Source organism: Nostoc sp. FACHB-888, from assembly GCF_014696655.1.
GTDB lineage: Bacteria > Cyanobacteriota > Cyanobacteriia > Cyanobacteriales > Nostocaceae > Nostoc.
This window is the reverse complement of the sequence record NZ_JACJQM010000007.1, coordinates 1-115,343: the sequence shown is the minus strand read 5'-3', so window position 1 is coordinate 115,343 and position 115,343 is coordinate 1. Positions and strand designations below refer to the sequence as shown.

The window sequence follows — 115,343 nt, the reverse complement described above, 5'->3', positions numbered from 1 at the left end:
TTACTGCAACAATTTGGAGTCAAGTCCAATTTGGTCATACCCATTCTTGTCAAAGAAGAACTCTGCGGTTTACTAATTGTCCATCAATGCGGCAGTTCCCGCCAATGGTCTAGCTTTGAAACTCATCTTTTACGGCAAATAGCCGATCAAGTAGGTATTGCCTTAGCTCAAGCCCAAATGTTAAACGCAGAAACTCAACAGCGACGAGAACTCGAAGTTGCTCGTCAACAAGCTGAATTAGCTTCTAAAACCAAAAGTGCCTTTTTGGCGAATATGAGCCATGAAATCCGAACTCCGATGAATGCTGTATTGGGCATGACAGGCTTAATGTTAGAAACTCCCCTAAATTCAGAGCAACGAGATTTTATCGAAACAATTCGCATTAGTGGAGACGCTCTCTTAAGCCTAATCAACGAAATTTTGGATCTGTCCAAACTTGAGGCTGGGGAAATGGCACTAGAAACTCTAGATTTTGACTTATCTACCTGCGTGGAAGAGGTATTGGAATTATTGGCTCCTCCAGCCCATAATAAGGGATTAGAAATTGCCGCGTTAATCTATCCCAATGTCCCTACCTATTTGCAAGGTGATGCTGGCCGCCTGCGGCAAATTCTTATGAACCTGATCAGCAACGCGATCAAGTTCACCAGCAATGGAGAAGTAGTAGTACGAGCAGAATTGCGATCGGAAAATTCTACTACAGTCACCATCCATTTCACAATCACAGATACTGGTCTTGGCATTACCTCTGAAGACCAATGCAAACTCTTTACGCCATTTACTCAAGTAGATGCTTCCACCACCCGCAAATATGGCGGCACAGGTTTAGGATTAGCCATCTGTAAGCAACTAGTGAGCTTAATGGGAGGAGAAATTGGCGTAGAAAGTCAGTTGGGTAAAGGATCTAAGTTTTGGTTTGAAGTAACTCTCCCCAAGCAACTTCACTCTCTTTCCTCAGAAGGCGATGGCTTTGCCCATGCCAAGGGCGATCGCGGACTTCTGAATAATCGGCGCTTGTTAGTAGTGGATGATAATACCACTAATCGCAAAATCATCCACCATCAAGCTACTCGTTGGGGAATGCTGGTAGATCAGGCTGCTTCGGCTGCTACTGCTCTTAAAGCTATTCAAGAGGCTGCCAAGCAGAAAAACCTTTATGAAGTTGCTGTGATTGATATGCAGATGCCAGAAATGGATGGCATGACTTTGGGAGAACAAATTAAAGGTAACCCAGCGATCGCTGGGTTACCTTTGATTATGCTTACCTCTACTAATCAACGAGATGAAATCCAACGAGCGCTAAAAATAGGATTTGCGGCTTATTTGGTCAAACCTGTTAAACCGTCCCGACTCCTTGATACCATCATGACTATTTTAGGAACGCAGCCGGAACAAGAAAAGCCAGAATGGGCTACGCCCCGCTTCTCTACGAGACGCTGTGCGAATGCTAACGGTAGTCAGGAGTTAAAAGTGAAAAATTACGAAAATAACAGCAATTATCATTCTCCTGGCACTGACTCCCCCAAACTTAGAATTCTTTTAGCTGAAGATAATCTAGTGAATCAGAAAGTTGCCCTGAAGCAACTCCAAAGCTTGGGTTATAGCGCCGATGTCGCTGGTAATGGGAAAGAAGCCTTGCAGCTATTAGAAAAAATTCCCTACGATTTAATTCTGATGGATTGCCAAATGCCAGTTCTTGACGGTTTTGAAACTACAAAAGAAATTCATCGTTGGCAAGAAAGCAGCTTTGTAAGTGGTCGTTGTCCTGTAGTAATTGCGATGACAGCTAATGCCATGAAAGAAGATCAACAAATGTGTCTCGATGCAGGCATGGACGACTATCTGAGCAAGCCGGTGATCAAAGAAAAATTGGCTGCGGCGCTAGAGCGTTGGGGAAGTGTGATATTTAGGGAAAAAGAAATAGATGCTTTGGAGCAGACAGCTTCTATGACAGATGTAGATTCAGTTGACCTCCCAATTGATTGGGAACGCTTGCATCAACTCTCAGAAAACAACCCAGAATTTGAATTGGAACTACTGCAAATATTTGTTGAAGATATTCAACCTCGTCTAGAGGTAATTAAAATTGCGATCGCAGATAATGACTATGAGCAACTAGCGCTCCAAACCCATCAAATTAAAGGTGCTAGTGCCAATGTTGGAGCTATAACCATGCATCTAGCAGCAGAAAAACTAGAACAACTAGCTTACAATAAAGAACGTCGAGGCACTACTAACTTAATCTTAGAGTTAGAAGAGTTTCTTAAACGCATTCAAGAATTTCTAATCAGAACTCTTAATTCCTGACTCTTAATTACTGCTGTAAATTCAGTAATATTTACTAATAAATAAACAGTAACGATTATCTACTGTCGGCTCATAACTTAACTTATCGGCAATGGCAGACATGATTTTTAAACCTCGACCGCGCCCTTGATCATTCTCCTCAAATTCACATATTTGTTGCAATTTCTCCTCTAAGTCAAAGGGTTCACCTTGAGACCAAATCCGAATTTCTATGTATTTATCTAACCGCACAGCTTCTATCTCAATAGGAGTTTCAACAGGTAAGTTTTTGTGAGCATGTTCAACGATGTTAGTAAAGCCTTCCATCATCAGGGTTTGACATTGCCACCAAATTTTTTTATCGAGAATAGGTGGTTGATTCATCTGCTCGAACCAAGACAACACTTGAGGCGAGGCTGTAAGGTCTGTGTTAACTTTGAGATAAATTTTATTCACTTCTTAACCAATAAAATATTTTGAGATAATCATATTCGGTAATTTATTTAATTTGAGTATTTTCACTATACATTCTAAATTCAATTGCATATAAGTTTAATTAGAGCAATTACTTACTTTCCGTTTTACTTAGTAAATTTTAATTTATGTTTAAAATTTTGGTTATTGATGATGACCCTATAGTGCGAGCAGTACTGAAAAGAACACTGCAAAATCAAGGTTATGATACTAGTGTAGCTAGCAATGGCGAAGAAGGAATTACACAAGCACAATTACTACGCCCTGCTCTGATTATCTGTGACTGGATGATGTCCCAACTCGATGGGCTAGAAGTATGTCGTCGAATTAAGCTAGATCCAGAGTTGGCAACTACTTTTTTTATTCTATTGACTGCTAAGGGAGCAGCACGAGGAGAGGAGGGAGATAGAGTTAGAGGACTTGACGCTGGAGCAGATGAGTTTATCTCTAAACCAATAGAGATGAATGAATTGAAAGCAAGGGTAAGAGCAGGATTAAGATTACACCAGCTAAATCAAGATTTACAAAGTCAAAAAAAAGCCTTAGAGACACTAAATCAAGATTTACAAACTCAAAAGCAAATTTTGGAAGCAGAATTGGAACAGGCTGCTGGCTATGTGCGATCGCTTTTACCCTCACCACTTGTAGGAGCAGTAACTACAGAAAATCTGTTTATTCCCTCAGCACAGCTAGGAGGTGATTGCTTCGATCATCATTGGATCGACGAGGATAATTTAGCAATTTATTTGTTGGACGTATCAGGGCATGGGGTGGGTTCAGCCCTTTTATCTGTATCTGTGCTGAATGTTTTGCGATCGCAATCTCTACCGAATACTAACTTTTGTCAACCCAGTGAAGTCCTAAAAGCGCTTAATCAAGCCTTCCAAATGACGAAGCACGGTGATAAATACTTCACAATCTGGTATGGAGTTTATCACCGCCTTAAACGTCAACTTATTTATGCTAACGCCGGACATCCACCAGCTTTGTTGTTATCTAATACCTCTACAGCAAGTATCCAAGTTAAACAGCTAAGTTCTTTAGATTTACCAATTGGCTTCTTAAGTAATGTTCAATTTGAGGATGCTATTTCTGAGATTGAAGAAAACAGCACTTTATACATCTTTAGCGATGGTGCTTATGAAATTAATCAGTCAGATGGGAAAATTTGGGGTATTGATGCTTTCATTGACTTACTAACTAAACATAGCCTGAAAGATACGTGTCACCTAAAGCAACTATTAGCGGACATTCTCAAGTTAAATGCTCAAGATAATCTAGATGATGACTTATCTTTGGTAAAAGTTAACTTTAGTTAGTATAGTCAAAAATGCATTAAAAGTTTATATTGTCTACAGCTTATTGTGTTGCCAATACTTGGCGCTTGAATTCCTCTTGGTTAGCAAAGCTTTGAAAAATTCTATCCATTTTAGTCAGTTCAAACAACATCCTGACTTGATCGGTGATAGAACAGACAAAAAGTTTACCATTAGCATTCCGCACCATTTGCGCTGCTGATACTAAAGCGCCTAAACCAGAGCTATCGATAAAGTTTACTTCTTTCATGTCAAGCAACACAATATCAGAGCCGTTCGCCAGAACGCCGCTCATTTGACGACGTAGCTCATTACCTCTAATACCATCTAAAATTCCAGATAATTCTAGTACTGTTACACTCAGATTCATTGTTTTAGCCTATTATTTGATTTCAAAAAATGTATTTATATTTTGGCATTAACATCAGGAAAACTGCAATAGAGATAATATACTTTTATGTTTTATATTTAATCAAACATAGTTGATTGCTTAGTGACTATTAGCTATTGCAGTAAAAAAGCTAGCATCCACACATTGGCGGGAAATTTCAAAAGCTTCAAAATAACCATCTTTCTGACCTAACTCCCGCGCCCAAAAACGAGATAGAACCAGTATGGCATCAAGTTGCATGAATGCCTTGTTTGACTCTGACTCATAACAACCAATAGCTGCAACTTTTTCTTCAATTACAGAGGTAATATCTACAAAAAAATTTGGTTCAAAGCCACGTAAAAAAACAGGTGGTGCTGAATACCATAAACTTATATTTTTGCGGGTAGCAACATTAGAAACTGCGATCGCACACACTTCATGATCTCTATGTCCATATTTTTCAGGTTGTGGTGTGTGAGTAACAATCAAATTTGGTTGCCAACGCCCAATAGATTCTTCAGCAACTTTAATTACTGCTTGTGTAGAGAAATTGCACTCTTCAAGTGCATGAAACTCGTAAGTTGCACCGATAATTTTACCTGCTGCATCTGCTTCCTGATAACGTGTACCTTTAATAGTCGAACTAGAAAGGCTACCGTCAGTCAAAATTAAACAACGTACATTCCATCCTGCTTTAGACATCAAACTGAGAGTGCCAGCAGCAGGTAGAACTTCATCATCAGCATGAGCATAAATTGTTAAAACAGTTAGTTGACCAAAGTTTTTTGAATCTGAATCAGTGTTCATTGCTGTTTTTTTCTAGATTGGATAAAAGAGTTAGGAGTTAAAAGTTATTCTCATTGTCTCCGCGTTGCTCTTAAACCTCTTTCGGAGGTTGCCAAACAGCTGCGCGAATAATCCCCGACAAAAGTAATAAATTATAGATAGCCCATGCACAGTTAAGTAGGTGAACTTCAGGATAATTTAAATGACCAATGGCAAAACGGTAAAGGCTCCATAACATCCCCAAGATAGTAAGGATAAAGACAGCTAACTGTGGCCAAACTAGTCGAAGATAAATTCCAGATTGCCGTTGCTTAGGCGTTACTTGGAAATTAATTTTTTGTCCTGTGAATACACTCCATACAGCTTGGATTAATAAGGGAAATAAAGCGATCGCATATTGTTCAGAGCGCCAAACTTCGCTAGCTGGAATACCCCAGGTCGCTGCTAAAAAAGTGAGCCGGTTGATAATAAAAGCTGGAAAAAAGTGGATGGCAAAGTCAGGTCCGTAGCTTTTAACTGGAACAATGTCCGTAAAAAAATAGATAATTGGACAAGAGATAAAAACCAAAGTTGCAAAACCAGAGAAATAACTATACATCGTCTTAAAATATTGCAACCTTTGCCAAAAGGTTAGCCCTGATTTTGTCAGTGGATTTTCCCTTACTAACACTTGGATAGTTCCTTGTGCCCAGCGTAGCCGTTGTTTAAGAGTAGAACTCAAATCATCTGGCGCTAAACCTTCTGCCAAAAGTTCATTGTGATAAATAGATTTCCAGCCAGCACTATGCAGACGCATGGCTGTATTCATATCTTCGGTAATGCTATTACTCGATACCCCGCCAACTAAATTAAATTCATCTAAACGTTTTTCATCTTTGGCAAATTCATCAGCAAAATTTTGCAGTCCTACACTAACTAATGCCTCACGCCTTAGTATTGCATTTGTGCCCGTATAGAAGGCAGCATTCATGCCATCTTTACCTTGCTGAAGTGGCCCATAAAATAAATTTGCTCGATGTCCGAAAGGATCGCCTGGGGGAATATTGTAAAAATCCTGGCGAGTCTGTACAAAAGCAATTTGATTCTGGTCGTATTTTCCTGTTGAAAGATTATATGTGTAGAAGTAAGGTAGAACTCGCTTAATAAAATTTGGCTTGGGAATGTGATCAGCATCGAGAGTAACAATAAAATTTCCTGCCGTTTCTCCAGAAAAAATCGCGTAATTGATGTTGCCTGCTTTAGCATGATGCGCTACACCAGGCGTTTTGGGACGAGCAATATAGCGAAATCGGGAGAGTTCCAGCAGTTCTAGTTCTTTCTTGCGAATAGTTTTTTCTAAAGCTTTCTTTTCAGTAATTAGGCGTTCGCTAATACTTTGATGATTTGGAGGTAGCCAAAGAATAAACTGTCGCAGACTTTGCACAAATTCGGTAGCAATTTGGTTAACCACTGGTTCCGATGATGATTGCAACCATTGTTCAGCAGCTTGAGTATTAGGTGTTAAATTTTCCAGTTGCTTCAGGCGTTCCAGCAAACAAGAGTGTTCTGCATCAATCCGATTGGCTTCTTGTTGTAGTAGTGGTGACTGTAAATCCTCAATACACAATCTTTCTGTCATAGCCCGCATATCAGCCGAGTTGCCATCATCTAGGACATAAACGCATAACTTTGTTGGTGGGTAATCCATTGCTAGAGCCGCTTTGGCAGTTTCTTCTACAATTTCCGGCGGCTCGTTGTAACAGGTCACAAACACGTCTACTGTTGGCCATTCTGATCTGGGTAGAGGTGGGATCATCTGGTCAAAAGACTTAACTTGTCGCACTAAGGGACGCCATAACCCAATTACAAACATTACACCGCCGAAATAGCTATAAATTTCTGCTATCAGTAAAGGAATAGAGATCCATAGTGCATCAAAATTGACGGAATGGGTGATGCGCCATTGCAAATACCAGAACCCAAAAATTAAATTTATTTCTGCTAGGTAGCGAAATAACAGCGTTCTTTTTTTGAGCGATGAGCGAGTGTTGCCGGGAAATTTGGAGGAATTATCACTAATAGAAACTGAAGTCATGTTAGTACCAGTAATTAAAACAATTAAAAATTGAATTCGTTTAAGTCTTAATTTTTAATTTTTGAAAGGTCAAGTACTAGTGGATGTCTACCTCTAGCTTGGTAAAGCAAACTTTCTAAAACGATTGCATTCGTATTAATATCAACTGAAGCATTAACACCTAGTTTGGAATTTTCATATTTTCCTGAAAAATAGCCGCGATTTTTATCGGATAAATTTTGAGCGAAGTCTCGCAGCTTTTTCGTATAAGGCTCATCTGGCATGAGCGCAAACCAAGAAAATGCTGCTTTGGTACTGACAAACCGTAATTGGGGATAGGTTTTTCCACTGGTGTTCACAGCTTGCCAAGATTGGCCATTGGAGTAGACGCTGTAATACAGAAAGTAAGGAGGACGATCTAAAGAATCTTCATTTACAGCAGTTAAAATTCCAGTGCGTTTAAACCTTTGTTGTTGCACTTTTAAAAGGTTTTGCACTTGAGATTTAACAGCATCATTCCAACCTATTTCTAAACCCCAGAGTAAATAAGGATCATTTGTCAGGTAGTTAGTAGCTCCAGAATTTTTGAAATTACGCTCGTCAATTTGCAGCGTAACACCATCAACCTTAACCATCTTGGCTGGTGGATTAGAGAGAGCATTAGTGGCTGGAAGATTCCACAGCTTTAAACTTTGAGCAGCATATTGCTCGTAGCCTAATCGCCCTTCTTGCACTTGGAGAAGTTTACCTGCTCTAGGAATAGCACCGTTTAACCAACCATCTTTGACAAGTTTCGATGTATGCCAACGAGCGACGATACGATTAATATGATCGCTATATTCTGGATAATGCGATCGCATAATATGCAATCCTAATAAAAATCGCGCCATATCCAAAGCTGACCAACCACTTGTACCCTTGGGATCGGGTGTGTCATTGAGATGACGCATCTGGGTAGTATGGGTGCTATAAGCTTTGTTGGGCAAACCAGTTGCAGGTAGCGGCAGTTTTTCCAACGTCTGTAGCAATGTGTTCATTCGCTTTTGGAAAACATCTTTCGGCAATAACCCTAACTGGTAAGCCGCATGAATTCCTAATAAGGCGCTACCCTGATCCCACCAAGTTGTCCAAGGCAAGTTGTCTACCGAATTTACTAAACCTGTTTGGGGATTCCAGTTACGCTCAAAATATTTCCAAGCCCGCGCGGCAGCAATTTTATCCGCTTCTTGGGTTAACCGTGGGAAAGAAGTTGTGGGCGTTGGAGTAGCAGGTTTTTCTGGCGTAGCAGTTGGTTGTGGTGGTGTCGGTTTTGGTTTTGGCGGTAATGGCGTGATTATAGGAGCAGTAGGTTTTGGAACGGTTTGTGACGGTGGTGTTGGGATATCAGGGTTAAAGTTATCAGGGGCAGCAATGATTATAGATGGGGTAGCACATTGCCATGTCGCAGAACTTGGACAAAGCAGGGGTTGTTGAGTTGTTGCGTACAAAACTGATTGCAAAATCATGCTTTTGATGCCGCTTGTTGCCATTTATATTTTCTTTGCCAACTCAGCAGGAGATAAATAGCCGAAAGCCGGATTATTTACCGCATCTTTATAACCAGGAGATTTACCGCTATTACTGTTAATTGCCCAATCACATTCCTTATTAATATTGAAGTAAAGAATGCCTCGCACGCCCATCGCAGCTAGCTGAGTGTAAGAGTCTCGTAACCATTGGTCTTTGGCAGTCTTGGGCAAACCATATTGTGTATTACTCGTACTAGCTGTTTGAGCGATGAAAATCGGCTTACTGCCAGCCATAACCTTCATCCGCTTAATGTATGGTTCAAAAACTTCTTTTGGGCTACTCCAGTGTTTCCAAGAAGAATTACTACAATACCCCCAGTTGTAGGCGCTAAAGGCAACGACATCTACCGACTTGTCCCCAGGATAGTAGTTTTCAAAGCGATGTTCATTGTTTTCACTCCAACCATTAGGTGCAAATACCCAACGGATTGCTTGTGAAGATACGCCAGCTTCTTTAAATATCTTTTGGATACGTTGGTAAGCTAACTTGAAGTTCTGCGGGTCTTTGCTGTATGTTTCTCCAGGAATGTTCATCTCTTGCAACGGAGCAATAAACGCAATACGGTTATCGCCTTGTTTTGCCCAGTTAGAGTATGCTTTTGCCACTTTTTGCAGAGAACTATCTATGTCTCCCCTAGCAATCTGTGCTGCGGAACGAGTGGATTTGAGATTAATAAAGGCTGTGTATCCGTTGCGCTTCAGTTGTTCTAGAGAAACGGGGATGTTGTAGGCAGGATTTGAGTCTTCGATATCAAAGAAAAATCCAGCAATAGAATGGCGCTTACCAACCCATTGATCGACTTTACGCAATTGGTTGTCAATTGTACTTTGACTTCCTATGTAATCTGGGGTGTACAGTCCCAGTAGTACAGGAGTTTTGGAAGCTGTTTGGTTGCGAATTTGTTTTAATTGACGGTTCTCGAGTTGCTTAGAGGCATCAGCAACCGCCATGAGATTTTTACTCGCAAAGATGCTTCCTAGTAAAATCAGCATCGTCAGCGCCAGTCGTACCTTGTTCATAGATTTGAAGGAATAACTAGGGATTTTGAATCGAGATATCTGTTACTCGTGCAAGCTACTAACTGCATCATGTACAAGTATTCCCAAATACAACTGATTAATAACAACACATGGCTTTGTAATTACAGCGAGTTGCAAAGCTAGCGCAACAGGTGGGGTCAAATCCTCATTCTTTTCCATCCCCTCTGCTCCCTGCTCCCTGCTCCCTTGCCTCAACTTTTGTACCAGTTACTAGTGAAGTATTTTTGCTACCTGAAACCCAGTAACTTGCAGAATTATCAGAAATTAACTTGGTTTTTTGTATGGCACTACTAGGTAGACCTCGCCCAGAATCTCCTTTGGTAACAGCCTGCCACCAAGGAGATTTCATGTTGGTAGCCGGACGAATTAGGGGTTGTTGATTCATCACCTTGTACAGCAAAGATTGCAAAATCATACTGTTGGTGCTGCTGGTGAAACCAATTGCCGTTTTACCTGTGGCTTCATAGAAACCCTCATAAAACCCAGTTAATGGATTGTATAAGTCAGTCGTTCCTTGCAGTAACTGTTGACTATACTTGTTTTCTGGAAGCAAGGCATGATAGGCGAAAGCGACTGCTGTACTTACTAATCGCCCCTTTGGTACAGGTTGACCGTCATCTCCTAAAGCCACCCAAGGCTCACCTTTTCCAGTAATTGAACTGTGGACAGTGTAAGGTTTACGATCAATTAGGGTGGTGGCTGAGGCTGTGAGAGTGCCGGTGCGGTGGTAACGTTCAGCTTGCGCCTGGAAAATTGGCTCAAAGAGCGATCGCATTTTTGGATCTAGTCCAAACTCCAGTGCATAGAGTAAGAATGGATTGCTAACTGTGTATTGGTTAACTTTAGAGTTAGTATCCGTGCGACGGCGTTGGATTGGGACTTTCACCCCCTCCACTGAAGCTGTTTGATATTCACCGCCAACAGCAGAACGCTCAACATTAAATCCCCATAATTGAAAAGCACGAGCTGCATATTCCTCATAACCCAAACGGGTTTCGGGGTTGACGCGGGTAAGCGATCGCCCATCTTCCTCTTTGGTAACGGTAGCACTGGAAAGAATACCCTCGCGTACCACACGCAAGTATGACCAATCTAGGACAATTTTATCTACAGCAGCCGTGTATTCTGGATGACAAGTTTTTAAGTTGTAAAGCGCTGCCAGCATTCTACCTAAATCTAAAGCTGACCAGCCGTTTCCATCTGGAATCGGATTTCCACCGTAATCTACAGATTGTAGCGATCGCGTATCGTAACCCCGACTTGGTAACTCTCCTGCAAATAATGGTAATTTTGTCAATGCTGCTAAAAGATGTCGGGTGCGTTTGTCAAATTCTTTGGGGGTAATTATATCGAGCGATCGCGCTGCATGAAGTGCCGCCAGATAATCTCCCAATCCCCAAAAAGTTGCGCCTTTGAAATCACTGCGATCGTTTATCAGCCCACTTTTAGAGTGATAATTCGCTTGGAAGTATCGCCAAGCTGCCTCTGCATAGCGCCGTTCAATTACTGAGAGCGATCGATTTAGTTTGAGGTTAGATGATTTGGGACTATCCACTGGTGGAATAGGTGCAACGGCCACTTCTGTAGGTTTAGAACTATCCGCAGGGGTTGCGGTAGGAGTTGTAACAGTAGAATTTGGTTGAGCAGTCGGAGTCGTAACAGTAGAACTTGGTTGATTTGAGGGGGTTGCAGGAGAAGCTTCTTCACTGGGCTTGCCAGTAGACACACTCACAGAACCAGAAGTAATTAAAGGGCGATTTCCCTTAGCTTTGTAGTATAAAATCTCCAAAATCAGCCCATTAGTATTACCTGTCAAAGCCTTATTGGGTTGTTTTGATTCTTCATAAATACCAGCATAGTAACCACTGTCATCAGGACTGCGGAGATCCTTGACTGCATCAAAAAGTTTTTGGGCATAGGCATTCTCTGGAAAGAGATAGCGCCAACCAAAAGCAGCTTTGGTGCTAATGCTGCGAAACTGTGGATAAGGTTGATTGGTATCCGTGATTGTTGCCCAGTTTACACCGTTTGCATAAACGGTGTTGTAGAGAAAATAAGGTGCTTGGTCAATATTATCTTCTGTGACCGCAGTCAACTGACCGGTGGTATCATAGCGCCGTTTTTGCACCTCTAAAACTCTGGCAGCAAAATCAGCTAACTCACCTTGCAAACCAAATTCAATCCCATCAAGGATATAAGATTCACTAACAATGTAATTATTAGCGTTAGTGCTTTGAAAGTCACGCGTGTCAACGGGAATTTGCACGCCATTAATTTCGACTAACTTAAATGGCTCAAAAGCAATAGCTTTTGGTGCAGAAAAACCCCAAAGTTCATAGCCTCTAGCGCCATATTCTTCGTAGCCGAGTCGTCCTTCTTGCACCAGTAACGTTGTGTTGTCTGGGAGAACAGTAGCACCAAAAAGTTGTCCATCTTTGAGCGATCGCGCCACCTGCCACTTCGCTACAATTCCTTTGAGCCAATCATTATATTGCGGATGACAAGTACGGATGACATCAAACGCAGCCAGGATTCGCCCAACATCTAAAGCAGACCAACCAATACCCCGCTCCAGTGGATTATTACCATAATCAACCATCTGTCCAGTAGCGGCGTTATAAACTTTATTGGGCAAGGTATCTTCAAATAACTTCAAGCTGCTGAGAGTTGTCAAAAATTTGTTGAGACGAGCATCAAAGTCTGCTTGGTCAGTGAGATTCAACCAGCGTGCAGCATTCAACGCCATTAGGTAATTACCCATATCCCAGAGTGTACCAGAAGGATAACCCCCAGTAGAATTGGTAAATCCTGTTGCTGGCTGATAATTTTTGACAAAATACTGCCAAGCAGAACGAGCGTAAGTTTGTTCTTCAGGTGTGAGTGGGGCTGTTATATTGCTACAGCTATTAGAATTTTGGGATAAGACTGGTGTCGGGATGTAAAACAACAATTGCAGAAATGTCCCAACTAGGAACAATGCAATCCATCTCAACAGCTTTTGTTGACGGAGTTTGTATATCATAATGCAAAGAAGAAGTTAGCAGTTAACAGCGTCATAGCGCATCTTTACAGTTATATTCATAAATCGAGCTTTATCAATTCAGTGGAGTAGCATCATGTTATGCAGAAAATTTCTGGATATCAGCCAGGAATATACCGAAAAGACTATACTTACGTACAAAAATACGTAAGTATGCGGGTTAATTACGCGTATTTTTATAACCAATTTGGAGATTGCTCCCGCGATCGCTGATAATTTTTGAGATGGGGTGCGATCGCAAAATAAAGATAAGACCAACACTTGGGAACTGTAGCAGGGTCAAGAAATCTGGTCATAGAAGGCGCGATCGCCCATACTAGATAGTAGACACCTTCGACTATAGGAGCCGTCTATGTTGCTACAAGAATTGAAGGAGCAAGTCTTAAAGCTACCACCAAGCGATCGCCTTGCACTGGTGAGCGCCATCATTGAGTCCTTGCAAGACACGCCAATTTCTGAGCCTGAGCGCTCTAGCGCGATTAGACGGATGCGAGGCTTGCTAAAAACAGACCAGCCAGCACCGACTGATGAAGAAGTGGCTGCAATGTTAGAAGAGCGGCGAGTGAACAAGTATCTTTGATGAAAGTTTTAATTGATACCAATATTGTTTTAGATTTTCTGTTGCAGCGATTGCCATTTTTCCAAGACGCAGAACTGTTGCTTCAGGAGATTGATTCTGCTCGTGTCGTTGGATATGTCACAGCAACAACACTTACAGATATTTTTTATATTTCCCGAAAACACACGCGCAGCATTGAGCAAGCACGGCAAGCAGTTTCAGAAACGCTGACTGTTATGGAAATTTGTCCCGTTAATCGAGCCGTCTTAAAATCAGCGTTCGGATCTGGTTTGGCTGATTTTGAAGATGCTGTTCAAATCGCTTGTGCTATTGCTCAAGGTTTAGATGCTATTGTGACACGCGAAACGCAAGGTTTTTTGAGTTCAACCGTACCCGTTTTGTCAATTCATCAGTTATTACAGCAGTTAGGGGCATAAGATAGCGAGTAGTTGGTTGTCAGCCAAAGATGGCGATCGCATTTTCAGATTGTCACAAACGCAATTCAACAACTATAAAATTGAACTAGGTTTATCACAAGAATGTGAGCAGTTCTGCTATGAAGACGTTGCCTAAATGGTCTGTAGACGACTATCATCGCATGGTTGAGGCGGGCATTCTGCGTGGTCGTCATGTGGAATTGCTAGCAGGCGAAATTGTTGAGATGAGTCCAGAAACCCCAATTGACTACACCACAACAAAACGAGGTGCAAAATATTTAGAAGAATTGCTCTCAGGTAAAGCTGATGTTCGTTTCAATGGGCCCATTACATTATCCAACTCGGAACCCGAACCTGATATTGCACTTGTTCGACTTCCAGAATCATCCTACAGCGATCGCCATCCTGTTCCTAAAGATATTTTCTGGATTGTAGAAGTTGCCAACACAAGCTTAAACAAGGACTTGGAGATTAAGGCTGCGATTTATGCGACGGCTGAGATTCAAGAATATTGGGTTTTAAGTTTATCTGCTAAACAGATGATTGTGTTCAGAAACCCTCAAAATGGTAAGTATGTTGAAGAATATACTATTAAGCAAGGAACGGTTACACCGTTAGCATTTGCAGATGTTTCAGTATCCGTTCAAAGACTTTTGCCCTAGGGTGGCGTTGCTGAATCGAGTGATGAATAGATTTATATAAGTACATTTCTTCCGATATGCAACGCCAGTTTTGTACTACCTGAGAATCTTAGCTGCAACTTACGGTGTTTTAATAGCCCTCTGGGTTAACTTCTGACTTTTAACTCCTGCCCAAACGATAAGTGGTTGTCCAACCTTTTTATACAGCAAGCTTTCTAAAATTACGCCATTGTTATTGGCGGTGAGAGCTTTATTCGGCTGACGCAGGGATTCATAGAAACCGTTGTACCAGCCATCTTTTGACTTGAGGTTGTCTTGGACAAAATCAAATAATTGGCTAGTGTAAGTAGTATTGTAAAGCACATGCCAGCCGATCGCAGCTTTAGCACTAAGAAAACGCAAATCGTTGTGTTTTTGTCCGGTATCTGCAATGGTTGCCCAAGGTTCACCGTTGACAAACAAGCTGCTGTAAACAAAGTATGGAGGGCGATCTAAGTTGTCTTCGGTAACAGCAGTTAATTGTTTTGTCGCTTTATAACGCGCTTCTTGAGCAGCTAAAATCCGATCGGCATAGGCTTTAGGCAAAGCTTGAAACCCAGTTTCGATGCCATCTAAAATATAGGGTTCGCTAAGAACGTAGTTATTAGCTCCAGAGTTTTTAAAGTCGCGGCGATCGTAGGGAATTCCCTGTCCGTAAAGATCAACAAAAGCAGCATGAGATTGATAGTCCAAGGCTTTCTTAACATCCAAGCCCCAAAGCTTTAAACCATAGGCAGCATAATTCTCATAGCCCAAGCGACCTTCTTGGTTGTACTGTTCTTTGCCTTTGATCACGGCAGTACCGTACATTTGTCCATTGTTGGTTAGACGCTTGACTTGCCAATGTTTCCAAATTGCTTCTGTTTCTAGCCGCATTTCTGGATACTTTGTCCCGATAATTTTCAGCCAGATTGCCATCCGACCTAAATCAATTGCTGACCAACCAATTTCTTCGCGTTTCTCTAGTTGACCATAATTGACGGGTACGAGGGTTTTAGCATTATAAACCTTGTTGGGTAGTTCCCCTTTATACAAAGGCATAGATGCCAGTGTTTTCAACATTTTGCTCATTTTGGCTTCAAATTCAGCCGCAGGCACGATATTGAGTTCTTTAGCACTGACTAAGGCTGCGATCGCTGCTGTCTGATCCCACATACTGACCGAGGCAAAGCCATCAACGGAATTGACTAAGCCAGTTTCATCGTTCCAGTTGCGCTGAAAGTATGACCAAGCCTGACGGGCAGTTGTCGTTTCCTCTAGGGTTAGTTTTCCAACTCCAGGAGCAACATAGGGAATTATCGCTACTGTTAGTTGACTCTTAGGAATAGCTTGACCTGGTAAAACTACAGATTTTGCATCAAGGCTGGCAACTCTTTCAGCTTCTTTACTCAAAGAAAGGGAGCTTTGGGGTTCTTTTGGTTGTACCGACTGCCGTGAAGCAGTTTCAGATGTTGATATTTTAGGTTTTGCTATAGAAGTTTGTGAAAGTTGCTTAGACCAAACATTAAAAATTGCGATCGCTATGACAGCAGTAACTACTCCTCCGACAGAAGCTAGTATGGACAAACTCTTAGGTGGTGGTTGAAAATCAGAACTCATACTGATTAAAGCCTCATGTTGTAAGTCAGTGTTGCTTGCGTAGTTTCACCAAATCCATTCTTCCCAACTATGCAATCTAACTAACACCTAGAAGTTCACTTAAATTTTCACAGGTTGCAAAAGTGCTACTTCCGAAGGATTGTCAACAAAATTTAATTCTGAATTCTGCCTCCTGAATTCTGTTTTTTAAAATTTAAATTCCGCCCACGATAATAATTACTACAATAAAATAGTCACGCACCCGATCTCTGGAGTTCTAGCAGTGGGCTTATTTGATGATTTGAGTCGGTTTTTAGAAAACCGTTTAGAAGAATTCTTGCGTAATAATCCACATTTGGAGTTAGAGGCGCTGTTAGAACAGCTGCGTGAGCAAGAGGAAGGCACATTAAAGCTGATCGCAGATTTACAAGTACAAGAGAAGCGATCGCAAGAAGAAATTCTGTCCACCGCTCAAGAAATTCAGCGTTGGCATATCCGTGTTCAAAAAGCCAAAAATGCTGGTAGGGAAGATTTAGCGGCTGCTGCGGGTGAGCGAGAAGCAGCCCTGTTGCGCGAAGGAAATCAGCGCTGGGGACATATGCAAGGGCTGAAAGAACGCATTAACCAATCTCAGGAACTACTGCGAAAAATTCAGCAACGGCGACAGGAGGTACAAGCTAAAGCTGTCGAAGCACAGACAGCCCGTGCTAAAGCGCAAACTCAGCAGCGTTTTGAAACCAGTGGATGGTCGAATAAAACTAGCAGTTATTCTACTAGTGGGTTTGATGACTTAGAAGAGAAGTTCCGTAACTGGGAAACTCAGGATGAGTTAGAACAAATGAAGCGCAATTTAGGGAAGTAATCGCCAAGCTTGAACTGTACAAGGTTATTTCGTTGACTGTTGACTGTTGACGTTTAAGAGTCAACCGTCAACAGCGTCGGGGTGTCTCATCCCATCTTTAAAAAGAGTGGGTTTTCCTAACGCCTTTTTATAAATTTCATTCTTCTACTTCTTGTTTTATTTCTTATCTGTATTGGTAATAACAAATTTTGCTATTTATTAAAATTTTTAAATATTCATACTTAATAAAATCATCAACTAAGTAAATTATGGAAATTGTATTTAATTTACTAATCAGGATTTATTTTTCTGATAAAGTTTACTAAAGTCAAGTTTTACCTCTTCTTTGTTTTACTACTAACACATCGTAATAATCCTAAATTTTTTTGATTAATCATCAACAAGGAGAAGATATAAAAAATTTTGTAGTTCTCAAATATAACGTGTAATTTAACACATTTTATCTCAGTTATTCAGTGTTGTTGCCGCAGTATTTTCTAAATTTCTTCAATGATAACTGAGGCAGAGAAAATATATGTTTTTAGACATTTTAGCTAGCCTGCAACGGTTATTTGTGGGATACATTCCAGCCGCCGTGTTAGGTAGTTTTATCGGATACCTAATAGGCATGAATAGCATGGTTTATCAGCTATTTAGGCTGATATTTCAAATACCACATAGTATCCCTCCTATAGCTTTGCTACCTATTGCTCTAATAGCATTTCAAGAGAGCGAATCGGCTGCTATTACAGTAGTTTTTGTGGGAACTCTCTGGACGATGATTATTAATACAGCAATAGGGATGCAGCATTTTCAAAGACAGAACAAGAACTTTAGAGTAGCTATATTTCATATATTTCATGCTTTGAAAGTTAGCATTTGGGTAGCATGGTTTATAGTTATTGCTACAGAAATGTTAACAGGCCCAAAAGGACTTGGCTTTACCCTCTGGGAAGCTTATAAAGCTGGCAATGTCGATTACATAATTCAAGTGATCCTCTACATCGGTATCATTGGCTTTTTGCTGGATCAGCTACTAGATTTCGCAGCCTATATTCTCTCGCAAATGGTTTCAGATGGGAAAAAATCTTCCTAAATTTTATCTAGACTTAGCGATTGCACCCTGCCAGCTAATAGTTTGCTTCGCAGAACGTATTCCCAAAGAATGAGTTGCTACGACTTCAATATCAACGTTGATACCACGGTGTAAAGCTTCATCAAGACTTTTGAGCTTGCCCAAAGCTGGTGATGGGTTGTCTTTCTTGCCAAACTATTTGAAAAGCTTCTTCTAGACGCTTTTCAAACTCTCGATAATCATCTGCGATCGCTTAACTTTTATCAAGCAAGTTTTGCAGTAAAAAGGCTCAAGCATTCCTGCCTGAGCCACAACTAAATTCAATTTTTAGATTAGTTGAATTTCCCGCACAACTAGCGCATAAGTTCCCAGCGTTTTAAGGTATTACTTTAGTCCGCTAACTTGATTGCAGCCTTCACAGCAGATCCTTTTTAGGGTAAAAATTAATTATCCAAACTCAACATACTCAATAATGGTTCCATCAGGATGCATCGCTCGCATATTGGCTCCAGTGGGAACTTGGTTAGGTTCCGCCAGAATCACTGCACCTTGCTGAATAAGTACTTCTCGAAAATCATTAAGTGAGTCAACGAGAAATGTTGCGTGTGTACTCTTGAATGAAGAAAGTGCTTCTGCCGAACCAGCAATTAAAAGAATAGAACCCACACCTGCGAGTTCCAACTCAGCCTCAGAATATTGAAACCACAACCAACATTTTTCTGTAAAAAGATTTTCATAGAAAGCGATCGCCTCATCCAAGTCTATCGGACTAAGATAAACTCTGGTTAGTACTTTAAGAATTTGCATTGCAAACTATCTATTAGGCCGCTAGTGGATTTTATTTTGCTTACTCGGCAACCATAGTTAACTAAGATTAATCAAGAAATAGGCTGTCTTAAATTTGAAAAAGGTTGTCAACTCTCTGTTCATCTAGCTCTAGATAACGTGGTTCGCTGTCAATCAAAATACATTTCATTTTTACTCCTTTAGCCCCACGTTAGTCATCTGTATAGTTATTACCAATATATATACATGAACACGCATCAGTACCTAACTTAAGGAGTGTGTCATAGGAAATAGTCGGGTGAGGTTTCCTCATACCATTTTGAATGGATGTCTCCACTATAAAAAATAAATCTGATACTCCCATATAATTTAGGCGATACTGATGTCATGTTCGTTCGCTTACTTATTAAACTTGAAGAACCCCACCCCGCCAAAGTTACGCTTTGTCTGTCTTCCCTGCTTGCGGCTGCGCTGTAAACACAAGTATTTCCCCTAAAATCTCAAATTGTGTAAAGATATGGTGTTATCAGATGCATTATTTGGCGGTAAATAGTAGATTGTAACATATTTGCAGTATGACCAATCTCAGCGTTAACCTTAACAAAGTCGCTTTACTCAGGAATGCTCGAAATTTTGGTAGACCGAGTGTGATTGAAGCGGCTTCTACCTGTATTAAAGCTGGGGCACAGGGAATTACAGTTCACCCACGCCCAGACCAGCGACATATTAAGCCCGAAGATGTCGATGCACTAGCGCAGATATTGACTGTTGAATTTAACATAGAAGGTAATCCGTCACCTAAATTTTTAGAGATAGTCCGAAAAATAAAGCCTACGCAGTGTACCTTAGTTCCCGATGCACCAGATGCTTTCACATCAGACCACGGATGGAATCTGGCTATAGATGGCTCTTGGCTCAGACCAATTATTCGAGAACTAAAAGACCTCGGAGTTCGAGTCAGCTTGTTTATGGAGACTGACTTAACTCAAATTAAACGTGCTAAAGAGATTGGAGCCGATCGCATTGAGCTATATACAGAACCTTATGCTACAGCTTTTCGTAATGGCAATGTAGAGTTTGTATTTCAAGACTACCAAAAAGCAATACAAAAGGCTCAAGAAATTGGTTTAGGAGTGAACGCCGGGCATGATTTAAATCTACAAAACTTAGAAAAGTTTTGTTCAATTTCTGGCATACTTGAAGTGTCTATCGGCCATGCTCTGATTGCCGATGCTTTAGAGGTGGGGCTATTTACTGCTGTACAAGAGTATTTAAAAATCCTATCTTTGAACTATTAAGAATCCGCTTTGATTTCTGTTCGCGCAGCATCGTGTAGCCATACTTATTTGCCTGATGTGCGTTCGCGTTGGCAAAGCCTCTCTGGAAAGAGAAGCGTCTCGCAGAGAAATGCAAGCGCAATAGGCAGGGAACAGGGAATACAAAATTAGCCTTTTCGAGTTGTAAGGAGTTTTTTCAAAAATAAAATCAAAAGAAAAGAACACGTAGAAATCCTTATTAGGTTACAATAGCTGCTCTGTTAAAATGCAGAAATCCTTTGAAAGTTGTAAAAGACCTTGATGTGCTTCTGAATGATTGCCGTCTAGCAATGTATAAAGTTGTTTGATTTTGCTATTATCCTGTTTAATCAGTCTATTGACGAGGTAAATTCTATGGCAATGGTTCTAGATAAAGTAGTTCCTTTTGGGAGATCAATGGATGAATATATAAAAATATTTAATTTAAAAGATGCAGATTTAAATAAAAGAATCATTGGAATTGGGGATGGGCCAGCAAGCTTTAATGCAGAAATGACACATCAGGGTAAAAGTGTAATTTCTGTTGATCCACTATACCAATTTTCTGGTGATGAAATATTGCAAAGATTTAATGAAGTGGTAGATAACATCATTAACCAAGTCAGGGCTACATCGAATGATTGGGTATGGAGCTATCATAAATCTCCAGATGATTTACGACAGAATCGAGTGAAAGTTATTCAAGAATTTCTGTCTGATTATGAAACTGGCAAAAATAGCAACAGATACACAGTCGGTGAATTACCTAAATTAGCATTTAAAAATCAAGAATTTGATATAGCTCTTTGTTCGCATTTATTATTTTTATATTCAGATCATCTCGATTACGATTTCCACTTAAATTCTATAGGTGAGATGCTGCGGATTGCTAAAGAAGTCCGAATATTTCCTCTCATAACTTTAATGTGGAAACATTCACAACATTTAGATAAACTAGTTAAATATTACACTTTAAATGGTTACAAGATAGATATTGAAAAGGTTGAATACGAATTCCAACCTGGTGGAAATAAAATGTTGAAGATAACCCAATACGCTTGAGTTAAGGCTAAAACTCTGTTACCAAAGCCAATTTTTTAACGTAGACGCATTCGCGCAGCGTCTCGTAGAGAAGCGGCTTGCCACAGGCTACTGCCATCTCTACGAGAGGCTTCAACGTGCAAAATCTGTCTGCAACACGCTGTTCGCGTTCGCACAGAAGAGACAGAGGACGCAAAGAGAAGAAAGAGATGCTTATACCAATTCACGAAAAAATGGCAATATCTGGTTCTGATTCCGAGTCGTTAGGTAAGGTGATAGGCTTGGCTTGGCGAATTTTGGCGCGTTCAGCCAATAACTTTGCTAGATACTCACCAGCTTCATCACTACAATAAGCATGGGGTTCCCCTTCCGGCGACATTTCGACAATTTCTCCCTTAAGTAGTTCTACTTTGCGATCGCTCAAAATGCCAGTATCAATCATGCGATGATATTCATCAATCGTCCACTTAGCAACAATAACAGTCATGACGATTGATTCCTCCCAATGATTATTGATATTTTCCCATCTTAAATGTACTTCAAGAGAAGCCGCTAGTGCGGTTGTATCCGTGTAGGCAAGATTTACAAGCATGATCATAAAGGTGCAATCATAACTGACATACGCCTTTAAATTACACAATAACTCATGAGGTTCGTTGACTGTTGACTGTTAACAGTCAACACAAAAAAATGTGCAAGTTAGATAGGCGACAGCTTATTAATTTTTATTTAACAAACTTTAGGGGTTTAAGTCCCCTGCTTCTATCAAGCAGCGCGTTTTGTGACGGGGATTTAGACCCCGACACAAAACGTAATTGCGTTAGCGCAGCGTTAGCGACGTAGGAGCGTCATTGCGAATTGCGAATTGCGAATTGGTTTAAGTTTATTACTTATATCTTTGGGTAGAAGGAAAACACTATTATAATTTCTAAGCTAGTTATTAAGTTTTTGATAGATAAGATTATGCTGAACATTATTGCTTGGATTATTCTAGGTTTAATTGCTGGAGCGATCGCGAAAGCTATTTATCCCGGTCGTCAGGGTGGTGGAATTGTTTCAACTATGGCTTTAGGTATTATAGGTGCTGTGATTGGGGGGGTTTTAGTTACTCTTTTTGAAACAGGAAGATTTCAATTAACTGCTGCAACCCTAAGTATTCCTGGTGTAATTGTTGCCATCATTGGGGCAATGATTGCTATCTTTATCTGGAACTTAGTAGCTAATCGTGCCAGTTCTTAGTTGAATCAAATTGCTAAGAAAATCATGGTAACAACCAGTTTGTTAGTAATTCCTCTTTCAAATTTTACGCCAACAACAGAAAAACTCCACTTCCTAAAAGTTAGTGGAGTAATTAATCTTAGACTATCAATAATAAATCATCGTTAATATTACTTGCACTGCAAAAACTAAATTAGTCTAAAGCTTTCTTAAGTTCGTCTTTAATGTTTTCTACAGTGTGAGTAGCTTGGGCTTGGGCTTGCTTTGTTTGTCCTTCAGCTTTATCTTGTGGATTACCCGTTATTTCACCCACAACCTCTTGAATTTTCCCTTCAATATTTTTTACAGTAGCTTCTACTCTTTTTTCGGCGCTGATGGTTTTATTTACAGCTTGTAGTTGATTAAGCTATTACATAAACTAACAATAGTGTATTATTTTTGACTTCCATCAACCGATAGAATAATTTGGTAAATTATATTATCTTAAGATATGTACGAGGTGCTACCAGGGTAAGCGCAACGTAAAAAATATGAATATAGCAATCCGATTTGATTTCTGAATCACTCGTAGAGGTAAGGGACTCTTTACTGGGAAGAAGGAATAAAGGTGTACTGAGTTTTGTTCAAAAATCAAATATGAGTCCTATATTTAGTAATCCTGTTTAAAGGTTGTGTTGTCTAGATCCCCGATTTCTTTGAGATGTCGGGGATCTAATTTTTCAAAAAGGAATAAACCGCAGACAGAGGAATGGGAGATTTTCACGATTCATTTAGGATTGCTATATATGCATTTTCATAGAGAATTAGTATATAGCGGTTTGCAGTTGAGTCCAATACAGACCTAACCCCCAACCCCTTCCCTGCATTCGCGCAGCGTCTCGTTGGCGTTCGCGTTCGCGTCTCTGAAAGAGAAGCCTCTCGTAGAGAAGAGAGGGAATGGAAGTAAGATTCAAAGCCTCTCTCCCCAGAGAACAGAGGAATGGAAGTAAGGTCAAAACTGTACTGCACCCAAATGAGAACCGCTATAGTCAAAGCAAATTTTCAACAAAAGGGAAGTAAAGGAGTGGCAACAAAACGTCAAAAAAATGTATGGAGGAGTGAAATTAATGACATTATTCGGGGTGCTTGTGGAGGATTTTTATTTGGTATACCCTTGCTGTACACAATGGAGGTTTGGTGGATTGGATCATTGGCAAAACCACAACTGATGATGATGGCGATCGCATTCATGTTTATTGTAGTTTACCTGCTCAATCAGATAGAAGGTTTTCGGAAACGCAGATATACTTGGCTAGCTCATCAAGTTGCAATGGATACCGTAGAAGCGATCGCGATTGGACTAGTTTGTTCTGCCTTTATGCTGCTACTATTGCGAGAATTGACGCCAGAAACTTCTTTAAAGGAATCTTTAGGTAAAATTATCTTTGAAAGTGTACCCTTCGCTCTCGGTGTAGCATTAGCCAACCAGCTTTTGGGAGATAGTAGAAATGGTAATGCAAAAGAACAAGGAACCGATCAGGTAAGTAGCACAACTAAAAACAAAGAGGATGACTTACACGCCACCTTTACCGATGTGGGTGGAACCCTAATTGGTGCAACCATCATTGCATTTAACATTGCTCCAACAGATGAAATTCCTATGCTTGCAGCCGCAGCCTCGCCACCTTGGCAGTTGGCAATGATCGCTACATCTTTGCTAATTTCTTATGGCATTGTATTTCAGGCAGGCTTTTCTGACCAACAAAAGCGTAAACAGCAAAAAGGACTTTTCCAACGACCATCAAGCGAAACCATTATGTCCTACTTAGTATCACTGCTAGCAACCGCTTTTATGCTGTGGTTCTTTCAAAAGTTAACTTTTAGCGACCCTTGGACAATGTGGTTAGATCACACGTTGATGCTGGGGTTACCTGCAACTATTGGCGGTGCAGCCGGAAGGTTAGCAATATGAATAAAACAGAACAACCACCACGCTCAATAGCTGAGTGGGTAACATTCAGCATCGCCTCAGTTATCCTAGCAATCATTGTGAGTCTGGTAGGCTACACTTGGTTGAACGAAAAGAATCAACCTCCCATCGTTTCTGTCACTAAAAAACAAACAATTCGGGAAATCGATGCACAATTTTATGTTCCCTTTGAAGTCGTAAATACTGGAGGAGATACAGCCGAGTCAGTTCAAATTATGGCTGAGTTACTAATTAACGGCAAAGTTACAGAAACAGGAGAGCAACAGATCGACTTTTTATCTAGTGGTGAGAGTGAAGAAGGTGCATTTATATTCACCCAGAACCCGCGTCAAGGTCAGTTAAATCTGCGTGTTGGTAGCTATAAATTGCCCTAATGAAGATTTAAAAACGTAGATATAGCAATTTTTACGGGTAGGGACACCGCATTGCCGTGTCCCTATGAGTATCTGTATTTATCTGTGATGAACTATTTTTTCTTTACCTTACCCATGCGGGGACCGCTATAAACGCAGACTAACACAACTGCTTCTAAGATGGGCATCTTACCCGCCCTTAACTAAAGCCTAGTACCGCAAGGCGGAAGTTAAAATTCAAAAGTCAAAAGTATTATGGAATAAGCTGTTTAGGGCTTTTCAGTGGTCTGCTTATTTCCGCCGTCTTGTACTAGTAAAATTACCCAGCTTCTAAAATTGGATAATCTATTTTTTGAAAATCTTTAAGCTTTTAGTTTAGCTTTTGACCAAACGCCGTTTTCATCTTCATCATATTGCTGATGAACAGACTCCCAAGCGGCTTGTTCAGCAGTGAACTCGTCATTTTTCTCATTGAGTACAGTGTTATAACGCTCAATGAATGTGTGTTGAGCTTCATCGGAAAGATGAGCGCGAACTTCAGGAGACAAGTCTTGTGGGCTGTTGCACTGTCCAAGACAAGGGCGAGCAAAAGTTTTTTCAATTGTGTGAATTTCTTCGCCACCAGCGCTTTCGAGCAGCAATTGAAATTCGCCAGTGCGATCGCTCGGAACTTCTGCCATCACTAAAAATTCACCAGCTTGTAAGCGGGTTTGGTAGATAGCGGCTTTCTCTTCTGGCATCCCCAAAGTAGTTAGAACCGATACTAGACCAGCACCTGCACTACCTGCGATCGCTCCACTAGCAGCCCCCAACAGCACCGCACCAATAGGTCCTGCTGCCACAATTGGGCCAACAAAGGGAATAAACAGTACGCCTACACCCGTGAGCAAGCTGAGAAAGGAACCAAACAAGGAACCAAAAACTGCTCCTGTTCTCAAACCTCCCAGAATCACATCCTTCTTACTAATAAAGCCAGCGATTCTAGTTTCCGACTGGAAATTTCTGCCCATGACAGAAATATGATCTCTAGGCACACCCCTGTCTAATAAACGTCGAATCACATCATCAATTTGCTTCTGTTCTTTAAATACACTAGAGATAGTACGTTCTGCTTTATATACTTCTGGCACTTAAAAACTCCTAGTTTCGTTTGTATTATGTTATTTTTGCAATGAATATGCTGAATAGGTAGATGCAGGCAGATTCATTCTTTCACGCCATTTAGAAGGAAGAATCAATCCTCCTTCTAACCGGTTTCACAGACAACGACCCTCTACTCAGACGTTATGAGCTATACACCTACAGGAGTCTTAGCCCCTTCTGTTGGCTGTCTACCATCTGGGCCCAGTGCCTCGCCTTCAATAAATGAGCGCAACATCCAAGCCATTTCCTCATGCTGTTCCATCAGTCCAGTCAGAAAGTCAGCAGTTCCCTGATCGTGGAACTGGTCACCAGACTGATCTACATGGTCTCTTAAGTTACGAATAACCTGCTCGTGATCATTCACTAGATTAGCTACCATCCCCGTTGCTGTGGGAACATTACCAGCATGTTCTTTGAGGCTAGCAACCTTGAGAAATCCTTCCATTGTGCCAACTGGATAACCGCCCAAAGCACGAGTCCGCTCTGCCAAAGCATCAATATTTAGAGTCAGCGTCTGGTAATGTTCTTCCCAAAGCTGGTGCAAAGAGCGGAACTGAGGCCCAACGACATCCCAATGATACTTTTTGGTTTTCACCAACAGTAGATAGGCATCTGCCAAATCTTGGTTTAACAGATTAATTACACCTTGACGCTGTTCTTCAGTCAAACCAATGTTTATCGAACGCATTGTTTTCCATCCCTAAGCAAACTTATTCATTAATTTCTCAAAATTCAGATAGATTCCACATCAACCAAAGGTAACATTGTCGGCTGAAATTAATTACTGCATTCCTTCCTATTTCTATGCCTTAATAGGTAGTATTAAGCCAATATTCTAGTAATTAGCGGACTTCATTGATTTTTTTGGCTACAATAATAAAATATACTAAATATAATTATCAATTAAACTATCTTTAATCAAATTAATCAAAACTATCCAAACCCAGTTTCACTATAGGTGCTCAGGGACAACATATTTTTATAATTAAATTGTAGTTACCACGTTAACAGTACTAATTAGTAATGGGTGATTGCTTTTACGCAATCACCCATTACTATCGAAAAATTACTAGAACTATTAATTTAGTTGTTACCTGTAATTTTCCCCAATGCATTCTTTATATTTTCTTCCACTGAAGTTGCACTCTGGGAATTTTCTGGACGCTTCTGCTTATCAATATCAGCAGCTCCCTGAACCTCATTAAGTCCTTCGTTAGTTTCCTTTTGAGTCTTTCTCAATCCTATTGGTGGTGCTTTACCGGCTTCGTCAGTTTTTGCCTGAATGTCAAGCAGTTGTGTAGTAGCTTCGGTAGGGTCACTTTGGTAGCTATCGATCGCAAAAGCAGGAAAAGCACTAGATAACAATAGTAAGGCGCAAGTAAAAGCCACAACTAGGAAGCGTACTGGATTTAAGACAGAAGCAATAATTTTCATTTGAAATCCTCGATAACAGCTTTAACAACGCAGAACTTTCACTGAAATAGCAACAGATCGCATTTTACTTGGTAAAGAGCAATAATAAAAATAGCCAGTTACCCTTCAATCTGAAAGTTCTTTATAAGCGAACCTGACGAAGAAATTGTCTTAGGATTTCTGCATCGAAATAGTTAAGGGATAATAAGTAAATACCACCTTAATTCTTTAGCAAAATCATTACGTTTTTATATTGACAATCTTCTTTCAAGGTTCCCTGTTTCTACTTGTACTTTGAAAATGCTAACGCCTGCATCAATCTATAGAATGAAATTTACTATATCTTTAGTTATAATAAAATCAGTCTCCAGGTATATCGACTTAATAAATATATTTTGGTTTCTGCAACCAACTTGGTAAAAATTGACCTTTTGAGACAAGGATAGTCAATGCCTGTTATAAAATGTGAAGCAATCAGCACAGGCGTAGCCCATCTATGCATCATATTTCGCTTACAAGTGAGGTTTTGTAAAAATTGCCACTGCCCTTGACGCAACTTTTATTAATTGCAGACAACCTGAATAACTTTTCAAACATCCCTTAAGAGTCCCCATTGCCAATTTATTTTAAACTTGATAAGTCTGTCTTATTACTTCTTCTATGGAACTTAGGCGATGGAACATTTCTATTAATTCATGGGATCTTGTTTTTCGCTTCGTCAGCATTACTTTTAAAGGCGTTAAATAATGAACATCTGAGTCGTTTCCTAAAGCAACTTCGGCTGCTTGCAACACTTTTGTCGCATTCCCAAAAATATCCTCATTGTCAAACCCTTCTTTTGCCGAAACTTGGTGTAACATTGCATCGGGTACAGTTGCTCTACCCAGCAAAGTTTCATCTAACACCAAACCTTTCAATAATGTTAACAAAGCCGCATAGATAGAAAAGTCATCACAGCTATCACAAGCCTTAAATTCAATGCGTCCCACTTCCGCCGGAATGCGGGCAATTTTTGTTAAGGAAGGTATGCTATTAATCAGTTGTTCTTGTTTATCAATAAAAACCAGAGTCGCTGGTCTTTTTCCGGTCCTGATAAATGTTCGTACCGATAAACCATCCCATAAACCTCCTTTATAAAAAGGGGAACTATAACTAAAAGGAACAATATAAGGACTGTAATAAGTTAACTTTCTACCAATATCAATCACATCTTCAGTAGATAAATTTGCCACTGAAATATTTAAATCTGGACCATAAGATACCATGTGAATATTAGCAGTTTGTTCGTCAGGATAAGCCTGTAGCTCTTTAATTTCGTAATCGTTTAATGGGGGATGAGGTTCAAAAACCGGATTGTATGGATTAAAGCTGGCTAAAACTGGTGAGAAACCAAAGTTCGCAGCAACCTCACGTAATAAGTCAAAACTTTCTGATAATTCAGTAATAGCGCCTTGAATATTAGAATGTATAGTCGTTCTAATTTCGATACCTTTAGCATGACAGTCTATCACTTTGTGGGAATCTGCAAATCTTTCAAATCCCTCAATGTACCATCTCTTCATCTTAATACCCGCATCCCCGACGCGCAGTTGAGGATAGTCGCTGGGGTATGTAGGTAGCTTTTCAATAATTTGATTGAAATCAGCAAATTTGGTGTGGGAAAAATCAGCAAACTTTCCTTCTTTGTTTAGAAAAGCGACTTCATGCTCAATACCAAATAAAAACATTATGTATACCTTAATTGCTTAGAGCTAACCTAATTTAACTAATGCCAAACGAGACGAATCACACAGGGGAGGAAATAACATAAGTAAACGATTTATTAAAGAAAAACGTCGATGATATTTAGCTGGTAGATTGGCATAATTACAGACTTCCATTACTTCGTAACGCGAATCCCAGTCTTTAATCTTATGAATATTTGAGATACCCCAATCAAATTTTGCCGAAGTGTATTTGAGTGAGTCATGGTGTTTCTGATTCTTCACAATTAGCGGTGACAAGGAATCAAAGGCAAACCATGAACCAGGAAAATATTGCAAAAGATTCGCAAACAATAGTTTCACTTCCTGTTCATTGAAATACTGCAACACGCCTTCGGCGACAAACATAACAGGTTGTTTAGTAGTGGACTTGACATGCTCAATCCAATTCGTATCTAGGACAGAAGCCGTGATTAATTTACGGCGTTCTGTTTCCTCAAAAAACTGTCGTCGTAGAACCATGACATCCGGTAAATCTATGTCAAACCAGCAAACCTTGCCGTTATCTACTCGCTCAAAGCGTGTGTTCAGCCCTGCACCAATCTCGATAACAGAACCTTGCGGATGTTGATTGAGGTAGGTACGTACCCAGTTGTCGAGGATAGTTCCTCGTAAACAACAGCCTATCTGAGAAGATTTAGCAGTAGTAAATTTATCAAATTCGTAGTCGAGCGCTGCAAGAATCTCAGATGATTTAGGATCTACTATAATTGGATCTGCTGCTTGAAGCTCACAAGCTCTAGCCCAGAGGGTAATTAGTAGTGTTTCTTGAATGACACCGAGGTGAACTTTGGTTTTATTCATCAATACCTCCACAACACAGATTAAATCTTCCTTTTCAGTTTAAGTAGAAAAAATTCTCAAGTTCACTCTCAAATGGATTTTACCCTAAGAGCGACTATTGCGATTTGAAAACTTCTCTGGCTTATTTCTTGAGGCGGCTACGTCTACGCGCTTTCTTGATTTTTCTGTGCTGCCCCACTATCTTCATAGTTGCTGGGTAGGGTAGTTTAGTAGTGACTGAGGAAAGCTTGAGACGTGAGTTTATGACAAGTACCGTTCAATCCCCCTACAGCAACGAACAGATTGCCGCTTGGTTGCGTGGACTGCTCACCATTGCTTGGGCAGATGGTAATTTTGATACCCAAGAACAAGAATTAATTGCCAGCATCACCAAAAATGAATTAGCTCCTAAGATTAAATGCGAATCACTGGAGGTAATTACACCAGAAGAATTAGCCGCAGTGTTGGGTAAAGGTACACCACCCGCAGAAAATTTCTTAAGGACAGCAGTGATGGTAGCGATCGCAGATGGTACTTATTCTCCCAGCGAAGATCAGGTTCTGCATCAGTTCTGCCAAGTCTTAGGACAGCCAGAGGATTTACTAGAAGCCCTTCGCCACACCCTAGAACATCCACAGCAAGTTACCACCTCTACTATCTCCAGCCCTGCACTTACAAAACGTCAAATTGATGCACTACACCCCCTACGAGACTGGCTAGATGGGCTAGATATCCAAGACCCAAGAGTAGCCCGCTTTTTGTGTAAAATGATTCCTTCCCAGTGTCCCTTTGAGCGGGATGTCACCCTATTTGGACGCAAAATTGTCCACATACCGCCGATGTGTAAAATTAACCCCTTGTATGAGCAACTAGTGGGCTTACGTTTCCGCGCCCTCTCTTATCTGGCAGATAAATGCGGTGAAGATGTTTCACCATATATTTAGTTAAAGTAAAGAGTGAGGAGTTATAATTTTTAACTCCTAATTCCTAACTCCTCACTCCTCATTATTATCTAAGTATGCAATTTATCGACCAAGCAAAAATTGAAGTTGAAGCTGGTAAGGGCGGCGATGGTATTGTCGCCTTCCGGCGAGAGAAATATGTGCCGACTGGTGGTCCTTCTGGTGGTAATGGGGGAAGAGGCGGTTCGGTATTTTTCGTTGCCGACGAAAACCTACAAACCTTGTTGGACTTCAGATATAACCATCGATTTCAGGCAGAAAAAGGGACTCGTGGCGGGCCAAATAACTGCACTGGAGCAGCAGGAAAGGATTTAATTATCGAAGTTCCCTGTGGTACAACCATTTATGATGCTGAAACTGGCCAAGTGCTAGGGGATTTAATTGAGCCTAAGCAGACTTTGTTGATTGCTCAAGGTGGTAAAGGGGGACTAGGAAATCAGCATTTCTTGAGTAACCGTAACCGCGCTCCAGAATACGCCCTCCCAGGATTGCCAGGGGAAATAAAGCAGCTGCGCCTGGAGTTAAAACTTTTGGCAGAAGTTGGAATTATTGGTTTACCAAATGCTGGTAAATCTACTTTAATTTCATCTTTATCAGCTGCACGTCCCAAAATCGCAGACTACCCTTTCACTACCCTGATCCCAAATTTGGGTGTAGTGCGGAAACCTACTGGTGATGGTACTGTTTTCGCTGACATTCCCGGACTAATTGAGGGCGCGGCTCACGGGGCTGGGCTGGGACACGATTTCTTGCGCCATATCGAGCGTACGCGAGTGCTACTTCACTTGATTGATGCCACTAGTGATGATGTGGTTAGAGATTACAACACAATTAAGGAAGAATTACAAGCTTATGGACGGGGTTTAACAGAACGCCCGCAAATTTTGGCGCTGAACAAAATTGATGCAGTTGATCGGGAAACTGTCGATTTGGAGGCGTTAGCTACCCAACTTAATCATATTTCCTATGCGCCAGTCTTTGTAATTTCAGCAGTTACCCGCACCGGGTTAGAGCCTATGTTACAGGAAATTTGGAGAATTCTCGACCAAATGAAGGTTCCTGAAGAAGTGGAGGTATTTAGCTAACGAAATAATTACGAATTATATTGACCTTTAGTGGTACAGAAGGGGTCAAATAGTTGTTTTTTTGTTCTCTGCGCGAAGAAAGAGGGTAGGCGATGCCTACGGCGTACGCCAACGCATTTATCATCTGTAGCGTAGTTTTTTTGACTAGTAGAATTGATACGAAACCTTAAAAGGCTTGCTGTATCGTCAAATTCGTAGACTAGACTAGAATCACAGGGTAACAATCATAGGAATATTATGATGAGCGATCGCGACTACACATTAATCATTGACAAAAGTGGTAGTATGTCCACACCCGACCAAGTGGGTGGTAGAAGTAGATGGGAAATAGCTCAAGAGTCTACTCTCGCTTTGGCAAGAAAGGCCGAACAGTTTGATCCCGATGGCATCACTGTTTATGTGTTTTCTGGTAGATTTAAACGCTACGATGATGTCACCTCAGCCAAAGTCGCACAGATATTTCTCGAAAATGACCCTGCTGGCACAACAAACTTAGCAAGTGTACTTCAAGATGCGCTTAATAACTACTTTCAACGCAAAGCTGCTGGTAAAACCAAGCCAAACGGAGAGACGATTTTAGTCATCACCGATGGTGAGCCAGACGATCGCAAAGCTGTGTTTGAAGTAATTATTCATGCGACTCGCCAGATGGAACGTGATGAAGAATTAGCAATTTCAATCATTCAAGTAGGTTCAGATGCCCAAGCAACTAAGTTCCTGAAAGCTTTGGATGACCAGTTGCAAAGTGTCGGCGCTAAATTTGATATTTGCGACACAGTTACTTTAGATGACTTAGAAGAAATGAGCCTTGTAGATGTATTAACAAACGCAATAACTGACTAATGCATCTATCAGCCCAAAGTCTAATAAATATTGGCTCTTAAATGGAGAAATGAATAATGCTAGAAAACCGTGACTATACCTTAATTATCGACAAAAGTGGCAGCATGGCAACCCAAGATCAAAAGGGCGGTAGAAGTAGATGGTTTGCAGCACAGGAATCTACTTTAGCTTTAGCTAGTAAGTGCGAGCAATTTGATCCAGATGGCATCACTATTTATTTATTCTCTGGGAAATTTAAGCGATACGAAAATGTGACATCCAGTATAGTAGGACAAATTTTCAGAGAAAATGATCCCTCTGGTACAACTGACTTGGCAGGTGTGTTAAAACACGCAACTGATGATTATCTTCAACGCAAAGCAGCCGGTCAAACCAAGCCAAATGGTGAAACAATTTTAGTGATTACCGATGGTGAACCAGATGATCGCAAAGCAGTCATGAAGGTAATTATTGAAACTTCTCGTCGTATCGATAGAGATGAAGAATTAGCTATTTCTTTCATTCAAGTCGGCACAGATCCACAAGCTACCCGCTTTCTCAAAGTCTTAGACGATGAACTTCAAAGTGCTGGTGCTAAGTTTGATATCTGTGACACCATTACTATGGAAGATATGGAAGATTTGAGTCTATCGGAAGTGCTACTCAATGCCATTAATGACTAGCCATACTATTTCTATTTATAGGAATTGCAAAAATGGATTCCATTGATAAGCTGTTAGCTGAACTCCAAACCGAATACAAAGAAGTAAAACCACAACAGCAACAGTCAAAATCAGCCACACCCAAATCGTTTATTCCATCATCGCCAAAATCGGCATCTTTGATGGATAATCTTTTGGCAGAAATTAAGGCTGATTTTGAAGAAGAGGATGCTGCTATTGAGTTAAAAAGACAGCAAGAATTAGAACAAGAACGAATTCGGCAAGAACAACTCAAAGCCAAACAATTAGAGGTTTTGAAAGTACAGGCAAAAGAATGGTTAGCCAAAGTAGATCCACTTTCATCTGAAGGACTTTGGTTTGAAAGGTTTGCTGAAAGTTACTCTTCAAAATTAGAGGCAGCGATTGAATATTTAAAAAATAATGATTAATAAATAAGGAATAAAATCAAAATAAAAACACATTTTTATTTTGCTATAAAATCTGCACAAGTAATCTTTAAACCAAGTGTATTGATTTGGATGCAAGAAAGACTCATCTTGCTTTACCACCCAAGCATTCTTTTTTATCAGGTGCATCTGAGGCTTAAAATAATGCGCGATCGCTTAATTAACAATCGACAGCAACCAGGCTTAGTTAACAGTAATATGCAAAACTGGGCTAATTCCTATACCAACAAGCACAGTTAAAAAATATTCCGATTATAAATACTTCTGAAAAAACACTTCAAGAAGTTGTAGATATGATCCAAAATCAAGTCTTAACAAGTTTAGTAAAGTCAAGATAATCCTATTGCAAAAGGGAGTAGTAGAATCCAACTATAATTAATGTTGATGGTGATTTGTTATAGCTAAATGTTGAACAGCCCATTCATGCATAGCATAAAGAATTGGTTGTAAAGTTTCTCCTAAAGGTGTCAGAGAATATTCTACCTTGGGCGGAATTTGAGGATAAACTTCTCGATGAATAATGCCATCTTCCTCCATTTCTCTAAGTTGCTGAGTCAGCATCTTTTGCGTAACTCCAGGTAAAGCCCGTTGCAGCTCACCAAAACGTTTAACGCCAGTCATTAATTCCCTAATAATCAAAACTTTCCAGCGTCCGCCAATCACCTTTAGGGTAGTTTCTACTTCACAAGTCAGCCTGAGATTATTTTCTGCTTCAGCTTTCATAGTTAGTTTTTAACATTAGATACTCAAGGATATCTATAATTCAATACACTTGGGATAGTGATATTTTGCCTTGGAAGATCCCCCCAAGCCCCCTTTTTAAGGGGGGCTTAATCTTTCCTTTTTCAGGCTTGCTCTATAATTACGTAGCTACCAACTCAGAATCGATTTCTGAGGGCGCACTATCTTGGACTAGCGATCGCGTTTCACCATTACGCTGGAGAATACCACCAACCATTGCCAACAGGGCGTTTACCTTGCGGGTTCGCCACATATCTACGAGTTGTTGCACTTTAGCAGCAGACATCCGTCGCATCATTGCTTCGTAGAGATAAGCGGCGTGTCCAGTTTCATCTTGAGCAATACAAAGCATTCCTAACTTCAAGTTACGAGAGGTTGGCTCGTTATCAGGTAATACTTTCGCCATTCGGGCAAAGTCTTTACTAGCATCTAACTCAAGAATATATGTGCTAGCCATAAACACATCCCAGTCAATGACAGTCGGTTTTAGCTGTTCTTGAGTGTAGCCTTCAAAGAATGCTGCGAAAAAGGGACTACGCTGTTGTGATTTTTTTGTAGATGTAGTTTGGGGTTGAGCCTTAAAATCTATAACTTGTTTATTCAACTGTTGTAAGGCGTGGGCAAAAATTTTACCATGCCTAGTTTCATCTGATGCATGTTTTGCTAGTTTTTCGGCTAGCCATGTATCGCCTTCGGCAGCAGCGCGATCGCTAAGTGCAGATAAAAACGGCACAGAACCAGATTCGGCCAACTGAAACCCCGCAAGGATGTTAGGGCGGGTTTTAGAATCACGAATTTGAGCAGCAGAGTAATAGGCAAAAGCACCTGAACCAGCTAAATGCAGAACGTGAGTCAAGAAGTTCATCAGAAATTCCCGCCGACAATTGGAAGGTTACAATTCTTATACTAATCCGCATTTTCTATAGTGTGCCGCCAGAGGCTCTTATCATTTGGAATTGCCTGTGGCAGTATGTCGCAGCTTAACAAATATATCTTTGCGTTTTGCTAGTATCATCCCACACAGGTAATGAGGTAATCAGGTAACTTTGGATGGAGAGATTAATTAAACCAGTGCGATTTTGGCTTTGTGCAACTATCCTAATTTTAGGTTTGATTGGCTGCGATCGCTTTATTGGTAATTTTGGAGAACCAGTTGAGCGAGTCAGTGATGGCGATACTTTAGTAGTGAAAGATACCACTGGCAAAAATATTACCGTGCGTTTTGCTTGTCTAGATGCGCCAGAAATAGCTCATACTAACAAAGAAAAGCAGAGTAAACGCAGTAGCGATCGCAATCAATTTAATTGGGGTGTCAAAGCCCAAGAACGCGTACAACAACTTGTGCAACAAGGAGGCGATCGCGTGACTTTGAATATCACAGATAGCGATCGCTATGGACGCAAAATTGCTGAAGTTCGTTTAAAAAATGGCACATTTGTACAACAGGTATTGCTGCAAGAAGGTTTAGCAAAAGTCTATCGTCCTTATTTAAACAAGTGTCCTAGCAAAGACTTAGTTCAACAAGCCGAAGCTAAAGCCAAAGAACAACGGCTCGGCGTTTGGAGTGATACTAAATTTGTGAATCCTTGGGAATATCGCAGCCTATATAAAAAAAAGTAAAAACTCTAGCTGTTTCTAACTGAATGCACTAAATTTTTTAACATTGCATATTTACACGGTAATTCAGCAACTTCCAAAATTCTCCCCCTGCCCCCTGCTTCCCCTGCCCCCTCCCCTCTACTCCTCTCCCCAGGTTTGTAGTTGCAAATAAACCAGTACCAGCGTCACTGCTAATAACACCGTCGCGGCGGCTGCTGCATAACCAAAATCAAATTGCCCAAAAGCCTCTTGATAAATGTAGTAAACCAGCAAATTAGTCGAATTCAGTGGCCCACCGCCAGTCATCACAAAAACTTGCTCAAAACTCCGCAATGTAAAAATCGCGGTAGTGATGATTGCAAATATCATAGTAGGGCGCAATCCGGGCAGAGTAATATACCAAAATTGTTGCCAAGCATTTGCTCCATCTAAATCTGCTGCTTCATAACGGCTGGGAGGAATTGCTTGCAATCCTGCTAAAAAAACCACCATATTGAAACCTAATTGTTTCCAAATACTCATTAAAATAAGTACTGGCATTGCCCAAAATGTGTTTCCTAGCCAGGGTATGTCTGGAATGCTAAAAAAAGCTAAAAGTCCGTTAACTGGACCTGATGTTTGAAACAGCCAGCGAAATCCCAAACCGGCTGCCACAAGTGAGATAATTGAAGGCAGAAAATAAGCACTTCGCAGCATTCCCCGCAAGGGAATAGAGCGGTTTAATAGCACTGCTAGTCCCAAGGAAATAACTAAACTGGGAATGATGGTGGCAACCGTAAAATAAAAGGTGTTACCCAGAACTTGCCAAAAATCATGGTTGGCTAACAAGCGCCAATAGTTTTTTAAACCTATCCAATAAGTACCTTTTAAAGTGAAGCTACCAGCAGTGAAACTGAGGTAAAACAAATAGGCGATCGGCCAAATGATAAAAACGCTTAGTAAAATTAGTGCTGGTGTGAGAAAAACCCAGGCAGCTACTGTATCATTATCCAACCAGGACTTAGTATTAGTATATTTTTTTTGCATCTATAAATTAACCCTCTTAGCTGTTATGACCCTACGCCCTGATTCTACCCTTAGCTTGGTTTCTCCCAGCATTAGCGATCGCTTGCGTAAGCTCTTGGTTCATAATTATCTCTACTTGGAGTCTTTAAACTAAGTTTTGCATTAAAACCCAGAAGGTGCGTAGTTTACAGCACTTCGGCAAGGCTCAGTGACCGCCGTAGGCATCGCTTATACTTTAAGTAACCTAGTTGGTGATGGACTTATTTTGATACCACTATCTTACTTGTTGGCTTAATATGCTATTATTAGCATAATTAGCATTACATGAGTAAAAAACAAGAAAAACCCCTCAAATGGATTGCAAGCGCTCTTGATGATTTAAAAGATTTCCCTGAAGATGTGCAAGATGTAATGGGTTATGCTCTGGATTTAGCACAACATGGTGAAAAGCATCCTGACGCAAAACCTTTGCATGGATTTACAGGCACTGGGGTTTTAGAAATTGTAGATGATTTTGAAGGAGATACATACAGGGCAATTTACACTGTTAAATTTGCAGGATTTGTTTACCTATTACATTCATTTGAAAAGAAATCAAAACACGGTATTGCTACACCAAAACAAGATATAGATTTAGTTAAGAAGAGACTCAAGGTTGCTCAGGAAGATTATTTACAAGAAATAGCAAAAACAATGGAGTAAAAAATGAGCAACGAAAATGATGTTTATATTAGTAACGGAAATGTCTTTGCTGATCTAGGATTGTCTAATCCTGAAGAGCGCTTAATTAAAGCAGAACTTGCACGCAAAATTAGTGAAATTATTGCTAATCGCCAATTAAATCAAGCCCAAACAGCCGAAGTTCTTGGAATAGATCAACCAAAAATATCTGCTTTAACTAGAGGCAAACTAAAAGATTTTTCAATAGATAGATTGATCAGATTTATAAACATTTTAGGTAATGATGTAGAAATTACAATTAAGCCTAAGCCAGAAAGTCGTTCAATTGCTTGCACGACTGTAGTTTGTGAATAATTATTAACCTAAAAGGCATACAGATCGTGATGATTTAACGCGCATTATTTCTGCAAGAAAGGCAACCAAATATGAGCAACGAATCTATTTCGAGACATCGCTTTAGTAAGCTCTTGGTTCATAATTATCTCTAGTTGGCTTAATTCTGAACGTAGGTGAAGCGTCTCTGGCTTTGCTTCTGAATTCTTCTTCAAGTTTCACTCTATGTCTTGATAGGCTTGAATTTTTTCATATAAACTATCAACATTCTCTTGAGCAAACAGTTTGTCTTTTAGTTGTAAATAATCACCTTCGCCTAATTTACAAGCTGCCCAAAATTTCATTACCTTGGATGGCTCTAAATGTGTAAAGAGTATCTGCATTACTTCTTGTAAATTCTGCTGTTCATTAATAACTTTAATTGTCATCTTCTATCTCCAAAATAAAATCAGTCGGGTTGATTGCTTTGAGTGTTAAACGTTGACAGCGATTGATTAATCTCTTATCACAAGTGATAAGAGATTAATCACTTTTAGAAGCTTCGGCACAAGCAACGTGGAGAGCATCAATGGCTTTAATCCCTTGTTGTTCTAGTTGTTTTGCTCTCACTCTAATGGTTTCATCTAGCAATACTCTCAATGTAGCTATTTGTAAGTATTGCTCCATTGACTGTTGGTTTACAAGAAAAAGGTTACGACTATTTTCATATTCTAGAACTGAAGAACTAACTAATTCTATTAATTTTGCTTCGACCATTTGTAAAATTAAGATGACAGCTTGTGTTTCTAGAAATACTTTTGGCTGTGTTTGGTCATCAAAGGGGCGATTATAAATGCTTGTGTCTAAATAAACTCTGGTCATGTCACTTTTTGACTTCTGAATTCTTTTTCAACAACTGTGTTTTTCAAAAAAAAATTAGATCGTTCCGCTTCGCTACACTCAAAAAGGGTAAAGAAAAGAAGGGCAGAGCGCAAAAGAGCTAAAGTATAAAGGGCTAAAGAGTCCTCCCAACCGCGCAGACAACACGAAAACCAATAAGGATGATGTGGTCGCCGCGCTCCGCCCTATCGTCGTTGTAGCGGGACGCGGAACGGCAGAGTATAGGATTGCTGAACCAGGAACCGCCCCGCAGTACTTGATATTGACTAGCATTATCTATCCATGCACTTCCATCACTAGGCGCTCCTTTATAGCTGTCATGCCAACTATCTTGACACCACTCCCAGACATTCCCGTGCATGTCGTATAATCCAAAGGCGTTGGGTGGAAAAGTTCCTACTTCTGTGGTTTCTCGGCGAGATTTGCCCTTTGGCGCAGAAGCATAGGTGTAATCCCCATTGTAGTTAGCTAACTCAGTTGTAATCGTCTCGCCGAAGTGAAATGGTGTCGTTGTTCCTGCACGACAGGCGTATTCCCACTCTGCTTCACTAGGTAGGCGATATTTACGCCCAGCCTTTTGACTCAGCTTTTTGCAAAACTCTACTGCATCATTCCAGGACACTTTCTCTACAGGACGTTTTGCGCCCTTGAAGTAGGACGGATTGCTACCCATTATTTGCTGGTACTGTTCCTGAGTCACTTCAAACTTGCCCATCAAAAAAGCTGGCACATTTACAGCGTGCTGTGGGTCTTCATCTTTGGTTCGACCATTTTCACTGGGTGGCGAACCCATCTTAAATGAACCAGCAGGAATCTCAACCATATCTAAAGTTATGCCATTACCTAAGTCCCCCTTAAAGAACTTAGCTTGCTTGTTAGGATATCGTTTAATTACCTGTCCTTTTTCATCTACCCTTACCGTTTCAAACTTAACGGGAATATATTTAGGTTCAGCGACAGAGATAGTTGTCACTCTTATTTGCTTAATAATTGTACCTACTACCCCTGGTATTACCAAACCTACACCTCCCCAGCCAGCCCACTTCAAAAACTTTTGTCGGGTTATTCGCTCTTGAGTCGGTTGAGTAGATTGAACAGAACTTGGCTGCTGAATCGGAGGTTTAATCAATTCTTGGCTTGCTACAACTCTGGTTTTAATCGCAGTGATGTCCGTTTGTTTAAGTCCTAGAGTCTGTTGAAATTGCCTTAACCTCTGCCGAACATCATCACTCTCAAGGGAATTTCCTGCTTTAATTGTTTTAATTAATTCCTGCTCATACTGCTGTAATTTTTGGCGATATTCTACTTCCTCTCGCTGCCGTTGTTTTTCTGCCTCCTGCTGCTTCAGCCGTACTATTTCCTCTTGTCGTTGTTTTTCTGCCTCTTGTTGCTGTCTGATTCTCTCTTGCTGTTTCTGGGATTCTGTTTCTGAAGATGATTGAATAATAATTGCTTCAAGTGAAGCTATTTCCGCATCATTGAGTTCTAAAATTTGTTGGAAGCGCTTAAGTTCTTCACGAGTAGCATCGCTAAGAGGATATTCAAACTGCATCGACTCTCTAAACACCTCTTCATACTGCTGAAGCTTTTGCCGATGTTCCTCGATCGCAGCCACAATTCGATTTTCAATTGCAGTCACATTCCGAGCAGTCAGATTCAACGCTTGATGACGTTGCGTTAGTTGAGAGCGTTTGATAGCACTGAGCGGATATTCTTGCTGAATAGCTTTTGTAAACTCCTGCTCATATTGCCGCAGGTTTGCTTGATGCGTTTCAATCTCCGCATTAATCCGCTTCTCGATCGCACTCACATCTCCTTCACTCAATTCCAACGTCTGCCACGTTTGCTGCAACTGTTTCCGCGTCACCTCATCTGGATAATGCTGGCGCTGCGTCGCCTTCACAAACGCCTGCTCGTACTGCTGGAGCTTTTGATGATAGCTTTCAATCTGTGTTGTGATTTGCGCTTCAATTGGTGCAACATCTACATCCGCTAGTCCCAAGCGCTGCTGCTGTTGGCGTAAATTATTCCGGGTTGCCTCGCTGAGAGGATATTCTTGCTGCGTGGCAGTAAAAAACAGCCGTTTGTAGTCTTGGAGTTTTTGGTGATATGCCTCTACCTCAGCCGTAATCTGACATTCTATCGCCGCAATATCTCCATTCGCAAGCTTTAATTGCTGCTGGGTTTGCCGTAAGCGATCGCGGCTTGCCGTACTCAAGGGAAACTCCTGTCGCAGTGCCGTTGTAAACGCCTGCTGATATGTTTGCAGGTTTTGTTGATGTGTCTTAAACCGTGCAGCCACCTGTGCCTCAATCGGCATCGTGTCCTCATTCCGCAGCCCCAAAATTTGCTGGAGATTTTGCAGATCGTGGCGATCGCGATCGGTAATCGTCTCGTCTCGCTCCAGTAGTTCAGTAAACACGTGCTGATACTGCTGGAGTTTTTCGCGGAACTCATTGCGGTACGGTTCTAACACCTCATCTTCGATCGCCTTCGCCTCAGTTGTTTCCAATCGGCGTCTTACTGGTGTTGCGAGTCGCGAGATACAGCCTACCGCGATCGTCTTTGATGCCGTGTCCCGAAAAATACAGCAACAGCAAATCATCTTTGTGCCGCCCAGAGAATAGCGTTTCGATCGCCATTTCTACAACTTGTCGTTCAGGATTTTTTAGCAGGGTAATATCTGACGCGGCAAACCCGCCCATCTCGCTATGCAGCAGTACACCATACACTGCTTCCACATCTCTAACTGCACTGGGCAACGGGTTTAGCCCTGGCTCATACTCACTGACCCCAATCAGCAACGCTACCTTCGCCATTTAATTTACCTATGCTGCGATCAAATCCTATGCGGCTTTAATCTCTGTATTGTTTCCTTTATACCAAGTTTTAGAATATTATCTCTATCAATCGGACTAGATTATAAGCAAAATTTAATCAAGCGTTGGCGTAGCCCGTCGTAGACATCGCAATATGGAAGAAGACATTGCTAAATCAAATGATGAAAATTTACCTATTTACGTGAGAAACATCCAGGCAGCTACTGTATCGTTATCCAACCACGATTTACTATATATTTTTGGCATCTATAATTTTTCCTCTTAGCTGTTTATGACCCTTTGCCCTGATTCTACCCCTAGCTTGGTTTCTCCCAGTATTAGCGATTGTCAACTAGTCGCCCCTTTAAAACTGGGAATTATGGCTTCTGGGAATGGCAGCAATTTTGATGTAGTTGCTCAAGCTATCCAAGATGGGCAGCTAAATGCCCAAATTCAAGTTTTAATTTACAATAACCCCTCGGCTAAAGCAGCCGTCAGAGCAGCCAATAGAGGTGTAGAAGCTGTTTTAGTGAATCACCGCAACTATAAAAGTCGAGAAGAGTTTGATGAGGAAATTGTGCAGACATTGCAGCACTACGATGTGGAATGGGTAATTTTGGCAGGTTGGATGCGATTGTTAACATCAGTTTTCATGGATGCCTTTCCTGATAAAATTATTAATATCCATCCTAGTTTGTTACCTAGTTTCAAGGGAATCCATGCTGTTGAACAAGCCTTAGCATCTGGGGTAAAAATCACTGGTTGTACAGCGCATATAGCTTGTTTAGAAATGGACAGTGGCCCAATATTGATGCAAGCCGCAGTACCAGTATTGCCGGATGATACAGCAGAAACGCTCCACGCCAGGATTCAAATACAGGAACATCGAATTTTACCATTAGCGATCGCTCTAGCAGCTTCTTCGTCAAAAACTACACTAAGCTCAATGCACTTGGGTTAAAAGAGGACAAGGAGCAGGGGGCAGGGAGAAAGAGGACAAGGGGCAGGGAGCAGGGAGAAAAGGGGAAAAAGAATCTGCATCAAGCCTTTCACTTACCCTTACACACTGCTATATGCTATATGCTACCTGCTCCCCTTGCTCCCTGCTCCCTGCCCCCTTGCTTCTTCCTGCTCCCTTGCTTCTTCCACAAGGGCTATACACTAGAGTTCGCTTCAGTAGCTTGATACGCTTGTAGCAGCCTTGCATGATCGAGAGTAAATCCTACTTGCATCGCTATCTGGGTAAATAAATCAATCTCAGGCTGTTGCCAATCACGGGGGCCAGAACACTGATGTGCAATTAACAAGCCAAATAGCTGCTCATCTTTAATAATGGGTGCTACTAAATTTGCTTTTACACCAAAGGATTCGAGCAGGTTAATGTGACAATCAGCTAAACCGGCCTCGTAAATGTTGTTTGTTGCCAGAACACGACCAGACTGGTACTTTTCTATATAGTTTTCAGTGAAACAAGGATCGTAAATTTTAGACCGCAAAACTTTGGGATAACCTGGAACTACTGATTCAGCAATTATAATTCCGAACCAATTAGCGTAAAAGCTATAAACCAATACTCGGTCAACACTCAGTCCTTTGCGAACCTCTTCCACAGTGGTTTTGATAACATCCTCTTCGTTAAGCGATTGGCGAATGCTGCGGGTAATATCCACCAGTAACTGACTTCGCCTACTTTCAGCTTCGATTCGTTGCAAAAGTCTTGCATGGTCGAGAGCAAATCCCACTTGCATCGCTATTTGGCCAAATAAATCAATCTCAGATTGTTGCCAATCACGAGGTTTGGAACACTGATGTGCAATTAATAAGCCAAATAGCTGTTCATCCTTAAGAATGGGGGCTACTAAATTTGCTTTGACAGCAAAGGATTCGAGTAAACTAATCTGATAATCAGTCAAACCTGCTTCATAAATGTTGTTTATTGCTAGAACACGACCAGACTGATAATCTTCTACATAGCCTTGACCAAAATATAGGTCTTGGATTTCAGATCGCAAAACTTTTGGGTAAGTGAGAACAACTGATTCGGCAATCACAGTTCCAGAGTAATTAGCATTGAAGCTATAAACCATCACTCGGTCAGTACTCAGTACTTTACGAACCTCTTCTACAGTGGTTTTCAGGACATCCTCTTCGTTGAGCGATTGGCGAATGCTACCGATAGTATCCGCCAGCAATTGACTTTGCACATTCTCAGCCTCGATTCGTTGCACGAGTCTGGCATGGTCGAGAGCAAATCCCACTTCCATCGCTATTTGGGCACATAAATCAATCTCAGACTGTTGCCAATCACGGGGTCTGGAGCATTGATGTGCAACTAATAAACCAAACAGTTGTTCATCTTTGAGAATGGGTGCGACCAAATTTGCTTTCACAGCAAAGGATTGGAGCAGGTTAATATGACAATCACGCAAACCTGCTTCATAAATGTTATTCGTGGCTTGAACACGACCAGACTGATACTTTTCTACATAGTCCTGAGCGAAACATGGGTCTTGAATTTCAGACCGCAAAACTTTGGGATAACCTGGAACCACTGATTCAGCAATCACAGTTCCAGACCAATCAGCGTTAAAGCTATAAACCAACACGCGGTCAGTACTCAGTGCTTTACGAACCTCTTCCACGGTGGTTTTGATGACATCCTCTTCGTTGAGCGATTGCCGAATGCTGCGGGTAATTTCAATAAATACCTCAGCTTTATCTGCCTTCGTATCAACCTGTTCTAGAAGCTTAGTATAATCAAGAGCAAATCCTACTTGTACGGCTATCTGAGCGAACAAATCAATCTCAGACTGCTGCCAAAAGCGAATTCTAGAACACTGATGTGCAATCAATAAACCGAATAACTGTTTGCCTTTGAGAATAGGTGCTACTAAATTAGATTTGACAGCAAACTGCTCCAGTAAGTCAATATCAGCATCACTAAGATCGGCTTGATAGATATTATCAATAGCACGAATGCAACCATTTTGGTATTTTTCTATATACCCAGCTTCAAAATCAGGGTCGGAGACTGTAATTCCTAATGTTTTAGGTAAACCAGGCGCTACTGATTCGGCGATAAAGGTTCCATTACAGTTAGAGTTAAAACAAAAGATGGTTATGCGATCAATGTTTAAAGCTTTACGAATTTCTTCTGAGGTAGTTTTGAGAACGTCTTCTTCATTGAATGATTCTCGAACCCACCGGGTAATTTTCATCAATAGTTGAGAGTAATCAGCTTCGGCTTCTTTTTCCTTTATCAAAACTGAAAGCAGCTCTGTAAATAAGTTTATGTTTCTCTCTAACATCACTAATTCATCTTCGTTAGCGATGAAATATTGAGTAAACTCACTGTCTGGACGTAGCTTGTTTTTGATAAGATTAGAAGTTGCAGCAGCTTTGCTGACTCGACTCATAGCTCGATTAGTCACAAAAACAGCGATCGCAGCTGCCAAAATCGCTGTTACTCCCATACCACCTAACAACAGTGACAATTGTCTCTGTAGACCAAGTTCAGTTTCTATTGAACTTTCCGCACTCTCAAGCCTTACTTGCGGAATTTGTTTGGTAATTAAATTAATGCCGTAGTAATAAGTAGCTGTTCCAATTGCAACCACAGGCAGGATACTGATACTTAGTGCCCAAACAACTGCTTTAGTCTTTAAATTCCATTTTTGTTGCCACAGCCTTTGTTGACGATTTCGTCTTGCTTGGTTTTGAGAAAAAGACTGATTCATAAATGAAACCTGAATTGCTGCAATTGAGAATCAAGTAAATAGCCTCACCACCAAGATTCTACACAAAACTTATTAAACAAGGACTGGCTTTTGGGAGTATTTTGAGGCACTAACCTTTTACACCATGTCCCACAACGCTTTTGTTGCCTTTTAAGCCTCTTGACAAAAGAGAAGCTTATTACTCACTTTTTTCCGTTCACGTAGCAGCAGTAAGTGCGAGAATAGACCCAAAATCAATTCTGCAAGAGGTCTAATGAGTTGGGCTTTATACAATTTCGGTTTAGTAATTAAACAAATACATTGGTAGGGGTGTACCATTGTCCATTGGTGTCAACTTAATGTAAAACCAGTCTCGAATATGCTTTTAGAGATTATCTCATTTACAGCCAGAGGCTGTAAACGAGGTTTAAAGGATGTTTCTGCTTAAGTTGACACCACTGGGCATTGCCATGCCCCTACGAAAAATCTATATGTATTAGAATTTTCGTGAATTGGTATTAGATGAATATTATTGTAGCTTACTTGACTAAAAATCTCTGTAGCTGCAATTACATAACACACTTTATAAGTGTTGCACGAAAAGCATTTAGCCAGAGCGCTCAAACCATGTAATTTACTCTATGGTTGATAGTGATAATGTGCGATGCCTGTGGTAATCACTAACTTGTACTGAGCTTGTCAAGTCGCTTCTCTACGAGACGCTGCGCGAACGCTCCAATTAAAAATTAAAAATTAAAGACAATTAGTGTTAGCTCTGAACTCACCATTAATTGTTCGCGTAGCGTCTGTCTGCGACACACTGTTCCCGTTCGTAGAGAAGTGCGGGCTAGGCCTACGCACTAATTCCTACAAGCTCAAAATTTATTTTTTAATTGTCGTAATTGCGACATTTTCCATAAATAGCTAGAAATCCAATTGGTAATAATGTGAGCGACAATTGGCACTAATAAGTTGCCAGTGAGTAGGGCACTATATGCGAATATCATCCCGACAATTGTTGCCCAAATCACATAAGGCCATTGTTGAGAACCGCTAAAATGCAAAATGCCAAAGCAAAGACTTGATACAATGACAGCCAAATGATCTAAGCCTAAAGCTGGTAGCATTACGCCCCGAAATAACAATTCTTCACTCAATCCTGGTAGTAACCCTAGCCAAATTAAGTCTGGTAAGGCTAAGGGCTTCAGTACCATTTCTAAATAATAATCTGCACTTTTACGGTAGGGAATCCAAACGCGATAAGTTACGCCACTTAAGGCGGTAATGGCGAATCCTAACCCTACACCCAACAGCAACTCTCTTTGGTTCAACTTCCAAGAAAGGAGGGAAAAGTTGCCTAAGTATAACGAAAGTTTGGCGACTATCAACAAAATGATTGCAGTCGCTCCCATCGCCCCAAGTATTTGGATGCGCGTCAAGTATGGAATTTGTGGCTCTTTCTTTTGTTGTTCAATCACGGATTTTTAAGGCGAAGGGGGCAAGGGAAGCAGGGGGAGCAGGGGGGAGTAATATCATGTCCGCTTGATTCCTTAAACCCGAAGAACCCCATCCTGCCAAAGCTATGCTTTGTCTCTCCTCCTCGCTTGCGAGGAGGGGTTGGGGGTGGGGTTCTTTTATTATGGGTAATTTGGCGGACATGATATTACTCCTAACTACTGCCTCACTTTTCTTCTTAGGCTGTGCCCGAAGCGTAGCTATGCCGCAGGCTTTACGGCTGCGCTCAGTCACCCTCTGCCTCCTGCCTCCTAACTACTGACTGCAAAGGTAATAATTTGGGACGGAGAGCGGAAGGATTAATGCCTGCTTTATGTGCTACCAATACACCCACTGCTTCTAAATATGAGTTTACCTGTATAGTTTTGATCCCCAAGGGTTGGGGAGGAACTTTTATCAGAGTTTTATTTTCTTCTACTGTAATGATTTGGCATTGTCTTTGGCTTAAACTCAGTAAGGCACTGCTACCACAAGCAGTTGCAGGTACGATCGCAGCATCCACTTCATCAGCCCAAATATCTCCTTGCTGTGATCCGATTGCTTCTCTCTCTATTATAAATTGTGGGGCACGACTTAATCCTACAAGCACGCAGGGCAAAAAGGTATAGCCTAATTCTTCGGCGGCGGAACGGGGAGATAAATCAGGTTGCGGAGGTTCGCTCAAAAGGGCGGGAGAATGGGCGCAAGGAATTTGAAAGGTTCGCACTAACAAATGGCTAATTACAGCTTCTGCACCCGCTAAAGGATCAACGCCTTCACCGTGGCGATATTTTTGTACTGCTTCTGAGTCCATATCATCGGGGAAACGGGTAACAACTGCGATCGCTTCTGCCCCCGCTTTTTTAATTAATATCTCGGCTGCCCGTAATAAACTATCCGGGTTGCCAATTGTCCCCCAACTAGCTCCCGATGCTGTAGTCTGCAATTCTACATTTAATGGGGCATCAGTAATTACATAATCTGTTAAAGTCAATCCTAGAGTTGCTCTGACTGCATCGGCGGCTTGTATATGTCGTAGCCGTAACTCTGGCTCAATGGCTTGATCTAAAAGCAAACCCACTTTGTTGTTGCGGACTGGACGTAAACCCCAGCATCCAGAGGCGAATTTGTCAAGCCCATAACCTTCAACATAGAAAGCATTAGGGATATTCCAATACAAACTTGCGCCATTCAAGACATTGGGGTGAGTAATTAGGCGATCGCAAACCTGTGCTATAACTTTGGCAACAGGCAAAGCATCTCCTGCATAACCCCCAATGGCAGCCCCAACGCCTGTTGGTACGATTAAGATAGCGGTGTATGGACGATTCATATCGAGCGCTGTTAGCCTTAGCGGGGCATTTAGCTTGTGGTAAGTGAGGAATTAAGAGTTAAAAATTAGGAGTTCTATCTACCTCCTGCCCCCTGCCTTGTCTACGACACGCTGCGCGATCTGCCCCCTGCCTCCTAACTCTTAACTGTAGTCACCACAGCTTCAACTGTAGCTTTTTGTTCGTCAGCATCCACAGAAGTAACTGCCCAACGCAGAGGTTCGCCTTGTTTCTTCAACTCTGTTTCAATTACTTCTAGTAACTCTGCGGGAGTTTCTTGTAAATCAATTTCTGCGGTAATAAAATGAGTTGTCATTTTGGTAAATCCTGTTGATTTGTAGTTTCTAGAATAGCTGATTTCATCTGCAATGAAATACTTATGTAATTTATCAAATTTGGTAATCTCCGTGAACAGTAATTCAGCTATGAATAATCATCCGATATACTGATAACTGTTCGCTGATTATTTGCCTTTGCCAAATTGTAACTGATAAAGAGCATCTTCTTTTTCCGTCTGAATTTTCAAATCAGAAAGGGGTTTGGCAATACAAAGCAATACGTAACCTTGCTTTTGCAAATCTGGACTAACGCCCATACCATCAGTTTGATCTACAGTTCCCTCGCTTATTTGACCCGCGCAAGTTGTGCAAACACCTGCATTACAAGAACTCGGCAGTTCCAAACCAGCAGCTTCGGCAACTGATAATATCGTTTCATTCTCAGGAACTTGCAAGGTATGAACTTTGCCTTGGTGATCAATTTCTACGGTGTAAGTTTTGGGCATATACAAAAGAAGCGTGATGCAACGGACAAATGTATTAGTTTATCTGAATTAGTTAAAAATATCCAGATGTTACTATAAAAATTTAGGGAAAAGATTGATAATTATAACAACCAATTCTGAACAACTTTTAGGTTAGTAACATTATTTACTATACAATACACAAATAAATTAGTTAAATTTGCTACTATGAATATGCGCGATCGCGTTTCTTTAGAGACTGTATCTGTAAGTCTGCCTTTTGGCATTGGTTCCATGTCTTGGAAAGTTGACACCACACAAAAGAAGGCGGCTTGGTCGCTTTATGTGGAATTGGTGACGCGCATTGCTGTACAACCATTGGAAGTTGACCAGGGTTTGGTACGAGAAGCGATGAACTCTCTTTATAGTTTATTTGGTACAACCCGCGAAGTTCTCAAAGCCGCCGGGCCGGATGTGGGGGCTTCTCGTGATTCAGTGGGGGGAATTGCGATCGCTGTGTTGAATAATGGGTTAAGGCCGTTTTTGCCTAAATGGCATCCGTTATTGCAAGCGTGGGAAGCTAGACGACCTGTAGGGGTAAGCCCCAAGGAACATGAGCAGAGTTGGTCGGAGGAACCCAAGTTGCGAAGTGAGTTGGAAGCTTTGCGCGGTGGGTTGGAAGATTACGCCAAAGCGTTGGCGGTAATTGCTGGCGTGGAGGAGTAAGCAATGGAAAAGTTTGATGTTTTTCTTTGTCACAATAGTAATGATAAACCTGCGGTTATCGAAATTGCCAAACAACTACAGCAACAACGAATTGTACCGTGGTTGGATATTTGGCATTTACGTCCTGGTTTTTCTTGGCAACGTGCATTAGAACAGCAGATAGACCAGATTGGAGCAGCAGCAGTTTTTGTCGGAGGCTCAGGATTTGGCCCTTGGCAGAGTCAAGAAATTGATGGGTTTCTACGAGAATTTGTAAATAGGCAATGTCCAGTTATTCCGGTACTTTTACCCGATGCTCCACAAGAACCAAAATTGCCTATATTTCTCCAGGGTTTAATGTGGGTAGATTTTCGTTTACAGTCTCCTGAACCGATGGGACAGTTGATTTGGGGCATTACTGGGGAAAAGCCAAGGAGAACGCCCATAATTCAGGCTCAATCACCAACAATTCCGCCGAAGCAAGAACTTGTGTTTTTAGGAGATATTTCTCTGCCGAAGCAAGAACTTGTGTTTTTGGGAGATATTTCTCCTCCAGAACGCGACTTAGATGACCTATTCTCAGAAAAAGGCATAGACTACACCAGACTGCGCGACCTACTAGCAGCAAAAAACTGGAAGGAAGCCGACCAAGAAACCTATCGGTTGATGATTAAGGCTGTAGGTAAAGAAGAAGGCGACTACTTCACCTCAAACGAACTCTTAAATTTTCCTTGCACTGACTTACGCACAATAGACCGCTTGTGGGTAAAATACAGCAATGGACATTTTGGCTTCAGCGTCCAGAAGGAAATTTACTTGAGTGTTGGCGGTAAAGCTGACGGCAAATATAACGAAAAAGCCTGGGAGAAGTTTGGCGATCGCGTAGGATGGAGAGTGGGAATAATAGGATTTAAAAGATATGTATCTTACTCCGAAGTTACTTTTAATACCTCATTAAGAAGGGTACACCTCCCCGAGGGATACCTCCCCTCATTGAGGATGGCATCATCTCTTCTATCTCTTCTCTCGCATCAAGACTTGTAAACTGTTACATTTAAGGCGTTCAGATATTTTTAAAGATTTATTACAAGCCCCTGATGCACGGTAGAATCAACATTTCATAATTCCGATACCTGGCACGGTGCAATTCGCAATTCGCAATTCGCAATTTGTTGAGAGTAAAATAAATAACATTTAAGTCTGGTAAAAAGTATTATTAATTCAGGCTCAAATGTATGAATAAAAATATTTCTATTAGCGATAGAACGAAAGCCTTGGCAATCAGGATAGTGAAAGCTTGTAGTTTCTTAGATGAAAAGCCTGGAGTTTGTCGAACATTATCAAATCAACTACTACGTAGTGGTACTTCCATTGGTGCAAATGCTCAGAGAAGCTCAATCTGCTCAATCCAATAAAGATTTCCTTCACAAATTGGAGATTGCACTTAAGGAAGAAAGAGAAACTGAATATTGGTTAGAAATATTAATCGAGTCGGAATTAGTTGAAAAAAACAAATTTGAGTCTCTTCTCCAAGAAACTAAAGAAATTGGTAAAATTCTAGTCGCTTCTACCCGAAAAATCAAAGATAAAATTAACGGCAACCTATCTAGTTAATTGCGAATTGCGAATTGCGAATTGCGAATTGGTCTTATGCACTCACCAACAAACTTTGGTCATCAATGTTATAAGGTTGACTCTTAAGGTTACAGCATTAAGCCTTAAAATTACAACATTAAGTCTTAAAGCTAGAACCTTAAGCCTTAAGGTTACAACATTAAGCCTTAGAGCTAGAACATTAAGCCTTAAGGTTACAACATTAAGCCTTAGAGCTAGAACATTAAGCCTTAAGGTTACAACATTAAGCCTTAGAGCTAGAACCTTAAGCCTTAAAGTTAAAGCAATATGGAATACAGACCATTTGTAGGGGCACAGCAATGCTGTGCCCTATTGCCTATTGCTTAAACATAATATTATTTTGCTGAAAATCAACTTTTGATGATTAAAATCCGAGAAATTACGGGCATAAATAAAAACTTTTACTAAAAAAATGCGCTTTTTGCTGAACCAGAATCTAGGTTAATTGAGACAAAATAGCTATGTAAAGCTTTTAAAAGCGTAAATGTATGCCTGTAAAAAAACGTAGTTCCCAGATTCTAAAAAAAGCTCAGTTTAGAGTTGCCGGGCTGAAAGCTATCGATCCAAATATCAATTTTGATGATACTTACAACTTGCAAAACCTGACTCAATTAATAGACAATTTTCACAATATGCTTCATGATTATAACGCTGCTATAGCTATGATTGACTCTTCTAGAAATAAGCTGGATGAGATGGAAAAAACCTTAAGTCAGGTTTCAGACAAAATGCTGACGTGGGTTGGTTGCAAGTACGGCAAAAACAGCAACGAATATGAACTTGCAGGTGGCGTTAGAGACAGCGAACGAATCCGTAAAAGCAGATTGACACGCCTGAAATCAAACACAGATAAAACATCAGATGAAAATGCAATAACCGCCACGCCCTGACGGGAAGTCAAAAGTCAAAAGTCAAAAGCCAAAAATTAAAAATTTTATATAATCTGCTTTTAACTTTTTTATAATAGTATCAAGGTGTCCAGAACCCCGAATTCTTTGAGAAGTCGGGGTTCTATTTCATCACGAATGATTCAGGACTGCTAGATAATAAGACTTTGCATTAACCCAGAATTTCCGAAATCTTAAAATTGAATGACCCGTTTTATCCATGATAAATTCGCCAAAGACTATCTAGAAGAATTATTAAAAGATTACGGTGAAGTCAAGGCATCAGAAAAAGTCTCAGGAGAGATTAAAACAATTCGCAATTCGCAATTCGCAATTACGTTTGTGACGGGGATTTAGACCCCGACACAAAACGCGCTGCTTGATAGAAGCAGGGGACTTAAACCCCTACCACTTGTTAAAGAAATAGATGTTTTATTCACTCCTGCTAAACAACAAAGCTCTAATATACAAATACTAGGTTTGCTAGGAAGATTTGCCCAACAGCCTGCAATTATAGAACCATACCGCAATCCAGCTTCTACCGATGAAATCTGCGACTGTATTCTCAAATTATTAGAAATAAAGGCTCTCTTCCGACGAGAAACTAAGGCAAATAAAACCAAACTTCAAGACTCGGAAATTCCCAAATTGTGGGTTCTGACACCTACCATCTCTGAAACTAGATTATCTAGCTTTGGAACTATGCAAAAATCAGGTTGGTTGTCAGGAGTGCATTTTTTCCCAGATGCCTTGCGAACAGCAATTGTAGGGATACACCAACTACCGCAAACACCAGAGACATTATGGTTAAGGCTTTTAGGTAGGGGGAATGTGCAGTCACAAGCGATTATCGAGTTGCAAACGTTACCATTAGATCATCCATACCAAAAAGCAACTCTCGAATTAGTTTACAACTTGCGCGAAAACTTGAGAGTAAACCAAGAATTAGAAGCAGATGATAGGGAGTTAATTATGCGATTAGAACCACTTTATCAAAAAAATAGAGAACAAGCCAGAGAAGAAGGAAGGCAAGAGGGGAGGCAAGAGGGGAAGCAAGAAGGGAGGCAAGAAGGAAAACAAGACTTAATACTGCGTCTACTAAATCGCCGTATTGGTGAAATTGATGCATCATTAATCGGGCGAATTAAAGGTTTATCGATTGAACAATTAGAGAATTTAGGAGAAGCATTATTAGACTTTTCTACTGTTGCTGATTTAGAAACTTGGTTAAATCAACAATCAATCTAATTTATTATTACTACACCTTGCGACTATAAGTCGCGGCTATACAGACGAAACCCACCTTCGTGGGTTACAAATTCTTGATTTCCTCTTAGTCCACGGAGGTGGACTTTGTTTGTGTAGTAGCGAATTCTATTCGCCTCATACTTTTCAAACTTCCAGTATAAAAAAAGTTGCTAATAACCGATTACCAGTAAGGCTTTCATCATAAAAGTAAGCTAAACTTTTATAGCCAAGAATTGCCTAAAAATTTCATAATTAAAGATAGAACATCCCAATGGAGAACATAAAAATGCTAGAACAATATCGTAAACACGTTGCCGAAAGAGCAGCACTCGGTATTCCTCCTTTACCATTGGATGCGAAGCAAACCTCAGAATTATGTGAATTACTGAAAAATCCGCCAAAGGGTCAAGAGGAGATATTATTACATTTATTGAGCGATCGCGTTTCTCCTGGTGTTGATCCAGCAGCTTATGTCAAAGCTGGATTTCTCACCGCGATCGCCAAAAAGGAAATCACCAGTCCCTTGGTTTCGCGCATAGAAGCGGTGCAATTGCTGGGCACAATGATAGGTGGTTACAATGTGCAATCTTTAATCGATTTGCTGCAATTCCCCACCGTATCCGTCTCAGACTCATCTGAAACACCTTTGGTAATGGGTGGACAAGGAAAGGAACCCATTTCCGCTTACGCCGCCAACGCTTTAAGCAAAATCCTCTTAGTGTATGACGCTTACCACGATGTTTTAGAGTTGTCTAAAACCAATCCTTTCGCCAAACGGGTGATTGACTCTTGGGCGGAAGCTGAATGGTTTACCAGTCGCCCCACAGTTCCAGAAGCGATTACTGTCACCGTTTTTAAAGTTCCTGGCGAAACCAATACCGACGATTTATCCCCCGCCCAAAGCGCCACCACTCGCCCGGATATTCCCTTACACGCCTTAGTGATGTTAGAGTCACGGCAACCGGGAAGTTTGGCAACCATTGCCGAACTGAAGAAAAAAGGGCATCCTGTAGCTTACGTGGGAGATGTAGTTGGTACAGGTTCCTCGCGTAAGTCTGCCATCAACTCAGTATTGTGGCACATGGGAAATGATATACCTTTTGTGCCAAACAAACGCGCTGGGGGTTATGTTTTAGGTGGTGCGATCGCGCCAATTTTCTTTAACACAGCAGAAGATGCCGGTGCTTTGCCTATTCAGTGCGATGTCACCAAACTCGAAACCGGCATGGTAATTACCATCCATCCCTACAAAGGCGAAATCACTAACGTTGCTGGCGAAGTCATTTCCACCTTTGCCCTCAAACCCGACACCATCCTCGATGAAGTCCGCGCAGGTGGACGCATCCCCCTACTTATTGGACGTACCCTCACCGATAAAACTCGTCTTGCACTTGGTTTAGAACACAGCACAGTTTTCACCCGTCCTCAGCAAGCCTTTGATACAGGCAAAGGCTACAGCCTAGCACAGAAAATGGTAGGTAAAGCTTGCGGATTACCTGGTGTGCGTCCCGGCACATCTTGCGAACCCATCATTACTACCGTTGGTTCTCAAGATACCACAGGCCCCATGACCCGCGACGAATTAAAAGAACTCGCCTGTCTTGGTTTCAGTGCAGACTTAGTGATACAAAGTTTCTGCCACACAGCAGCTTATCCCAAACCAGTAGACATCCAAACCCATCACGAACTCCCCGACTTCTTTGCTTCTCGTGGCGGTGTCGCCCTCCGTCCCGGTGATGGTATCATCCACTCTTGGTTAAACCGGATGCTGTTACCCGACACCGTGGGAACTGGCGGCGATTCTCACACCCGCTTCCCCTTGGGTATTTCCTTCCCCGCCGGTTCTGGATTAGTAGCCTTTGCAGCCGCCTTGGGTGTCATGCCTTTAGATATGCCAGAGTCAGTTTTGGTGAGATTCAAAGGTGAATTGCAACCAGGTATCACGCTGCGGGATGTTGTGAATGCCATACCCTACGTAGCAATTCAAAAAGGTTTGCTGACAGCAGAGAAGCAGAACAAGAAAAATATTTTCTCCGGGCGAATTTTAGAAATTGAAGGTTTGCCAGATTTAAAAGTTGAACAAGCCTTTGAACTCACCGATGCTAGCGCCGAACGTTCTTGTGCCGGATGCACAATTAAGCTGAGTGTAGAGACAATTTCTGAATATCTGCGTTCTAACATAGCGTTGCTGAAAAATATGATAGCACGAGGCTATCAAGATGCGCGTACCATGTTGCGCCGTGTCGCAAAAATGGAAGAATGGTTAGCAAATCCTGTGTTATTAGAAGGCGATGCCGATGCTGAGTATGCCGAAATAATTGAAATTGATTTAAACGAAATCAAAGAACCAATTGTTGCTGCTCCCAATGACCCCGATAATGTTAAATTATTATCGGAAGTTGCTAATGATCCAGTGCAAGAAGTATTCGTCGGTTCTTGTATGACGAATATTGGTCATTATCGGGCAACAGCGAAAGTTTTGGAAGGTGCAGGTGAAGTGAAAACTCGCCTGTGGATTGCACCACCAACGCGCATGGATGAACACCAATTAAAAGAAGAAGGTGTATACAGCGTTTTTGGGGCTGCGGGTGCTAGAACAGAAATGCCGGGATGCAGTTTGTGCATGGGTAATCAAGCGCGAGTTGCTGATGGCACAACAGTGTTTTCTACCTCTACCCGCAACTTTAATAATCGTATGGGTAAAGATGCGCGAGTGTATCTTGGTTCAGCAGAATTAGCCGCAGTTTGTGCCCTGTTAGGACGACTTCCAACAGTGCAGGAATACTTAGATATTGTGGCGAGTAGAATTCATCCTTTTGCAGATGATTTGTATCGGTATTTGAACTTCGATCAAATTGCTGGTTTTGAGGATGAAGGGCGCGTGATTTCGTTGGAAGATATGCCGAGGCTTGAGGATCTTTTGGGTATGCCGACTGTGGCCAGGTAGGTAATAATTAACATGAAATGCCCCAGGTTTTAATCTGTGGCTACATTAAAAAGCCCGCTAATGCGGGCTTTTTAATGTAAATCCCTCACATTGAAGTTTTTGATAATACAAAAAATTAGTTATTATCGTATATGATACATAAAGCAAATAACAAGCATGAAAGCATCAGAAACAACTCTTCGTAACTTACTAGAAGGTGGTAAACAGTTTCAAATACCTCTTTTTCAGCGACCATACTCTTGGAAAAAAGAGAACTGGGAGACTCTGTGGGAAGATTTGATGAGTCTTTATAATGATGATGAAAAAGGCTTTTATTTTCTTGGGCCTATAGTAACGCAAGCTGAACTTGGAACTGCTGATGGTATAAGTCGATATATTGTTATAGACGGACAACAACGTTTTACAACTCTTAGCATTCTTTTGGCGGCATTAAGAAACTATCTCAAGAAATCTGACAAACAAATAGCAGAACAGATACATGAATTTTTTTTGATAAATAAGTATCAAAAGAATGATGATTTTTATAAAGTGCTGCCTACTCAAGATGACTGCGACGCATATAAAAGCATTATCGATAGTAAGATAGCTAAGGGTAAAAACAAAGAATCACAATCAGGAGCAATACATGAAGCTTATAAATTTTTTGATGGGAAGCTAAAGAAGCCTTTTGCAGATGAAGGTATTTTGTTAGATTTTGCAAAATTTAAAAATATTATTCTAGAACGTTTGATATTAGTAAATATTACTTCTGATAACAACGATAATCCATATCTTATTTTTGAGAGTTTGAACAACAAAGGAGAAGAATTAACCCAAGCAGATTTAGTTCGTAACTATATATTTATGAAGTTACCTTCTGAAGAGAGAGATGAAGTTTATAACAGCGAATGGTTGCCTCTTCAAGAAAGTTTTAAATCAAACATGAAGCAAAAGGAATATGCAGACGAACTAACTAAGGCATTTTGGTTTTATCTGCGTAAAGATGGAGAGGCAGTTAATGAAAAAGCCGTTTATAAATCAATTAAACAACGTTTTGATGAATCGGTTAAACGCTTTGAAAAACCAGAATTAGGTATCAAGGCTGAGTTGCATAACCTTATAAAATTTACTAATTACTATCTACGTCTTAATTTTGATGATGAAGAACAAGAACTAAAACTAAGGCATTGGTTTCAGCGATTAAAAAAATTGGATTTCACTACTTGCCATATATTTCTCCTAAATATTTATTATGAATATGAGGCACAACAATTATCTATTCAAGATTTTGAGAAAATCCTGCAATATTTAGAATCTTACTTTGTACGCCGTTGGATTGTTGGAATTCCTACTAGAGCTTTAGGCATAACATTTAACAATCTGTATAAGCAAGTAAAGGAAACAAATCCTGAAGATTTAGTAAATGGGTTACGCCAAGTTCTAATTAGTTTTGATAAAACTCAAGTATTTCCTGATGACAACTTATTTTGTCAGCATATCACCAATGAACCTCTATATAATCCTAAAAGCTCGACAGCAAATGAACGTGTTAAGTTTTTATTAGAAAGTATAGAACAATCTTTGAGCAAGGAACGTGTTGATACTCAGCCTATGAGTCTTGAGCATATTATGCCCCAAAAGTCCCCTTTACGTAAGGAATGGCAAGAAATGTTAGGTGCAAATTATAGCAAGACACAAAAGGAATTGCTTCACACTTTGGGAAATCTCACGCTGACACAATATAACTCTGAATTATCTAATAAATCCTTTGAAGAAAAATTAAAGATTTTAAGGACTAGTAATGTGACTTTGAACCAATATTTTCACAAGGTAAATGTTTGGAATGAAGAGGAAATCAAAAGTCGCGCTGAATCTTTAGCTAAGATAGCGATTAAAGTATGGCCTCGATAAAAGAAATTGTATGCGATCGCACCTTCGCACTTCACACACAGACCTAACCCTCTAACCCCCTTGCCTCGTAGGGAAGGGGGAGAAATCCGGCTCCCCTTTCCGCCTCGGAGAGGGGTTGGGGGAGAGGTCAATTCATGCGATCGCGATAAACTATTAAAATCTAATTACCTGACACCAAAATTTTCACAGGTGAATACCAATGGATTTTTACACATAGGAATTACTAAAATGCTTGAAGTTCACAAAAATTATGTTATTGACGAAAATCAACAACCTATTGCCGTACAAATTCCTATCGCTGAATTTGAAAAAATTGAAGAAATTCTTGAGAATTACGGTTTAGCAAAACTCATGGAGGAAGTAGAGGAAGAAAAACCACTATCAAAAGATGAAGCCCTAAAATATTATCAATCACTAAAATAAGAAAATGTAGTAATTTGAAAACATTTATGTACTTCTACACAGCAGTTTTGCGAAAGAGTGCGGGTTATTGGGTTGCTTTATGCTTAGAAAATTGACTGGTAAGACAAGGGATAAATCAAGAAGGAGCAATCAAGCAACTTAAAGAAGCGATCGCATCTTTTTTGGAAGTCTATAAAATAGAACCTGATATTTATTATGCTCCACCCACTATAGAAGAGTTACATGAGTTTTTGGCAGTGGAAGACACTGAGTGAAATTATTAAGTAGTACAGCGAATTGGCTGAAAGCACCTATTCGTCGTTATCCCCTAGCCCCTGGAAGCTAGCTTCAAAGTCTTTATCCCAACTTGGGCAGAGGGGCTTATGCTAAGGGACTAAAAACATTTCTTCCAAAACGGGATGCTCGCTGATAATCAAAGATAAATATTTGTTTTCTTCACAAGTTCCTCAAATTATTTTGCTATAAACATAAATATGGGGCGAAAACCTTTAAGTAAGAAATTTAAAATTCACAAGTAGCTAAACATAGTTGAGGGATTGGTCATTTTTGACAATCCAGCATCTGGAAACCCGAAACCGTAAAGACCAATTACCAATAACATCGGAGGTCTATATGATGTTTAAAAAAATTCTAGTTGCATTAGATCGTTCACAAATAGGGCAACGCGTTTTTGAGGAAGCGTTGGGTTTAGCAAAGTTAACACAAGCTAGCTTAATGCTACTGCATGTCCTATCTCCAGAAGAAGAGGGTAGTCCTTACGTACCTATGCTGTCTAATTTTGACTACTACCCAGGATTTGGTAGTCAAAGCTTTGAGCTATACCAAAAACAGTGGGACGAATTTAAAAATCAAGGAATTCAGATGTTGCAATCTTTCTGTACTGAAGCTACTACAGCAGGTGTAACTACTGAATTTACACAAAATATTGGTAATCCTGGTCGGATTATTTGCGACTTAGCCCATAGTTATGGTGCTGATCTAATTGTGATGGGGCGTCGGGGTCGTTCTGGGCTGGCGGAACTATTTCTCGGTAGTGTGAGTAACTACGTTCTTCACCATGCTCCTTGTTCAGTGCATATTATGCATCTTCCAGTTACTCTTAAAACAGATGAAGTTGTCAAAGAAACTGCAAGCACTTTAAGCGTTAACTAACTGCCAACATTGCATAAATCATAGTCAACCAAACTCTAAATTTGGTTGATTCTCGTCTATTTATTCACTTCAATCGATAACCTCTGTAGAGTCAATCTCAATAACCGATCCTTAACTGCACGCTATTGGGGTAAAATTGAGCGTAGACATCGCTTTTTTCTTCGTGAGAAAGGAAAAGTCCGCTAACCAAAATTAGAGTTGAGAGCGAAAAGTGGAGCTATGAAAGAAGATAAGCTGTTACGCATTTAACTTGAACATTTACATGAAGGCTCTCTATGGTTAGGAGAAAAGCTAGATTTGAATCCTGAGTTTCTTCAACAGCTTAATTCGACTTTATATAATGAAGAGAAGTAGCTTACTTTATTTTGATATTTGATATTAATTAATATACCACGAAAGAAACACTTTAATAGTTAATTTTTTGATAAATCTAAAATAGATATATCATTTATCTTATTCTTTAGAAAAATCTTTACTTATGGAATTTAAGTCACTGGTTAACTTTCATATTTAGTCAATCGGCACTTGCTTGAGTAAAGCTATCCACATATCAGACGGATCTGAATAATAATCAACTTCTTCAACTTGATATTGATAAGATTCACAACCTTCTCGCAAAATAATGCGATCGCAGGGTTTAACACCTTTCCCAATTCCAGTCATATACCCGATCATTCCTTCATTGAGGCGCTCAAATATGTAGTCGCTTCCCAAAACTAGTTGGCTATAATCGTGTACTTTATGCTTCTTTTTTAATTCATTTGCTGGAAAGCTAACTAGGGCTAACTTACTTAAAAAACTAAAACTTAAGTTCATACTTGTCCTGATCAAAGACATAAGTGAGTTCTCCCCAAGAAGAAATCTATAGCGAAAAGTTCTGGACTCTAGGTGAATTACAATTCCTTTTAATCACTAATCCAGAATCGAACAGGTGGATAATCTAGTTAGGAATCAACTGCATTGACAGCTAGTAAAGCCAATACATCACCCATGTCTAATTAAATGCCTACACCCACAGGTAGCAAAAAATAAATTACAGCAGTTCGTTGACAGGGTACTCTAGTAAAATAATTTTAAATTATGAAGGATGATTTAAAAATTAAGTTTTCTTAATTCTTAATTATTGGTTATTAATGTTTAATTTTTACCAATGATATCTTTTGCTCAACAAAGCTTTAAGGTCATTCATAATTTCGCATATATTAGGTAAAAGTTAACTATTGATCATTTTATACTTGAAGTTTGAGCATCATTACAATGATATTTTTAAGTACAATATCTGAGGCATATAGCAGTTTTTTATTGACTAACCACTTAAATTTACATTACCCTAAACTACACCTTCCACTGTAAAACCACCGAATTGTTGGACAACATCAGGTCAGATATTAGGATTTTTTACTTAACTAAATAGTATTTAATATATAAACATTTTATGTTTTGAGAATGTATTTTATGTATATTTTTTAAGCTCAATAGTATCTAGTACAGCACAGCGTAAATAAGCAAACTAATGAAAAGCCCCAAAGAGCTTATTCCATAAAACTTTTGAGTTTTGAATTTTGATTTTTGACTTACGCCTTGCGGTACTAGTATCTACTTATGCTTTTAGAGCTAAGTCTACCTGCTTAAGCAGTACTTCTAGGGTGGAAGAGTTATCTAAAACGACATCTGCATTAGCCATTTTTTTTTCTATAGATAATTGGCTGTTGATCCTGGCTTGTGCCTGTTCTATATTTAAATGGTTTCGTTGTATCAATCTTTGTAGTTGTTGCTCTTGGGAACAACGCACTACCCAAATTTCTGTAACCAAATCGGTCATCCCAGCTTCAAATAATAGAGGCACTGCTAACACTAGTGTTTGTGACGAAGATATAGCAATTGCTTTCAGGAAGCGATCGCGCACATTAGGATGAATCAAATTATCTATCCAGTTGCGTTCATCTTGACGATTAAAGATAATTTCGCCTAGCTTTTGGCGGTTGAGGCTGCCATCTGGTAGTAAAATTTGTTCGCCGTAACGTTGAGCGATCGCACCAAGAATAGGCGAACCTAAAGCTACTGCCTCTCTAGCATAAATATCTGCATCCAAAATCGGCAGATTATAAGCGCTAGCTAAATAATTGGTGACAGTGGTTTTGCCTGTGGCAATACCGCCAGTTAAGCCGATTATACGTTTAGTCATTAGTCATTAGTCATTAGTCATTAGTCATCTGTCATTTGTCATATGTCATTAAGCATTGGGTAATAATTAATAGTTCTTCTCCCCCTGCTCCCTTATCTAAGAATTTGTCGCCCATGTTATCAATGCTTGGGTTAAACCATCTAAAGTATATTCTTGGGCTTCTACATCCACACGCCTGAATAAAAAATGACAGGTTTTGGAGGTTTGAGGGCCGATAGAGGCAATACAAACGCCCTCTAAAAATTGACTAGTATCAGGGTTGTTGGAAAATATTTTTTCAGTAAGTTGAGAGAAAAATTGCACAGTTTTAGAACTGGCAAAAGTAATCACATCTATCTTGCGGTTTTGGAGAGCTAACTTTGCCTCAGCTGGAATACCACTAGGACAACAAGATTGATATGCGGCAACTTCTATCACTTTGGCTCCCTTGAGAGTTAATTCCTTAACCAAAATTTCTCTGCCGCCGCTTTCAACTCTGGGAAATAAAACCTTTTTACCATGCAAATTCTCTGGAAAATTTTCCACTAAAGAATCGGCAATAAAGTTAGGAGGAATAAAATCTGGTTGGAGAGAGCGTTGTTTGAGACAATGGGCTGTTTTCTCACCAACAACGGCAATTTTGACACCAGCTAAGGCACGGGTATCTTTTTCTTGGGCGATTAGCCTTTCAAAAAAGTAGTCTATGCCATTGGTAGAAGTGAAAATTAACCAGTCGAAGTCCGATAAATGAGCGATCGCATCATCCAAATCTTCCCAACTGGAGGGCGGGCCGATTTCTAAGGTAGGCATTTCGATGACTGTCGCACCTAATGCGATGAGGCGATCGCTAAATTGGCTCGACTGTCCAACTGAACGTGTCACCAAGATTGTTTTGCCAGTGAGGGGAAGAGTAGATGACGGGAAGTTACTTAACATAGGTTGGGGTGTGGGAGTACTCTCAGGTTCCGTCTGGGAATGCCTTTCTCCAGGCTCCTGCTTGATAATTTCGTCTAAATATATATTCTCAGGTTGTAAGTACTTCCGTAGCGCAACAACTTCGCCAATAACAATTACTGCTGGAGAAATGGATAATTCGGTGGTTTGTTCGAGTATATTGCCCAGTTGCGCTGTCCAAATTTGTTGACGAGGAGTTCCTGCCCAACGAATGATGGCAATGGGTGTTAAGTGCGATCGCCCGTGTCGCACCAGTTGATCTACAATTTCTGGCAGATGTTGCCCTCCCATCAAAATTACCAATGTCTCTAGCCGTGAGAGTGCCTCCCAGTCTAAAACCTCTGGTTCATGAGCTGTAAGCACTGCAAAAGTGCGGCTTAACACCGGATCTGTGAGGGGAATTCCTGCTAACAAAGGTGCTGCAAGGGCTGAGGAAATTCCTGGTACTAGTTCAAAATCACAACCAGATGCTTTGAGCGCTTCAATTTCGGAAGTACAACGCCCAAAAATCAACGGATCTCCTGATTTTAGCCGTATAACTTGTTTCCCTTGCTGACAATGCTTTACTAGTAACTTGTTAATCTCAGCTTGGGTTGTACTGGGTTTCCCACCGCGTTTTCCCACATCCAACTTCAAGCAATCAGGCGGTACGCACTGCAATAATTGAGCATCTACCAAGGCATCGTAGATTAAAACCTGAGCGGCAGCTAAGAGATTGTAAGCTTTTACCGTCAGGTATGCCACATCTCCAGGCCCAGCACCTACGAGGTAGACTTTACCTTTTTCTTGAGTCATTTGTCATTACTTGTAGCGGTTCTCATATCATGTCCGCCCTATTACTTGTAGTAAAAGAACCCCACCCCCAACCCCCTCCCCGCAAGCGATGAGGGGGCTTATGATGTACGTCATTATGACTTCCCAATGCCCAATTCCCAATCCCCTTTATTCAATTCGTTCGGGTATTCATTTTTTCGATTAGCTGATTAACTTGCTCAACCATCTCCTTGTTTTCCTCAGCTTGGAATAAATCTCTGGCTTTTTTGAGAGTAACGATCGCTTCTTCTACCTGTTGTTCTCGCCCCAAAGTGATTCCCAAATTATAGTAAGTGAATGCATCATTAGGTACAAGGCTAATGGCTTTTTTGTAATGTGCGATCGCTTCTTGTGGTTTACCTTGATCATCCATCGCATTTCCCAAACCTGTGTAAGCTTGTGCATGTTTCGGATCAAGGCGAATCGCTTCGGTATAATCTGCGATTGCTTCTGCTAGCTTGCCTTGAGCGTAAAAAGCACTTGCTAAATTATAGTGAGCGTCTGCATAGTTGGGTTCAAGGCTGAGGGCTAGTTTATACTGAGCGATCGCTTCTTCTAGTTTGCCTTGAGCGTGTAGAGTATTTCCCAAGGCATTATAACCTGCTGGATTTTTTGGATCGAGGCGAATGGCTGTTGTATATTCGGCAATTGCTTCTGTTGGTTTTCCTTGAGCATATAAGGCGTTCCCTAAGTAATAGTGAGCATCTGCATACTTAGGATCAAAGCTAATGGATTTTTTGTATTGGGTAACAGCTTCTTCTAGCTCACCTTGATCGTACAGAGCATTTCCCAGACGCGTATAAGTTGGGGCATAATTGGGTTTGAGGCGAATAGTTGCTGTATATTGGGTGACTGCTTCGGTTAGCTTGCCTTGAGCATATAAGGCATTTCCTAAGTTATAGTGAGCGTCTGCATACTTGGGTTCAAGGCTGATGGCTTTTTTATATTGTGTGATCGCAGCTTCTAATTGATTGAGCCTTGCTAGAGTCAAACCCAAATTAAAGTATGCTCTAGAGTCTTTAGAATCAAGGCTAATGGCTTTTTTGTAATGTGCGATCGCTTCTTGTGGTTTACCTTGATCGTCGAGAGTATTTGCTAAGGCAATATAAGCTTGTGTAAAGTTCGGTTCTAGTTCAATTGCTTTCCGAAAAGCCGCCTCTGCTCCTTTGAAATCTCCTTGTTTGTAGAGATTCGTTCCTTGCTCGAAGTTAGCGAGTGCGTTTTTATTCCCAGGATCTGCTTGATTTGAGCCTGGAATTTTTGATAAAACAACGCCAACATCTTTACCAAAGGCAGTATTTCCATTACTTAAACACAAGCAGATAATAGCTGCTACCAATAGATTCTTGTTTTTCAGCATTTTTATTACCTTACCTACTTGGTTTATATGTAATATCAAGTTACGTAGCTTTGGCGTGGTTCTAGCAGGAATTATAAATGATTAACCTAAGTTGATACAAGTGTACCTTCATATAATCGTGTATTTGTACACAATAAATAGAAATTTTTTATGAGTAAAAATTTATTTTTTAAGTAATTGGTGACACTTTTGTTTCGACAAGTTTAGCAATGGCTGCAACTAATTTTTCTGGGTTAAGAGGCTTTGATAAATGCATCTGAAACCCAGCTTTTAGTGCTTTATGCTGGTCATTATTTCTAGCAAAAGCCGTCAAGGCAATTGCTGGAATTTGTCCACCTTGTTCTGGTGTCCAACTTCTCACTTGATGTATTAACATATAGCCATCCATCTCAGGCATACTAATATCGCTGACCAATACATCTGGCTTTACCTGTGGTAAGGTTTGTAATGCTTCAAATGCGGAAGATACCGTGAAAACACAAGCTCCATCTTGCTCTAATACAAAAGCTACAAAATCTCGTGAATCAGCATCATCATCGACAACTAAAACCCTGATACCACTGAGGCGTAAAGAGTTAGGAGTTAATAATGCAGGGTCTTTTTGTTCATTCGTCATTCTTAGGCTTTCATCTGGCACAAGCGGCAAGCTAACAGTAAATATTGCCCCTTTGCCTTCACCGTGGCTATCTGCTTTGACGATGCCGCCATGTATTTCGATGATATTACGCACAATTGCCAATCCTAGCCCTAATCCACCAAAATTTCTAGTAGAGGTGCTATCTGCTTGGCGAAAGTAATCAAATACGAATGGTAAAAACTCAGCGCTAATTCCCTTACCTGTATCGCTAACTATGATTTGAGCATAACCATCAGCTTGCTCTAGTCGCACTTCTACCTTTCCCCCTCTGGGTGTAAATTTGACAGCGTTAGAAAGGAGATTCCAGACGACTTGTTGCAAACGAGTAGAGTCGCCCCTGATTTGTCCTACATGAGGTTCAAATATTGTACTTACCTCAATTGACTTTGCTTCTGCTGTTAAATGCATTGTCTGTAGTGCAGATAATACCGTAGACTCTAGGTTAATCTTTGTAATATTCAGCGTCAGTTTGCCCTGTAAAATTCTAGAGATATCCAGCAAGTCTTCGATGAGTTGAACCTGTAAGTTGGCATTGCGCTCGATTGTGGCTAGTGCTTCAGATGTCTTTGCTTGGTCTAACCTGCCGGCTTGCAACAACTTTGACCAGCCGAGAATTGCGTTTAGTGGAGTGCGTAGTTCGTGAGAAAGGACGGCGAGAAATTCATCTTTAATTCGATTGGCTGTTTCTGCTTTCGCTCGTGCAACTTGTTCTAATTCCAGTAGGTGCGCCCGTTCTTCAAGTATTTGTTTTTGTTCCTGGATATCTGTACATGTTCCAAACCACTTAACTACAATACCTTGCTCATCTTTGAGGGGTAAACCTCGCGCTAACTGCCAGCGATAGGAGCCATCAGAAGCCCGTTTAAAGCGATATTCATTGTTATATATAGTGCTATCTTTTACAGCATTAGACCATACTTCATTAGCATTTTTGATATCATCTGGATGCAATGCAGCCAACCAACCAGAACCCAAGGACTGCTCTAATGTTAGCCCAGTGTATTCGCACCAATTTTGATTAAAAAAATCACATTCACCGTTAGCATTAGTTGTCCATACAAGTTGAGGAATTGCCTCAGCTAGGTAACGGTAGCGTTCTTCACTTTGTCGGAGAATTTCTAAGATGCGTTGGCGTTCAAAAATTTCTTGTTGTAATTGCTCGTTAGTTTTGGTAAGTTCGTTGGTGCGAACAGCAACCATTTCTTCTAGATGATTCTGGTATTTTCGCAGTTCTTTCTCTACCCGTAAGCGTTCGGCTATTTGTGTTTGAAGCTCTTGATTGGCTTGTTCTAGTTGAGCAGGACTAGGAAGTGCTAGTGCTTGTGGAACTAGAGGTATAAGTTGTAATGCTGTAATTACAGATATTAGGGCAGTTACTGCTTTAACAAACCCTGATACCCAATAAGTTGGATACCAAAGTGTCCAAATCTCTATTAAATGAGTAGTGCCGCAAGCTACAATAAATGCACTAAATAGCAGAAAAATCCAATCAAACGGTAAATCCTGCCGCTTACGGACAAAGTAATATAGTGTAGCTGGAATTGAGTAATAAGCTAGTGCAATGAACGCGTCAGATAATATATGTAACCAAACTAAATTCGTTTGCCATAGATAACAGTGTCCATGTGGAATAAATGATCCTGATGTAAAAAAAATAGTCCACAATTGTGATATTATGTCTGACATAAACACTTGATTTTTTTGAATCTATAAAATCTACTACTAAATTTATTTTTTTAATTAGCCAAGTTGTTTCCACATCGATATTAAAAGCTAACCGAAAGCGGATTGGCTGTTAAACTGCACAGATAACGGTACAGAAAAAACAATTAAACACAGATGAGCATATATCCTCGTTGCAGGCACGGCTGTATTAGCTTATCAAGTAAACATTCAAATGATAATCTCTATATTATTTTAATCCTAAAATATTACTGATGCAGTGGTCTAGTTATTATACTGGTTAAGGAGACTATAATATATCAATATATCTTTACAAACAAAAAAGAACTGTTCGTATAAATTTTTTGTAAAAAGACAATATTTTAAAATCCTCAAAATTCCTTCTGTAAACCCTAAATCAATTAATTGTGGCTATGAAGCTTATAGCTCATAAGATTGGAATTCTAAGGGCTATAAATAAAGTGATAAAACTTGCGAAAACTGGGGACCTAGTTACGGCAGATACTGGGAAATTCCAAAACAAAAACCATTCTCGCAATCATCAAGGAAATGGAAAAATCAAGAGAATTTACGGAAAACTTAATCTCCGCAATTCTGGCTTAACTTAAGATTGGCTTAACTTATCACTCATTTTATCTAACAATTGAGTGATTTTTTTAGCTTTTTCAGGTTGGCGTTGTTTTTGCAATAAATCTTTAGCTTGTATCAGGTTAGTTCTAGCTTCTTCTTCTCGCTCTTGTTGCATGAGAAGATTTGCCAGACGCAAGTAAGCATCAGGATTTTTTGGGCTGCGACGAATCACTTCTTGGTATAATTCTGTTGCTTCCTCTACTTGGCCTTGCTGGTTTAAAACATCTCCCAAAAACAAGCGCACCACATCATTAGTAGAATTGATGGAAATCACTTTCCGAAAGGCTGCTTCTGCACCTTGGTAATCTTTTGCTTGAGCAAGATTGATTCCCTTTTGAAACAGGTTTGAGGTAATCAAAGTTTTCCAAGCAAAATAGCCAAGAATTGACAGACTGAGAACAACTACAAGAGCAGGGATAATAGAACTAGTGGGATTTTCTAGCATTGTCTAAGCCAAAAGGCAGGCGATAGGAAAAATCAGATATTCGATAAAAAATAGTTTCCAGATAAATTGGTAAAATTGGGCGATCGCAGTTTTATCTTGTAAATCTACTGTCAAACTCCGCAACCACATCCAAACTAGCAGCGCTAAATGAGCAATTACCAGAAATATAGGGTTAACTGAGGCGATGCGTAGCACCCCAACCAGAATTATCCCCAAATAGCAGGCAGTTATCACCCAAAGAGCTAGATTAAACACAGCTTGCGAACCGAGTTTGATAGTGAAAGTAGAGATATTATAAAGGCGATCGCCTTCTATATCTGGTACATCTTTAAATATAGCGATCGCAAAGGTAAATACCAAAATAAATAACGTCAGCACCCACACTAGAGGCGGAATTGTTTGGCTTTGTTTCAGCGCCCAACTATAGTGTAAATACAATCCTAAATTAACAATCGTGCCGCGCACCGAAAAAATACACAGCGCTGCCCAAAATGGGAACTGTTTTAAGCGAATTGGCGGTAAAGAATAAGCAGTACCAATAGCCAAACTAATTCCTACCATACCAAATAAGAATGGTCCAGTTAGCCACGCCACAACTAGCGCCAAAATCCCAGTAAAAGCAACAATTAATTGTCCCGTTTTTCGGGAAAACTCACCTGATGCCAACGGTAAATGAGGCTTATTAATCTTGTCAATATCAACATCTTCTAATTGATTCAGCCCCACAATGTAGACATTGCCGCACAGACAAGCAATCCATGCGCCTAAGAGAGGGAATAGGGAATAGGGAGTAGGGAATAAAGAATCAGTATTATTGCTAATGGCAATAGCAATTAAATACAAACTCAACACACTCAGACTTGTACCAATAATTGTGTGAGGACGAGAGAATTTCCAAAAAGCGTATAACCAATGGAAATATGATTGAACGGGTTTGCGTGGCAAAGGGCTGTTTTGAGAACTCTGGCTCATGAGTACCTTAGATTCAGTATTCCGGCTTATTGTTAACCCTGACTTTTCACGGAATTTGGAAAACCTCACTTCTATTCCTCTCTGCTGCTCTTGAGAAGCTGTTAATTCTCGCCATTACCTACAAAAGCTAGAGGGTTAGGTTTTGCGTTAACTTTCCACATTGCATAAATTGTCAGATTGTTAACCATTGTCACAGAATTTGGTCATTAACAAGAGCTTTCGCAGGAGAGGTAGTATTACCGTAATACTACTCAAAAGCCAGCTACACCTACGGATAGAGGATCAGTCTACTTTATGGAAGAGGCTTTATCCCGAAAAAATCTGACAACCAACCATGAAAATACCTCTTCCCGACTCTCCACTCGCTACTCCCCATAACGGTACAATCTATCAGAAAAGCAAATAAGTTAAATTATGACCGTTGATTTGATATCTAAAGCGACATTTGACTCTGTTACCGTGCTATCCCAGGCTGCGGCTGCGTATCGAGGACACAAAGGTACAGTTCCTAGTCCTGAAATACTAGTAGATGCGTTGCTAAAAGCAGAAAAATCTGCCAAGCAGCAACGGTCAACTGATCCTTTTGAGTCTCTTTTGGGTAAATGGCAACTTTGCTTTGCCACTGGCACTAAGAAAGTCAGAGAGCGTGGGGGAATTGTATTAGGCAAGGGTTTATATGTACCCAAGTTTATAAAAATCCATGTTTCCTTTAATGCCACTTTAGAGCAGGATTCAGATAGGGGCGGAATTTGTAATCAGGTTGAATTGGGCCCAGTGTTGTTGAACCTCACGGGGCCAGTGCAATATTTTAGTAAGAAAAATTTATTGGCGTTTGACTTTAACCAGATGCTTATTAGTTTGTTTGGTCGTGTTATTTACAACAGACCAATGCGTTCTGGTAAAGTTCAAACAGAAGATTTCTACGATCAGCCCATAGCTAAACTACCTTTCTTTGCCTTCTTTTTGGTGACGGAAGATTTCATTGCAGCTCGCGGTCGTGGAGGAGGATTGGCATTTTGGATTAGAGAAATTTAAAGACACTGGATTTCATTTTGTGGCAACCATTAAACTGGACGACAACCAGATAAAATATTGTGCATATTTACTACTTGTCCAATGACTGCGATCGCAGGCGCACCAAATCCAGTCTGCTCTACCTGCTCTACAATTGTCTCTAAAGTACCAATCAATTCTTCTTGTTCTGGACGCGTACCCCAGCGCACCAAAGCAATGGGCGTTTCTATATTCAACCCAGCTGCACTTAACTGTTCCACAATATAAGGCAGATTGTGAATTCCCATATAAATTACAATGGTTTCGGAACCGTGAGCGATCGCATTCCAATCCACTTTCGGTCTATACTTACCCGCGGCCTCGTGACCAGTAACAAATGTCACGGAAGAACTATATAGCCGATGAGTCAATGGAATACCTGCATAAGCTGCTGCTGCAATCCCAGATGTAATGCCGGGCACAACTTCCGTTGATATTCCAGCGTCGACTAACTCTTCCATCTCTTCGCCACCGCGACCAAAAATAAAAGGATCACCACCCTTCAACCGCACCACAATTGCATGATCCTGCGCTTTCTCAATCAGTAATTGAGTTGTTTCTTCTTGGAACAGCGAATGTTTCCCCCTCCGCTTACCAGCATTAATTTGCTCGGCTTGGGGATTAATCATTGCCAGAATTGCCGGACTCACCAAAGCATCATAGATAACTACATCTGCACATTCCAACAAACCTTTCGCCTTCAGGGTAATTAGTCCCGGATCTCCTGGCCCCGCACCTACTAAATAAACTTTTCCCAAATACTTGTTCTCCTGTTTTTCTGTGCGGTTCATCTATCTGTTAAATCGCAAATTAGCTCGGCTAATTCTGCACTTGCTCCCAGTGGCTGTGCCAATTGGAAATTCACCGCAGAAAATTGTAATTTTAGCTCCTCTATTGAGGCCGCGATCGCATCGGTTATTCCACCAGTAAATAAAAAGTATGGCAAAATTGCAATTTCTTTATAACCAGCAGCTACCAACTCTGTCACCCGTGATTCTAAACTAGGAGGCCCAGCCCAATAAGCAGCCACTGCTGACAAACTCGCCGCTATTGCTTCCACAGTTTCTTTAGAACCAGGGCGACGGCTACCATGTGCTAAGAGAATCCATGCTTCTGCTTTTATAGCAGCAGTTTGCTTTGCCAACAATTTCTCTAAATTAGGGTGAGAGCCTAAATATGGTTGCACCTCAATCATGATATCTTGACCAATAGCCTGTTGTGCTAGTGCTACTTCGGCTGGAATATCTGTCATGACATGTACTCCCGGTACCAGAAATAGCGGTACAATTTTCAGGCGATTCTGGTTTTGAGATGGTTTGCAATCACCAAAAGCGCTCTTAGCAAATTCTTGAATCTGCTCGTGTAAAGGCTGAGGACTCATTTCCAAAGCAGCTATGCCAACCAGATGTTCGCTATTTAATGCGTTGTGGGTTTTCGGCAATTTGTTACATACCAGCTTTGCTAGTTGCTGCATAGCAATTTCTGGGCGGCGATCGCGACTTCCGTGAGATACTAGCAGATACGTAGATGACATCGGCAAAGCTTGAACTCTCAGTGACTAATTCTCATATCTTACCGAAGAAAGGCAGAGGGCAGGAGGCAGATCGCGCAGCGTGTCGTAGACAAGGCAGAAGGAAGAAAATACAATTCTTGCCCTCAGCAATCAAGGGTTTAAAGCCCCTAAATTTATTTATGAAAAAAAATAAAAATATTTTTTCTGAGACGCGCAGCGCAAGGAAAAATATGTCCTTATTAAATCCCCTAAATTTATTTATGGGGGATTCCAACTGAGCCTCCTGCCTTCTGCCTTCTGCCTTCTTAATTAATATTAAGCTAGTAGTAATAGGTACTTTGGTGATCATTGAAACTATTATCAATTACTAAATACAAGTATTTCTAATCACTTTTATCGGAAACTCCAAAAATTAAATTGACTATCAGCTTCTGCTCCCCCTGCTCCCTCATCTCCCCCTGCTCCTTACTCTTTTTCGGCAGTGTAAGTATAAAATTGATCAAAAGCTCCCACGGTTTCAAATTTGTAAGAAGGTATCCAAGAGCTTATTTTTAAATCTGTACGGTAAATGCTAAAAATAATATAATTTTGTCTTTCTGTAGTCCTAGCAATAATTTCTTGGATTTGCGGGTTAGCTGAGTCAACCAACTTCTCACAATTAAAACGGATTAAATTTTCTATAAAATTGGTAGTTTTTTTGCATACATCGGTTTTTAAGTATTCTGTAAGCCGTTGCACTGCATATTCTTCATACTCAACCTGACTGGGATTAGTCTTGGCCATTGTCACACCCAAGGCGGCAAGTCCTACTGCTGCTCCAGTATATGCAATGATCGTTAAGGGTTTCATGTTTGCCAAGTAATATACATTGTAATTGTTAGATTCCACAGACTCTAAATCAACTAAGTCCGTTCCTTAAAGAAAAACTCTTGATCGCTTGCCAAATTATTGCTATAATTCAAATTGTTGAATGGCGAGCGTAGCCAAGTGGTTAAGGCAGTGGTTTGTGGTACCACCATTCGTGGGTTCAATTCCCATCGTTCGCCCTACATAATTTAATAGTCATCCAGTAAGTTCCTATATGAAGATGGGTTGTGGTTCTGAAGATTCATAACCATTACTTTAGCAAGGATCTGCTATCTACGAGTTCATGGACTTGGAAAAATCGCAAACCCACTTTAACTCATCAGATTAGCTTATAAACTAACTTTATGTATATAAGCTAATCTACTTACTCAATAAAATTAAATGTATGATGTCCACTTCTCTACAAGATTAGGACTTACGCAAAATTACACCTTGTAAAGGCAATTCATATAGACCTGTACTCCTACGGAGAAGCAAACTAAGCGACTACCCTACGAGTTCTCCAACGGAGTACCCGCAGGGTATTGCCTCTACCTAAAAGCCAGGGTTTCGGCTTTCTTGTTTCCAAACTTTGGCTAGAAACGAGAAAACGGCTCTGCCGCAAATTGAGGAGGCAAAGCGCCATACTTATCCGAGGCAGAACTATAGACTCACTTGAGAATTAGGATAACGGCTAATCTATCTACTAGATACCAATATTTGTATTGCACTGCTGAAGGAAAATCCTCGATCTGTTACTAAATTCAATCGCTTTTCCAGCCATTGCAATCTATCCAATTAAGATTCCCAACTTATCCAAGAAGCCGGGAATCTTAGCCTCAGAAGTTTTTGTACACACATTTAATTGTCAGAAAATGCCTAGAAGAATTATAAAAGTCAGCCCACAAAAGGCAAGCATAGATATAATCAGAATGTTGCCAATACTGTGGTCGGAAGCTATTGATTTATGTGTATCGGTAGGCATATAAATCGACCCCACTTAAACAACTTTTGCTTAAATTATAACTAGGGCGAATAAAGAGTAGTATATCTTTGAACAAAAATTGATTTTAATTCATTGAACTTTAGCTTAATAGTTTTGCTTAAAGCAAAGCTATTAATTTTTGTATCAAAATCTGGCAAATACATAATAGTAAAATCATTACTTGCTACCCAAATTACTAAAATATCAGCAATGATAAAAGTTGCCGAATAAATCATTTACACTCACTATTAAAATGAATATTAGCCCTCTGAAAGAATTAACAAAAGTATTGATTTACAAGTCTTACCGAGCTTGACAAGTAAATTTTGACATTAATCGGTGTGCTGATAATCAGATACACCCAAATAAATGATATAGTAAAAATTAGCTCAAGCAGTTGAGGGCGTGCAATGTTGTGCCCTAAACATAATCATGCAATTATTTACTAACATCTATCAAAAGAAATAAAAATTGTATTACTTTAGTTAGAGTCAAAAATACTGAGTCATAGATACTTTAAGTAAAGAAGAACACGATTTAAGTGCCTGCTGAAAAGTTAATATTTGTAGGTACACAGATAAATACAATTTATCTGTGTGATTTCGTGTTTATATATAGTCTAACAAAAGGTAGAGGCTGATTTGTCTCGCCTTAAAAGTCAACAATGCAAACATCGTCATTTAGTGGAGTTGCCATGTCTGAATTGCTTCAAGCAGTCTTAGATAGTGAAGAAAAAAGTGACTTGCGTTCCTTTCTAAGTGAATTACGCCAACAAGAAAAGAAGTACTTGCTGCGGAACGACATACTCAATGTATATGGTGAGTATTGCTCCAAGTCGCAGAAACCTGAGGAATTTTACACTTCCTCTGAGTTAGGTAAACTCATTTACTATACTCAGGAAATTATTCAGGAGGAATCAAACTTCTGTTTTATCATCCGTTCTAAGATTGCCAGCCAAGAAGTTTATTGGTTGACATCAGACTTGAGCATTGAACCGATGACGGTGCAGGATTTGCTGGATCTGCGCGATCGCTTGGTGAACAAATTTCATCCTAACGAAGGCGATCTGCTAGAATTGGATTTCGGGCCATTTTATGACTACACTCCAGTCATCCGCGACCCCAAAAATATTGGTAAAGGGGTAGAATTTCTTAACCGCTATCTATCCAGCAAAATATTTCAAGACTCCAAACAATTGCTGGATAGCTTATTGAATTTCTTGCGTCTGCACCACTACAACGGTGTCCAACTGCTGATTAACGATCGCATTCAATCACAGCAGCAACTTTCCGAGCAAGTTAAGAAAGCTATCGATTTTGTTAACAATCGCCCCGAAGATGAACCCTACGAGCAATTCCGGTTCCAATTGCAGACAATGGGTTTTGAACCAGGTTGGGGTAACACCGCAGCGCGAGTCCGGGAAACTTTAAATATTCTCGATGAATTGATTGATTCTGCCGATCCCCAGACCCTAGAAGCCTTCATTTCTCGTGTCCCGATGATTTTTAGAATCGTTTTGGTGTCAGCTCACGGTTGGTTTGGGCAAGAGGGAGTGTTGGGGCGTCCCGATACTGGCGGTCAGGTGGTTTATGTCCTTGACCAGGCAAAGAGCCTAGAGAAGCAGCTACAAGAAGATGTCATGCTTGCGGGTTTAGAAGGATTGAATGTCCAACCAAAGGTGATTATTCTCACCCGCTTGATTCCCAATAGTGATGGCACTCTTTGTAATCAACGGCTAGAAAAAGTCCACGGTACCGAAAATGCCTGGATTTTGCGAGTGCCTTTACGGGAATTTAATCCTAACATGACTCAAAACTGGATTTCCCGGTTTGAGTTTTGGCCTTATCTAGAAACTTTCGCCATTGATTCAGAAAAAGAACTACGGGCAGAATTTCAAGGTACACCTGACTTAATAGTTGGAAACTATACTGATGGCAACTTAGTTGCATTCTTACTGGCGCGGCGTCTGAAAGTTACTCAGTGCAATGTTGCCCATGCTTTGGAAAAATCTAAATACTTGTTCAGTAATCTCTACTGGCAAGAATTAGAGGATAAATATCATTTTTCTTTGCAATTCACTGCTGATTTGCTGGCGATGAATGCTGCCAATTTTGTTATTAGCAGCACCTACCAAGAAATTGTGGGAACGCCCGATAGTGTAGGACAGTACGAGTCTTATAAGTGCTTCACCATGCCGGAGTTATACCATGTGACCAATGGGATTGAACTATTTAGTCCCAAATTTAATGTCGTACCCCCTGGAGTAAACGAAAATAATTACTTCCCCTACACCCGAACTAAAGACCGGGTAGAAAGCGATCGCCAGCGCCTTGCAGAAATACTCTTTACTCTAGAAGATCCCGCGCAAATCTTTGGCAAACTTGACGATCCTAACAAGCGTCCTCTCTTCTCAATGGCGCGTCTTGACCGCATCAAAAACCTCACAGGTTTAGCTGAATGTTATGGTCAAAGTAAAGAATTACAGGAGCATTGCAACTTAATTTTGGTAGCGGGTAAATTGCGCGTTGAGGAATCAGGCGATAACGAAGAACGTGACGAAATTATTAAACTCTACCAAATCATTGACGAGTACAATCTCCACGGGAAGATTCGTTGGCTGGGTGTGCGCCTGACTAAAACTGATTCTGGTGAAATTTACCGAGTTATTGCCGATCATCAAGGAATTTTTGTACAACCAGCTTTATTTGAAGCTTTTGGGTTGACAATTTTAGAGTCGATGGTTTCAGGATTACCGACTTTTGCCACACAGTTTGGTGGCCCACTGGAGATTATTCAAGATAAGGTTAATGGGTTTTTGATTAACCCGACAAATTTAGACGAGACAGCCACGAAAATTGTGGAGTTCATCACTAAATGCGAACAAAATCCTAACTACTGGGGTGAAATTTCTAAGCGAGCAATTGACCGAGTTTACAGCACCTATACTTGGAAAATTCACACTAGCAAGCTATTATCATTAGCTCGGATTTATGGCTTCTGGAACTTTACCTCGAAGGAGAATCGGGAAGATTTGTTGCGTTATATTGAGGCTTTGTTCTATTTACTTTACAAGCCAAGAGCGCAAGAACTATTAGAGCAGCACAAGTACCGATAATAAGTTAGGAGTGAGGAGTTAGGAGTTAGGAATTATAAAAATAAAAATTTTCCTAACTTTTAACTCCCAACTCCTAACTAAATTGTCAACGCCCGCCAAGTTCGTTGACCAACTATTCCATCCGTTGCTAAATCCTGTTGATTTTGAAAGGCTTTGACAGCAGTTTCTGTCAGTGCGCCATAAATCCCATCCACTCTAACGGCATAACCGCTAGACACTAACAGCCGTTGTAAGACTCTGACAGCAAGACCAGAGCTACCGAAATAAAGAGTCGGCATCGGTTGGCTACTGAACTTCTGAAACCGTCCTGTAGCCTTTGCTTTTGTACGGACTTGACCTCCAGACTGAGAATACTTATTAGACTCACCTAAATTAGAAGAAGCTAGTCCCGGATTCTTTTTGCTGATTTTCTTAAGTATATGTTGTTTCTCTGGTGCGATCGCTGAGGAAGAAGCCTGAGAAATCCCATCTGTCTGCATGAATTCAGGTGGTGTGACTTGAGCAGTTATTTCTAACTGACTCTGTTTTGACTGTTTTACGTCATTTTCCACCTGAACTAATTGCTGCTGTGGCAAATTGGCCCCAGATGCTTGTCTTATTGCTAGCACGCCCGTCATCATCAGGCCAATTTCAGTCATTGTAGTTCATTTTATTTCAACCAATATTTCTTTTAACCAACAACATTGCTGCTGTTCGGGATAGTACATACTGACCAAATAAAAAAGTCATCTAATAATTTTTTCAGAGAATATTTTCATAATCATATTTGCTCACCTCCTATTCCATATAATCAGACTACTATTATTAGTTTTGTGCTTTCTTTATCTTTAATCAAGCCATGAACTTGTAAGATATGGTATCTAAATCAACGGTTTAGACAATAACATACTATATGATCATATGGGAATGTCATCAAGCAATTTTGCCTATTTATCTTTAGATCGCGCTTGATATGCTGATTTTCTCATGTTTAGAATGGCAGTAAAAATACTACTGGATTCATAGAGTCAGTTTTCTAAGTATTGATCAATACAACATTTAGCAATAATGATAAACTCTTAATTCCAAATAATTTTTCTTCCTTCATAGGGGTTATAAACCTTCGTCGTCTTTTTGGAAAGCGTATATTTCAAACTCAATAAAATGAAACTATAGAACATTGTTGCACAGTCTAGAGTTTAGAGTAATGCATGACAAAATTACACAGACCCACTGAATATAATGTCTGTGCAATTCTTTTGTCTAACTTATGTTAGTTTTTATACTACATATAAATATTAAGAAAGAAGCACCTTAATAAAAAGCGCAACGCTGATAGCGAGTATTCGTACCGGGGAAGCAAGCTAGGCTAGGCAGAGCGTTTAGTAGAGAGCGTCAGAGGACACCTTTAGACATCTTTTAGTACCGCTCAGTTGTGAATGCTGAAGAACTTTTTATCTTTTTTCATCTCGCCACAAAGCAATACCGCCTAATAAACCAGTGATATTAGGGATGAGCTTTACATTTAACGGTAGCTCGAAATTGACTTTCACGGCTTCACCGCCGCCAATGTAAAGGTAATCATAATTGAATAGATGTTGCAAAGATGCGATCGCCTTTTCTAAACGCCTATTCCATCTTTTCTCACCAATTTTTTCTAACTCTGCACGCCCTAACTGCTGCTCGAAAGTCTCTCCTTTGCGAAACGGGTGATGCCCCATTTCCATATTCGGTACTAGCTTCCCATCCACAAATAAAGCTGAACCAAACCCTGTTCCCAGAGTAATCACCAATTCGACACCTTTACCTGCGATCGCACCAAACCCTTGCATATCTGCATCATTAATCACCCGTACTGGCTTGTTTAAGTGTTTTAATAATGCTGTTTCTAAATCAAATCCGATCCAATCTGGATGTAGGTTTACCGCTGTTTCCGTGACTCCACACCGCACCACGCCGGGAAAACCGACTGAAACGCGATGAAATTCACCTTGAGCCGCAGCCAACACAACAATTGCATTAATTACAACCTCTGGTGTTGCAGGTTGGGGCGTATCTAAACGCGCCCTTTCCGTTACAGGATTGCCTGTAATATCCAAAACCATAGCTTTAACGCCACTACCGCCAATATCAACCGATAGGGTACGAACCGATCCATTTTCTTCAACCATTGAATTTACATCCTTTTTACTGTTTAGTTAGTGCTTGTTACTTCGTTATTATGCTCTGCTACATCTGATCATATTCGGATATTTCGAGAGTCTTTATACTTGGTGGGGAGTGGGGAGGCGACGAAAAATAACTAATGACTAATTAACGCGATGTGCAACTTATTCTTGGAACCCCTCTCCAAACCTCTCTCCGAAACGGAGAGAGGCTTTGATTCTTGCTCCCCAACGCTAGTAGGGGAGGGGTTGGGGGTTAGGTTTGAGATAAAGTCGCACACGGCGTTAATTACTAATGACTAATGTCCAATACCGCTAAGATATGAATGGCACAATTTAAGTAATATGCACAGTTTCATTCCACGAAAACGGTTTTTTCCTTACCTTACCTGGACTGATATCCAGCCAATGCCAGATAAAGAAAATGTGGTGATCATCCAGCCAGTAGGGGCAATTGAACAACATGGCCCTCATCTGCCATTGATTGTAGATGCTGCGATCAGTATGGGGGTGCTAGGAAAAGCTGGATACCAGAATTCCTGCCTATGCTTTACCTAATCTTTATTATGGCAAATCTAACGAACACTGGCACTTTCCCGGTACGATTACCCTCAGCACGGCAACTCTCACGGCAATCATTATGGAAGTGGGAGAAAATATTTACCGGGCTGAGTTTAGAAAACTGGTATTAATGAACTGTTTTACTCAAAGTTAAAAATCCAATACATTAAATGCAGAACAGCATCTAGATTTGCTAATGTTAAGAGGGATAATGGAAATAGTACTAGCGTAGCTGCTTAAAATTTATCGGGCAGCGAGTTTCTATTAAAACTAATATAAGAGAAAGAATTATGACGGCATTTGAACCCAAGAGCCTCCGTTCTTATAGCCAAGAAGATGTCCAGCAAATTCTGCAATTAGCGATCGCTCGTCAAGCTAACGACAAAGACACAGAATTTTCTTATGAGCAGATATTAGAAATTGCTGCTGAGTTAGAAATTTCACCTGATTCTTTAAAGTTAGCAGAGCGCGATTGGCTATTACAACAAGGTCAAGTCCAACAGCGAAAAGCTTTTGACGCTTACCGCATTAGAAGATTTCAAAAGCGTCTAGGGAATTATGCAGTTTTCAATGGCTTCTTTATACTGCTAAATTTAATCACTGGTGGCGGAATTTCTTGGTCACTCTACATTTTACTATTCTGCGGATTGCCTGTAGGGCTGGATGCCTGGAATACTTTTCAAATCAAAGGCGAAGAGTATGAAATGGCATTCCAAAAGTGGAGCCGTAATCATCAGATAAAGAAAACCATCAGCACAGTTTTAAATAAGTGGTTTAAGGTATTACAGGTTTAATACAGCGCGACGGAAATAAACAGCCCCTTCGGGTTCGGCAGTTCCTCATGGGGGGAACCCCCAAGACCGGACTGCCTCACCATTCCAAATCAACGAAACGCCTACACTGTATTGACTTTTGACTTTTGACTTTTGCCTTGCAGTACTAGGGCGTGTTTTCAAAATCTTAGATTCCCTTAAAAGGGGGGCAAAATCTCTCAAAGTCCTCACGCCCAATTCATCTCAATACTGAACTCGTAGGGTCAGTGTTGAGATGAATTGCTGTTTAAGGTAAATGCAGCTTTGTTTGGGACGGACTATAGTTAATGAAAATACTAAACCGGAATTTGAGTAGACCATTTCAGACAATTTTTACTGAACACCGCGTACTTTGGGCTGCTTTACTCCTGAGTGCAGCACTGGTGATAACGTTAGCGCTATCGCTTTCTCAAGGAGCAGTACCTTTAAGTATGTCGGAATTTTGGCAAGCCATACTCCGCGAAGGCGATCCGGTTAAACAGACAATTCTCTGGGATTTGCGTCTCCCGCGCATTACGGCTGCTCTCATTGTCGGCGCAGCTTTGGGGATGTCAGGAGCATTACTACAAGGAATGTTACGCAATAGTCTTGCTGATCCATTTATTCTTGGCATTTCTGCGGGTGCGGGATTAATTGTGATTCTGATGATTGTGTGGCAAATATTTCCGATCGCAATTCCTTTAGCAGCGTGGATGGGAGCTATTTTAACTTCAGCGATCGTTATTTTGCTCGGTCGTGCGGGATCAGGAATTTCAGTTGAGCGGTTGATTTTAGGCGGAGTGGCGGTGAGTTCTTTATTAGGTGCTGTACAAAGTACATTGTTGCTTTTAGCTGAAGATGGTCAAATTCAAATTGCGCTCAGTTGGTTAGTTGGTAGCCTTAACGGACGGGGTTGGCAAGAAATTTCGACGGCTGGCCCTTACATCATCGTTGCATTGCTAGGGGGATGCTTGCTGGCGCGATCGGTAAATGTGCTAGCTTTGGGCGATGATTTGGCTGTGGGTTTAGGGGTTTCGTTGACGCGATCGCGCCTATTAATTGGTGGTGTAGCCACTTTATTAGCCGCAGGTGCAGTCAGCATCAGTGGCTTGATTGGATTTGTTGGTCTTGTTGTCCCTCACGGTGTCCGCCTCATCGTTGGTACAGATCATCGCTTTGTTTTGCCACTTTCCGCCCTTGCAGGTGCATGGTTGCTTACTTTTGCAGATTTACTATCTAGACTAGGAGCAGTAGAATTACCGGTAGGTTCCGTCACTGCGTTGTTAGGTTCACCGCTATTTATCTGGTTACTTTATCGTCGTTCTGCTGGGTTTAATAAATTTTAAACTAATAAAGTTGGGTTAAAATCAAAATAATTTTGGCTGAAGTTGATACTATTAACTAATGTTTTTTACGCTTATAGTGTATAAAAAACTTGCTAATTTAGCTGTATAACTTTGATAGTCTTTGCTAAAGTATTAAAAGTCAAGTATTTGTAGCTATATTTACCCAGGTTAACTATACTTTTAAGAGCATTTAGATAAGTCTGCTGATTGTGCTTTGTTCACAGAAAAATAAAAATTGCTGGTGCATTCACTACAACAGCAACAAGCAGAATGATCAGTTTTGGTTTATTTACCTGTTCTATTTTAACATAGACGAGGTATTTTTTATTCGAGGCGATGTCTAATATCATGTCCAAACTCCTCACTTGCGGGGAGGGGTTGGGAGTGGGGTTGTTGTACCTCACTCAAATGAGAACCGCTATATAACAACAAGCTGTTGCGTATCTACGCTTTTATTTTAGAATCCCAAAATACTTTTCTGGATTCATACATATTTCATTTATTGGCTTGCATTTATGCCAATGACTCCCATGATTATTAAGGCTATAGAAATGAGCTTCATTAATGTGGCAGATTCACGAAACCAGATAATACCAATAATAGCAATTAAGACAGTTCCCAATCCAGCCCAGACAGAATAAGCCACGCTCACTTCAAGTTTCTTGAGAGCAAGGGTCAAAAAAGTAAAACAAAGTACATAAAAGACAGCTATGAATATGGAAGGGACTATTTTAGTAAATCCTTGTGATAACTTCATGCAAGTTGTGCCTGAAACTTCAAACAGGATTGCGGCGATAAGGTAAATCCAACTTGTTGACATATTTGTTATCAGCAGTTTGTGAGGAATCTCTCATTATCTTATCTCTGTAAAAATCAAAAAGTACAATAAGTCGGATTATTATCATTATTCGCGTGAACCTCCTAAAAACTTGTACGCTACGCGTTGCAAGCTTTAAGAGCAGGGGCGCGAGTGATGCTTGTACCGATATTTCAAATAAAATTGTTATATTCAAGTCTGCTTTTGCCGAATTTACCGAACCTCAATAGTTTAGGTTACCGTACATTTATAGTAAAGGGATTTCTGGTTCGGCAATTATCATCAGTTAGGTGAGAAAAACCGAATTTAACCCACTTTTATTTTTAAATACTATGAGAACAAAGCAAGGAATCAAATCTCCAGTGATTGGAGAGAAAAAATAGTGGTTATACGAGGTAGAGATATGACATTAGTACGTTTGCGTTTGAATCCGTGGCAAGAATTTAACGCCATACAACGTCAAATCAATCGCTTATTTGATGAAGATACTTTGTCACCTGCATTTTTGGATAGAGGTTTATCCAGAGTTCCTGCTGCTGAGTTAAAAGAAACTGAAGATGCAATTCATCTGAAAGTAGAACTTCCGGGAATTGAAGCTAAAGACCTAGATTTACAAGTTACAGAAAATACTGTATACCTGAGTGGTGAGCGAAAATCTGAAGCAAAATCTGAAGATAAAGGTCTGATCAAAACCGAATTCCACTACGGTAAATTCCAACGTATAATTCCTTTATCTGCTCGAATTCAAAATACCAATGTTACGGCAGATTATAAAGATGGCATCTTGAACCTGACGCTACCCAAAGCTGAACAAGAAAAGAATAAAGTTGTCAAAGTTAATCTAGCATCATCTGGCTAATTTCAACTTTATATCTGCTAGTTATCTATTAAACTGAATAAAAAGCGCTCTCCATAAGGAGAGCGCTTTTTAGCGTTAATTACTCAGCCTATACAGATTTATTACAAAAGTGCAAAATTTTAAATCTTTTAGAGTATGTTATCGCCGAGAGTACGACACCATCTCAGATTTTAGGTACGCTAGGATGAATGTTCTAACGCACCTTCCAAAACTTGCTCTTTATTAAATCCACATTTCTTAGTTAAGCATTGAGCGCTTCTTCTTGATGGGTTTCGATAACGCAATCAGAAGTGGGACGGGCAACGCAAGTAAGAACCCATCCTTCGTCCATTTGATCGTTGTCTAAGAAGTTCTGATCTGATTGGTCAATTGTACCTGAAATCAGTTTACCGGTGCAGGTAGAGCAAGAACCAGCGTTACAGGAATAGGGCAAGTCCAGCTCATATTCCTCGTTAGCGATCTCTAGAATGTACTCATCTTCAGGAACGTCAATTACTTGTTCGCCGTCTGGGGTACGTAATGTGACCTTATAAGTTGCCATGTAACAATTCCTAACTCATATAAACTCCATATTCGATACTACGGGTTTATGTGCTGCTAGTCTAGAGTTGATTATGGTTGACTGTTTCAGATTCTCAAGCGGTTAGTGGGGCTAGTTTACATATACCAAAAGCTTCAGATCAAAATCAGTGAGAAAAAAATGTTGCGATGGCTTCAGCAAATCCCTCAAATGAACTATAATCCTTAGCCACTATAGAGACATTCATACCCAACTTTCGCGCATTAGCACTTGTATAAGGGCCAAAACATGCAATTGTACAGCGTTCATAATCGTTTTGCGAGTTGACCATTGTTAAAAAGCTTTCTACTTCCGCCGTGCTACTAAAGGCAATTACATCAATCCTTCCTTGACGAATCAGGTTTAATTCAATACTGTAGATACTTGTGTTTAAGCCCTGTGTAATATATGCGGGTACGCGGGTTACTTCTATGCCTAATTGCTGCAAATCAGTAATTAAATTGGGTACAACATCAGGCTCAGGCAAACCAACAACTTCTAGAGCAGGTATCAGCACTTTTTTGTTGTCAATTTCCGGTAGTTTTGCTAATTCAGCTACAATCCCGCTTGGGCTAGATTCTGTAGGAATTAAATCTACTTTGCCACAAAAAAATAATAAGCTTTCTGCGTCTTTTCCTAAAGCACATAATTGGCATTTTTGTACCACAGATACAGGAATATCTAAATCATTCATCCGGTGAAAAAATGCAGTGATGCCATTTCTACTTGTGAAGATAATCCAATCAAATTCACCTATTTGGTATAGAGCAGTATCTAACTTAGTGTAGTTTGATAAATAGCAGGTTTCGATAGTAGGCATGAAAACAGGTAAACCACCTTGTTTGATGATTTGTTCAGATAACCTATAAGCATAATTTCTCGGTGCTGTGACTAAAATTCTCTTGCCGTATAGAGGTAATTTTCTAGATGGCGTGAGCAGGTTGATTTCTCTTGATTGGATGTGCATTTATTTATCTGTCATTTCACGGCTATTCCACCTTATAATGGGCATTGCTCAATTTATAACGGCTTTCAGTTGAGTTTAATAGAAACCTAACCCCCAACCCCTTCCCTACAAGCAGGGTGATTTCATACAACGAGAGAAAAATTAAAACTGGAGCTATTTCAGACTTGTGTGTACACCTTAGAGGCAGGCAGGGAGGGGTTCTTTAATTTGGCTGATATAACCTAAAATGTAGAGTGTGTTAGGCGAAGCCGTAACGCACCGCTCGAATTGGTGCGTTACACTTCTCTCTGTGTTAACCCAAGGCGGACTTTAACTCACTTTCCGCTTGTTCCAACGCTTCTGGTAATTTACTCGCATCCCGTCCGCCTGCTTGGGCTAAGTTCGGTCTTCCACCGCCACCTCCACCGCAGATTTTAGCGATCGCACCCACAAATTTACCAGCTTGCAAACCTTTTTTGTTCACTTCTGAACTAAAAGCTGCAACTATACTAACTTTCCCCTCTTCAGGAACAGAACCCAGCACCACTGCACCGTTACCGATTTTTTGCAACAAGCGTTCGGCTGCGGTTTTTAATGATTCTGGATCAACATCTTCTAATTGGGCGACGATGATTTTAGAATCGCCTACCGTTTCGGCTGTTTGCAACAAGCTATCAGATTTTGCGATCGCTAACTGTACCTTCAAGGTTTCTAGTTCCTTCTGACTGGTTCTGAGTTCGCTTTGCAGACTTGTGATTCTATCTGGTAATTCTTCGGGTTTAACTTTAAAGCGATCGCTCAAATCTTTAACTACTTTATCCCGAAGGTTGAGATAATCCAGTATTGCTGGCCCTGAAACAGCTTCAATCCGCCGCACCCCTGAAGCCACACCAGCTTCAGAAATAATTTTAAATACGCCAATTTCAGCCGTGTTACTCACATGAGTCCCACCGCATAGTTCCATTGATACGTTGGGGAAGTCAATCACGCGCACTTCATCACCGTATTTTTCGCCGAACATCGCAACAGCACCCCTAGCTTTCGCCTCTGCTAAAGGTAATACTTCCACTTTTGCAGGATATGCTTCAGCAATCCAAGTGTTCACCTGTTCTTCAATTTGTTGGACTTCCTCTGCTGTTAATGCACGGGGACAGTTAAAATCAAAGCGCAACCTGTCAAAGGACACTAGGGAACCAGCTTGAGATATGCTATCATCAACAATTTTTTTCAAAGCCGCTTGCAACAGGTGCGTTGCGGTATGATTTGCTTGGGCGCGACGCCGACAAGCCGGATCAATTTGGGCTGTAACATTATCGCCTACCCGGAGTGTCCCGCGTTCGATGCGTCCAAAGTGAACAAAGAAATCAGATTCTTTCTTCACGTCTTCCACCTGAACTACAATACCATCACCAGAGATATAACCGCGATCGCCGATTTGTCCCCCAGATTCAGCATAAAATGGCGTTTTGTCCAGGATAATTTGTACCTGTGTTCCTGCTTCTACTTCCTCTTGGGAAACGCCTTCAACCAAAATCGCTTCGACTTTCGCCGTCGCCGTCGGTTGGGTATAGCCTAAAAACTCGGTGACTTGGATGTGTTCTGCTAATTTGTCGATGGAACCTTGCACAGTTAAGTCGATGGTTTCGTGTGCTGCTTTGGCACGTTCCACCTGCTTTTGCATTTCGGCATCAAATCCCGCTTCATCGACTGTCAGATTATTTTCTTCGGCAACTTCTTGAGTAAGTTCTAGGGGAAATCCGTAGGTGTCATAAAGAGTAAATGCGCTTTCACCGCTAATTTGAGTGTTCCCTTGCTGTTTCACCTCTTGGATAATTTCTTCTAGCAGTTTTTCGCCTCTATCCAAAGTTCTGAGAAAATTCGACTCTTCTCGTTGCAGTTCAGCTTTAATTGCGGCTTCGCGTTGGCGCACATTGGGGTAAGCTGATTCAGAAAGAGCGATCGCAGTTTCGGCAACTTGGGTAGTAAATTCGCCAGAAATTCCAATTAATCGCCCATGACGCACCACGCGCCGAATTAATCGCCGCAGCACATAACCTCTTCCCACGTTGGAAGCGCGAATTTCATCGGCGATCATGTGTACAACAGAACGAACGTGATCGCCAATCACTTTTAGAGAAACTTTGGTTTTCTCATCACTTTTATGGTAGTCAATGCCAGCAATTTGGGCGGCTGTTTGGATAATTGGGAAAATTAGGTCAGTTTCGTAGTTATTGGGTACTTTTTGGAGGATTTGCGCCATCCTCTCTAAACCCATGCCGGTGTCGATGTTCTTATTTTGCAGTGGCGTTAAATTCCCGGATGCATCCCGGTTGTATTGCATGAACACGAGGTTGTAAAACTCGATGAATCGGGAATCGTCTTCTAAATCTATATTTTCGTCACCACGTTCTGGGTGGAAGTCGTAATAAATTTCTGAACAAGGGCCACAAGGGCCAGTCGGGCCAGATACCCAAAAGTTATCGTCTTCGCCCAAGCGTTTAATTCTCGCTATCGGCACACCAATTTGATCGCGCCAAATTCCGAAGGCTTCATCATCATCTTCAAAAACGCTGACGACAAGATTTTGGGGGGAGAAGCCAAAGACTTGTGTAGAGATTTCCCAACCCCAAGCGATCGCTTGTTCTTTAAAATAATCACCAAAGCTGAAATTGCCCAGCATCTCAAAAAAGGTGTGATGCCGTTTGGTGCGTCCGACATTTTCGATATCGTTGGTGCGGATACACTTTTGGGAAGTCGTAGCCCGCTTAAATTCTGGTGTGCGCTGCCCCAAGAATATCGGCTTAAATGGTAGCATCCCCGCGATCGTCAGCAGCACGGTTGGGTCTTCTGGCACGAGGGAGGCACTTGGGAGAATTTGGTGTTCCCGTTGGGCAAAGAAGTCGAGAAATATGTTGCGAATTTCGTTACCGCTTAGGTACTGGGGATTTGAAGACATAGGTGTTTTTAACTTTAGACTTTAAGGCTTGGGCGTAGCGGCACTAGGTAAGTGTATTTATCGTAAATAGCTTTATATATTCTTGCATTTTGTTTCATATTACTGCCAGCGAATTGCGACAGTCGCTGGCATATATATAGTTATTAGGATGTTTTTGCACTACTACCTAACTTTGTAGGATGTGCGTAGCCGTAGCCCGTCGTAGACATCACATTTTCATCCTTAAGATTAATTCTTAAGAAATGATTTAAAATTTCTATATTTGGGTAACAAATAGCACTAAAAGTGAAAGTATCAAATATTGCTTATAAGGGATGTGTAAAAACTACTACTGAATCCATCCTATGGAACTTGAAGCCAAGATGGATGTTGATGTTAATAGTAAAACTGTCACGGTGGAATCCACAGCTTCTGAAGAGTCGATCAAATAAGTAATTTTTGCTACTGATTACGCTGTGGAAGGTTATTGATCCGATGCTGGCTTTTGACAGAAGTTTAGATTTTTATATCTTAGGCTACACTAAGAAAATTTTTATATCTTTTTGTCCTTTCTCCGGGCGGAATCGAACTGATTTCCCTACATTAGTGGCAGGTTTTGACATTGAGTTTTTTATTCTGCTAACACATTGTCATCCATGTGACACTTTGCTTACATTGTGAATGTTTTACCCTTTAAGTTCAATTTTTAATTATAGGATATTGTTAGCGTCAGAAAGCTACTTATCTTAGTAGGAGCGAGTTTCACTGTCTATTTAATTTAGATTATTTTGTAATTCACCTTCTAGCTTGATAGTTAATAAAAGCTGATTTTTTAAAGAAAAAGCCTGAAGTGTCATATGTCAAATAGTTTTATCATTAGAATGATAAACTTTTGGCTTTTATAATTTATTTATTTTTCTACTTAAAAAGAAATTTAATTGCCTAATGTGACGTTTATTACAAAGTATTTATATTGGTAATTTCATTAGGTAAATAACACTTAATAAAACTACAACTATAGTTTTATGCGTACGAACAATATTCAGTATTATTACTGTTTTAAAAACATACTGTAAAGAAGACATTAGTTGGCAGAAGGAAAAAGTTCAGAAAGTCTAGTAGCAAATATAAACTCTTAATAGGAGATTAAAGTTAGAAACTTATATAGATTCAGCGTTTAAAAATCCTATAAAAATAAATATTACTTTGCTTAAAACGACATATTTAGTATTAGGCAAGAAAAGCAGTAAGAGTAAGTTAATTTCCTTAAAATTTCAATAGGGCAAAATATAAAGCAATGAATATTTCTATTCTGGTCTTTGGAAAAAATAACTTTATCGCCACACTTCCAGATCAGATCCGTTGTGCGACTGCTTTTAATGTAGAAGTTATAGATAATCTCAATCAAGCAGTGTCGCGGATTCAAATGACACCCCCCGATATAATACTTGTGCAGGCTAGCCTGGATGGCAGTATAGAACTTTGTAGTTGGTTGAAAGACCAGACAAAACTATCCTGGATATACTGTATTCTTTTCGAGGATCGTTCCCAGCAGCTTACTGATAGAACTAAGTATGGTTGGCAAAGGGAATTGGAGATGAGTGCTGCGGCATTAAAGCAAGGAGCCGATGCTTATATTTGGCATCTTATTGAAGAAAAAACAGAGCATAGTTTGGCAGAGTTGAGTGCCAATCATGGACTAATACTTGCTCAATTAACTGTTGGCTTACGGAAAGCGCAAAAATACCGAGATTTGATTCAAACAAATGATATGTTATCAGCGATCGCTTTATCTGACTCGTTAACAGAATTAAATAATCGTCGTGCTTTAGAACGGGACTTACCCAGGCAAATTAAAAAAGCTAAGACTCAAAAAAATTCCCTGAGTTTGATTATTTTAGATGTAGATCATTTCAAGAAAGTTAACGATACTCACGGGCATTTAGTTGGCGATCGCATTTTGCAGCTACTATGTCAGCGTCTGCGACACAATCTGCGCTGTCAAGACACAGCATTTCGCTATGGTGGCGAAGAATTTGTGATTCTGCTGGCTAACACTACCGATGAGGAGGCACTATTAGTAGCCCGTCGTCTCAATCGGGTAGTCAGCGACAAACCATTCTCACTCAGCAATAAACTGACAATTAATATCACCATTAGTCTGGGTACAGCCTCTCTGAAAGCTGAGGATGATGATCAAGGAGTAAGTCTGTTGCATCGTGCCGATCAATGCTTGCTACAGGCAAAAACTGCTGGGCGTAATCGGGTTATTGCCTCAAACTATTTATCTCATGTTCCACATTTAAAAGTTGTTTCTTCTTAAAAGTAGGCATTGGGAAAGAGGAGACAGAAGTTTTTTAATTTTTAATTGATTTCTCCCCACTTACTCCTAACTCAGCATGACAATCTTCTACCGAAGTGCGCTCTCGCATGGCATTAACTAAAGTCTCGTAGCTAGACCAATTTTCTTCCAATAGGGTTTTTGCCTGGAGGATATGAAACCGCAATTTCTGCTGATAAACTGATTCAGAAAAGCCTAAAATTGTCAAGACTCCTATCAGCTTATTTTTATCATCACCTCCACCCTCAGCATTATTAAAAACTAGGGTTTCAGCAGCAATACCCGCCATCCAAACAGTGCAGTAGCGGTCTAGCATTTGGGCACTGATTTTACCCACTTCTAGTTGAGATGCTAATTCGCCATCATCAAAACTAACACCACCTTGCCCAGGTTGCCCCTGTTTCCAGGCTTCCCAAGCGCTGAGGGTGTAGCCGGTAACGGGAATACCTAACAGGTAAGCAACCAAGAAATGCCCTGCTTCGTGGTGGACGATGCGATCGCGGTGTTCATTTGAAAATCCAGCAATCCAATCTAAAAAGATAGTACCACCCTTGCCTTGCAAGCTAAAACTATCTAACGTAGCTATGCCTAAGATGGTGAAGGTAGCAAGCGCTGGTACTGCGGGCGACAAGTGAATGAATGGCCCCAGTAGGCTGGACATGGTGATGAGAAAAATAGATATTGCAACTAAATTTAGGCTAATCTGGCTCATTGAGAGTTTTTTGAAAATCTGCTTAATCTTTCTTCATTATGAGGCGATGCCACAGCTTTTGTATCAAGGTGGTTGTAGCGATCGCCTAATTTTTTCATCTTATACCAATTTTTTATGAAGCTGCATAGAATTCGATCCCCCGTAGCCCCCCTTAATAAGGGGGAAACCGGAAAAACATTGATCAAAGTCCCCCTTTTTAAGGGGGATTTAGGGGGATCAAGATATGTGCAACTTCACATGAAATTGGTATTACACCTAATCAAATTAATGTCTTAATAACGGATGTTTTCTCTATCACTAGAATGATGGTTGCTTTTCCAATCGCAGACATAATGTGACGTTAGTAGATATAAAACATTAAGTAGGAGATGAATGTGGCTGAACAATTCAAAAACGGCGATCGGGTTGAATGGAACACTTCACAAGGCAAGACAACTGGCAAAGTAGTAAAGAAACTCACTTCACCTACAGATATTAAAGAACACCATATCGCTGCAAGTGAAGATAACCCTGAATACTTAGTTGAAAGTGATAAGACAGGAAAACAAGCTGCTCACAAGCCTGATGCTCTGAAGAAAGTAGAGGAGTAATAGTTAATTATAAGCAAAGATATCAACTAATGGTGCCGTACTCAATTTCGCTACGGCATCCTACAATCCAAAATCTTTTAGGCGATTACTTGGGTAGTTAGAGGGCCGTTAACGCCGTTAATTTTAGCAATTTCGACGGAGCCAAATTGCGAACCGCTACCATCTCTGTCGAAGAATAGAATCGAGCTATTGATGTCAAATCTAAAGCGTTGGTTGGTATTGGTGAAAGCACTACCGAGCCTGAATTGATAAGCTTGTAATAGCCCTACTTGGAGTTCACCTCCGAATCCAGATGCGGAAACTTGGATTTTATCACCTTGAGATGCATTTAAGTCGTTGATATATCGCCACCCTCTAAAGGACTGTTGTAACGGAAGATATCAGATCCTGCTCCACCAGTTAAGATATCTTTACCCAATCCGCCAATCAGAATATCATATCATTACCATCTCTACCATTAAGGTTATCATCTCCATTCAGTCCGTTGATTACATCGTTGTTGAGTGTACCGTTAAGAACATTGTTTACAGAGGTTCCAGTGATAATAGCCATAATTATTTATGAGGTAATTGGTGTTTTAAGTTACAAGGTCTGAAAATGAAAGAAATATTTACGTATCGCAAGGATGCAGTACTTTCTTGTAAGCATGTGTGTATTGTGAATATACAATATTTTTCCGGCTGCAAACAGCAACTTGCTGATTTTTACCTCAATCGGCAATTTTAACTTCAGGATTGTGCAATCGATAGCAGATAGCCTTGTCAAATAAAACCCGCTTGAATGATTCATCTAGGCTGATAGTCGTTTCACCACTACCCAGAAACAAGTAACCATCTGGTCTTAATTGCTGCTTAATCTTTTTTAGCAATGCTTTCTTGGTAACAACATCAAAGTAGATTAAAACATTCCGTAAAAAGATAACGTCGAATTGCGGCAGAGATGACCAAGATTGCAAAAGATTCAACTGACGAAAATCAACCATCTGGCGGATTTGTTCCTTTATTTGCCAGTCAGTATCTAGCTTTTGAAAGTAGCGATCGCAAATATTTTTAGGAAGTCCACGATTTATTTCAAGTTGGTTATAATGCCCTTCGCGGGCACGCGTTAAAACCTTAGTAGAAAAATCAGTTGCAATTAATTTTACAGGCCAATTGGGAAGCATGGGAAAATGTTCATTAATTAGTATGGCAATGCTATAAGGTTCTTGTCCATTAGAGCAGGCAGCACACCAAATGTTGAGCGATCGATCAATTTCTCGTTGTTTAATTAACTCTGGTAGCACATATTTTTTCAGCGCTTCAAAAGGGTGGCTATCACGGAAGAATGAGGTTTCGTTAGTGACTAGCGCCTCGATTGTCTGGGCGTGAAGACTATTAAACGGATGAGTTCGCAAGTAAGTAATCAAATCAGCGATAGAAGCAAATCCTGCCGATTCGACAATTGGCTGCAAATGTAACTCTGCTAAATAAGTTTTATCACCAAACAACACAACCGCTGAATGATGATGAACTAACTCCCGAAGATACTCAAAATCAGTGGTGCTTACACCCATAATCTGTGTCATTACAGGTCTGAAGGAGGAACTTGATTGAAACCAATTCTGTGCATAATTTCATTTGCGATCTCATTAAGTGGAAGAATTTTATTGGCAAGCCCGGCATTAACAACAAAACTAGGCATTCCCCACACGACGCTAGTAGCTTTATCTTGTGCAAGTACCTGTCCACCCGCCTCGCGTATGCACTGACAGCCATGCAATCCATCTTGCCCCATACCAGTGAGAATAACTGCGATCGCCCTAGCCGCATAAACTTGTGCAACCGATCGCAACAGCACATCGACTGAAGGACGACAAGAATTTTCGGGGGATGCTTGATGGGTAACAAGTCGAACTCCAGTTTTGTCGCGTTGCACAATTAGATGAAAATCTCCTGGTGCAATCCAGGCATGTCCTGGTTTTAGTATCTGTCCAGGAACCGCTTCATCTACTGGAATTTTGCACTTGGAAGCTAATTGTTTAGCTAGTAGTTTCGTAAACATTGGCGGCATGTGTTGCACAATCAAAATCGGCACTGATAAATCTGCTGGAAACTGCTTAAGCACAACAGCCAGAGCATTTGGGCCCCCAGTAGAAACCCCAATTGCCACAACTTCCACCTGCTGTATGTCGCTACGAACAGGAAAAATAACTGGATGGGTAATTGCGCTGGGTGTGAAAAGTCCACCAAACACCTTAATTTTGGGAATTAAATCATCCCGAATATGTTGGTTTGTTGCCTCTACACTTCCTAAGTTACTAGGTTTTGTGGCATAGTCTGAAGCACCTAAAGAAAGAGCTTCTAGGGTTGCGATCGCTCCCCTGTGCGTGAAGGTACTATACATAATCACTGGTAAACGTGGATACTTTTGTCGGATAGCGGCCAGGGTTTGCAAACCATCCATCTCCGGCATCTCAATATCCAAGATGATCACATCGGGATTAACATGGGAAATCTTGGCAAGGGCAATGCGACCGTTAGCCGCGACTCCTACCACCTCCAGTTCTGGATCGCTAGACAAAATTTTACTTAATCGACTCCGTACTACTACGGAGTCATCGACAATTAGTACCCGGATTTTGGGCATTAGGTATTGGGGAGCAGGGGGCAGGGGGCAGGGGGCAGGGGGCAGGGGGCAGAGAGCAGGGAGCAGAGAGCAGGGGGCAGGGAGCAGGGAGCAAGGAGCAGGGAGCAGGGAGCAGGGAGCAGGGGGCAGGGAGATGATGGATAATTAGCGTTTTATGAGCCAGGGGGATGGATTGTTGATTATGATTACTAGAATGCCTAAAACTTGGTTGTAATTTCCATAAAGTTCTCTACCTGTATCAACATCTAAATAACTACACTTGACAGCAAATTTCAACCAAGTCTGAGTCTCTGCTGCCTCTGCTTCCGAATCATTTAACTTAGCTACAAAAGCAGCTTCATATCGACGTTTTCTCCATGCTTCCGCCAGATTTGCACATACAGAACGTGACGATCTACGAATTTGGTCGGTCAACGAATATCTCTCTTCTACAGGAAACTTCTTGGATAGTTCAAATATTTTCATGGCTGTATCAAATGCCATTTTGTATACTTCCAAGTCTTCATGACTTTTAATTGGTTCTTTTTCCATTCCCCCTGCTCCCTGCCCCCTGCCCCCTGCCCCCTGCCTCTTACTTAATATTTAAACTGATTGACGACTTTCTGTAAATCTACTGCCATTCGGGACAGTTCTGTAGCTGCCTCTAAAGTATTACTGGTTCCAGTAGTCGTACTTTGAGTATTGAGTGCCACAATTCCAATACTTTTGGCAATATCTGATGTTCCTTTGGCTGCCTCAGCCATATTTCGACCAATTTCATTGGTAGTTGCTGTTTGTTCCTCAATAGCACTGGCGATCGTGCTTTGGAAGTCGTTGATTTGATTAATAATACTAGTAATCTGAGTGATGGCTTGAACGGCACTTTTTGTATCTGTCTGAATTGCTTCAATTCGCAAGCTAATATCTTCAGTCGCACTTGCCGTTTGTTTGGCTAATTCTTTCACCTCGTTTGCGACTACGGCAAATCCTCTACCTGCATCGCCGGCTCTAGCCGCCTCAATGGTAGCATTGAGTGCTAGCAAGTTTGTTTGCCCTGCGATCGAGGTAATGACTTTAATAACTTTACCAATTTCGATGCTGCTTTGACCGAGTTTGTTAATTGTCTCGTTCGTGCGTTCAGCTGTTTTAACTGCCTCAGTCGTCACCTTTGCTCCTTGGGTAACGGTCTTAGCAATTTCTCGAATGCTAGCATTCATCTCTTCCACGGCAGTCACAACTGTATTGGTATTCTGACTTACCTGTTCAGCAGAGGCAGAGGCAGAAGTGGCTTGTTCGGCTGTTTGTTCGGCGTTCTCAGTCATTTCTTTACTGACTGCGGTCAGTTGTTCTGCGGAAGACGCAACTGCTGTTGCCACCTCTGTCATCTGTCTGATTGAAGACTTTAGGCTGCTAATCATCTGATTTGCATTATCTGTGAGCTGCTTAAACTCTCCTGCATTGCTTGCCTCGATTTGCTTGGACAAATTTCCTTGAGCGACGGCAAGGCTAACCTCATTAATACCTTTTATCTGCTCTTTTAAATTTGTAGACATTTGATTCAAGTTGTCGAGCGATTCTTTCCAACTCCCATCGGCTCCTTTGACAACGGCTTGAGAACCAAGTTTTCCTTGGATACCAATCTCGGATGCCAAACGATTAACTTCGTTAGCAAAGTTTTGATTTAAACTCACCAATTCATTAAAAACTGAGGTGATTTCACCCAGTTCATTATTCTCATCAGCTAAACGGACGCTAAAATCTCCGTTTTTTACCGCCTTAAGTGCTATTAGTAACGCTTGCAATTGCACTTTTATTACACTGTCATCGGTCGGTTGCAAATCTGCACTATCCACCGAGGGAGATTTTGAGTTGGCTGCTTTTCCAGCCCGATTTGTAGTCATTGCAAAGCGCTCCTCAATTATTCGATAATCTGATTTGTTAAATTAACATCTAGAATTTTCTCGGCATCTAGAACTAACAAAAATCCCTCCGGGAGTGGGTAAGCTCCTGCTAGCATCTGACGCATTTTACCTTTTAACGTTGCGGGTGGGGGTTGAAAGGTGTTTTGTTCAAACTCTAAAACATCTCCCACATAATCAACCAGCAGACTGACTAATTCACGATCAGAACACACAATAATATTAAATCCCTGCACCTCATCTACAAGTTTTGTAGTTGATTGTGTCTGCGGTTCGCTCATCTCTAATCGACGCTGTAAATCGATGACAGTAATAATTTGTCCACGTAAATTAATCAACCCATAGATATCTGGTGGTGCTAAAGGTACAGGAGTCGTTGCTTGTGGACGAATCACTTCTTGAACGTGTTGCACGTCAATACCAAAGTAAATTCCTTTGAGGAAAAATGTGCAAATTTGTTGTTTAGCCATGAGTCGCTAATTGCAGCAAATGAGGGTTAGCAATCCGAATTACAGTCTCAATGTCAAGAATTTCTGTGATTTGTCCTTGAATTACAGCACAGAAAAGCACTCCAGGTCTACTAGGGATACCTTTAATGGTTAGTGGTTCTTCCACAATATCAAGAATGCGATCGACTACTAGCCCAACACTGAGTTCTGAGTATGGAGAGACAATAATTATTTGGAGCGTTTCTGCAACTGTCGCCAAAGTCTCATTATTAAGGCGATCGCTATCAGAAAATATCTTGTGAAGATCAATTAGCGGCAGAATTTGACCGTAAAACTGCAAAACATCCTGATTAGCAACTTTTTCGACAGCAGAAGCAAGAATCTCTTCCAGCCGAGATGCGATCGCTAGTGGAATGCCCATACGTGCGCCTTGGGGGCCTTCAAATAGTAAAATTGTTTGGCGATCGCCTGCTTGCTCTTGACTATTTACAGCATTTTCGCTCAACAACTGCTTTTGTTCAGCGGTTATACCAGTTCGGTTTGCTAGAGCAACAACATCAATAATTAATGCCACTGTGCCATCTCCTAAAACGGTGGCTCCTGCAAATAGGGATAGCGCCTTTAACTGTCTTCCCAAAGGTTTAACTACAATGTCTTGAATGTCTTCGATTGTGTCTACGACTAGCCCAAAGCGATAGTTATCAACTTGCACAATTACCAAACTGAGTGTTTCTAAGTTGCTGACACAATCTTGTTGCAACACTTCGTTGAGATAAACCAAGGGGACAAGATTACCCCGCAAGCGATACACAGGCACATCGTATAATATCTCAATACTATTGAGTGCTTCTAAGCGGACTAGCTCTTGTAGACTCGCTTGGGGAATGGCATAATAATTGCCTCCACTGCTGACAATCAATGCTGGAATAATTGCCAATGTCAGGGGAATCTTGATTTTGAAGGTCGTTCCTTGTCCCTGTTGGCTCTGAATTTCAACCGTTCCATTAATCTTCTCAATATTGCTCTTAACAATATCCATCCCAACCCCCCGCCCGGAAAGGTGAGTTACCTGTTCCGCAGTCGAGAAGCCGGATAAAAAAATTAAGTTCATCGCTTCTGATTCACTCATGGTTGCAGCCTGCACAGCGTTCACTAAACCAAGTTGCTGCGCTCGCCCTTTCAGCCGTTCTAAATTCAAACCACGACCATCATCGCCAATTTCAATATTGACTTTGCCACTTTCGTGAAAGGCTCTGAGAAATAGCCGTCCTACGCTTGGCTTTCCACAAGCAACCCGTTCGGCTGGTAATTCAATCCCATGATCGATGCAGTTGCGTAATAAGTGCGTCAAGGGGTCTTTAATTGTTTCAATAATACTTTTGTCTAGTTCAGTTTCTGCCCCCTCCATCTCCACTTCAACTTCTTTACCGGAAGCGATCGCTAAATCGCGGGTGACGCGAGGGAACTTTTGCCAGATGGAACTAATTGGTTGCAGCCGAGTTTTCATCACCCTTTCCTGCAACTCGGTTGTAAGTAAATTAAGGTGCTGGCAGGTAGCAGCAAAACTCTTATCCTTAAACTTCGTACTAAATCCGATTACCTGGTTACGAGCTAAAACGAGTTCACCCACTAGATTCATCATCTGATCTAGCAGATTAACATTGACTCGGATATAAGCAGATTCTGATGTTGTCGTTGATATTTCTGTGAGTTCCTGATTGAGAGCTTCAACAGACTCACTAGCTGCTGTATCTTTTTGTGGCGTTTGTGTATTAACAGGCGATTGAGAGGGTTTTGGAGTCTGTTTAGTTTCTGACAATCGCGTTAGAGCCACGATCAATGCTGAATAATCGCGATCGCCATCATGCTTTGTAGCTTGAATTTGAGACAGGATTTGCCGAATGCTGTCAACTGTTTGTATTAAAGTACTAATAATGTCAGGGGTGATTGCGATCGTGCGATCGCGCAGGCACGAGAGCAAATTCTCTCCAGCATGAGCAAGTGATTCCAAATTAGGAAACGGTAAAAAGCCGCAATTTCCTTTAAGCGTATGGAGTGAGCGATAAATTCGAACTAATGCTTCTCCATCATCAGATGTTTTTTCTAGCTCAATAATATCGCCTTCAATTTGATTCAAGTTCTCATAGCTTTCAACGAGAAATGCTTCTATATCATCCTCAATTTCATTTAACTCCATTGGTTAATAAAGTAAAAATTTATATATCTTATATTTTAATACTAATTTAATACTAATCCTCACCAATCTCTATCTAAAGAAAGATGTTTGTATTTTCTCAGGCTGAAGACATAATATTTGCCTTAATGATATAGTTAAGAAATAGGCAATCTTATCGTTGCTATTCAACTCAAAGTTTCAAGAAAGGTCGTCGTCAAGACAGACAATCTTACAAGTGCAAATAATGCGAGAATCAGTTTCTCAAATCCTACAATCTTAGTAATACTCAAACCATGTCAAGCAGGTATGCCTCAAAATGTATCTTAATGGCATAAGCCTGCGAGAAATTGACCATCTAACCGATATCTACCATACAATAATTTTGCATTGGCTTCGCAAAATAAAGCTGGTATTAGATCGGATTTGAAATACTTAACAAATTTTAAAAGTTTCCATTATTAAAAATTTTAGCTCCATAGCATTATAGTTTCAGCGAGTTTGATAATTTTTCCGGAACTATTATTGATAATTGTAAAATTATATTTATTTTTTCTTTAATTCATTCATTTTAATAAATAATATGGCTAATTAGCCTAAATTAAGAATTATTAAGCTAAAGCATAAAAGGACAAAGCTGATGGCAATGGTTTTGATTATCGATGATGCAGCTTTTTCTCGCAGAATGATTCGTAAGTTTCTGCAAATCGATGGTTATGAAATTATCGAAGCAACTAATGGGCGTGAGGGGTTAGAAATGGTTGACAACCATAAGCCAAATTGTGTGTTAGCGGATCTTCTAATGCCAGATATGAATGGGTTTGAATTTCTGAAAGCTATGCAAGATAAAAAATTAAAGATTCCGACCATTATCATTTCTGCCGATATCCAGGAAGGGGCACGCAATCAAAGTTTTAGCTTGGGCGCGGTCAACTTTATTAATAAACCGCCAAAAGAAAGTGAGTTGCGAAAGGCAGTCCAGGAAGTTCTCAATAGTAAGGAATAAGTTTTCATGAATGTGACAGCAGAAGAACTAGATGCCCTGGAAGAGTTAATTAATATTGGAGTTGGTCGAGCAGCAAGTCTACTTAATGAAATGGTAGACTCTCACATTCGTCTGAAAATTCCAGTTGTTAAAGTGTTAACTGCTAACGAAGCATATCAAGAATTAATAAAACGATTTCATGATGAGGCTTTGGCATCTGTAAAACTAGGCTTTACAGGCTCTTTCTATGGCACTGCTAGCTTAATTTTTCCAACTGACAGCGCATCAACATTGATTGCAGTGCTTACAGGTGAAGAGCCAGGATCGGCTGACCTAGATGCGGTGAAAATTGGCACCCTGAGCGAAATTGGTAACATTGTCATAAATGGGGTAATGGGTTCACTCAGTAATGTGCTAAAGCGGCATGTAAACTACACATTGCCCGTTTATATAGAAGATACGCTGGAAAATTTATTGTTATCTGCATACGAGAGCGAGTCAAAAATCTTACTAGCACAAGCCAGTTTCACAATTGAACGCTTAGAAATTATTGGAGATATTATTTTAATTTTTTTGGTGGGCACTTTTGATGCGCTAATCAATGCAATGAAGGACGAAATGGAAATAATCTAACTAATATAAAAACTTTGAGAATACAATGAATATAATTGAACAAGCTCAAGAAAAATTTAGCCTTTTAGATAAAATTCCTTTAGGAGCTTTTGTTCTACAGTCAGATTATATTGTTATCTTCTGGAACTCCTGCTTAGAGGAATGGACAAAAATTCCGAGAAGTAAGATGTTGGGAAATTCTATTCATGAATATTTTCCTCATCTAAATCAACCTCGTTACGCTAGCCGTTTGCACCAAATTTTTCAAGGTGGGCCTCCGACAATTTTTTCTTCACAACTGCATAAATATATTATCCCTGTACCTATATCCAAAGATAAATACCGCATTCAACACACAACTGTTACTGCTGTGTCTGCATCGGATGAAGATAAATTTTATGCTCTCTTTTCAATTGAAGATTTAACAGATTTAACGTTCCGAGTTCAGGAATATAAAAACCTCCGCGATCAGGCTCTAGCAATAGCAGAACAACGGCAACAGGCAAAAGAAGTTGCTGAGAAAGCAAACCGCATCAAAGACGAATTTTTAGCAATTGTCTCTCATGAACTTCGTTCTCCTCTTAATCCAATTTTGGGTTGGGCCAAGCTACTGAAAAATCGGTCATTAAACGAAGCTACTACTGTGCGTGCCCTTGATACCATCGAACGAAACGCTGAATTACAAGCTCAGTTGATTGAAGATTTGTTGGATATTTCTCGCATTCTCCAGGGCAAGCTAGCACTTAATTTAGAAACGGTTAATCTTATTTTTACTATTGAAGCTGCCTTAGAGACAGTGCAATTGGCAGCACAAGCAAAGTCTATTCAAATTAATCTCCATTTGGATAGAGAAATTGGACAGGTGAAGGGTGATGGTAATCGTATTCAACAAATTATTTGGAATCTGCTCTCTAACGCCGTTAAATTTACACCATCTGGTGGACAAGTCGAAGTCTACTTAGGACAGATTAATTCTGAGGTACAACTTAGAGTTAGTGACACTGGTAAAGGTATTAGTCCTGACTTTATACCATACGTATTTGAGTATTTCCGTCAGGCAGATAGTACTACAACTCGAAGTTCTGGTGGATTAGGACTTGGTTTAGCGATTGTGCGCCAACTTGTCGAGTTACATGGTGGTACAGTTTCGGCAGAGAGCTTAGGAGAAGGGCAAGGCGCGACGTTTACAGTTTGCCTACCCGTATTTCAACATTTGGAAGTAGAAAAGGAAAACAATAATTTATCGGGTGATTCTTATCCATCCTGTATGCTTTATGCTCCACTAGAAGGAATACGTTTGTTAGTTGTAGATGATAATGCTGATACCCGTGAGTTTCTGGCCTTTCTATTAGAACAGCAGGGAGCAATCGTGACGATCGCAGCATCTGCCACTGAAGCACTGGCTGCAATTATGCAGTCAAAGCCAGATTTGCTGTTAAGCGATTTAGGTATGCCAGATGTTGATGGTTACACTTTGATCCGAAAGTTACGAGCAATGCCCGCCAATTTAGGTGGAGAAATTCCTGCGATCGCTCTAACTGCTTACGCCGCAGAAACCACACAAAAACAGGTTTTTACAGCCGGATTTCAACTCCATATTGCTAAACCAGCCGATCCTGCGAAATTGGTAGCTGCGATCGCAGCACTTGTTAATAACTAATGTATCCAAGTAGCAGGAATAGCCTGTAGCGATCGCTGGCACTGCCGTCGATAAATTTAAGAATGACCCCCAGCAGTTTTGATTATAAGTGAAGAATTTTTACAAAATATAGATACTCTGCATAAAAACAATAAGTAACCTTGATTCATACTTAACGTTAACATTTCAAAAGTATAGATTTTGCAGTTTACAGACAAGTATTAATAAACACTGTTAAATAATTTATGTAAAATTCTAAATTCTAGACTTGAGAAGCCAAAATTAACAAGGCTTTAAAATCTAAATTTCATAATTCTATTGCAATTATTAAATTATACCACATAGTTTTGTAAATATTCTTGATTTTGACGACTAACTATTGAATGCTTACAAGTTTATTGATTTTTATACTTGTGTCAAAGTTGTATAAGAGGATTTAGCAAATGTTAACCTGTACAACAATCACATGAATACTTTTAAAGTGCTATTGCACTTTTCAAAATTAAATGCCAAGCTTGCTGAGTAAGTTAACTACCTAAATTTAGCTAACTTGCTTGTTATTGTTCTTACTTTAAACTTGGATAAACATTTATGAAACCATCCCTTCCCCAAAATGATACTGACCCTACGAAACGCAAAAGTTTGCTAGAGCGCAACCAAGGAGAGTATGAATTTGATCACGAGTTTTTAGCGCCTATGGCGATGCTTAAAGATGTCCCCTCTAGCGAAAATTTTTCTACTAAGTATATTGCTGAACGCACAATAGAGACGGCAGAGCTTCCGATAAATATGTTAGCCGTTAATACCCGTTCTTTATGGGACCCTTTAGATGAATTGCAAGACTATGAAGACTATTTTCCAGTTTTGCCTAGACCTAATGTCATCAAAACATACCAAACTGATGACTCTTTTTGTGAACAACGGCTTTGTGGGGTAAATCCTCTTGTTTTACGCCGCATTCAGGAGATGCCACCTGGCTTTGCGTTTACCATTTCAGAACTGCAAGAGAAGTTTGGTAACTCTATCGACTTAGTAGAAAAACTTGCAAATGGAAATTTATATGTAGCTGATTATAGAGCGCTTGCATTTGTTAAAGGAGGTAATTACGAGAGAGGTAAAAAGTATTTACCAACCCCTATAGCTTTCTTTTGTTGGCGCAGTTCTGGTTTTAGCGATCGCGGTCAACTTGTACCTATTGCTATCCAAATAAACCCTACAGATGGTAGACAGAGTCAGCTAATTACACCTTTTGATAGCCCTTTAACCTGGTTTCATGCCAAACTTTGTGTTCAAATTGCTGATGCTAACCATCATGAAATGAGTAGCCATCTTTGCCGAACTCACTTTGTTATGGAACCCTTTGCCATTGTCACAGCCCGTCAACTAGCGGAGAACCATCCCCTCAACTTACTACTAAAACCCCACTTCCGTTTCATGTTGGCTAATAATGACTTAGCTCGTAAGCGCCTAGTTAATAGAGGCGGCCCTGTTGACGAATTGCTAGCTGGAACTCTGCAAGAGTCATTAAAAATTGTCGTCAATGCCTATGAAGAATGGAGCTTAGATCAGTTTTCTTTACCTACTGAACTAAAAAATCGGGGTGTGGATGATCCAAACAAGTTACCTCACTACCCCTATCGAGACGATGGTTTGCTATTGTGGAACGCGATTAAAAAGTTTGTGTCTGAATACTTGAAGCTATACTACAAAACTCCTCAAGACTTAACAGCAGACTTTGAATTACAAGCTTGGGCGCAGGAATTGGTTTCCCAATCAGGCGGACGAGTCAAGGGTGTTCCTAATAGCATCGAAACATTAGATCAATTAGTTGACATTGGTACTGCGGTTATCTTCACCTGTGGGCCGCAGCACGCTGCTGTTAACTATCCGCAATATGAATATATGACTTTTATGCCCAATATGCCCCTTGCTGCTTATAAACAAATGACAGCAGAAGGCACTATTGCTGACCGCAAAAGCCTATTATCATGTCTACCACCGCCAAAGCAAACTGCTGACCAATTGTCGATTTTATTCATTCTGTCAGCCTACCGTTATGACAGACTAGGCTACTATGACAATAAGTTTGTAGACCCAGAGGCTCAAGATATTTTAGTTACATTTCAGCAGGAGTTGAACGAAGTAGAGCGTAAAATTGAGTTGAACAACAAGAGTCGTTTAATAAATTACAACTATCTGAAACCAAGGCTTGTTACCAATAGCATCAGCATATAACTGAATAGTATTTCATTTAACGGAATTCGGAAAGTCCCTACTCTCGACTCTTAGCTCGACTTTATCCAAAATTAAGAGCTTAGTTCTCTTAATACGGCAAAACCCTAGCTTTTTAACAACAACTTTTTCCATGTCACTGATTATCGGTGAAAACTAAAAAGTAAAACTACTGTCTTACAAAGCTTTCAGCGTCAGCTTGAGTGTTGCCAGAAAATCGATAAAGTCGAGCTTATTAGTTTTTTATTTAACTAATTATAAATTTCTAAAATCAATCATTGTCTGACGATAAGTATCTGGCAATCCTGTATCAAAACACTTCCCTTTAACAACATATCCTGTCATTCCCTCTTCCTGACACAATTTATCAAGGCAGGATGTTAACTGAAATTCGCCTCGTTCTCGGAAATTTTGGTTGATGTGTTCTGCTAGAAAATCAAAAATTTTTGGTGTAAGTAAATATAAACCAAATATGCATAAAAACTCATTTTCTGCCATTCCCTGTACGCGCAAATATTGTTGTGCAAACTCAATGGTAGGTTTTTCATAGAGTTGTGTAACTTCTAAAATCGAGTTTAACTCTTGCCAAACTCCTGTTACACATCCAGATGTATGAAGATTTTCTGCTGGCGTTGTAGTTAAGCTAACAACGCTTTGATTAACTTGTTCATAAATATCTAATAGTTGACTAGCACAAGATTTTTGAATATCAGATGCATAAACATGATCGCCCAACATTAGCAAAAATGGTTCATTTTGTACCCAATCCTTGGCACAAAATACCGCATGGCCATAGCCTAATTGCTCCTCTTGCAATAATATGGTAATTCTACTACCTAAATCTTCAAGATATCGGCTATATTCTTGATTTTGCGGTGAAAGTTTATCAAAAAACTCTTTTTTAAGTGGATTTTTTAATAAATTTTCAAATATTTCTCTATCATCCGGTTGCGCCACAATCCCGACTTCTGTAATTCCAGCACTTATTGCCTCTTCAATAATTGCGAGAATGACTGGTTTTGCCCTACCATCTCGATCAATAATCGGGAAAAGTTCTTTTTTCACAACTTTGGTAGCTGGAAACAAACGAGTGCCGAAACCAGCTACTGGAATCACAGCTTTTCTAACTTTATTTTTTTGCATAAATCGTTACTCCTCATCAGCTTTAAACCTTCCCTCCTCTCTGCGTCCTCTGCGCCTCTGCGCTTCGTTACCCCAACTTTTCAAACAAATCCGCCAAAATTACATTAGAAAACAAAAACCCTTGGGGATCAATCAAACGCAACCTTCCTTCTACAACTTCCACCCAACCTTTCTCAAAATATTCTTGCAAACACTGGCAAATTTTTTCAACCTTCTCTTCCCCAAACCCTTGTACTAACGCCGCTAAACTTAAACCTTCCGCCAAACGCAACCCCAGCATTAACGTTTCTAACAATACTTCGTTTAGGGGAGTCACATCACAATCAATCACACCGCCAGCTTGCACCCACTGGTAATACTCCCTAGTCTTGCGCGGACGAGTGAAGCGCTTCCCGTCAACATAACTCGCCGCACCCATACCAAAGCCATAATAAGGGCGGTTTTCCCAATAGACTCGATTATGCCGACACTGATGGCCAGGTTGAGCATAATTGGAAATTTCATAATGCTCATAACCTGTACCAGTCAAAACTTGCTGCCCCATCTGGTACATTTTGACTGTAGCTTCATCCGTGGGCAAAGGAGTATCGCCAGGTTTGTAATAACGACCAAAGGCTGTACCTGGTTCGATGGTAAGATCATAGATAGAAATGTGAGTGGGTACAAGCGCCACTGCTTTTTCTAAGGAATCCTGCCATTGATCCAAAGACTGATGCGGCAACCCGGAAATTAAGTCTAAGCTAAATTCGGGAATCTCGACTTGATGGATTAGTTCCACAGCCGCAAGAATATCTTCAACTGAGTGCGATCGCCCCGCCCTTTGCAATAATTCTGCTTGAAACGCTTGTACACCTAAACTTACTCGGTTCACGCCGACATTGCGATAGCCTGTTATATGGGCTAAATCAAAGGTGGCTGGGTCAATTTCCATCGAAATTTCTGCCCCAGACGCAATACCAAAATGCTTCTCTAACTCTGTTACTATCCGTTGTAACTGCTCTATTGATAGTAGCGAAGGAGTACCACCGCCGAAGAAAATTGTCTTCAGGGGTTGACCAAATGCTGGTGTAATGGCAATTTCTTGACATAGCACCTCAACATATTGGGAGATAGTACCAGATGTTTCGCCCCGCAAGCGATCGCCCACAACAGACACCGGGAAATCACAATAAAAACACCGCCGTCTGCAAAAGGGAATATGCACATAAGCAGAACTCGCAATTCCAGAAATACTAAATTTTTGACTCATTTTGAGAAAAGTTTTAAGTTAAGCCAACTGCGAATTAGAAACAGTGAAAATGAGTAGTTTATTTACAAATTTTTGTCGTTTTATAATGAAACAATGAAAAATATGAAGATAAAAAGGTTTGGTTATAATAATTGCAGATATTGCCCTACTAAACCCTTAGTGTAAGTCAATATTGATGAGTTTATCTTACCGATGAAATAAAAAATACTTAACTTTATCGGTGAACACAGTTGCAGGAAAACAAGACAACCATGCTTGACGCCATTATTATTTTCTCATTTATCCTAGCAGCGTCGGGAATAGGGTTCTACAGCATCGAACTACTACCCAATAGCACACTAGATCAGGTAACAAACCTTGAAGCTTTACGCTTAGTTGTTGCCGTCTTTGCCGCTATTATTGGCGGTGCGATCGGGCTGAGTTTCCAGACGACATATCGTCGCCTAGAATCACAAATCAAAGAAATGCCTCTGGAAGTGATTTTAACTCGTGCGATCGGCTTAGTGATTGGGCTATTACTAGCTAACCTGATGCTAGCCCCACTATTTTTGCTACCCATCCCGGCGGATTTTGGATTTATTAAGCCACTGGTGGCAGTTGTCGGTAGTATTATCCTCTCCGTCACTGGCATGAATTTGGCAGACACCCACGGGCGAGGCTTATTGCGGTTCATTAATCCCAACACCGTTGAATCGATGGTAGTGGAAGGAACGCTAAAACCCGCTAATACCAAAGTTTTAGATACTAGCTGTATTATTGATGGTCGCATTGAAGCCTTACTAGAAACAGGGTTTTTAGAAGGGCAAATTCTTGTACCGCAGTTTGTCTTGCAAGAACTCCAACAAGTAGCCGATGCTAGCAAAGATCAAAAGCGGGTGCGGGGAAGGCGAGGACTAGAAATTCTCAACCGCATTAAAGAGGAATATCCCGATCGCATCGTGATTAATACAATTGACTACGAAGATATTCCCACAGTCGATGCCAAATTAGTGCGCTTTGCCCAAGAAATTAGCGGTACATTGCTAACCAACGACTATAACTTGTCTAAAGTCGCCAGTGTTCAGAAAGTACCTGTTTTGAATGTAAATGATTTAGTGAACGCCGTTCGTCCTAGTTATTTACCTGGCGATAACTTGGATTTGAAAATTCTCAAGGAAGGCAAAGAACCGAGTCAAGGCATTGGCTACCTAGATGATGGCACAATGGTAGTCGTTGAAGAAGGCAGCAGTTATGTGGGCGGTGAATTGCGAGTAGTAGTCACTAGTGCTTTGCAAACCACCGCAGGAAGAATGATTTTTGCCAAACCCCAAGCTTCCGCATTGGCGTGAGGGAAATGTCCGGTGCAATTAAATATAAATTGTGCGATCGGTGCAGTCAACCTGCACCGATTATTTATTTGGAATCATCAGACTCAGTTACCTGCAAATACTGTAACTGCTCAATAGATAACCCTGTCAATCTTGCTATCTGTTCTAATGGCATACCAGTATTAAAAAGGTTACTTGCTACTTCAAGTAAAGCTTCAGCTTTGCCTTCAGCTTTTCCTTCAGCTTTGCCTTCGGCTTTGCCTTCTTCTAAAATATCTTGATAAATCACTGACTCGCGCATAATATCTGACCTCAAAACTCGTCTGATAACCTCTTTCTCTAATACTAAACCAGCTAAAATCGCTGTGGAAGCAGCAATATTACTTTGATTTCTTGATTCTGTCATATTATTAATTTCTCGTGCAACTTGGTTAAGCACGGCTTCTGGATCAATTGTACTACTCAAAACTGCAAAGGGTAACAGTCCAGCTGTTCTCAGAAATACTTCAGTTGGTTGTTCCCAAAGTCTGATAACTGAAAACTCATGGCGTGTCCCAGCAATTGTAAATGTATTTTGTTGCACCAACTCTGAATTTGTTTGCTTAAGATAAATCACAACTTGATGCATTGCTTTGTCTGGAAAGCGACGATATACTCGCAACCGATAGTCAATCATCCGAAAAGGAATTTCAGCATCAGCTTGGGTTTGAAATTCCAAATGTAAAATGTTTTGCTCCGACTGTAGCAGAATTAGAGCATCAGCACGAATAGGTTCGAGAGATAATTCTTTTGGACTGAGTTCGGTTAAAGTAATAGGTTCGCCTAATAACCAAGTGGCGAAATCGCTGGAGAAATTTTCAGCTAAAAATTTACAGATATTGTCAAACATTTTAGAATTTTACCAAATAGCTCACTCATTTGCTATTTATCCGAAATTCTTTAATTCAAATATCTATAATATTCTAGTTTTTATCAATATTGAATAATAAATTATCTGGATATTTAAAGAAAGTATTTTTTTACTTGGCAGCAATAAGCCGTAATTCCGCGCTTGGCGATCGCTTCATTATCTATAGTTATGGCAAGTTCGCCCGTCAGCACCTTTAATGCTCATAAATCTCTAATGGCAAATTATCAGGGTCTTTAAAGAAAGCAAATTTTTTATTTGTAATTTCATCAACTCTGATATTTTCTACCTCTACTCCTTTCGATTTTAAATAAAAAACAGTTTGTTCAACATCATCAACTTGAAAAGCAAGATGTCTTAAACCACAAGACTCTGGTTTACTAGGTCGTTCTGGAGGATTTGGGAAAGAGAATAGTTCGATTTGAGTATTTTCTGCAACTTTTAAATCTAATTTATAAGAATTTCTTGCGGTGCGAAAAGTCTCTTGAATAATCGAAAAGCCTAAAGTTTCGACATAAAATATTTTGGAGCGATCGTAGTCAGAACAAATAATAGCTACATGATGAATGCCAGTGGTTTTCATGTGTACTTCTCCAGCTACCAACCATTTATCCTTAGCACTTTTACCAAAATTTTACTAGTACACCGTGGCGGAAGTTTGCCTAGTTGCTTGAGCAACTTGTCTTGGCGATCGCTACACCCGCCGCAGGCATAGCATAACGAAGCGACTTGAGGCAAACTCCCGCTTTTCATCGTTAAGAATTTGATTCGCTCTGATGGTGGCTGACTAAATGCCACAAAAAGCACTGATGAGTACACCAGAGTCTATGTAAATCTTCTTAAGACTCACGGAATCCACCGCGACGTGCAGCAAGTTCAAGTTCAATCTCGTCAACGTTTACGAAGTTGCAATCCAGCAGCGATCGCTCGTTGTCGGATTGACCATAATTTTTTGGCTAAGGGTGTTTGTGGCACAAAATCAGATTCGGGAGGTGTTGTTTCTGGCTCAGATTTAAGTAGTTCAACAAACTCTAAAACTTTTTGTTGCTTTTGGGGTGTGAGTTGTCACCAGTGTTCAAGGAGTTCAACTTCATTACCCATAAATACTTCGCTATTGAATGATTTTTCTATTTTATGTGTAATCAGAGATTTCCTTATAAAACAATACAGTTCAGTTAAGGGTTGATCCTCCCTAACCCTCCTTAAAAAGGAGGGAACTAGAGCAAGCCTTTTTAAAGGGAGTGTGATCGGTGCATTTACTCGCACGTAGTTTTGGCTCTTGGGGCTTCTTATGCAGATCCAAAGATGGAGCCAATAACCTTAATTGCCGTTAAGCAAACGCTCAAACTCCCCTCTGACAACTTGGTAACACTCGCAGGTGATATCTTCTAGACCTGAGCGGTCAAGGATAGTCATTTGTCCGCGAACATAATCGATTAGCCCCGCCCTTTGAAGAATAGAGGCAGTAAGGCTAACACTAGAGCGATTCACACCTAGCATTTGGCTGAGAAATTCTTGAGTGAGTGCAAAAGTGGCTGTCTCTACTCGATCAGCAGTCATCAGCAGCCAACGGCACATTCGCTGTTCTATTGAGTGCAGGCGGTTACACGCAGCTGATTGGGCGATTTGATTAAACAGCGCTTGCGTGTATCGTTGTAGCAGCTCGTACAACGGACTAGTTACGGTGATATGAGTTTTAAATGCATCTACTCTCATCCTCAATCCAGAGCCAGAGACTTGTATAAAACACTCGCCTGGAATTTTTTCGGCTCCCAGGAATACTGGAAGACCTACCATTCCTTCATTGCCCACCGTAGCCACTTCGATTGCCGAACCATCCGTCAGAACGGTGAGCATAGAGGCTACGCCATAGTCGAGAAAATAGACGTACTCAATTGGTTGGTTACGTATGTAAAGGTCTTGCTTTAACTCTAGGGGGACAAACTCCATATAAGCAACAAGACGAAAGTATTCCTCAGATGGTAGGGCAGCTAGAAGTTGGTTTTTCACAAGTGCAGGATGTTTGAGACACAGATAGCAAGAGGCTGTTTAAGTCAGTCTTATCTCTATTAAATAACTGGCAGCAATCAAGAACTTCTAACAAAAGGTTTATCTATTGTAAATAGTGAATGTTAGCTCGCTAACATATAAAATATAAGATATTAGCTAGCTAACACAGCAATGTAACTTGTCAGACTGCTACAGCCCTAATTAGACGATCGCTACTAAGCGCTAAACATTCGCAAAGAAGAAAATGGCGTTACAACAACGACACCGAATTCTGTCACACTTCCCTAATATTGCCTATAACATAGTGGCAATCGGAGCTTCTGCGGGCGGGCAAAAGCCACTCATCCAAATTTTGTCGGCAATACCCGCAGATTTCCCAGCAGCGATTATTGTAGTTCAGCACATGAATCCTGCCTACCCTAGTCGTCTGGCACATATCCTCAGCCGCCATACAGCGTTGCGGGTAGAGCAGGCAAAATCAGGGGAGATAATACGTCCAGGGACTGTTTATACTTATGTTCCAGATCGGCATGTAGTAGTCGGTGCTAACGGTAAGCTGTCTCTGTTAGAGTCGCCAAAGATGAACTTTGTTCGCCCCTCAGTGGATAAACTATTCATGTCGGTAGGACTTAATTACGGAATGCGGGCGATTGCTGTTGTCCTAAGTGGGTTTGGCAGAGATGGTGCTTTAGGAGTGATGGCAATGAAAAAATATGGCGGCACAACGATTGCTCAAGATGAAACTACTTCGCAGTACTTCGATATGCCTTCATCTGCTATTGACACCGGGAAAGTAGATTTTGTTCTGACACCAGAGGCGATTGCCAAGAGCTTGACCAGCTTGGTAATGAGGGAATTAGCAGCATAAGGGGTAATTTATTAATTAAATTGGTAATGAATTTAATTCATCTATATTGCCCCCAGACCTGAATGGCACGCTTGAAAAGGAGAAATCGTTGAGGCAGCTCTTGTGCTCTTGAGCAAAGGTGCAGGGGAGAAAGAAGAAGTTTAAGCATTGCGTTCGGATATTTAGAAATTCCCCTCTGCGCCCCTGCCCCCCTGCTCCTGGAGCATCCTTACGCTGCATACCCTTCAGCTTAACAAGCGTGCCATTCCCCCCAGACCTCCATTAGTTAAAATGATAGGGAAAACTCTACGCGCCAGAAATTTTAATCCTTGATCGAGCAAGTCAGTTTCGCGGTCGCCTCAATGAACGCCGTTCGTCACATATATAGTCGCGTTACACGTTAGGGCTAATACGTGTAATAAGAACCTCAAAGTCTTCTCTATTTATTCATGCAAGGGCGTGAACGCTGGCTACTAACGCCATAAAAATCACCCCTGACGGAGGCGAATGATGTGGTTCAAGTTTCTCAAAGGACACAAAAGATTGATTGTTGTTCAGTATAAGGATTTCTGTATATATGCCTATATTACAATGAGCAAATCTTGATGTCTTCGGCGATCGCTTTCATCAAAAGTAGGATAAGCGTGTAGCTGTTACCAGAGACGTGCTGGGGTTAGCCACGACTAACTAAGGCATCTGAATGGTCGTGACGAGCAGCTTTTGGTAAAACCTTACCGCTATCTAATGGCTCTTAAGTTCTAAGGTATAGCAATCGTAAATCATTCGCTCCACTGGTTTATGTTGAAGATGAGTTAGTCTAAGGTATTCGGTGTAGCTTGTTAGCAAACGTTTAGATGACAAGATGAAATTATACTCTCAACGGCTTTGTTTAGAACCACTGAAACCGGATCATGCCGAACTGCTTTTTGATGGATTGCAGAGTGCGAGTATATACAAATATATCGAAGATATACCACCACAAAGCGTTCAATCACTTCGTGAACGGTACATGATGTTGGCACGTCGTCAATCACCAGATGGAACAGAGGTTTGGTTGAATTGGGCTGTTTGGTCTGTTACAGAGAAATGCTACGTTGGATATGTTCAAGCAACAATTACTATAAATAAGAGTGCAATTCTTGGATATGTGTTTTTCCCTAATTTCTGGGGAAAAGGTTATGCACGTGAAGCAGTTAAGTGCATGATAAATTATTTAATTGAGAGATACCAAAATCTTAAATTTTTTGCTGACGTTGATGTAGACAATCACCGTTCCATAGCTTTACTGTATAATCTAGGATTTGTCAAAACTAATTTTTTTAAAAATGTTGAGTCTAACCAATATGAATTAAACGACGAAGCCTAATAATGTGAATGCAATAAATGATTAATTCAGATTTTTGATTTTGTAAATACAAATAGTTAAACAGGCAGTATATCAAGAAAATTTAATCGCTAGAAAACACTATATTCGTTAAATTTGTTAAAGTCAAATAGTTTACGATTAACTGCTTGCTAATCCAAATAATACCTTAACAACAGAGAAATAATGACATCAGATTTTCTCAACAAATCATACAAAATATCTAGTTGAGATGGTGGTGCGTGATCGGAGTTTTGTTTTGGTCGCTTGGGCATGATATAAACCAAACTTTTCATTACCAAGAAGGGGAAAAGGGTAAAGGGAAAATATAAAACCTTTTCCCCATCGGTTTAAAGCCTCCTCTTTTAAGAGGAAGAAAAAAAATGTGTTTTAAGATGCGTAGCAAGAAAAAACACGGCATCCATATTTGAAACGCCTAACTTTGAAGTTAGGGGTTCCTTTCCCCCTTCTTATTCATCTGATCATGGTAGAACGATTCCGGCGATCGCATTAACTGCCTATGCCGTAGAAATTGACCAGAAAAGAGCCATACAAGCTGGATTTCAGATGCACCTGACCAAACCGCTGGAGCCAGAACAATTCGTCAGCGCAATCCTGAGCTTGCTTAAATTAAACTGAGTCTGGTTGTGATTGAACTTCACCTAGTAGTCTGTCAAGACAACGCAAGCATAGTGGTTGGTCATCTCCAGGGGCAAAGGGGCAGAGGGTAATGGCACGCTTGAAAAGTTAGTGTAAAAAGTTACTTGTTCTTAAAAGATGGCGATGGAGAGTGTTATTAAGCGTATATTAGTTTGTGATGATGTGGCTGATAACTCTTTTCTTCTAAAAACGATTTTACAAGCATCAGACTGTTTAATTGAAATCGTTGATTCGGGTGCAGCAGTACTGGACTGGCTTGAAACGGCCCCTAACCCACCTGACTTGCTAATACTAGATGTAATGATGCCAAAAATGGATGGATTTGAAGTTGTTCGTCACCTCCCTTGATCAACTAAATTTCAATTCATTCCGATTTTGCTGGTGATAGGTTTTGATGAAGATGCTGATAAAGCTGTTGATATAAAGATAGATGGGTTTATCCAAAAGGCGATTGACCCTGATCTAGTAATTGCTAAAGTCCAAGCAATTTTAGACCGGAATTTCTAGAAATTTCCTAATAATAAACTTCATTCAGAGATGATGGTTATAAATGATAGCATTTACAATAGAGCAGTCTGAACATATTTTATTAGTACATCCGGCTCAACTGGCTTTCGGATAACTGCCCTGGCTCTCATCTCAGGGTGCTGATCGAAAAATGCCTCTCTATGTGCGGTAATGAACAAAATAGTCAGATTTTGTAGAATCGGGTTGTTTTGGATACGACGGGCAACTTCATACCCATCCATACCAGGCATCATCACATCGAGTAGGAGCAGATTAGGTATTATAGATTCAAGATAGGCAAGGGTTGCCGCTCCGGAATCCACAATATCAACTTCATAACCTTCCATTTGTAATACAGTTTGGAGGAAAACACTATTGTCTCTAACGTCATCACAAACTAGAATACGCTTACTAGCATTATCTTGTTGAACTCCTTTTTTAACTGACATATTTAAATAAAGCCCATACTGTTGTTTAGTCATTTTTAGCTGGGGAAGCAACTTTACTCATCATCCAATGGTGTTACTTGCTAGCCAGATTTGAAAAGCTAACTCCAATTATTTCTGAGCTACTACTGGGATTAAGAGAGATTAGGAGCAACGCTTTTTGGTATAAAAGATTTGTTTAGATTTTCGCTAAAAATTTGAGGATTTGTATAGATAAATACGTAATGTATTTATTTAAACTATTACCTCTGATAGTTGCGTGTTAGAAGTTGCAGCAGTAAGTGATAGACTGTCACCTGAATCAAGCACCCGACAGTTCAATCTGATGATAATAGAAAATTTCGAGGGACGCTCTGGCAAGAAAGCGAAAGCGCCACGCTACTTGAGTTGAGCAAAAAAAGCAAAAGAAACTCTGAGGCAAAGG

General features: G+C 40.5%; 102 protein-coding genes, 1 tRNA gene and 6 pseudogenes (1 of these 109 running past the window's edge). 51 read left to right on the top strand and 58 right to left on the bottom strand.

Annotation, left to right across the window (positions count from 1 at the left end):
* Window positions 1–2,307, top strand: the end of a protein-coding gene (locus H6G26_RS06930) for a response regulator (protein WP_190728541.1). It extends 2,433 nt beyond the left edge of the window; only the last 2,307 of its 4,740 coding nucleotides appear in the window; the start codon falls outside the window, past its left edge; the stop codon is at window positions 2,305–2,307.
* Between the two features lie 21 nt (window positions 2,308–2,328).
* Here the strand turns inward: H6G26_RS06930 and H6G26_RS06925 are convergent, their stop codons facing one another.
* Complete coding sequence (locus H6G26_RS06925) at window positions 2,329–2,742, bottom strand: ATP-binding protein (RefSeq protein WP_190728540.1); 414 nt, start codon at window positions 2,740–2,742, stop codon at window positions 2,329–2,331.
* A 146-nt stretch (window positions 2,743–2,888) separates the two neighbouring features.
* On the opposite strand from H6G26_RS06925, the gene H6G26_RS06920 reads away from it, so the two are divergent.
* Window positions 2,889–4,079: a SpoIIE family protein phosphatase gene (locus tag H6G26_RS06920; RefSeq protein ID WP_190728539.1), complete on the top strand. Its 1,191-nt coding sequence runs from the start codon at window positions 2,889–2,891 to the stop codon at window positions 4,077–4,079.
* A 40-nt stretch (window positions 4,080–4,119) separates the two neighbouring features.
* On the opposite strand, the gene H6G26_RS06915 is transcribed toward H6G26_RS06920, so the two are convergent.
* The 6 genes from H6G26_RS06915 to H6G26_RS06890 form a co-directional block, all read right to left on the bottom strand.
* The gene (locus H6G26_RS06915) at window positions 4,120–4,446 is read right to left on the bottom strand and encodes an STAS domain-containing protein (protein WP_190728538.1); all 327 of its coding nucleotides are present in this window, start codon (window positions 4,444–4,446) and stop codon (window positions 4,120–4,122) included.
* A 120-nt stretch (window positions 4,447–4,566) separates the two neighbouring features.
* Entirely contained in the window at window positions 4,567–5,256 is a 690-nt protein-coding gene (locus H6G26_RS06910) for a PIG-L deacetylase family protein (protein WP_190728537.1), read from the bottom strand.
* A 70-nt stretch (window positions 5,257–5,326) separates the two neighbouring features.
* Window positions 5,327–7,309 carry a glycosyltransferase gene (locus H6G26_RS06905; RefSeq protein ID WP_190728536.1) on the bottom strand — a complete coding sequence of 661 codons (1,983 nt, stop codon included), beginning with the start codon at window positions 7,307–7,309 and terminating at the stop codon, window positions 5,327–5,329.
* A gap of 47 nt (window positions 7,310–7,356) precedes the next feature.
* A complete protein-coding gene (locus H6G26_RS06900; RefSeq protein ID WP_190728535.1) occupies window positions 7,357–8,817 on the bottom strand; it encodes a DUF3131 domain-containing protein in 1,461 nt (486 codons plus the stop codon).
* Window positions 8,818–9,876, bottom strand: coding sequence for a hypothetical protein (locus tag H6G26_RS06895; protein WP_190728534.1), 1,059 nt, complete (start codon window positions 9,874–9,876; stop codon window positions 8,818–8,820). It abuts the gene before it with no gap.
* A 166-nt stretch (window positions 9,877–10,042) separates the two neighbouring features.
* Window positions 10,043–12,919, bottom strand: a complete 2,877-nt coding sequence (locus H6G26_RS06890; RefSeq protein WP_242053616.1) for a DUF3131 domain-containing protein — start codon at window positions 12,917–12,919, stop codon at window positions 10,043–10,045.
* 370 nt (window positions 12,920–13,289) lie between these two features.
* On the opposite strand from H6G26_RS06890, the gene H6G26_RS06885 reads away from it, so the two are divergent.
* The 3 genes from H6G26_RS06885 to H6G26_RS06875 all read left to right on the top strand — a co-directional run bounded on the left by H6G26_RS06885 (window position 13,290) and on the right by H6G26_RS06875 (window position 14,595).
* Window positions 13,290–13,517, top strand: a complete 228-nt coding sequence (locus tag H6G26_RS06885) for a hypothetical protein (RefSeq protein WP_190728533.1) — start codon at window positions 13,290–13,292, stop codon at window positions 13,515–13,517.
* Complete coding sequence (locus H6G26_RS06880; protein ID WP_190728532.1) at window positions 13,517–13,933, top strand: PIN domain-containing protein; 417 nt, start codon at window positions 13,517–13,519, stop codon at window positions 13,931–13,933. Before H6G26_RS06885 ends, H6G26_RS06880 begins: the two co-directional genes overlap by 1 nt.
* Window positions 13,934–14,052: 119 nt before the next feature.
* Window positions 14,053–14,595 carry a Uma2 family endonuclease gene (locus H6G26_RS06875; protein WP_190728531.1) on the top strand — a complete coding sequence of 181 codons (543 nt, stop codon included), beginning with the start codon at window positions 14,053–14,055 and terminating at the stop codon, window positions 14,593–14,595.
* A 99-nt stretch (window positions 14,596–14,694) separates the two neighbouring features.
* Here the strand turns inward: H6G26_RS06875 and H6G26_RS06870 are convergent, their stop codons facing one another.
* Window positions 14,695–16,212: a DUF3131 domain-containing protein gene (locus H6G26_RS06870; RefSeq protein WP_190728530.1), complete on the bottom strand. Its 1,518-nt coding sequence runs from the start codon at window positions 16,210–16,212 to the stop codon at window positions 14,695–14,697.
* A 262-nt stretch (window positions 16,213–16,474) separates the two neighbouring features.
* Between H6G26_RS06870 and H6G26_RS06865 the strand changes: the two genes are divergently transcribed.
* Both H6G26_RS06865 and H6G26_RS06860 read left to right on the top strand, forming a co-directional pair.
* A complete protein-coding gene (locus tag H6G26_RS06865) occupies window positions 16,475–17,053 on the top strand; it encodes a TIGR04376 family protein (RefSeq protein ID WP_190728529.1) in 579 nt (192 codons plus the stop codon).
* A 514-nt stretch (window positions 17,054–17,567) separates the two neighbouring features.
* Complete coding sequence (locus tag H6G26_RS06860; protein ID WP_190728528.1) at window positions 17,568–18,128, top strand: nitrate transporter; 561 nt, start codon at window positions 17,568–17,570, stop codon at window positions 18,126–18,128.
* Window positions 18,129–18,554: 426 nt separating this feature from the next.
* On the opposite strand, the gene H6G26_RS06855 is transcribed toward H6G26_RS06860, so the two are convergent.
* Window positions 18,555–18,914 carry a VOC family protein gene (locus H6G26_RS06855; RefSeq protein ID WP_190728527.1) on the bottom strand — a complete coding sequence of 120 codons (360 nt, stop codon included), beginning with the start codon at window positions 18,912–18,914 and terminating at the stop codon, window positions 18,555–18,557.
* Between the two features lie 554 nt (window positions 18,915–19,468).
* Between H6G26_RS06855 and H6G26_RS06845 the strand changes: the two genes are divergently transcribed.
* Window positions 19,469–20,191 (top strand): pyridoxine 5'-phosphate synthase, encoded by a 723-nt coding sequence (locus tag H6G26_RS06845; RefSeq protein WP_190728525.1) that lies wholly within the window; start codon window positions 19,469–19,471, stop codon window positions 20,189–20,191.
* 372 nt (window positions 20,192–20,563) lie between these two features.
* Window positions 20,564–21,250: an SAM-dependent methyltransferase gene (locus H6G26_RS06840; RefSeq protein WP_190728524.1), complete on the top strand. Its 687-nt coding sequence runs from the start codon at window positions 20,564–20,566 to the stop codon at window positions 21,248–21,250.
* 211 nt (window positions 21,251–21,461) lie between these two features.
* Here H6G26_RS06840 and H6G26_RS06835 read toward each other — a convergent pair.
* Window positions 21,462–21,716, bottom strand: a pseudogene (locus tag H6G26_RS06835) (Uma2 family endonuclease); the annotation flags it as partial.
* A gap of 479 nt (window positions 21,717–22,195) precedes the next feature.
* Between H6G26_RS06835 and H6G26_RS06830 the strand changes: the two are divergent.
* Window positions 22,196–22,468: a GlsB/YeaQ/YmgE family stress response membrane protein gene (locus H6G26_RS06830; protein WP_190728583.1), complete on the top strand. Its 273-nt coding sequence runs from the start codon at window positions 22,196–22,198 to the stop codon at window positions 22,466–22,468.
* Between the two features lie 172 nt (window positions 22,469–22,640).
* Here the strand turns inward: H6G26_RS06830 and H6G26_RS06825 are convergent, their stop codons facing one another.
* On the bottom strand, window positions 22,641–22,823 hold the full coding sequence (locus H6G26_RS06825; protein ID WP_190728582.1) for a CsbD family protein: 183 nt from the start codon (window positions 22,821–22,823) through the stop codon (window positions 22,641–22,643).
* A 636-nt stretch (window positions 22,824–23,459) separates the two neighbouring features.
* Between H6G26_RS06825 and H6G26_RS06820 the strand changes: the two genes are divergently transcribed.
* Together H6G26_RS06820 and H6G26_RS06815 are read left to right on the top strand one after the other, a co-directional pair.
* Window positions 23,460–24,398 carry a TIGR02587 family membrane protein gene (locus H6G26_RS06820; RefSeq protein ID WP_190728581.1) on the top strand — a complete coding sequence of 313 codons (939 nt, stop codon included), beginning with the start codon at window positions 23,460–23,462 and terminating at the stop codon, window positions 24,396–24,398.
* Entirely contained in the window at window positions 24,395–24,790 is a 396-nt protein-coding gene (locus H6G26_RS06815; protein ID WP_190728523.1) for a TIGR02588 family protein, read from the top strand. The genes H6G26_RS06820 and H6G26_RS06815 overlap by 4 nt, the downstream gene beginning before the upstream one ends.
* A gap of 341 nt (window positions 24,791–25,131) precedes the next feature.
* Here the strand turns inward: H6G26_RS06815 and H6G26_RS06810 are convergent, their stop codons facing one another.
* From H6G26_RS06810 to H6G26_RS06790, 5 genes are all read right to left on the bottom strand, one after another.
* The gene (locus H6G26_RS06810; protein WP_190728522.1) at window positions 25,132–25,899 is read right to left on the bottom strand and encodes a ChaB family protein; all 768 of its coding nucleotides are present in this window, start codon (window positions 25,897–25,899) and stop codon (window positions 25,132–25,134) included.
* A 161-nt stretch (window positions 25,900–26,060) separates the two neighbouring features.
* Window positions 26,061–26,600 (bottom strand): Dps family protein, encoded by a 540-nt coding sequence (locus H6G26_RS06805; protein ID WP_190728521.1) that lies wholly within the window; start codon window positions 26,598–26,600, stop codon window positions 26,061–26,063.
* Between the two features lie 395 nt (window positions 26,601–26,995).
* The gene (locus tag H6G26_RS06800) at window positions 26,996–27,346 is read right to left on the bottom strand and encodes a hypothetical protein (protein WP_190728520.1); all 351 of its coding nucleotides are present in this window, start codon (window positions 27,344–27,346) and stop codon (window positions 26,996–26,998) included.
* Window positions 27,347–27,951: 605 nt separating this feature from the next.
* Window positions 27,952–29,052 (bottom strand): glutamate--cysteine ligase, encoded by a 1,101-nt coding sequence (locus H6G26_RS06795; protein ID WP_190728519.1) that lies wholly within the window; start codon window positions 29,050–29,052, stop codon window positions 27,952–27,954.
* Between the two features lie 24 nt (window positions 29,053–29,076).
* Window positions 29,077–29,892: a class I SAM-dependent methyltransferase gene (locus H6G26_RS06790; protein WP_190728518.1), complete on the bottom strand. Its 816-nt coding sequence runs from the start codon at window positions 29,890–29,892 to the stop codon at window positions 29,077–29,079.
* A 242-nt stretch (window positions 29,893–30,134) separates the two neighbouring features.
* Here H6G26_RS06790 and H6G26_RS06785 point away from each other — a divergent pair, with 242 nt between their 5' ends.
* The 5 genes from H6G26_RS06785 (at window position 30,135) to H6G26_RS06765 (ending at window position 33,851) form a co-directional block, all read left to right on the top strand.
* The gene (locus H6G26_RS06785; protein ID WP_190728517.1) at window positions 30,135–30,815 is read left to right on the top strand and encodes a Mo-dependent nitrogenase C-terminal domain-containing protein; all 681 of its coding nucleotides are present in this window, start codon (window positions 30,135–30,137) and stop codon (window positions 30,813–30,815) included.
* A 74-nt stretch (window positions 30,816–30,889) separates the two neighbouring features.
* Window positions 30,890–31,918: a GTPase ObgE gene (gene obgE / locus H6G26_RS06780; protein WP_190728516.1), complete on the top strand. Its 1,029-nt coding sequence runs from the start codon at window positions 30,890–30,892 to the stop codon at window positions 31,916–31,918.
* A 237-nt stretch (window positions 31,919–32,155) separates the two neighbouring features.
* Entirely contained in the window at window positions 32,156–32,761 is a 606-nt protein-coding gene (locus tag H6G26_RS06775; RefSeq protein WP_190728515.1) for a VWA domain-containing protein, read from the top strand.
* Window positions 32,762–32,817: 56 nt separating this feature from the next.
* Complete coding sequence (locus H6G26_RS06770; protein ID WP_190728514.1) at window positions 32,818–33,423, top strand: VWA domain-containing protein; 606 nt, start codon at window positions 32,818–32,820, stop codon at window positions 33,421–33,423.
* A gap of 32 nt (window positions 33,424–33,455) precedes the next feature.
* Window positions 33,456–33,851 (top strand): hypothetical protein, encoded by a 396-nt coding sequence (locus H6G26_RS06765; RefSeq protein ID WP_190728513.1) that lies wholly within the window; start codon window positions 33,456–33,458, stop codon window positions 33,849–33,851.
* A gap of 393 nt (window positions 33,852–34,244) precedes the next feature.
* Here H6G26_RS06765 and H6G26_RS06760 read toward each other — a convergent pair whose 3' ends face one another.
* Both H6G26_RS06760 and H6G26_RS06755 read right to left on the bottom strand, forming a co-directional pair.
* Window positions 34,245–34,592: a helix-turn-helix domain-containing protein gene (locus H6G26_RS06760; protein WP_190728512.1), complete on the bottom strand. Its 348-nt coding sequence runs from the start codon at window positions 34,590–34,592 to the stop codon at window positions 34,245–34,247.
* 139 nt (window positions 34,593–34,731) lie between these two features.
* Window positions 34,732–35,475, bottom strand: coding sequence for a ferritin-like domain-containing protein (locus H6G26_RS06755; protein WP_190728511.1), 744 nt, complete (start codon window positions 35,473–35,475; stop codon window positions 34,732–34,734).
* A 185-nt stretch (window positions 35,476–35,660) separates the two neighbouring features.
* Between H6G26_RS06755 and H6G26_RS06750 the strand changes: the two genes are divergently transcribed.
* Window positions 35,661–36,230, top strand: a complete 570-nt coding sequence (locus H6G26_RS06750; RefSeq protein WP_190728510.1) for a thermonuclease family protein — start codon at window positions 35,661–35,663, stop codon at window positions 36,228–36,230.
* Between the two features lie 117 nt (window positions 36,231–36,347).
* Here H6G26_RS06750 and H6G26_RS06745 read toward each other — a convergent pair whose 3' ends face one another.
* The gene (locus tag H6G26_RS06745; RefSeq protein ID WP_190728509.1) at window positions 36,348–37,235 is read right to left on the bottom strand and encodes a sugar ABC transporter permease; all 888 of its coding nucleotides are present in this window, start codon (window positions 37,233–37,235) and stop codon (window positions 36,348–36,350) included.
* A 303-nt stretch (window positions 37,236–37,538) separates the two neighbouring features.
* Here H6G26_RS06745 and H6G26_RS06740 point away from each other — a divergent pair, with 303 nt between their 5' ends.
* Both H6G26_RS06740 and H6G26_RS06735 read left to right on the top strand, forming a co-directional pair.
* On the top strand, window positions 37,539–37,916 hold the full coding sequence (locus tag H6G26_RS06740) for a type II toxin-antitoxin system RelE/ParE family toxin (protein ID WP_190728508.1): 378 nt from the start codon (window positions 37,539–37,541) through the stop codon (window positions 37,914–37,916).
* Window positions 37,917–37,919: 3 nt separating this feature from the next.
* Window positions 37,920–38,249: a helix-turn-helix transcriptional regulator gene (locus tag H6G26_RS06735; protein WP_190728507.1), complete on the top strand. Its 330-nt coding sequence runs from the start codon at window positions 37,920–37,922 to the stop codon at window positions 38,247–38,249.
* Window positions 38,250–38,446: 197 nt separating this feature from the next.
* Here H6G26_RS06735 and H6G26_RS06730 read toward each other — a convergent pair whose 3' ends face one another.
* From H6G26_RS06730 to H6G26_RS06715, 4 genes are all read right to left on the bottom strand, one after another.
* Window positions 38,447–38,656 carry a hypothetical protein gene (locus H6G26_RS06730; RefSeq protein ID WP_190728506.1) on the bottom strand — a complete coding sequence of 70 codons (210 nt, stop codon included), beginning with the start codon at window positions 38,654–38,656 and terminating at the stop codon, window positions 38,447–38,449.
* A gap of 94 nt (window positions 38,657–38,750) precedes the next feature.
* A complete protein-coding gene (locus H6G26_RS06725; RefSeq protein ID WP_242053615.1) occupies window positions 38,751–39,089 on the bottom strand; it encodes a PIN domain-containing protein in 339 nt (112 codons plus the stop codon).
* A 133-nt stretch (window positions 39,090–39,222) separates the two neighbouring features.
* The gene (locus tag H6G26_RS42395) at window positions 39,223–41,619 is read right to left on the bottom strand and encodes an SUMF1/EgtB/PvdO family nonheme iron enzyme (RefSeq protein ID WP_242053614.1); all 2,397 of its coding nucleotides are present in this window, start codon (window positions 41,617–41,619) and stop codon (window positions 39,223–39,225) included.
* Window positions 41,606–41,926 carry a caspase family protein gene (locus tag H6G26_RS06715; RefSeq protein WP_190728505.1) on the bottom strand — a complete coding sequence of 107 codons (321 nt, stop codon included), beginning with the start codon at window positions 41,924–41,926 and terminating at the stop codon, window positions 41,606–41,608. Before H6G26_RS06715 ends, H6G26_RS42395 begins: the two co-directional genes overlap by 14 nt.
* 292 nt (window positions 41,927–42,218) lie before the next feature.
* On the opposite strand from H6G26_RS06715, the gene purN reads away from it, so the two are divergent.
* On the top strand, window positions 42,219–42,887 hold the full coding sequence (purN, locus tag H6G26_RS06710; protein ID WP_190728504.1) for a phosphoribosylglycinamide formyltransferase: 669 nt from the start codon (window positions 42,219–42,221) through the stop codon (window positions 42,885–42,887).
* Between the two features lie 193 nt (window positions 42,888–43,080).
* Here the strand turns inward: purN and H6G26_RS06705 are convergent, their stop codons facing one another.
* The 5 genes from H6G26_RS06705 to H6G26_RS06685 all read right to left on the bottom strand — a co-directional run bounded on the left by H6G26_RS06705 (window position 43,081) and on the right by H6G26_RS06685 (window position 49,251).
* Window positions 43,081–45,663: a GAF domain-containing protein gene (locus H6G26_RS06705; protein WP_190728503.1), complete on the bottom strand. Its 2,583-nt coding sequence runs from the start codon at window positions 45,661–45,663 to the stop codon at window positions 43,081–43,083.
* A gap of 854 nt (window positions 45,664–46,517) precedes the next feature.
* Entirely contained in the window at window positions 46,518–47,120 is a 603-nt protein-coding gene (locus H6G26_RS06700) for a CPBP family intramembrane glutamic endopeptidase (protein ID WP_190728502.1), read from the bottom strand.
* A 263-nt stretch (window positions 47,121–47,383) separates the two neighbouring features.
* Complete coding sequence (locus tag H6G26_RS06695) at window positions 47,384–48,469, bottom strand: DUF3326 domain-containing protein (RefSeq protein ID WP_190728501.1); 1,086 nt, start codon at window positions 48,467–48,469, stop codon at window positions 47,384–47,386.
* 134 nt (window positions 48,470–48,603) lie between these two features.
* The gene (locus H6G26_RS06690) at window positions 48,604–48,783 is read right to left on the bottom strand and encodes a hypothetical protein (protein ID WP_094351499.1); all 180 of its coding nucleotides are present in this window, start codon (window positions 48,781–48,783) and stop codon (window positions 48,604–48,606) included.
* A 147-nt stretch (window positions 48,784–48,930) separates the two neighbouring features.
* Complete coding sequence (locus H6G26_RS06685) at window positions 48,931–49,251, bottom strand: 2Fe-2S iron-sulfur cluster-binding protein (RefSeq protein ID WP_190728500.1); 321 nt, start codon at window positions 49,249–49,251, stop codon at window positions 48,931–48,933.
* Window positions 49,252–49,443: 192 nt separating this feature from the next.
* Here H6G26_RS06685 and H6G26_RS06680 point away from each other — a divergent pair, with 192 nt between their 5' ends.
* The 10 genes and pseudogenes from H6G26_RS06680 (at window position 49,444) to H6G26_RS06635 (ending at window position 60,096) form a co-directional block, all read left to right on the top strand.
* A complete protein-coding gene (locus H6G26_RS06680; RefSeq protein ID WP_190728579.1) occupies window positions 49,444–49,935 on the top strand; it encodes a hypothetical protein in 492 nt (163 codons plus the stop codon).
* A gap of 3 nt (window positions 49,936–49,938) precedes the next feature.
* Window positions 49,939–50,958, top strand: coding sequence for a GUN4 domain-containing protein (locus tag H6G26_RS06675; protein WP_190728499.1), 1,020 nt, complete (start codon window positions 49,939–49,941; stop codon window positions 50,956–50,958).
* Between the two features lie 191 nt (window positions 50,959–51,149).
* Window positions 51,150–51,528 (top strand): annotated as a pseudogene (locus tag H6G26_RS06670) (four helix bundle protein).
* 509 nt (window positions 51,529–52,037) lie between these two features.
* Complete coding sequence (locus H6G26_RS06665) at window positions 52,038–52,439, top strand: hypothetical protein (RefSeq protein ID WP_190728498.1); 402 nt, start codon at window positions 52,038–52,040, stop codon at window positions 52,437–52,439.
* Window positions 52,440–52,640: 201 nt separating this feature from the next.
* A complete protein-coding gene (locus H6G26_RS06660; protein WP_190728586.1) occupies window positions 52,641–52,793 on the top strand; it encodes a hypothetical protein in 153 nt (50 codons plus the stop codon).
* 57 nt (window positions 52,794–52,850) lie between these two features.
* Window positions 52,851–53,684 (top strand): annotated as a pseudogene (locus H6G26_RS06655) (DUF4351 domain-containing protein); the annotation flags it as partial.
* 286 nt (window positions 53,685–53,970) lie between these two features.
* Window positions 53,971–56,631 (top strand): bifunctional aconitate hydratase 2/2-methylisocitrate dehydratase, encoded by a 2,661-nt coding sequence (gene acnB, locus H6G26_RS06650; protein ID WP_190728497.1) that lies wholly within the window; start codon window positions 53,971–53,973, stop codon window positions 56,629–56,631.
* A 156-nt stretch (window positions 56,632–56,787) separates the two neighbouring features.
* On the top strand, window positions 56,788–58,521 hold the full coding sequence (locus tag H6G26_RS06645; RefSeq protein WP_190728496.1) for a DUF262 domain-containing protein: 1,734 nt from the start codon (window positions 56,788–56,790) through the stop codon (window positions 58,519–58,521).
* Window positions 58,522–58,749: 228 nt separating this feature from the next.
* Window positions 58,750–58,944 carry a hypothetical protein gene (locus H6G26_RS06640; RefSeq protein ID WP_190728495.1) on the top strand — a complete coding sequence of 65 codons (195 nt, stop codon included), beginning with the start codon at window positions 58,750–58,752 and terminating at the stop codon, window positions 58,942–58,944.
* 615 nt (window positions 58,945–59,559) lie between these two features.
* Window positions 59,560–60,096, top strand: a complete 537-nt coding sequence (locus tag H6G26_RS06635) for a universal stress protein (RefSeq protein WP_190728578.1) — start codon at window positions 59,560–59,562, stop codon at window positions 60,094–60,096.
* Window positions 60,097–60,606: 510 nt separating this feature from the next.
* Here the strand turns inward: H6G26_RS06635 and H6G26_RS06630 are convergent.
* From H6G26_RS06630 to H6G26_RS06600, 7 genes are all read right to left on the bottom strand, one after another.
* A complete protein-coding gene (locus H6G26_RS06630) occupies window positions 60,607–60,912 on the bottom strand; it encodes a hypothetical protein (RefSeq protein ID WP_229559935.1) in 306 nt (101 codons plus the stop codon).
* 784 nt (window positions 60,913–61,696) lie between these two features.
* Complete coding sequence (coaE, locus tag H6G26_RS06625; RefSeq protein WP_190728493.1) at window positions 61,697–62,281, bottom strand: dephospho-CoA kinase; 585 nt, start codon at window positions 62,279–62,281, stop codon at window positions 61,697–61,699.
* Between the two features lie 96 nt (window positions 62,282–62,377).
* Window positions 62,378–64,009 carry a uroporphyrinogen-III C-methyltransferase gene (gene cobA / locus H6G26_RS06620; RefSeq protein WP_190728492.1) on the bottom strand — a complete coding sequence of 544 codons (1,632 nt, stop codon included), beginning with the start codon at window positions 64,007–64,009 and terminating at the stop codon, window positions 62,378–62,380.
* Window positions 64,010–64,160: 151 nt separating this feature from the next.
* Window positions 64,161–65,387, bottom strand: coding sequence for a tetratricopeptide repeat protein (locus tag H6G26_RS06615; protein WP_190728491.1), 1,227 nt, complete (start codon window positions 65,385–65,387; stop codon window positions 64,161–64,163).
* A 169-nt stretch (window positions 65,388–65,556) separates the two neighbouring features.
* Window positions 65,557–67,710 (bottom strand): hybrid sensor histidine kinase/response regulator, encoded by a 2,154-nt coding sequence (locus H6G26_RS06610; RefSeq protein WP_199326679.1) that lies wholly within the window; start codon window positions 67,708–67,710, stop codon window positions 65,557–65,559.
* Between the two features lie 601 nt (window positions 67,711–68,311).
* On the bottom strand, window positions 68,312–68,782 hold the full coding sequence (locus H6G26_RS06605) for a tetratricopeptide repeat protein (protein WP_190728490.1): 471 nt from the start codon (window positions 68,780–68,782) through the stop codon (window positions 68,312–68,314).
* Between the two features lie 3 nt (window positions 68,783–68,785).
* Window positions 68,786–69,754 (bottom strand): homogentisate phytyltransferase, encoded by a 969-nt coding sequence (locus tag H6G26_RS06600; RefSeq protein ID WP_190728489.1) that lies wholly within the window; start codon window positions 69,752–69,754, stop codon window positions 68,786–68,788.
* A gap of 414 nt (window positions 69,755–70,168) precedes the next feature.
* Between H6G26_RS06600 and H6G26_RS06595 the strand changes: the two genes are divergently transcribed.
* Entirely contained in the window at window positions 70,169–70,789 is a 621-nt protein-coding gene (locus H6G26_RS06595; protein WP_190728488.1) for a hypothetical protein, read from the top strand.
* Between the two features lie 29 nt (window positions 70,790–70,818).
* Here H6G26_RS06595 and cobA (H6G26_RS06590) read toward each other — a convergent pair whose 3' ends face one another.
* The 3 genes from cobA (H6G26_RS06590) to H6G26_RS06580 form a co-directional block, all read right to left on the bottom strand.
* Window positions 70,819–71,598, bottom strand: coding sequence for a uroporphyrinogen-III C-methyltransferase (gene cobA / locus H6G26_RS06590; protein WP_190728487.1), 780 nt, complete (start codon window positions 71,596–71,598; stop codon window positions 70,819–70,821).
* Window positions 71,595–72,341 (bottom strand): sirohydrochlorin chelatase, encoded by a 747-nt coding sequence (locus H6G26_RS06585; RefSeq protein ID WP_190728486.1) that lies wholly within the window; start codon window positions 72,339–72,341, stop codon window positions 71,595–71,597. The genes cobA (H6G26_RS06590) and H6G26_RS06585 overlap by 4 nt, the downstream gene beginning before the upstream one ends.
* A 444-nt stretch (window positions 72,342–72,785) precedes the next feature.
* Window positions 72,786–73,169: a DUF4359 domain-containing protein gene (locus H6G26_RS06580; RefSeq protein WP_190728576.1), complete on the bottom strand. Its 384-nt coding sequence runs from the start codon at window positions 73,167–73,169 to the stop codon at window positions 72,786–72,788.
* Between the two features lie 124 nt (window positions 73,170–73,293).
* Here H6G26_RS06580 and H6G26_RS06575 point away from each other — a divergent pair.
* The 3 genes and pseudogenes from H6G26_RS06575 to H6G26_RS06570 all read left to right on the top strand — a co-directional run bounded on the left by H6G26_RS06575 (window position 73,294) and on the right by H6G26_RS06570 (window position 77,266).
* Window positions 73,294–73,366, top strand: a tRNA-His gene (locus H6G26_RS06575).
* Window positions 73,367–73,863: 497 nt separating this feature from the next.
* Window positions 73,864–73,962, top strand: a pseudogene (locus tag H6G26_RS44205) (type II toxin-antitoxin system VapC family toxin); the annotation flags it as partial.
* 883 nt (window positions 73,963–74,845) lie between these two features.
* Window positions 74,846–77,266, top strand: coding sequence for a sucrose synthase (locus H6G26_RS06570; protein WP_190728575.1), 2,421 nt, complete (start codon window positions 74,846–74,848; stop codon window positions 77,264–77,266).
* 77 nt (window positions 77,267–77,343) lie between these two features.
* Here the strand turns inward: H6G26_RS06570 and H6G26_RS06565 are convergent, their stop codons facing one another.
* Entirely contained in the window at window positions 77,344–77,904 is a 561-nt protein-coding gene (locus H6G26_RS06565) for a peptidoglycan-binding domain-containing protein (protein WP_190728485.1), read from the bottom strand.
* 795 nt (window positions 77,905–78,699) lie between these two features.
* On the bottom strand, window positions 78,700–79,416 hold the full coding sequence (locus H6G26_RS06560; RefSeq protein WP_190728484.1) for an ROK family protein: 717 nt from the start codon (window positions 79,414–79,416) through the stop codon (window positions 78,700–78,702).
* A 339-nt stretch (window positions 79,417–79,755) separates the two neighbouring features.
* Here H6G26_RS06560 and H6G26_RS06555 point away from each other — a divergent pair.
* The 3 genes and pseudogenes from H6G26_RS06555 to H6G26_RS06545 form a co-directional block, all read left to right on the top strand.
* Window positions 79,756–80,107: pseudogene (locus H6G26_RS06555) on the top strand (creatininase family protein); the annotation flags it as partial.
* Window positions 80,108–80,261: 154 nt separating this feature from the next.
* A complete protein-coding gene (locus tag H6G26_RS06550) occupies window positions 80,262–80,765 on the top strand; it encodes a 2TM domain-containing protein (protein WP_190728483.1) in 504 nt (167 codons plus the stop codon).
* Between the two features lie 305 nt (window positions 80,766–81,070).
* Window positions 81,071–82,108 (top strand): iron ABC transporter permease, encoded by a 1,038-nt coding sequence (locus tag H6G26_RS06545; protein ID WP_190728482.1) that lies wholly within the window; start codon window positions 81,071–81,073, stop codon window positions 82,106–82,108.
* A gap of 499 nt (window positions 82,109–82,607) precedes the next feature.
* Here the strand turns inward: H6G26_RS06545 and H6G26_RS06540 are convergent, their stop codons facing one another.
* Window positions 82,608–82,928 (bottom strand): multidrug efflux SMR transporter, encoded by a 321-nt coding sequence (locus tag H6G26_RS06540; RefSeq protein WP_190728481.1) that lies wholly within the window; start codon window positions 82,926–82,928, stop codon window positions 82,608–82,610.
* A 400-nt stretch (window positions 82,929–83,328) separates the two neighbouring features.
* Here H6G26_RS06540 and H6G26_RS06535 point away from each other — a divergent pair, with 400 nt between their 5' ends.
* Complete coding sequence (locus H6G26_RS06535) at window positions 83,329–83,784, top strand: Hsp20/alpha crystallin family protein (RefSeq protein ID WP_190728480.1); 456 nt, start codon at window positions 83,329–83,331, stop codon at window positions 83,782–83,784.
* A gap of 241 nt (window positions 83,785–84,025) precedes the next feature.
* Here the strand turns inward: H6G26_RS06535 and H6G26_RS06530 are convergent, their stop codons facing one another.
* The 3 genes from H6G26_RS06530 to alaS form a co-directional block, all read right to left on the bottom strand.
* On the bottom strand, window positions 84,026–84,325 hold the full coding sequence (locus tag H6G26_RS06530; RefSeq protein WP_190728479.1) for a ferredoxin: 300 nt from the start codon (window positions 84,323–84,325) through the stop codon (window positions 84,026–84,028).
* Window positions 84,326–84,470: 145 nt separating this feature from the next.
* A complete protein-coding gene (locus H6G26_RS06525; protein ID WP_190728478.1) occupies window positions 84,471–85,310 on the bottom strand; it encodes a uroporphyrinogen-III synthase in 840 nt (279 codons plus the stop codon).
* Between the two features lie 292 nt (window positions 85,311–85,602).
* On the bottom strand, window positions 85,603–88,245 hold the full coding sequence (gene alaS, locus H6G26_RS06520; RefSeq protein ID WP_190728477.1) for an alanine--tRNA ligase: 2,643 nt from the start codon (window positions 88,243–88,245) through the stop codon (window positions 85,603–85,605).
* A gap of 273 nt (window positions 88,246–88,518) precedes the next feature.
* Here alaS and H6G26_RS42390 point away from each other — a divergent pair.
* Together H6G26_RS42390 and H6G26_RS06515 are read left to right on the top strand one after the other, a co-directional pair.
* A pseudogene (locus H6G26_RS42390) lies at window positions 88,519–88,676 on the top strand (copper chaperone).
* An 845-nt stretch (window positions 88,677–89,521) separates the two neighbouring features.
* Window positions 89,522–90,547, top strand: a complete 1,026-nt coding sequence (locus H6G26_RS06515; protein ID WP_190728476.1) for a diguanylate cyclase — start codon at window positions 89,522–89,524, stop codon at window positions 90,545–90,547.
* A 34-nt stretch (window positions 90,548–90,581) separates the two neighbouring features.
* Here the strand turns inward: H6G26_RS06515 and H6G26_RS06510 are convergent, their stop codons facing one another.
* Complete coding sequence (locus H6G26_RS06510) at window positions 90,582–91,277, bottom strand: ATP-dependent Zn protease (protein ID WP_190728475.1); 696 nt, start codon at window positions 91,275–91,277, stop codon at window positions 90,582–90,584.
* Window positions 91,278–91,651: 374 nt separating this feature from the next.
* Between H6G26_RS06510 and H6G26_RS06505 the strand changes: the two genes are divergently transcribed.
* Complete coding sequence (locus tag H6G26_RS06505; protein WP_190728474.1) at window positions 91,652–91,867, top strand: HVA1 family protein; 216 nt, start codon at window positions 91,652–91,654, stop codon at window positions 91,865–91,867.
* Between the two features lie 709 nt (window positions 91,868–92,576).
* Here H6G26_RS06505 and H6G26_RS06495 read toward each other — a convergent pair.
* The 6 genes from H6G26_RS06495 to H6G26_RS06470 all read right to left on the bottom strand — a co-directional run bounded on the left by H6G26_RS06495 (window position 92,577) and on the right by H6G26_RS06470 (window position 99,036).
* Entirely contained in the window at window positions 92,577–93,431 is an 855-nt protein-coding gene (locus H6G26_RS06495) for a protein-glutamate O-methyltransferase CheR (protein ID WP_199326677.1), read from the bottom strand.
* On the bottom strand, window positions 93,431–94,492 hold the full coding sequence (locus tag H6G26_RS06490) for a chemotaxis response regulator protein-glutamate methylesterase (protein ID WP_190728473.1): 1,062 nt from the start codon (window positions 94,490–94,492) through the stop codon (window positions 93,431–93,433). The genes H6G26_RS06495 and H6G26_RS06490 overlap by 1 nt, the downstream gene beginning before the upstream one ends.
* Before the next feature lie 144 nt (window positions 94,493–94,636).
* Window positions 94,637–95,023 carry a four helix bundle protein gene (locus H6G26_RS06485; RefSeq protein WP_190728472.1) on the bottom strand — a complete coding sequence of 129 codons (387 nt, stop codon included), beginning with the start codon at window positions 95,021–95,023 and terminating at the stop codon, window positions 94,637–94,639.
* Between the two features lie 44 nt (window positions 95,024–95,067).
* Entirely contained in the window at window positions 95,068–96,372 is a 1,305-nt protein-coding gene (locus tag H6G26_RS06480; protein WP_190728471.1) for a HAMP domain-containing methyl-accepting chemotaxis protein, read from the bottom strand.
* 17 nt (window positions 96,373–96,389) lie between these two features.
* Window positions 96,390–96,860: a chemotaxis protein CheW gene (locus H6G26_RS06475; RefSeq protein ID WP_190728470.1), complete on the bottom strand. Its 471-nt coding sequence runs from the start codon at window positions 96,858–96,860 to the stop codon at window positions 96,390–96,392.
* Window positions 96,853–99,036 (bottom strand): chemotaxis protein CheW, encoded by a 2,184-nt coding sequence (locus tag H6G26_RS06470; RefSeq protein WP_190728469.1) that lies wholly within the window; start codon window positions 99,034–99,036, stop codon window positions 96,853–96,855. The genes H6G26_RS06475 and H6G26_RS06470 overlap by 8 nt, the downstream gene beginning before the upstream one ends.
* Window positions 99,037–99,652: 616 nt before the next feature.
* On the opposite strand from H6G26_RS06470, the gene H6G26_RS06465 reads away from it, so the two are divergent.
* From H6G26_RS06465 to H6G26_RS06450, 4 genes are all read left to right on the top strand, one after another.
* Entirely contained in the window at window positions 99,653–100,018 is a 366-nt protein-coding gene (locus tag H6G26_RS06465; protein ID WP_190728468.1) for a response regulator, read from the top strand.
* Between the two features lie 6 nt (window positions 100,019–100,024).
* A complete protein-coding gene (locus H6G26_RS06460; RefSeq protein ID WP_190728467.1) occupies window positions 100,025–100,630 on the top strand; it encodes a chemotaxis protein CheC in 606 nt (201 codons plus the stop codon).
* Between the two features lie 25 nt (window positions 100,631–100,655).
* The gene (locus H6G26_RS06455; protein ID WP_190728466.1) at window positions 100,656–102,269 is read left to right on the top strand and encodes an ATP-binding protein; all 1,614 of its coding nucleotides are present in this window, start codon (window positions 100,656–100,658) and stop codon (window positions 102,267–102,269) included.
* Between the two features lie 570 nt (window positions 102,270–102,839).
* A complete protein-coding gene (locus H6G26_RS06450) occupies window positions 102,840–104,483 on the top strand; it encodes a lipoxygenase family protein (protein ID WP_190728465.1) in 1,644 nt (547 codons plus the stop codon).
* Window positions 104,484–104,735: 252 nt separating this feature from the next.
* Here H6G26_RS06450 and H6G26_RS06445 read toward each other — a convergent pair whose 3' ends face one another.
* Complete coding sequence (locus H6G26_RS06445; RefSeq protein WP_190728464.1) at window positions 104,736–105,623, bottom strand: UTP--glucose-1-phosphate uridylyltransferase; 888 nt, start codon at window positions 105,621–105,623, stop codon at window positions 104,736–104,738.
* Between the two features lie 67 nt (window positions 105,624–105,690).
* A complete protein-coding gene (hemW, locus tag H6G26_RS06440) occupies window positions 105,691–106,872 on the bottom strand; it encodes a radical SAM family heme chaperone HemW (RefSeq protein WP_190728463.1) in 1,182 nt (393 codons plus the stop codon).
* 251 nt (window positions 106,873–107,123) lie between these two features.
* On the opposite strand from hemW, the gene H6G26_RS06435 reads away from it, so the two are divergent.
* On the top strand, window positions 107,124–108,200 hold the full coding sequence (locus H6G26_RS06435) for a PIN/TRAM domain-containing protein (protein WP_190728462.1): 1,077 nt from the start codon (window positions 107,124–107,126) through the stop codon (window positions 108,198–108,200).
* A gap of 64 nt (window positions 108,201–108,264) precedes the next feature.
* On the opposite strand, the gene H6G26_RS06430 is transcribed toward H6G26_RS06435, so the two are convergent.
* The 4 genes from H6G26_RS06430 to H6G26_RS06415 all read right to left on the bottom strand — a co-directional run bounded on the left by H6G26_RS06430 (window position 108,265) and on the right by H6G26_RS06415 (window position 111,096).
* Window positions 108,265–109,068, bottom strand: coding sequence for an Rpn family recombination-promoting nuclease/putative transposase (locus H6G26_RS06430; protein ID WP_190728461.1), 804 nt, complete (start codon window positions 109,066–109,068; stop codon window positions 108,265–108,267).
* Window positions 109,069–109,282: 214 nt separating this feature from the next.
* Complete coding sequence (locus H6G26_RS06425) at window positions 109,283–109,669, bottom strand: VOC family protein (protein ID WP_190728460.1); 387 nt, start codon at window positions 109,667–109,669, stop codon at window positions 109,283–109,285.
* 14 nt (window positions 109,670–109,683) lie between these two features.
* On the bottom strand, window positions 109,684–109,884 hold the full coding sequence (locus tag H6G26_RS06420; protein ID WP_190728459.1) for a hypothetical protein: 201 nt from the start codon (window positions 109,882–109,884) through the stop codon (window positions 109,684–109,686).
* A gap of 522 nt (window positions 109,885–110,406) precedes the next feature.
* Window positions 110,407–111,096, bottom strand: coding sequence for a Crp/Fnr family transcriptional regulator (locus H6G26_RS06415; RefSeq protein WP_347242438.1), 690 nt, complete (start codon window positions 111,094–111,096; stop codon window positions 110,407–110,409).
* A 244-nt stretch (window positions 111,097–111,340) separates the two neighbouring features.
* Here H6G26_RS06415 and H6G26_RS06410 point away from each other — a divergent pair, with 244 nt between their 5' ends.
* From H6G26_RS06410 to H6G26_RS43710, 4 genes are all read left to right on the top strand, one after another.
* The gene (locus H6G26_RS06410; RefSeq protein ID WP_190728458.1) at window positions 111,341–111,964 is read left to right on the top strand and encodes a chemotaxis protein CheB; all 624 of its coding nucleotides are present in this window, start codon (window positions 111,341–111,343) and stop codon (window positions 111,962–111,964) included.
* An 841-nt stretch (window positions 111,965–112,805) separates the two neighbouring features.
* Entirely contained in the window at window positions 112,806–113,309 is a 504-nt protein-coding gene (locus tag H6G26_RS06405; protein WP_190728457.1) for a GNAT family N-acetyltransferase, read from the top strand.
* Window positions 113,310–114,089: 780 nt separating this feature from the next.
* Window positions 114,090–114,314, top strand: coding sequence for a response regulator (locus tag H6G26_RS42380; RefSeq protein WP_242053613.1), 225 nt, complete (start codon window positions 114,090–114,092; stop codon window positions 114,312–114,314).
* Between the two features lie 33 nt (window positions 114,315–114,347).
* A complete protein-coding gene (locus tag H6G26_RS43710; RefSeq protein WP_277883770.1) occupies window positions 114,348–114,473 on the top strand; it encodes a hypothetical protein in 126 nt (41 codons plus the stop codon).
* 53 nt (window positions 114,474–114,526) lie between these two features.
* Here H6G26_RS43710 and H6G26_RS06395 read toward each other — a convergent pair whose 3' ends face one another.
* Window positions 114,527–114,955 (bottom strand): response regulator, encoded by a 429-nt coding sequence (locus H6G26_RS06395; RefSeq protein ID WP_242053612.1) that lies wholly within the window; start codon window positions 114,953–114,955, stop codon window positions 114,527–114,529.
* Window positions 114,956–115,343 lie beyond the last annotated feature (388 nt).

Excerpts from the sequence above, each read along its gene's own strand:
- H6G26_RS06920 (WP_190728539.1), top strand. The coding sequence starts at position 2,889 with ATGTTTAAAATTTTGGTTATTGATGATGACCCTATAGTGCGAGCAGTA.
- H6G26_RS06915 (WP_190728538.1), bottom strand. The coding sequence starts at position 4,446 with ATGAATCTGAGTGTAACAGTACTAGAATTATCTGGAATTTTAGATGGT.
- H6G26_RS06910 (WP_190728537.1), bottom strand. The coding sequence starts at position 5,256 with ATGAACACTGATTCAGATTCAAAAAACTTTGGTCAACTAACTGTTTTA.
- H6G26_RS06905 (WP_190728536.1), bottom strand. The coding sequence starts at position 7,309 with ATGACTTCAGTTTCTATTAGTGATAATTCCTCCAAATTTCCCGGCAAC.
- H6G26_RS06900 (WP_190728535.1), bottom strand. The coding sequence starts at position 8,817 with ATGGCAACAAGCGGCATCAAAAGCATGATTTTGCAATCAGTTTTGTAC.
- H6G26_RS06895 (WP_190728534.1), bottom strand. The coding sequence starts at position 9,876 with ATGAACAAGGTACGACTGGCGCTGACGATGCTGATTTTACTAGGAAGC.
- H6G26_RS06890 (WP_242053616.1), bottom strand. The coding sequence starts at position 12,919 with ATGATATACAAACTCCGTCAACAAAAGCTGTTGAGATGGATTGCATTG.
- H6G26_RS06885 (WP_190728533.1), top strand. The coding sequence starts at position 13,290 with ATGTTGCTACAAGAATTGAAGGAGCAAGTCTTAAAGCTACCACCAAGC.
- H6G26_RS06880 (WP_190728532.1), top strand. The coding sequence starts at position 13,517 with ATGAAAGTTTTAATTGATACCAATATTGTTTTAGATTTTCTGTTGCAG.
- H6G26_RS06875 (WP_190728531.1), top strand. The coding sequence starts at position 14,053 with ATGAAGACGTTGCCTAAATGGTCTGTAGACGACTATCATCGCATGGTT.
- H6G26_RS06870 (WP_190728530.1), bottom strand. The coding sequence starts at position 16,212 with ATGAGTTCTGATTTTCAACCACCACCTAAGAGTTTGTCCATACTAGCT.
- H6G26_RS06860 (WP_190728528.1), top strand. The coding sequence starts at position 17,568 with ATGTTTTTAGACATTTTAGCTAGCCTGCAACGGTTATTTGTGGGATAC.
- H6G26_RS06855 (WP_190728527.1), bottom strand. The coding sequence starts at position 18,914 with ATGCAAATTCTTAAAGTACTAACCAGAGTTTATCTTAGTCCGATAGAC.
- H6G26_RS06845 (WP_190728525.1), top strand. The coding sequence starts at position 19,469 with ATGACCAATCTCAGCGTTAACCTTAACAAAGTCGCTTTACTCAGGAAT.
- H6G26_RS06840 (WP_190728524.1), top strand. The coding sequence starts at position 20,564 with ATGGCAATGGTTCTAGATAAAGTAGTTCCTTTTGGGAGATCAATGGAT.
- H6G26_RS06820 (WP_190728581.1), top strand. The coding sequence starts at position 23,460 with ATGAGAACCGCTATAGTCAAAGCAAATTTTCAACAAAAGGGAAGTAAA.
- H6G26_RS06815 (WP_190728523.1), top strand. The coding sequence starts at position 24,395 with ATGAATAAAACAGAACAACCACCACGCTCAATAGCTGAGTGGGTAACA.
- H6G26_RS06805 (WP_190728521.1), bottom strand. The coding sequence starts at position 26,600 with ATGCGTTCGATAAACATTGGTTTGACTGAAGAACAGCGTCAAGGTGTA.
- H6G26_RS06800 (WP_190728520.1), bottom strand. The coding sequence starts at position 27,346 with ATGAAAATTATTGCTTCTGTCTTAAATCCAGTACGCTTCCTAGTTGTG.
- H6G26_RS06795 (WP_190728519.1), bottom strand. The coding sequence starts at position 29,052 with ATGTTTTTATTTGGTATTGAGCATGAAGTCGCTTTTCTAAACAAAGAA.
- H6G26_RS06790 (WP_190728518.1), bottom strand. The coding sequence starts at position 29,892 with ATGAATAAAACCAAAGTTCACCTCGGTGTCATTCAAGAAACACTACTA.
- H6G26_RS06785 (WP_190728517.1), top strand. The coding sequence starts at position 30,135 with ATGACAAGTACCGTTCAATCCCCCTACAGCAACGAACAGATTGCCGCT.
- obgE (WP_190728516.1), top strand. The coding sequence starts at position 30,890 with ATGCAATTTATCGACCAAGCAAAAATTGAAGTTGAAGCTGGTAAGGGC.
- H6G26_RS06775 (WP_190728515.1), top strand. The coding sequence starts at position 32,156 with ATGATGAGCGATCGCGACTACACATTAATCATTGACAAAAGTGGTAGT.
- H6G26_RS06770 (WP_190728514.1), top strand. The coding sequence starts at position 32,818 with ATGCTAGAAAACCGTGACTATACCTTAATTATCGACAAAAGTGGCAGC.
- H6G26_RS06765 (WP_190728513.1), top strand. The coding sequence starts at position 33,456 with ATGGATTCCATTGATAAGCTGTTAGCTGAACTCCAAACCGAATACAAA.
- H6G26_RS06760 (WP_190728512.1), bottom strand. The coding sequence starts at position 34,592 with ATGAAAGCTGAAGCAGAAAATAATCTCAGGCTGACTTGTGAAGTAGAA.
- H6G26_RS06755 (WP_190728511.1), bottom strand. The coding sequence starts at position 35,475 with ATGAACTTCTTGACTCACGTTCTGCATTTAGCTGGTTCAGGTGCTTTT.
- H6G26_RS06750 (WP_190728510.1), top strand. The coding sequence starts at position 35,661 with ATGGAGAGATTAATTAAACCAGTGCGATTTTGGCTTTGTGCAACTATC.
- H6G26_RS06745 (WP_190728509.1), bottom strand. The coding sequence starts at position 37,235 with ATGCAAAAAAAATATACTAATACTAAGTCCTGGTTGGATAATGATACA.
- H6G26_RS06740 (WP_190728508.1), top strand. The coding sequence starts at position 37,539 with ATGAGTAAAAAACAAGAAAAACCCCTCAAATGGATTGCAAGCGCTCTT.
- H6G26_RS06735 (WP_190728507.1), top strand. The coding sequence starts at position 37,920 with ATGAGCAACGAAAATGATGTTTATATTAGTAACGGAAATGTCTTTGCT.
- H6G26_RS06730 (WP_190728506.1), bottom strand. The coding sequence starts at position 38,656 with ATGACAATTAAAGTTATTAATGAACAGCAGAATTTACAAGAAGTAATG.
- H6G26_RS06725 (WP_242053615.1), bottom strand. The coding sequence starts at position 39,089 with ATGACCAGAGTTTATTTAGACACAAGCATTTATAATCGCCCCTTTGAT.
- H6G26_RS06715 (WP_190728505.1), bottom strand. The coding sequence starts at position 41,926 with ATGGCGAAGGTAGCGTTGCTGATTGGGGTCAGTGAGTATGAGCCAGGG.
- purN (WP_190728504.1), top strand. The coding sequence starts at position 42,219 with ATGACCCTTTGCCCTGATTCTACCCCTAGCTTGGTTTCTCCCAGTATT.
- H6G26_RS06705 (WP_190728503.1), bottom strand. The coding sequence starts at position 45,663 with ATGAATCAGTCTTTTTCTCAAAACCAAGCAAGACGAAATCGTCAACAA.
- H6G26_RS06695 (WP_190728501.1), bottom strand. The coding sequence starts at position 48,469 with ATGAATCGTCCATACACCGCTATCTTAATCGTACCAACAGGCGTTGGG.
- H6G26_RS06690 (WP_094351499.1), bottom strand. The coding sequence starts at position 48,783 with ATGACAACTCATTTTATTACCGCAGAAATTGATTTACAAGAAACTCCC.
- H6G26_RS06685 (WP_190728500.1), bottom strand. The coding sequence starts at position 49,251 with ATGCCCAAAACTTACACCGTAGAAATTGATCACCAAGGCAAAGTTCAT.
- H6G26_RS06680 (WP_190728579.1), top strand. The coding sequence starts at position 49,444 with ATGCGCGATCGCGTTTCTTTAGAGACTGTATCTGTAAGTCTGCCTTTT.
- H6G26_RS06675 (WP_190728499.1), top strand. The coding sequence starts at position 49,939 with ATGGAAAAGTTTGATGTTTTTCTTTGTCACAATAGTAATGATAAACCT.
- H6G26_RS06665 (WP_190728498.1), top strand. The coding sequence starts at position 52,038 with ATGCCTGTAAAAAAACGTAGTTCCCAGATTCTAAAAAAAGCTCAGTTT.
- H6G26_RS06660 (WP_190728586.1), top strand. The coding sequence starts at position 52,641 with ATGACCCGTTTTATCCATGATAAATTCGCCAAAGACTATCTAGAAGAA.
- acnB (WP_190728497.1), top strand. The coding sequence starts at position 53,971 with ATGCTAGAACAATATCGTAAACACGTTGCCGAAAGAGCAGCACTCGGT.
- H6G26_RS06645 (WP_190728496.1), top strand. The coding sequence starts at position 56,788 with ATGAAAGCATCAGAAACAACTCTTCGTAACTTACTAGAAGGTGGTAAA.
- H6G26_RS06640 (WP_190728495.1), top strand. The coding sequence starts at position 58,750 with ATGCTTGAAGTTCACAAAAATTATGTTATTGACGAAAATCAACAACCT.
- H6G26_RS06635 (WP_190728578.1), top strand. The coding sequence starts at position 59,560 with ATGTTTAAAAAAATTCTAGTTGCATTAGATCGTTCACAAATAGGGCAA.
- H6G26_RS06630 (WP_229559935.1), bottom strand. The coding sequence starts at position 60,912 with ATGAACTTAAGTTTTAGTTTTTTAAGTAAGTTAGCCCTAGTTAGCTTT.
- coaE (WP_190728493.1), bottom strand. The coding sequence starts at position 62,281 with ATGACTAAACGTATAATCGGCTTAACTGGCGGTATTGCCACAGGCAAA.
- cobA (WP_190728492.1), bottom strand. The coding sequence starts at position 64,009 with ATGACTCAAGAAAAAGGTAAAGTCTACCTCGTAGGTGCTGGGCCTGGA.
- H6G26_RS06615 (WP_190728491.1), bottom strand. The coding sequence starts at position 65,387 with ATGCTGAAAAACAAGAATCTATTGGTAGCAGCTATTATCTGCTTGTGT.
- H6G26_RS06610 (WP_199326679.1), bottom strand. The coding sequence starts at position 67,710 with ATGTCAGACATAATATCACAATTGTGGACTATTTTTTTTACATCAGGA.
- H6G26_RS06605 (WP_190728490.1), bottom strand. The coding sequence starts at position 68,782 with ATGCTAGAAAATCCCACTAGTTCTATTATCCCTGCTCTTGTAGTTGTT.
- H6G26_RS06600 (WP_190728489.1), bottom strand. The coding sequence starts at position 69,754 with ATGAGCCAGAGTTCTCAAAACAGCCCTTTGCCACGCAAACCCGTTCAA.
- H6G26_RS06595 (WP_190728488.1), top strand. The coding sequence starts at position 70,169 with ATGACCGTTGATTTGATATCTAAAGCGACATTTGACTCTGTTACCGTG.
- cobA (WP_190728487.1), bottom strand. The coding sequence starts at position 71,598 with ATGAACCGCACAGAAAAACAGGAGAACAAGTATTTGGGAAAAGTTTAT.
- H6G26_RS06585 (WP_190728486.1), bottom strand. The coding sequence starts at position 72,341 with ATGTCATCTACGTATCTGCTAGTATCTCACGGAAGTCGCGATCGCCGC.
- H6G26_RS06580 (WP_190728576.1), bottom strand. The coding sequence starts at position 73,169 with ATGAAACCCTTAACGATCATTGCATATACTGGAGCAGCAGTAGGACTT.
- H6G26_RS06570 (WP_190728575.1), top strand. The coding sequence starts at position 74,846 with ATGTCTGAATTGCTTCAAGCAGTCTTAGATAGTGAAGAAAAAAGTGAC.
- H6G26_RS06565 (WP_190728485.1), bottom strand. The coding sequence starts at position 77,904 with ATGACTGAAATTGGCCTGATGATGACGGGCGTGCTAGCAATAAGACAA.
- H6G26_RS06560 (WP_190728484.1), bottom strand. The coding sequence starts at position 79,416 with ATGGTTGAAGAAAATGGATCGGTTCGTACCCTATCGGTTGATATTGGC.
- H6G26_RS06550 (WP_190728483.1), top strand. The coding sequence starts at position 80,262 with ATGACGGCATTTGAACCCAAGAGCCTCCGTTCTTATAGCCAAGAAGAT.
- H6G26_RS06545 (WP_190728482.1), top strand. The coding sequence starts at position 81,071 with ATGAAAATACTAAACCGGAATTTGAGTAGACCATTTCAGACAATTTTT.
- H6G26_RS06540 (WP_190728481.1), bottom strand. The coding sequence starts at position 82,928 with ATGTCAACAAGTTGGATTTACCTTATCGCCGCAATCCTGTTTGAAGTT.
- H6G26_RS06535 (WP_190728480.1), top strand. The coding sequence starts at position 83,329 with ATGACATTAGTACGTTTGCGTTTGAATCCGTGGCAAGAATTTAACGCC.
- H6G26_RS06530 (WP_190728479.1), bottom strand. The coding sequence starts at position 84,325 with ATGGCAACTTATAAGGTCACATTACGTACCCCAGACGGCGAACAAGTA.
- H6G26_RS06525 (WP_190728478.1), bottom strand. The coding sequence starts at position 85,310 with ATGCACATCCAATCAAGAGAAATCAACCTGCTCACGCCATCTAGAAAA.
- alaS (WP_190728477.1), bottom strand. The coding sequence starts at position 88,245 with ATGTCTTCAAATCCCCAGTACCTAAGCGGTAACGAAATTCGCAACATA.
- H6G26_RS06515 (WP_190728476.1), top strand. The coding sequence starts at position 89,522 with ATGAATATTTCTATTCTGGTCTTTGGAAAAAATAACTTTATCGCCACA.
- H6G26_RS06510 (WP_190728475.1), bottom strand. The coding sequence starts at position 91,277 with ATGAGCCAGATTAGCCTAAATTTAGTTGCAATATCTATTTTTCTCATC.
- H6G26_RS06495 (WP_199326677.1), bottom strand. The coding sequence starts at position 93,431 with ATGACACAGATTATGGGTGTAAGCACCACTGATTTTGAGTATCTTCGG.
- H6G26_RS06490 (WP_190728473.1), bottom strand. The coding sequence starts at position 94,492 with ATGCCCAAAATCCGGGTACTAATTGTCGATGACTCCGTAGTAGTACGG.
- H6G26_RS06485 (WP_190728472.1), bottom strand. The coding sequence starts at position 95,023 with ATGGAAAAAGAACCAATTAAAAGTCATGAAGACTTGGAAGTATACAAA.
- H6G26_RS06480 (WP_190728471.1), bottom strand. The coding sequence starts at position 96,372 with ATGACTACAAATCGGGCTGGAAAAGCAGCCAACTCAAAATCTCCCTCG.
- H6G26_RS06475 (WP_190728470.1), bottom strand. The coding sequence starts at position 96,860 with ATGGCTAAACAACAAATTTGCACATTTTTCCTCAAAGGAATTTACTTT.
- H6G26_RS06470 (WP_190728469.1), bottom strand. The coding sequence starts at position 99,036 with ATGGAGTTAAATGAAATTGAGGATGATATAGAAGCATTTCTCGTTGAA.
- H6G26_RS06465 (WP_190728468.1), top strand. The coding sequence starts at position 99,653 with ATGGCAATGGTTTTGATTATCGATGATGCAGCTTTTTCTCGCAGAATG.
- H6G26_RS06460 (WP_190728467.1), top strand. The coding sequence starts at position 100,025 with ATGAATGTGACAGCAGAAGAACTAGATGCCCTGGAAGAGTTAATTAAT.
- H6G26_RS06455 (WP_190728466.1), top strand. The coding sequence starts at position 100,656 with ATGAATATAATTGAACAAGCTCAAGAAAAATTTAGCCTTTTAGATAAA.
- H6G26_RS06450 (WP_190728465.1), top strand. The coding sequence starts at position 102,840 with ATGAAACCATCCCTTCCCCAAAATGATACTGACCCTACGAAACGCAAA.
- H6G26_RS06445 (WP_190728464.1), bottom strand. The coding sequence starts at position 105,623 with ATGCAAAAAAATAAAGTTAGAAAAGCTGTGATTCCAGTAGCTGGTTTC.
- hemW (WP_190728463.1), bottom strand. The coding sequence starts at position 106,872 with ATGAGTCAAAAATTTAGTATTTCTGGAATTGCGAGTTCTGCTTATGTG.
- H6G26_RS06435 (WP_190728462.1), top strand. The coding sequence starts at position 107,124 with ATGCTTGACGCCATTATTATTTTCTCATTTATCCTAGCAGCGTCGGGA.
- H6G26_RS06430 (WP_190728461.1), bottom strand. The coding sequence starts at position 109,068 with ATGTTTGACAATATCTGTAAATTTTTAGCTGAAAATTTCTCCAGCGAT.
- H6G26_RS06425 (WP_190728460.1), bottom strand. The coding sequence starts at position 109,669 with ATGAAAACCACTGGCATTCATCATGTAGCTATTATTTGTTCTGACTAC.
- H6G26_RS06410 (WP_190728458.1), top strand. The coding sequence starts at position 111,341 with ATGGCGTTACAACAACGACACCGAATTCTGTCACACTTCCCTAATATT.
- H6G26_RS06405 (WP_190728457.1), top strand. The coding sequence starts at position 112,806 with ATGAAATTATACTCTCAACGGCTTTGTTTAGAACCACTGAAACCGGAT.
- H6G26_RS42380 (WP_242053613.1), top strand. The coding sequence starts at position 114,090 with ATGGAGAGTGTTATTAAGCGTATATTAGTTTGTGATGATGTGGCTGAT.
- H6G26_RS06395 (WP_242053612.1), bottom strand. The coding sequence starts at position 114,955 with ATGACTAAACAACAGTATGGGCTTTATTTAAATATGTCAGTTAAAAAA.